The sequence below is a fragment of the Sphingobium phenoxybenzoativorans genome (assembly GCF_018286635.1).
GTDB lineage: Bacteria > Pseudomonadota > Alphaproteobacteria > Sphingomonadales > Sphingomonadaceae > Sphingobium > Sphingobium phenoxybenzoativorans.
The window spans coordinates 4,609,979-4,724,187 of sequence record NZ_CP073910.1 but is presented as its reverse complement, the minus strand read 5'-3'; the positions used below and the strand labels follow the sequence as shown (position 1 = coordinate 4,724,187).

Annotated in this window: 108 protein-coding genes (1 of these 108 cut by a window edge); 79 read left to right on the top strand and 29 right to left on the bottom strand. The window is 63.8% G+C overall.

Annotated elements, in window-relative coordinates:
• Positions 1–110: 110 nt before the first annotated feature.
• From KFK14_RS23375 to KFK14_RS23340, 8 genes are all read left to right on the top strand, one after another.
• Positions 111–779: a motility protein A gene (locus tag KFK14_RS23375; RefSeq protein ID WP_070156374.1), complete on the top strand. Its 669-nt coding sequence runs from the start codon at positions 111–113 to the stop codon at positions 777–779.
• Positions 779–1,279: a flagellar motor protein gene (locus tag KFK14_RS23370; protein WP_212609338.1), complete on the top strand. Its 501-nt coding sequence runs from the start codon at positions 779–781 to the stop codon at positions 1,277–1,279. The genes KFK14_RS23375 and KFK14_RS23370 overlap by 1 nt, the downstream gene beginning before the upstream one ends.
• 110 nt (positions 1,280–1,389) lie before the next feature.
• Positions 1,390–1,902 (top strand): flagella basal body P-ring formation protein FlgA, encoded by a 513-nt coding sequence (locus tag KFK14_RS23365; RefSeq protein WP_246525084.1) that lies wholly within the window; start codon positions 1,390–1,392, stop codon positions 1,900–1,902.
• Positions 1,903–1,947: 45 nt separating this feature from the next.
• Positions 1,948–2,229, top strand: coding sequence for a flagellar biosynthesis anti-sigma factor FlgM (gene flgM, locus KFK14_RS23360; protein WP_212609336.1), 282 nt, complete (start codon positions 1,948–1,950; stop codon positions 2,227–2,229).
• Between the two features lie 5 nt (positions 2,230–2,234).
• A complete protein-coding gene (locus KFK14_RS23355; RefSeq protein ID WP_212609335.1) occupies positions 2,235–2,537 on the top strand; it encodes a hypothetical protein in 303 nt (100 codons plus the stop codon).
• 238 nt (positions 2,538–2,775) lie between these two features.
• Complete coding sequence (locus KFK14_RS23350) at positions 2,776–3,603, top strand: lysozyme family protein (protein WP_212609334.1); 828 nt, start codon at positions 2,776–2,778, stop codon at positions 3,601–3,603.
• Positions 3,604–3,611: 8 nt separating this feature from the next.
• On the top strand, positions 3,612–5,738 hold the full coding sequence (gene flhA, locus KFK14_RS23345; RefSeq protein WP_212609333.1) for a flagellar biosynthesis protein FlhA: 2,127 nt from the start codon (positions 3,612–3,614) through the stop codon (positions 5,736–5,738).
• Between the two features lie 19 nt (positions 5,739–5,757).
• Entirely contained in the window at positions 5,758–6,483 is a 726-nt protein-coding gene (locus KFK14_RS23340) for a sigma-70 family RNA polymerase sigma factor (RefSeq protein ID WP_425516642.1), read from the top strand.
• Between the two features lie 4 nt (positions 6,484–6,487).
• Here the strand turns inward: KFK14_RS23340 and KFK14_RS23335 are convergent, their stop codons facing one another.
• The 4 genes from KFK14_RS23335 to KFK14_RS23320 all read right to left on the bottom strand — a co-directional run bounded on the left by KFK14_RS23335 (position 6,488) and on the right by KFK14_RS23320 (position 11,622).
• Positions 6,488–6,712, bottom strand: coding sequence for a hypothetical protein (locus tag KFK14_RS23335; protein WP_212609332.1), 225 nt, complete (start codon positions 6,710–6,712; stop codon positions 6,488–6,490).
• Positions 6,713–6,935: 223 nt separating this feature from the next.
• Positions 6,936–8,855 (bottom strand): glucans biosynthesis glucosyltransferase MdoH, encoded by a 1,920-nt coding sequence (gene mdoH, locus KFK14_RS23330; protein WP_212609331.1) that lies wholly within the window; start codon positions 8,853–8,855, stop codon positions 6,936–6,938.
• A 93-nt stretch (positions 8,856–8,948) separates the two neighbouring features.
• A complete protein-coding gene (locus tag KFK14_RS23325) occupies positions 8,949–10,457 on the bottom strand; it encodes an OpgD/OpgG family glucan biosynthesis protein (RefSeq protein WP_212611278.1) in 1,509 nt (502 codons plus the stop codon).
• Positions 10,458–10,782: 325 nt separating this feature from the next.
• Entirely contained in the window at positions 10,783–11,622 is an 840-nt protein-coding gene (locus KFK14_RS23320) for a flagellin N-terminal helical domain-containing protein (protein WP_212609330.1), read from the bottom strand.
• A gap of 364 nt (positions 11,623–11,986) precedes the next feature.
• Here KFK14_RS23320 and KFK14_RS23315 point away from each other — a divergent pair, with 364 nt between their 5' ends.
• The 23 genes from KFK14_RS23315 (at position 11,987) to KFK14_RS23205 (ending at position 33,755) form a co-directional block, all read left to right on the top strand.
• Positions 11,987–13,246, top strand: coding sequence for a sigma-54 interaction domain-containing protein (locus KFK14_RS23315; RefSeq protein ID WP_212609329.1), 1,260 nt, complete (start codon positions 11,987–11,989; stop codon positions 13,244–13,246).
• Between the two features lie 13 nt (positions 13,247–13,259).
• Positions 13,260–13,619: a flagellar hook-basal body complex protein FliE gene (gene fliE, locus KFK14_RS23310; RefSeq protein WP_070156386.1), complete on the top strand. Its 360-nt coding sequence runs from the start codon at positions 13,260–13,262 to the stop codon at positions 13,617–13,619.
• Between the two features lie 3 nt (positions 13,620–13,622).
• Positions 13,623–15,359, top strand: coding sequence for a flagellar basal-body MS-ring/collar protein FliF (gene fliF / locus KFK14_RS23305; RefSeq protein WP_212609328.1), 1,737 nt, complete (start codon positions 13,623–13,625; stop codon positions 15,357–15,359).
• A complete protein-coding gene (gene fliG / locus KFK14_RS23300) occupies positions 15,352–16,371 on the top strand; it encodes a flagellar motor switch protein FliG (RefSeq protein WP_070156388.1) in 1,020 nt (339 codons plus the stop codon). Before fliF ends, fliG begins: the two co-directional genes overlap by 8 nt.
• Positions 16,364–17,005, top strand: coding sequence for a FliH/SctL family protein (locus KFK14_RS23295; protein WP_070156389.1), 642 nt, complete (start codon positions 16,364–16,366; stop codon positions 17,003–17,005). Before fliG ends, KFK14_RS23295 begins: the two co-directional genes overlap by 8 nt.
• Positions 17,002–18,333 (top strand): FliI/YscN family ATPase, encoded by a 1,332-nt coding sequence (locus KFK14_RS23290; RefSeq protein WP_070156390.1) that lies wholly within the window; start codon positions 17,002–17,004, stop codon positions 18,331–18,333. Before KFK14_RS23295 ends, KFK14_RS23290 begins: the two co-directional genes overlap by 4 nt.
• The gene (locus tag KFK14_RS23285; protein ID WP_070156391.1) at positions 18,330–18,755 is read left to right on the top strand and encodes a flagellar FliJ family protein; all 426 of its coding nucleotides are present in this window, start codon (positions 18,330–18,332) and stop codon (positions 18,753–18,755) included. Before KFK14_RS23290 ends, KFK14_RS23285 begins: the two co-directional genes overlap by 4 nt.
• Complete coding sequence (locus tag KFK14_RS23280; RefSeq protein ID WP_212609327.1) at positions 18,752–20,794, top strand: flagellar hook-length control protein FliK; 2,043 nt, start codon at positions 18,752–18,754, stop codon at positions 20,792–20,794. Before KFK14_RS23285 ends, KFK14_RS23280 begins: the two co-directional genes overlap by 4 nt.
• Before the next feature lie 18 nt (positions 20,795–20,812).
• A complete protein-coding gene (locus KFK14_RS23275) occupies positions 20,813–21,451 on the top strand; it encodes a flagellar basal body-associated FliL family protein (protein ID WP_212609326.1) in 639 nt (212 codons plus the stop codon).
• A gap of 51 nt (positions 21,452–21,502) precedes the next feature.
• A complete protein-coding gene (locus tag KFK14_RS23270) occupies positions 21,503–22,375 on the top strand; it encodes a flagellar motor switch protein FliM (protein WP_212609325.1) in 873 nt (290 codons plus the stop codon).
• Between the two features lie 24 nt (positions 22,376–22,399).
• Positions 22,400–22,738, top strand: coding sequence for a flagellar motor switch protein FliN (fliN, locus tag KFK14_RS23265; RefSeq protein WP_070157850.1), 339 nt, complete (start codon positions 22,400–22,402; stop codon positions 22,736–22,738).
• A gap of 44 nt (positions 22,739–22,782) precedes the next feature.
• The gene (locus tag KFK14_RS23260) at positions 22,783–23,070 is read left to right on the top strand and encodes a FliO/MopB family protein (protein WP_070157849.1); all 288 of its coding nucleotides are present in this window, start codon (positions 22,783–22,785) and stop codon (positions 23,068–23,070) included.
• Positions 23,071–23,119: 49 nt separating this feature from the next.
• A complete protein-coding gene (fliP, locus tag KFK14_RS23255) occupies positions 23,120–24,013 on the top strand; it encodes a flagellar type III secretion system pore protein FliP (RefSeq protein WP_425516641.1) in 894 nt (297 codons plus the stop codon).
• A 104-nt stretch (positions 24,014–24,117) separates the two neighbouring features.
• Positions 24,118–24,390 (top strand): flagellar biosynthesis protein FliQ, encoded by a 273-nt coding sequence (fliQ, locus tag KFK14_RS23250; protein ID WP_212609323.1) that lies wholly within the window; start codon positions 24,118–24,120, stop codon positions 24,388–24,390.
• 13 nt (positions 24,391–24,403) lie between these two features.
• A complete protein-coding gene (gene fliR / locus KFK14_RS23245; RefSeq protein ID WP_212609322.1) occupies positions 24,404–25,186 on the top strand; it encodes a flagellar biosynthetic protein FliR in 783 nt (260 codons plus the stop codon).
• A gap of 3 nt (positions 25,187–25,189) precedes the next feature.
• Positions 25,190–26,332: an EscU/YscU/HrcU family type III secretion system export apparatus switch protein gene (locus KFK14_RS23240; protein ID WP_212609321.1), complete on the top strand. Its 1,143-nt coding sequence runs from the start codon at positions 25,190–25,192 to the stop codon at positions 26,330–26,332.
• Between the two features lie 163 nt (positions 26,333–26,495).
• The gene (locus tag KFK14_RS23235) at positions 26,496–26,978 is read left to right on the top strand and encodes a hypothetical protein (RefSeq protein WP_212609320.1); all 483 of its coding nucleotides are present in this window, start codon (positions 26,496–26,498) and stop codon (positions 26,976–26,978) included.
• 160 nt (positions 26,979–27,138) lie between these two features.
• Positions 27,139–28,542: a flagellar filament capping protein FliD gene (gene fliD / locus KFK14_RS23230; RefSeq protein ID WP_212609319.1), complete on the top strand. Its 1,404-nt coding sequence runs from the start codon at positions 27,139–27,141 to the stop codon at positions 28,540–28,542.
• Between the two features lie 25 nt (positions 28,543–28,567).
• Complete coding sequence (locus tag KFK14_RS23225) at positions 28,568–28,948, top strand: flagellar export chaperone FliS (RefSeq protein WP_212611277.1); 381 nt, start codon at positions 28,568–28,570, stop codon at positions 28,946–28,948.
• A 313-nt stretch (positions 28,949–29,261) separates the two neighbouring features.
• Positions 29,262–31,466 carry a TonB-dependent receptor gene (locus KFK14_RS23220; protein ID WP_212609318.1) on the top strand — a complete coding sequence of 735 codons (2,205 nt, stop codon included), beginning with the start codon at positions 29,262–29,264 and terminating at the stop codon, positions 31,464–31,466.
• 109 nt (positions 31,467–31,575) lie between these two features.
• Positions 31,576–31,776, top strand: a complete 201-nt coding sequence (locus tag KFK14_RS23215) for a hypothetical protein (RefSeq protein ID WP_139139406.1) — start codon at positions 31,576–31,578, stop codon at positions 31,774–31,776.
• Positions 31,777–31,866: 90 nt separating this feature from the next.
• On the top strand, positions 31,867–32,628 hold the full coding sequence (locus KFK14_RS23210) for an NRDE family protein (RefSeq protein ID WP_212609317.1): 762 nt from the start codon (positions 31,867–31,869) through the stop codon (positions 32,626–32,628).
• Positions 32,629–32,651: 23 nt separating this feature from the next.
• On the top strand, positions 32,652–33,755 hold the full coding sequence (locus KFK14_RS23205) for a DNA alkylation repair protein (RefSeq protein WP_212609316.1): 1,104 nt from the start codon (positions 32,652–32,654) through the stop codon (positions 33,753–33,755).
• A 96-nt stretch (positions 33,756–33,851) separates the two neighbouring features.
• Here KFK14_RS23205 and KFK14_RS23200 read toward each other — a convergent pair whose 3' ends face one another.
• Together KFK14_RS23200 and KFK14_RS23195 are read right to left on the bottom strand one after the other, a co-directional pair.
• Entirely contained in the window at positions 33,852–34,721 is an 870-nt protein-coding gene (locus tag KFK14_RS23200; RefSeq protein ID WP_212609315.1) for an outer membrane protein, read from the bottom strand.
• Positions 34,722–35,209: 488 nt separating this feature from the next.
• The gene (locus KFK14_RS23195; RefSeq protein ID WP_212609314.1) at positions 35,210–35,359 is read right to left on the bottom strand and encodes a hypothetical protein; all 150 of its coding nucleotides are present in this window, start codon (positions 35,357–35,359) and stop codon (positions 35,210–35,212) included.
• Positions 35,360–35,574: 215 nt separating this feature from the next.
• Between KFK14_RS23195 and KFK14_RS23190 the strand changes: the two genes are divergently transcribed.
• Entirely contained in the window at positions 35,575–35,916 is a 342-nt protein-coding gene (locus KFK14_RS23190; protein ID WP_246524760.1) for an SDR family NAD(P)-dependent oxidoreductase, read from the top strand.
• Positions 35,917–35,947: 31 nt separating this feature from the next.
• Here KFK14_RS23190 and KFK14_RS23185 read toward each other — a convergent pair whose 3' ends face one another.
• Positions 35,948–37,027 (bottom strand): transposase, encoded by a 1,080-nt coding sequence (locus KFK14_RS23185; protein ID WP_099186151.1) that lies wholly within the window; start codon positions 37,025–37,027, stop codon positions 35,948–35,950.
• A 31-nt stretch (positions 37,028–37,058) separates the two neighbouring features.
• Between KFK14_RS23185 and KFK14_RS23180 the strand changes: the two genes are divergently transcribed.
• The 6 genes from KFK14_RS23180 (at position 37,059) to KFK14_RS23155 (ending at position 44,515) form a co-directional block, all read left to right on the top strand.
• Positions 37,059–37,622: an SDR family NAD(P)-dependent oxidoreductase gene (locus KFK14_RS23180; protein ID WP_212611276.1), complete on the top strand. Its 564-nt coding sequence runs from the start codon at positions 37,059–37,061 to the stop codon at positions 37,620–37,622.
• 116 nt (positions 37,623–37,738) lie between these two features.
• Positions 37,739–39,259: an aldehyde dehydrogenase gene (adh, locus tag KFK14_RS23175; RefSeq protein ID WP_070157770.1), complete on the top strand. Its 1,521-nt coding sequence runs from the start codon at positions 37,739–37,741 to the stop codon at positions 39,257–39,259.
• Between the two features lie 113 nt (positions 39,260–39,372).
• Complete coding sequence (locus KFK14_RS23170; RefSeq protein ID WP_212609312.1) at positions 39,373–39,765, top strand: DUF779 domain-containing protein; 393 nt, start codon at positions 39,373–39,375, stop codon at positions 39,763–39,765.
• On the top strand, positions 39,716–41,068 hold the full coding sequence (locus tag KFK14_RS23165; protein WP_246524758.1) for a DUF3422 domain-containing protein: 1,353 nt from the start codon (positions 39,716–39,718) through the stop codon (positions 41,066–41,068). The genes KFK14_RS23170 and KFK14_RS23165 overlap by 50 nt, the downstream gene beginning before the upstream one ends.
• 37 nt (positions 41,069–41,105) lie before the next feature.
• Positions 41,106–42,260 (top strand): FIST N-terminal domain-containing protein, encoded by a 1,155-nt coding sequence (locus KFK14_RS23160; RefSeq protein ID WP_343227778.1) that lies wholly within the window; start codon positions 41,106–41,108, stop codon positions 42,258–42,260.
• The gene (locus KFK14_RS23155) at positions 42,257–44,515 is read left to right on the top strand and encodes a hybrid sensor histidine kinase/response regulator (protein ID WP_212609311.1); all 2,259 of its coding nucleotides are present in this window, start codon (positions 42,257–42,259) and stop codon (positions 44,513–44,515) included. Before KFK14_RS23160 ends, KFK14_RS23155 begins: the two co-directional genes overlap by 4 nt.
• Before the next feature lie 85 nt (positions 44,516–44,600).
• Here the strand turns inward: KFK14_RS23155 and KFK14_RS23150 are convergent, their stop codons facing one another.
• The 5 genes from KFK14_RS23150 to KFK14_RS23130 form a co-directional block, all read right to left on the bottom strand.
• Positions 44,601–45,869, bottom strand: a complete 1,269-nt coding sequence (locus KFK14_RS23150; RefSeq protein WP_070157766.1) for an aromatic ring-hydroxylating oxygenase subunit alpha — start codon at positions 45,867–45,869, stop codon at positions 44,601–44,603.
• A gap of 19 nt (positions 45,870–45,888) precedes the next feature.
• Positions 45,889–46,221 (bottom strand): hypothetical protein, encoded by a 333-nt coding sequence (locus tag KFK14_RS23145; protein ID WP_212609310.1) that lies wholly within the window; start codon positions 46,219–46,221, stop codon positions 45,889–45,891.
• Between the two features lie 114 nt (positions 46,222–46,335).
• Positions 46,336–47,103, bottom strand: a complete 768-nt coding sequence (locus tag KFK14_RS23140) for an SDR family NAD(P)-dependent oxidoreductase (protein WP_212609309.1) — start codon at positions 47,101–47,103, stop codon at positions 46,336–46,338.
• Between the two features lie 103 nt (positions 47,104–47,206).
• A complete protein-coding gene (locus KFK14_RS23135; protein WP_212609308.1) occupies positions 47,207–47,974 on the bottom strand; it encodes an SDR family NAD(P)-dependent oxidoreductase in 768 nt (255 codons plus the stop codon).
• 120 nt (positions 47,975–48,094) lie between these two features.
• Complete coding sequence (locus KFK14_RS23130; protein WP_246524757.1) at positions 48,095–48,943, bottom strand: fumarylacetoacetate hydrolase family protein; 849 nt, start codon at positions 48,941–48,943, stop codon at positions 48,095–48,097.
• Between the two features lie 183 nt (positions 48,944–49,126).
• Between KFK14_RS23130 and KFK14_RS23125 the strand changes: the two genes are divergently transcribed.
• From KFK14_RS23125 to KFK14_RS23100, 6 genes are all read left to right on the top strand, one after another.
• On the top strand, positions 49,127–50,767 hold the full coding sequence (locus tag KFK14_RS23125; RefSeq protein WP_212609307.1) for an AMP-binding protein: 1,641 nt from the start codon (positions 49,127–49,129) through the stop codon (positions 50,765–50,767).
• A gap of 12 nt (positions 50,768–50,779) precedes the next feature.
• The gene (locus KFK14_RS23120) at positions 50,780–51,934 is read left to right on the top strand and encodes a thiolase domain-containing protein (protein ID WP_212609306.1); all 1,155 of its coding nucleotides are present in this window, start codon (positions 50,780–50,782) and stop codon (positions 51,932–51,934) included.
• Positions 51,931–52,317, top strand: a complete 387-nt coding sequence (locus KFK14_RS23115; RefSeq protein ID WP_212609305.1) for a Zn-ribbon domain-containing OB-fold protein — start codon at positions 51,931–51,933, stop codon at positions 52,315–52,317. The genes KFK14_RS23120 and KFK14_RS23115 overlap by 4 nt, the downstream gene beginning before the upstream one ends.
• Positions 52,318–52,385: 68 nt before the next feature.
• The gene (locus tag KFK14_RS23110; RefSeq protein ID WP_212609304.1) at positions 52,386–53,468 is read left to right on the top strand and encodes a thiolase C-terminal domain-containing protein; all 1,083 of its coding nucleotides are present in this window, start codon (positions 52,386–52,388) and stop codon (positions 53,466–53,468) included.
• Complete coding sequence (locus KFK14_RS23105) at positions 53,468–54,631, top strand: thiolase family protein (protein WP_212609303.1); 1,164 nt, start codon at positions 53,468–53,470, stop codon at positions 54,629–54,631. The genes KFK14_RS23110 and KFK14_RS23105 overlap by 1 nt, the downstream gene beginning before the upstream one ends.
• 54 nt (positions 54,632–54,685) lie before the next feature.
• Entirely contained in the window at positions 54,686–55,507 is an 822-nt protein-coding gene (locus KFK14_RS23100; protein WP_212609302.1) for an SDR family NAD(P)-dependent oxidoreductase, read from the top strand.
• Positions 55,508–55,522: 15 nt separating this feature from the next.
• Here KFK14_RS23100 and KFK14_RS23095 read toward each other — a convergent pair whose 3' ends face one another.
• Entirely contained in the window at positions 55,523–55,939 is a 417-nt protein-coding gene (locus KFK14_RS23095; protein WP_212609301.1) for a nuclear transport factor 2 family protein, read from the bottom strand.
• Between the two features lie 14 nt (positions 55,940–55,953).
• Positions 55,954–57,765, bottom strand: coding sequence for an FAD-dependent monooxygenase (locus KFK14_RS23090; protein ID WP_212609300.1), 1,812 nt, complete (start codon positions 57,763–57,765; stop codon positions 55,954–55,956).
• A gap of 239 nt (positions 57,766–58,004) precedes the next feature.
• Between KFK14_RS23090 and KFK14_RS23085 the strand changes: the two genes are divergently transcribed.
• The 9 genes from KFK14_RS23085 (at position 58,005) to KFK14_RS23045 (ending at position 66,828) form a co-directional block, all read left to right on the top strand.
• Complete coding sequence (locus KFK14_RS23085; protein ID WP_212609299.1) at positions 58,005–58,610, top strand: VOC family protein; 606 nt, start codon at positions 58,005–58,007, stop codon at positions 58,608–58,610.
• Between the two features lie 54 nt (positions 58,611–58,664).
• Positions 58,665–59,060, top strand: coding sequence for a nuclear transport factor 2 family protein (locus KFK14_RS23080; RefSeq protein WP_070157738.1), 396 nt, complete (start codon positions 58,665–58,667; stop codon positions 59,058–59,060).
• A 26-nt stretch (positions 59,061–59,086) separates the two neighbouring features.
• Positions 59,087–59,866, top strand: a complete 780-nt coding sequence (gene budC, locus KFK14_RS23075; RefSeq protein WP_212609298.1) for a meso-2,3-butanediol dehydrogenase — start codon at positions 59,087–59,089, stop codon at positions 59,864–59,866.
• A gap of 72 nt (positions 59,867–59,938) precedes the next feature.
• On the top strand, positions 59,939–61,471 hold the full coding sequence (locus tag KFK14_RS23070) for a class I adenylate-forming enzyme family protein (protein WP_246525081.1): 1,533 nt from the start codon (positions 59,939–59,941) through the stop codon (positions 61,469–61,471).
• Between the two features lie 12 nt (positions 61,472–61,483).
• Positions 61,484–62,242: an SDR family NAD(P)-dependent oxidoreductase gene (locus KFK14_RS23065; protein WP_212609296.1), complete on the top strand. Its 759-nt coding sequence runs from the start codon at positions 61,484–61,486 to the stop codon at positions 62,240–62,242.
• Positions 62,243–62,342: 100 nt separating this feature from the next.
• Positions 62,343–63,578, top strand: coding sequence for a cytochrome P450 (locus KFK14_RS23060; protein WP_212609295.1), 1,236 nt, complete (start codon positions 62,343–62,345; stop codon positions 63,576–63,578).
• A gap of 1 nt (position 63,579) precedes the next feature.
• Positions 63,580–63,798 (top strand): ferredoxin, encoded by a 219-nt coding sequence (locus KFK14_RS23055; RefSeq protein ID WP_070157734.1) that lies wholly within the window; start codon positions 63,580–63,582, stop codon positions 63,796–63,798.
• Between the two features lie 174 nt (positions 63,799–63,972).
• Entirely contained in the window at positions 63,973–66,297 is a 2,325-nt protein-coding gene (locus KFK14_RS23050) for a TonB-dependent receptor (protein WP_212609294.1), read from the top strand.
• A 135-nt stretch (positions 66,298–66,432) separates the two neighbouring features.
• A complete protein-coding gene (locus tag KFK14_RS23045) occupies positions 66,433–66,828 on the top strand; it encodes an EthD domain-containing protein (protein ID WP_212609293.1) in 396 nt (131 codons plus the stop codon).
• 59 nt (positions 66,829–66,887) lie between these two features.
• On the opposite strand, the gene KFK14_RS23040 is transcribed toward KFK14_RS23045, so the two are convergent.
• Both KFK14_RS23040 and KFK14_RS23035 read right to left on the bottom strand, forming a co-directional pair.
• Positions 66,888–67,277 (bottom strand): EthD domain-containing protein, encoded by a 390-nt coding sequence (locus tag KFK14_RS23040; RefSeq protein WP_212609292.1) that lies wholly within the window; start codon positions 67,275–67,277, stop codon positions 66,888–66,890.
• Between the two features lie 28 nt (positions 67,278–67,305).
• Positions 67,306–67,806 carry a nuclear transport factor 2 family protein gene (locus KFK14_RS23035; RefSeq protein ID WP_212609291.1) on the bottom strand — a complete coding sequence of 167 codons (501 nt, stop codon included), beginning with the start codon at positions 67,804–67,806 and terminating at the stop codon, positions 67,306–67,308.
• Positions 67,807–67,972: 166 nt separating this feature from the next.
• On the opposite strand from KFK14_RS23035, the gene KFK14_RS23030 reads away from it, so the two are divergent.
• From KFK14_RS23030 to KFK14_RS23005, 6 genes are all read left to right on the top strand, one after another.
• The gene (locus KFK14_RS23030; protein ID WP_212609290.1) at positions 67,973–68,863 is read left to right on the top strand and encodes a sugar phosphate isomerase/epimerase family protein; all 891 of its coding nucleotides are present in this window, start codon (positions 67,973–67,975) and stop codon (positions 68,861–68,863) included.
• 192 nt (positions 68,864–69,055) lie between these two features.
• Positions 69,056–69,544 carry a Zn-ribbon domain-containing OB-fold protein gene (locus KFK14_RS23025; protein ID WP_212609289.1) on the top strand — a complete coding sequence of 163 codons (489 nt, stop codon included), beginning with the start codon at positions 69,056–69,058 and terminating at the stop codon, positions 69,542–69,544.
• A 39-nt stretch (positions 69,545–69,583) separates the two neighbouring features.
• Positions 69,584–70,618, top strand: a complete 1,035-nt coding sequence (locus KFK14_RS23020) for an acyl-CoA dehydrogenase family protein (RefSeq protein WP_212609288.1) — start codon at positions 69,584–69,586, stop codon at positions 70,616–70,618.
• Positions 70,615–71,757 carry an acyl-CoA dehydrogenase family protein gene (locus tag KFK14_RS23015; protein ID WP_212609287.1) on the top strand — a complete coding sequence of 381 codons (1,143 nt, stop codon included), beginning with the start codon at positions 70,615–70,617 and terminating at the stop codon, positions 71,755–71,757. Before KFK14_RS23020 ends, KFK14_RS23015 begins: the two co-directional genes overlap by 4 nt.
• A gap of 27 nt (positions 71,758–71,784) precedes the next feature.
• Positions 71,785–72,585 carry a crotonase/enoyl-CoA hydratase family protein gene (locus KFK14_RS23010; RefSeq protein WP_212609286.1) on the top strand — a complete coding sequence of 267 codons (801 nt, stop codon included), beginning with the start codon at positions 71,785–71,787 and terminating at the stop codon, positions 72,583–72,585.
• A 14-nt stretch (positions 72,586–72,599) separates the two neighbouring features.
• A complete protein-coding gene (locus tag KFK14_RS23005) occupies positions 72,600–73,847 on the top strand; it encodes an acetyl-CoA hydrolase/transferase family protein (protein ID WP_212609285.1) in 1,248 nt (415 codons plus the stop codon).
• 141 nt (positions 73,848–73,988) lie between these two features.
• Here the strand turns inward: KFK14_RS23005 and KFK14_RS23000 are convergent, their stop codons facing one another.
• The 3 genes from KFK14_RS23000 to KFK14_RS22990 all read right to left on the bottom strand — a co-directional run bounded on the left by KFK14_RS23000 (position 73,989) and on the right by KFK14_RS22990 (position 77,414).
• Positions 73,989–74,642, bottom strand: coding sequence for a TetR/AcrR family transcriptional regulator (locus KFK14_RS23000; protein ID WP_212609284.1), 654 nt, complete (start codon positions 74,640–74,642; stop codon positions 73,989–73,991).
• A gap of 93 nt (positions 74,643–74,735) precedes the next feature.
• The gene (locus KFK14_RS22995) at positions 74,736–76,598 is read right to left on the bottom strand and encodes an NAD(P)-binding domain-containing protein (RefSeq protein WP_212609283.1); all 1,863 of its coding nucleotides are present in this window, start codon (positions 76,596–76,598) and stop codon (positions 74,736–74,738) included.
• A 126-nt stretch (positions 76,599–76,724) separates the two neighbouring features.
• Positions 76,725–77,414, bottom strand: coding sequence for a DUF2889 domain-containing protein (locus tag KFK14_RS22990; RefSeq protein WP_212609282.1), 690 nt, complete (start codon positions 77,412–77,414; stop codon positions 76,725–76,727).
• Positions 77,415–77,670: 256 nt separating this feature from the next.
• Here KFK14_RS22990 and KFK14_RS22985 point away from each other — a divergent pair, with 256 nt between their 5' ends.
• From KFK14_RS22985 to KFK14_RS22975, 3 genes are read left to right on the top strand one after another with little or no spacing between them, the layout of a single operon-like run.
• Complete coding sequence (locus tag KFK14_RS22985) at positions 77,671–78,630, top strand: alpha/beta fold hydrolase (protein WP_212609281.1); 960 nt, start codon at positions 77,671–77,673, stop codon at positions 78,628–78,630.
• On the top strand, positions 78,627–79,733 hold the full coding sequence (locus tag KFK14_RS22980; RefSeq protein ID WP_212609280.1) for an aldo/keto reductase: 1,107 nt from the start codon (positions 78,627–78,629) through the stop codon (positions 79,731–79,733). The genes KFK14_RS22985 and KFK14_RS22980 overlap by 4 nt, the downstream gene beginning before the upstream one ends.
• Positions 79,734–79,787: 54 nt before the next feature.
• Positions 79,788–80,249: a VOC family protein gene (locus tag KFK14_RS22975; protein ID WP_212609279.1), complete on the top strand. Its 462-nt coding sequence runs from the start codon at positions 79,788–79,790 to the stop codon at positions 80,247–80,249.
• A 44-nt stretch (positions 80,250–80,293) separates the two neighbouring features.
• On the opposite strand, the gene KFK14_RS22970 is transcribed toward KFK14_RS22975, so the two are convergent.
• Positions 80,294–81,451, bottom strand: coding sequence for an acyl-CoA dehydrogenase family protein (locus KFK14_RS22970; RefSeq protein WP_070154825.1), 1,158 nt, complete (start codon positions 81,449–81,451; stop codon positions 80,294–80,296).
• A gap of 89 nt (positions 81,452–81,540) precedes the next feature.
• Here KFK14_RS22970 and KFK14_RS22965 point away from each other — a divergent pair, with 89 nt between their 5' ends.
• Positions 81,541–82,218, top strand: a complete 678-nt coding sequence (locus tag KFK14_RS22965) for a TetR/AcrR family transcriptional regulator (protein WP_212609278.1) — start codon at positions 81,541–81,543, stop codon at positions 82,216–82,218.
• A gap of 12 nt (positions 82,219–82,230) precedes the next feature.
• Here the strand turns inward: KFK14_RS22965 and KFK14_RS22960 are convergent, their stop codons facing one another.
• Complete coding sequence (locus tag KFK14_RS22960) at positions 82,231–82,953, bottom strand: DUF2889 domain-containing protein (protein ID WP_212609277.1); 723 nt, start codon at positions 82,951–82,953, stop codon at positions 82,231–82,233.
• Between the two features lie 189 nt (positions 82,954–83,142).
• Here KFK14_RS22960 and KFK14_RS22955 point away from each other — a divergent pair, with 189 nt between their 5' ends.
• From KFK14_RS22955 to KFK14_RS22915, 9 genes are all read left to right on the top strand, one after another.
• Positions 83,143–83,913: an IclR family transcriptional regulator gene (locus tag KFK14_RS22955; protein WP_212609276.1), complete on the top strand. Its 771-nt coding sequence runs from the start codon at positions 83,143–83,145 to the stop codon at positions 83,911–83,913.
• 187 nt (positions 83,914–84,100) lie between these two features.
• On the top strand, positions 84,101–85,243 hold the full coding sequence (locus KFK14_RS22950) for a CoA transferase (protein ID WP_212609275.1): 1,143 nt from the start codon (positions 84,101–84,103) through the stop codon (positions 85,241–85,243).
• On the top strand, positions 85,240–86,211 hold the full coding sequence (locus KFK14_RS22945; RefSeq protein ID WP_212609274.1) for a CoA transferase: 972 nt from the start codon (positions 85,240–85,242) through the stop codon (positions 86,209–86,211). The genes KFK14_RS22950 and KFK14_RS22945 overlap by 4 nt, the downstream gene beginning before the upstream one ends.
• The gene (locus KFK14_RS22940; RefSeq protein ID WP_070154815.1) at positions 86,208–87,365 is read left to right on the top strand and encodes an FAS1-like dehydratase domain-containing protein; all 1,158 of its coding nucleotides are present in this window, start codon (positions 86,208–86,210) and stop codon (positions 87,363–87,365) included. The genes KFK14_RS22945 and KFK14_RS22940 overlap by 4 nt, the downstream gene beginning before the upstream one ends.
• Positions 87,366–87,378: 13 nt before the next feature.
• Positions 87,379–88,272 carry an SMP-30/gluconolactonase/LRE family protein gene (locus KFK14_RS22935; protein WP_212609273.1) on the top strand — a complete coding sequence of 298 codons (894 nt, stop codon included), beginning with the start codon at positions 87,379–87,381 and terminating at the stop codon, positions 88,270–88,272.
• Between the two features lie 4 nt (positions 88,273–88,276).
• A complete protein-coding gene (locus tag KFK14_RS22930) occupies positions 88,277–89,923 on the top strand; it encodes a flavin-containing monooxygenase (protein ID WP_212609272.1) in 1,647 nt (548 codons plus the stop codon).
• Positions 89,924–89,934: 11 nt separating this feature from the next.
• A complete protein-coding gene (locus KFK14_RS22925) occupies positions 89,935–91,623 on the top strand; it encodes an AMP-binding protein (RefSeq protein WP_212609271.1) in 1,689 nt (562 codons plus the stop codon).
• A complete protein-coding gene (locus KFK14_RS22920; protein WP_212609270.1) occupies positions 91,620–92,378 on the top strand; it encodes an enoyl-CoA hydratase/isomerase family protein in 759 nt (252 codons plus the stop codon). The genes KFK14_RS22925 and KFK14_RS22920 overlap by 4 nt, the downstream gene beginning before the upstream one ends.
• A 121-nt stretch (positions 92,379–92,499) precedes the next feature.
• Positions 92,500–94,794, top strand: coding sequence for a TonB-dependent receptor (locus KFK14_RS22915; protein ID WP_212609269.1), 2,295 nt, complete (start codon positions 92,500–92,502; stop codon positions 94,792–94,794).
• Between the two features lie 59 nt (positions 94,795–94,853).
• Here KFK14_RS22915 and KFK14_RS22910 read toward each other — a convergent pair whose 3' ends face one another.
• Positions 94,854–95,519: a TetR/AcrR family transcriptional regulator gene (locus tag KFK14_RS22910; RefSeq protein WP_212611272.1), complete on the bottom strand. Its 666-nt coding sequence runs from the start codon at positions 95,517–95,519 to the stop codon at positions 94,854–94,856.
• Between the two features lie 87 nt (positions 95,520–95,606).
• On the opposite strand from KFK14_RS22910, the gene KFK14_RS22905 reads away from it, so the two are divergent.
• Genes KFK14_RS22905 through KFK14_RS22895 form a run of 3 tightly spaced genes read left to right on the top strand, consistent with a single transcriptional unit; the run spans position 95,607 to position 99,746 of the window.
• Entirely contained in the window at positions 95,607–97,064 is a 1,458-nt protein-coding gene (locus KFK14_RS22905; protein WP_246524754.1) for an efflux transporter outer membrane subunit, read from the top strand.
• On the top strand, positions 97,057–98,211 hold the full coding sequence (locus tag KFK14_RS22900; RefSeq protein ID WP_212609267.1) for an EmrA/EmrK family multidrug efflux transporter periplasmic adaptor subunit: 1,155 nt from the start codon (positions 97,057–97,059) through the stop codon (positions 98,209–98,211). Before KFK14_RS22905 ends, KFK14_RS22900 begins: the two co-directional genes overlap by 8 nt.
• A gap of 2 nt (positions 98,212–98,213) precedes the next feature.
• Complete coding sequence (locus KFK14_RS22895; protein WP_212609266.1) at positions 98,214–99,746, top strand: DHA2 family efflux MFS transporter permease subunit; 1,533 nt, start codon at positions 98,214–98,216, stop codon at positions 99,744–99,746.
• Between the two features lie 9 nt (positions 99,747–99,755).
• Here the strand turns inward: KFK14_RS22895 and KFK14_RS22890 are convergent, their stop codons facing one another.
• The 4 genes from KFK14_RS22890 to pedF form a co-directional block, all read right to left on the bottom strand.
• The gene (locus KFK14_RS22890; protein ID WP_425516696.1) at positions 99,756–100,460 is read right to left on the bottom strand and encodes a response regulator; all 705 of its coding nucleotides are present in this window, start codon (positions 100,458–100,460) and stop codon (positions 99,756–99,758) included.
• Between the two features lie 170 nt (positions 100,461–100,630).
• Positions 100,631–102,382 carry a methanol/ethanol family PQQ-dependent dehydrogenase gene (locus KFK14_RS22885; RefSeq protein ID WP_212609265.1) on the bottom strand — a complete coding sequence of 584 codons (1,752 nt, stop codon included), beginning with the start codon at positions 102,380–102,382 and terminating at the stop codon, positions 100,631–100,633.
• Positions 102,383–102,480: 98 nt separating this feature from the next.
• Positions 102,481–103,350, bottom strand: coding sequence for a substrate-binding periplasmic protein (locus KFK14_RS22880; protein ID WP_212609264.1), 870 nt, complete (start codon positions 103,348–103,350; stop codon positions 102,481–102,483).
• A 5-nt stretch (positions 103,351–103,355) separates the two neighbouring features.
• Positions 103,356–103,784 (bottom strand): cytochrome c-550 PedF, encoded by a 429-nt coding sequence (pedF, locus tag KFK14_RS22875; protein ID WP_212609263.1) that lies wholly within the window; start codon positions 103,782–103,784, stop codon positions 103,356–103,358.
• A 120-nt stretch (positions 103,785–103,904) separates the two neighbouring features.
• Between pedF and KFK14_RS22870 the strand changes: the two genes are divergently transcribed.
• From KFK14_RS22870 to KFK14_RS22860, 3 genes are all read left to right on the top strand, one after another.
• A complete protein-coding gene (locus KFK14_RS22870; RefSeq protein ID WP_212609262.1) occupies positions 103,905–104,873 on the top strand; it encodes a PQQ-dependent catabolism-associated beta-propeller protein in 969 nt (322 codons plus the stop codon).
• Between the two features lie 131 nt (positions 104,874–105,004).
• Complete coding sequence (locus KFK14_RS22865) at positions 105,005–106,405, top strand: porin (protein WP_212609261.1); 1,401 nt, start codon at positions 105,005–105,007, stop codon at positions 106,403–106,405.
• Positions 106,406–106,588: 183 nt separating this feature from the next.
• Positions 106,589–108,886, top strand: a complete 2,298-nt coding sequence (locus KFK14_RS22860) for a TonB-dependent receptor (RefSeq protein ID WP_212611271.1) — start codon at positions 106,589–106,591, stop codon at positions 108,884–108,886.
• Between the two features lie 18 nt (positions 108,887–108,904).
• Here KFK14_RS22860 and KFK14_RS22855 read toward each other — a convergent pair whose 3' ends face one another.
• The 3 genes from KFK14_RS22855 to KFK14_RS22845 form a co-directional block, all read right to left on the bottom strand.
• Positions 108,905–110,269 (bottom strand): sensor histidine kinase, encoded by a 1,365-nt coding sequence (locus tag KFK14_RS22855; protein WP_246524752.1) that lies wholly within the window; start codon positions 110,267–110,269, stop codon positions 108,905–108,907.
• A complete protein-coding gene (locus tag KFK14_RS22850; RefSeq protein WP_212609260.1) occupies positions 110,266–111,027 on the bottom strand; it encodes a response regulator in 762 nt (253 codons plus the stop codon). The genes KFK14_RS22855 and KFK14_RS22850 overlap by 4 nt, the downstream gene beginning before the upstream one ends.
• 71 nt (positions 111,028–111,098) lie before the next feature.
• The gene (locus KFK14_RS22845) at positions 111,099–111,998 is read right to left on the bottom strand and encodes a dioxygenase family protein (protein ID WP_246524750.1); all 900 of its coding nucleotides are present in this window, start codon (positions 111,996–111,998) and stop codon (positions 111,099–111,101) included.
• A gap of 332 nt (positions 111,999–112,330) precedes the next feature.
• Between KFK14_RS22845 and KFK14_RS22840 the strand changes: the two genes are divergently transcribed.
• Positions 112,331–114,209, top strand: the 5' portion of a protein-coding gene (locus KFK14_RS22840; RefSeq protein ID WP_212609259.1) for a TonB-dependent receptor domain-containing protein. It continues 1,016 nt past the right edge of the window; 1,879 of the gene's 2,895 nt are visible here — the first part of the coding sequence; it begins with the start codon at positions 112,331–112,333; its stop codon lies off the right edge, out of view.

Below are 114,209 nucleotides of genomic sequence, written 5' to 3'. Positions count from 1 at the left end.
GCAAGGGTTTCCGCGGGTTTGGGACTGCAGGGCGGCAGGAGCGGCAATTTTTTGCCGGTCTGCGGCAATTCCCTGCCGTTTTGCCGGTTGCCGGTGCGAAAGGGGCGTCAATGCTGGGAATTCTGGGCCATTTGATCGATCCGGCGACGCTTTCGCTGATCGTCGGCGCTGCCTTGGGCCTGGCTTTCCTGCAAAATGGCGCGCGCTCCTTCGGCAGCGCGATGGCGGCGCTCGGCCCGCTGTTCACCGCCAAGCCGGAACGGGATCGCGATGCGTCCCGCGCGGCCATGCTGCAGGTCGATCATCTCGCCAATCTGCGCGGTCTGGCCTGCACGGACCGGGTAAAGACCGCCGATCCCTTCCTGGCGACGGCCGTGCGCAAGCTTGCCAATTGCGAACGCGTCGAGCAGTTCGAAAGCTGGGCGGACCAGGAAATTTCCGATCGCGAACAACGGCATAGCGCAGCGCGCGCCGTGTGGGTGTCCGTCGCCGACGCCGCCCCCGCGCTGGGCATGGCGGGCACGATCATCGGCCTGATCGGCATGTTCACGGCGATGAACGACCCGGCGGCCATCGGCCCGCATATGGCGGTCGCGCTGCTGACGACGCTGTATGGCGTCATCCTCGCCAATCTGGTCGCCGCGCCCATCGCCGCGCGCCTCGCGGACATTTCTGCGCGGGAAATCGCCTGGCAGCGTGAGCTTGCCCACGGCATGATGGTCATCGCCCGCCGCGAAAATGCGCCGGTGCGCCGCGCCGCCATCCGGGAAGTCGCATAATGGGCGACCGCCGCGCGCGGTTGGCCGTCAGCTTCGCCGACCTCTGCCTCCTCCTCCTCGGCTTTTTCGTGCTGCTGCAGGCCAGCGGCGACCGTAGCAAGGCGGTGCTGCAGGGCGTTGGCGAGCAGTTCGGCGCAACCTATGCCGCCCCCAAGACCGACCTTGCGCAATGGCGCGCCGCCGACCTGTTCGAGCCGGGCGAGGCCGTGCTGACGGCGGCCGGAAACGCGCGGATTTTCAAGGCTGGCCAACATTTTGCGAAGGGCGAGGGCAAGGTCGAGCTGACATCCGTCGGGCAGGACAGAAACGGGCAGAACGGGGCGATCCGCCGCTTCGACGCCTGGGATCTCGCCGCGGCGCGGCTGGGCGCGGTGGCGCGGACGCTGAAATCGGCGGGGGTGCCCGACCGGAAACTTATCATCCGCGGCCTCGATCAGGCGGCGGGCGAAGGCAAGGGACAAATTATTCGCCTGGGGTTCAGCCCGGCTGCGAGCCAGTGATTGGAGGATATGGCACGGGATTTGCTTAATTGTTCGTGATGAACCGTTTCGCAGACCACCGGAGACCAACCGTGCGCAAAATTTTCTCGTGCCTCCTGCTCATTGCCGCCATGTCGGCCGCGCATGCCGCCCCGGCGCAGGCGCAGCAGAAATTCGAGAATCTCGACCGGGTAGACAGCATCGTCGCCATGACGGTCGGGGCGAATATCGGCGAACCCGGCGGCCCTGTCGCCCCTGTCGATCGCCGGTTGCGGCTGGCCGCCTGCCCCCAGACGCCCAGCGTCGAGGGGCCGGTTTTCGGCGCGGCCGTGGTGAAGTGCGATGCCATTGGATGGCGGATTCGCGTGCCTTTGGCCCCTGGCGGCGCCAATGCGGTGGCCCCCCGGATGGCGGCGCGCGCGGTTGCCGCGCCCGTATCGCGGGAGGTTGTGGTGAAGCGCGGAGACCCTGTGCAACTGGTCGCCGGCGGATCGGCCTTCAGCATTTCGCGGGCGATGATCGCGGACGAGGATGGCGCTCCGGGACAGATGATCCGGGTGCGGGAAGACAAGAAAGCGGCCCCGGTTATTGCGCAGGTCGTAGAAATGGGGATTGTCCGCGCACCGGGATTTAAGGAATATTGAACGAAGCCGTTATAAGGTACGCGGGACGAAAGAAGGAATGCCAAGATGATCAACTCCGTCGGTCAGACGATCAGCTCCGCCCTTGAGGCGTCGAAGCTGCGCGAGAGCGGCAAGGCCCGCCCGGCCGCGACCGTTTCCAACGCCACCATCAGCGAGACCGCAAGCGCTTCGGCCAGCCCGGTTGCGCGCATGGCGGCGGAAGGCGCGCCGGTCGATATGGACCGCGTTGCCGCGATCAAGGCGGCGATTGCTTCGGGCAATTACCCGGTCGATGCCCAGCGCATCGCCGAGCGCATGATTGCCCTCGACCTGCCTTCGTCGAACTGAGACCGATGAGCGCCCCGACTCTCGACCTGCTGCACGACGCTTTCGTCGCCCTGCGCGAAGCGCTTGACGGCGACGATATCGCCAAGGTCGATCGCGCGACGGCGCGCGTCCAGGACGCCGTGACGAAGGTCCGGGCGGTGGGCGCATGGCATGACGAGCCGGGTGTTCGCACCCGTCTGGCGTCGATCGCCCCCCTGATGGAAGCGGCCCGCATCCGCACCAGCGTATTGGCCGACCAGACCCGCCAGCAGATCGCCATGCTGGCCGAACGCGGCGCGACCGCAGCGCCGCTGACGTACAAGCGGTAAACCGGAAAGCCTTTCGCAAGAGATGCGTTTGAAAAGGGGCCGCGAAAGCGGCCTTTTTTGTTGGAATTTCTGATTGCCGTTCGTGCTGAGCCTGTCGAAGCACTGCCTTTTCTTCAAAGACGTGCAGCCCTTCGACAAGCTCAGGGCGAACGGTTTTCTTTTTGCTCGACACTTTAGGTGCTTCGAAAACTGGCACGGCTCTTGCTTAATTATCCCTGGTACCATTTGGGGATAATCGATGACCGCCTTTGCAGGCACGTCAGTTTCTAGCGTTTCGCGGCAGGACCGTGTGACCAACGCCATTGCGATGGCCAGCCGTCGCACGGGCGTCGACTTCGGCTATCTGCTGGGTCAGGCCAAGATCGAGAGCAGCCTGAACCCGACCGCGAAAGCGGCGACATCTTCGGCCACCGGCCTTTACCAGTTTATCGACCAGAGCTGGCTGGCGGTCGTCAACGATCATGGCAGCGAATATGGGCTGGGCTGGGCCGCCGATGCTATCCAGCGCGGTCAGAACGGGCGCTATTATGTGTCCGACCCGGATTTGCGGCAGCAGATCATGGACCTGCGCAAGCATCCCGAGACCGCATCGGTGATGGCGGCCGAGCATGCCGCCGACAATAAAAATTATCTGGAGCAGAAGCTGGGCCGCGAGGCGGAGCCGGCTGACCTCTATCTGGCGCATTTCCTGGGCGTGGGCGGCGCATCGAAATTCCTGGCGGCGAACGACCGCGCGCCGAACGCCACCGCCGCGTCGCTGTTCCCGGCCGCCGCGCGCGCCAACCGGTCGATCTTCTACGACCGGCAGGGCAATCCGCGCAGCTTTGCCGACATTCGCGAGAATTTCGCCAACAAGCTGGAGCGCGGCGCCGCATCCGTGACCGGTAAGGCCGTGCCCATGCAGGCCGACTGGTCGCTGCCCGCGGGCAGCAAGACCGTGCAGCCTTCGGACTATGTCCGGATCGAGACCGAGCGCCTCGCCCAGTCCACCGGCATCGACACCATGAAGCCGCAGCCTGACACGGCCCGGCTCGCCTATCTCATGCTCGCCACCTTCGGAAGGTAATGCCACAAATGACTCGTACCCAGGTCAATGCGAAAGTGTGGATGGGCGCCGCCAAGGGCGCAATCCTGCCGCTGGCTACCCTTCTGGTCGTGATGTTCATGATGGTCCCGGTCCCGGCGATCATGCTGGACATCGGCTTCATCACCAACATCATGATTTCGCTGGCGGTGCTGATGGTCGCGCTGAACGCCGCCAAGCCGCTCGACTTCTCCAGCTTTCCCACGGTGCTGCTGTTCGCGACGCTGCTGCGTCTGGCGCTGAACGTCGCGTCGACCCGCGTGGTGCTGGTCAGCGGCCATACCGGCCATGACGCGGCCGGCCATGTGATCGAGGCGTTCGGCAACTTCCTGATCGGCGGCGACTATGTCGTCGGCATTTTCGTGTTCGCGATCCTGATGATCATCAACCTGGTGGTCATCACCAAGGGTGCGGGCCGCGTGTCGGAAGTGTCCGCCCGCTTCACCCTGGATGCGATGCCCGGCAAGCAGATGGCGATCGACGCCGACCTGAACGCCGGCCTGCTGACCCCGGAAGAAGCCAAGCTGCGCCGTCAGGAAGTGGCGACGGAAGCGGACTTCTACGGTTCGATGGACGGTGCGTCCAAATTCGTGAAGGGCGACGCGGTTGCGGGCATCCTGGTCCTGGTGATCAACATTGTCGGCGGCATCGTGCTGGGCGTGGTCAGCCACGGCCTGAGCATGAGCCAGGCGGCGCAGACCTATATATTGCTGGCCATCGGCGACGCGCTGGTGGCGCAGGTCCCCGCGCTGCTGCTGTCGATCGCCGCTGCGTCGATCGTGACCCGCGTCAATTCCGAGCATGACCTGTCGGGCCAGATTGCCACGCAGTTCGGTTCGGGCAAGGCATGGATTCCGGTTGCCGCGATCCTGGGTTTCCTGGGTATCCTGCCGGGCATGCCGCACATGATCATCCTGCCCGCCGCCGCGCTGGCCGGATATATCGCATGGCGCCTGCGCAAGTCGGCCGCCGCCAAGGCCGCCGCGCCGGTCGTGGAGGAAGCGCCCCCGGCGAACCCCGCGCATATCGAATGGTCCGACGTATCGGATGGCGCGGTGCTTGGCCTGGAGATCGGTTACGGCCTGATCGGCATGGTCGACGAGCGCAAGGGCGCGCCGCTGATGGCGCGGATCACCGGCATTCGCCGCCAGCTTTCGAAGGAACTGGGCTTCGTCGTGCCAATGGTGCGGGTGAAGGACAATCTGGCGCTGGAACCGAACTGCTATCGCATTACCATTGCCGGCGTCATCGTTGGCGAGGACGAAATCTGGCCGGAGGACCTGCTGGCGCTGGACAGTGGCGCGTTGGAGGGCGTGGTCGACGGCCGTCCGTGCAAGGATCCGACATTCGGCCTCGACGCCGTATGGATCACGCCGGACAAGCGCAGCGAGGCTGTGGTCGCGGGCTATACCGTGGTCGATCCGGCCACCGTGGTCGCCACGCACCTCAACCAGTTGATCGCCATGAACGCCAGCGAGATGTTCGGACTGGACGAGGCGCGCAAGCTGCTCGACGCATTGAAGGACGCTTCGCCGCAACTGGTCGACGGCCTGACGCCGGGCTTGCTGAGCCTTGCCCAGATTTCGGCGCTGTGCCGTTCGCTGCTGGCCGAGGGCATTGCGCTGAAGGACTTCCGCCGCATTTGCGAGGCGATGATCGACGGCGCGCGGCCGGACCAGAGCCACGAACAATTTGTCGAGGCGGTGCGCCAGCGCATCGGGTCGCTGATCATCCAGGGGCTGGTGCCCGTGAAGATGCCGTTGCCGGTCATCACGCTGGACGGCGACCTGGAAGGGTTGCTGGCGCAGGCGATGCGCGTCGCAGGAGACGCCAAGCATCCGATCGAACCGGCGCTCGCGAATCGCATCCTGGAGGCCGTCACCCAGGCCGCCCGGCCGATCATGGGCGAGGCCCGCGCCTTCGCCATCGTCACCTCGCCGCTGGCGCGCCGCGCCTTGATGCGGCTGTTCAAGCCCCATCTGCCGGAAACGCCCGTACTTTCTTTCCTGGAGATACCAGATGGTAAGCCTGTCGAGGTAGTAGCGGTTGTCGGAGGCGAGCAGAAGGCGATGCCCCGTCACGATCCGACGCCCGGCGTACGCGAGCGGGTAAGCTGAGAAGGTCTGAACGATGCATATGAGCAAGATCAGCGCCGAAGGCAGCCTTACCTATGGCAAGGGCGGGGTGCACACGCCGGAACAATTGGCGCGCAAATATATGCCGCTGGTGCGCAAGATCGCCTGGCACGTCCATGGCCGGGTATCGAGCGCCATCGAGATTGAGGACCTGCTGCAGATCGGCATGGTCGCACTGGTCGAGGCCGCGAACGGTTTCGAGGATCGCGGCTTCGGCTTTGCGACCTATGCCCAGATGCGGATTCGCGGCGCGATGATCGATCATCTGCGCCGCCATGCGACGATCTGCCGCTCCGCCATGTCGAAGCGCAAACAGCTCGCCGCCGCGCGCGACCAACTGGAACAGAGACTTGGCCGTGCGCCGCTGGAGGCCGAGCTTTCCCGGCATATGGGCATGGAACCGGCCGACTTTCGCGAGTTCGCCGACAGCGTGGAGATTGTCCAGACCACCAGCATGGATGAGGTCTATTCCGACCAGTCCATGTGGTTCGCCGATGTCGAGGACCGCGCCGACGAGGTGATGGAGCGCGAGTCGCTGAAAGCCATGCTGGCCAAATGCATCGGCGACCTTCCGCAGCGCGAGGCGATGGTGCTGCAACTCTATTTCGTCGAGGAAATGAACCTGGAGGAAATCGGCCAGACGCTGGACATAGGCGCGGCGCGGGTCTGCCAGATCAAGAAGGCTGCGCTGGACAAGCTGCGGGAATTGCTGCGCGAGTGGGCGTGAAAGTTCAGGCGCGCGAGATTTGGGTGCCCAGCCTGGCGAATTGCGGCGGTATCGCCGACCGGTTGACATGGCGTCCGAAACGATAGGTGCGGCGTGGCGCCGCGTTGGCCGTGAGTGTTTCCAGCAGCGCCTTCCATTCGGACGGAATGCGCTCCACCGGGCCGATCGCCGATAAAAGTTGCTGGCGCAGTTTGATCCACCGGTCCTGCTCGTCGATATTTTTAAACATGTGCCTGCCTTCCGAACGGTTAGACGAGCCGGACGAAGGTCGGTTCCCATGTGGGGTATAAAAGATGGGCTGGTCCCGATTTGGGACGAAAGGCGCGCTGGCCTCGCGGCGCTTGATCCGGGATCCATTGGATCAACGGCCACGAGACGGTGGCGAATAGAATTGGGAACCACTCGCGTCAGCCATCAGAATTCCCCTCACTCAAAAACAGAGGAAAGGGTTTTCAGCAGTCGTTAGCCGCCAGCGCGATCTTCGGCTCCGGCTGGACGCTCTTGCCCGCCGGGCCGTATTTCTCCTGCAGCTTCGGCTTGGCGGTTTTCCACCAGGGTTCGGGCACGATGAACAGGCCGCGCGAGGCGGCGTAGCGGCCGAGATCCTTGCGCGCGGTGATCGCGGCGAAGGCGGGGGCGAACAGCAGGCCGGCGATCACCGGCATCAGCCAGAACATCGACACGCCGCCCTGCAGCGCCAGCACCGTCAGGCCGACGCCGAGCGCGATATGATATTTGAACACCCACAGCGCCTGGATCATCGACATGCCGTCGCGGTCGCGGGTCTGGCCGTTCCATGCGGCCTTCTGGCCGAACATGATGCTGATGAGGTTGATGGTCTGCGTCAGCATGGCGACCGGGGCCATCATGATCGACAGGATGCTTTCCACCAGCACGCCCTTGATCAGCGCGCCTGCGCCGCCGAAGGATGCGCGGCGCGTGCGGTTGGCGAGCGCCCAGCCAAGCGCCAGGAATTTGGGGCCGAACAGCAGCGCGGCGGTGAGGCCGAGCAGCGCGCCGGACGGCAGCACCGTGCCCGCCTGCCACGTCCCCTGCCATTCGCCGACCAGCACGACCAGGATCAGCGCCAGCCACATGGGCGAGGTGAGATAGGCGGATGCGCCGACCAGAAGCTGGAAGCGGTTGACCGGGTGGAGACCCGCGACGCGCATCAGCAACGGCACATGCTGAATATTGCCCTGGCACCAGCGGCGGTCGCGGGTGGCGAGGTCCGGCAGGGAGGGCGGAAATTCCTCAAAGCTGTCGTCGGCCATGACCATATGCACGGCCCAGCCGCGGCGGCGGAGCAGCGCGGCCTCGACCATGTCGTGGCTCATGATGTGGCCGCCGAACGGCGCGGGTCCACGCAGCGTGGGCAGGCCGCAGCTATCGGCGAACGCCTTCACGCGGATGATGGCGTTATGGCCCCAGAAAGTGCCTTCCGACCGCGCCCACCAGATCATGCCGGCGGCGCCCATCGGGCCGTAAAGGCGGTTGGCGAACTGCTGCCAGCGCGAAAACAGCGTGGACGCGCCGACGACCGAGGGGACGGTCTGGATCAGGCCGAGGCGCGGGTGGCATTCCATATCGACGGCAAGGCGCACCATCGTCTGGCCGCCCATGACGCTGTCGGCGTCCAGCACCAGCATATAGTCGTAGCCGCCGCCGAAACGCTGGACCCACTCGGCGATATTGCCGGGCTTGCGGCCGGTGTTCACGGCGCGGCGGCGATAATAGACGTTGCGCGCGAAGGAAGGCTGCATCTGGCGATAGGCCTGTTCTTCGATCAGGCCGTTTTCCGCGTTGGAATCGCTGAGCACGAAGAAGTCGAAGCGGTCGCCGCCCATTACCTTGCCCAACGAACGCTCCATGATGGAGAGGCGGCCGAGAACGGCGAGGAAATCCTCATTACAGACCGGCAGCAGGACGGCGGTGCGGCCCTCCAGCGTGCGCGGGCGGGCGGGGCGATAGGGCTGAACCCGCTTGCCGCCGTCAAACGCCATCAGGAAGAAGCCGATCACGCTGGTCGCGCAGCCGAAGGCGATCCAGGCGAACAGGGGCACGAACAGAGCGAGATAGACGATTTCCAGAACGGAAAAGCCATCGAGGCCGATCGTGCGCTTCATCTCATGCGCGGCGAGCAGGGCCGGAAGCAGGGCGAGCGCCATGACCAGCACGCGCTTGGCGGCGGCATCGACATCGCCCCCGCGCACCGGGCGCGGCGGGACGGTCATGTCCGGCGCTTCGCGGAAATTCTGCTCCGGCATTGCGATGGTCTGTTCGGGGGGCAGGCTCTCAAACGCCTGGGGAAGATCGCTGGGCCGCCGTGGGCCGATAAACGGTCGCGCGGTGCTCGATTCGCCTTGCCACATGCCAGTGAATGCCTTTCCCTTGCAGTAACCCCGCCCGACAAGGGCGGAATCAAAACCGCTACCGCTTTTTCAGGTTCCCTGGCGCAAAAGCCATCAGGGAAGAAGCGGATAGTGGAATAATTCAGTAACCATTGCCCCGCCCTGCATGAGCGAAAGCTGAACGTCCACCGGATCGGCCCCCGCGGGATTGACGTCGAGCACCGCCCGCCACGATCCGGGGCGGCCCAATATGGGGTAGGCGGCCTTATTCAACAGGGTGCCGCCTTTCAGCTCCGCCGTTACGGAAAGGCCGGTTTTTGCGGAAAGTCCGCCGAAATCAACGACCAGGCGCATGGCGTTGGGCTGCGCGCCCTCAACATCGCTAAAGCCGCGCAGGACATTCTCCACCTTTCCGGCAGACTGTGCGGCAGGTTCGACGGACTGCCAGTCGAGACGGTAGGCCAGGTCGATCCGTTGGCCGCCGCCGACAGCTTTTGCGGGCGTCCAATAGGCGGCGACATTGTCGGTATATTCGCTGTCGGTGGGAAATTCGTACAGCCGCACCTTGCCCGCGCCCAGCGCCTTGGTCGGCGTCGCCCAGAGCGACGGGCGGCGGTGATAGAAAACGCCATCATCCTGATAATGGTCGAAATTGCGGTCGCGCTGGAGCAGGCCGAAGCCCCTGGGGCTTTTCTCCGGGAAATCGCTGGTGTGCGGCCCCTTCGGATTGGCGAGGGCGCGGAAATGCGACGTTCCCGTTGCAGACCGGACGAGCAGGCCGTCGGAATCGTGGATTTCCGGCCGCCAGTCGGTCGCCAGTTTCCGGTGCGCCTGATCGTACCAGAACATGCTGGTCATCGGCATCAGGCCAAGTTCGGCGATGGGGCGGCGGGTGAACAGCGCCGCCTCTATATTCTGGTGCACCCCCTCCTCGTCGATGCCATTGCCGAAGCGATAGGCCCCGGTAACGCTCGCGCCGTCGAGCAGGGCGTAGACAGTGACCGCATCCGCGCCGGTGCGCTCGAGCCAGAAGGTGGTGAAGCGCGGAAACTCCTCCTTGCTGCTGGTGTCGATGGCGATGGCGCGGGCGGAGAGGCCATATTGCTTCTCCGCGCCCGCCGCCCGGAAATAGCTGGCCCCCATGAACACCAGCCAGTCCGCATCGCGCGCCGCGTTCATGAAGCGGAAGCCGGCAAACCCGGCGTCGGGGCCAAGCTGCGCGACCGGGTTGTCCGGCGTCATGTCGAACATGGTGGGGTCGTAGCGCAGCGGTGTCGACCGCCCATTCTCAACGATATTGATCGCGACCGGCTGGCCCGCCGTATTGCTCAAGGGAAAGAAACGGACGCCGGTGGCGTCGGCCTGATCGTTCCAGAGCGTCCGTTCGGGCCGGAACTGCGCCTTGTGCAGGGCGTCATAGCCGATCTTCGCGGCGGCGGCGTTATGCGGGGTTTCGGCATAGGGCGTTCGCGACAATGCCTGCGCCTGCGCGACCAGGGCTTTCCATGAGAAAGGCGTGGAAGCTGTGCCGGAACTCGCGCTGTCCTGGGCATGGAGCTGGCCAGGCATAAGCATCGCGGCGCTAGAAAGCGCGATCATGTCGCGCCGGGTGAGGTCGGTCATCATTCCATGATGGACCGCCCCGCGCCATTTTCAAGTCCTGTGGGGGACTGGTGCGGCAGTCGTACAGCTATTCCGTTCGGGCTGAGCTTGTCCTGCTGGGTTGAAAGGCTGCGTGCTCCTGCTTCCGCAGGAGCACGCCTGTTGCGGGGCGAGAGCACATCTTTGCCCAAAAACAGTTGAAGCCCCCGTCCGGGGGGACGGGGGCTTCTGTCTGGCCCGTTAATCGAAAGGAGGACCCCCGGCACGGTGGGGACTGTTAATGCGCCGGGGGTCTCATGGGCGGCTGATGGTGGACCAATACCTCAGCCGCTCATGTTCTTATGCCTTAGCGGATCAGGCTGAGGACGTTCTGCTGAGACTGGTTGGCCTGCGCCAGCATCGCGGTCGAGGCCTGGGCCAGGATTTGCTGCTTGGCGAGGGCGGTCGTCTCGGCCGAGAAGTCGGCGTCTTCGATCCGCGAGCGGGCTTCCGTCAGGTTGGTCATCGTGGTCGTCAGCGTGCTGACGGTCGTCTCCAGGCGGCTCTGGATACCGCCAAGGGTCGCTCGACCCTGGGAAACCGTATCAAGCGCCGTGCTGAGGGCGGCCAGCGAGCTGGAAGCGCCCGTCTGGGTGGAGAGGTCGATCGAGTCGAGGCCCAGCGAGGTCAGGCTGACCGCGTTGATTTCGACCGCAACCGTCTCAGAAGCCTTCGTGCCGGTCTGGATGTTCAGCGAAAGGCCGGTGGCGCCGCTGGTCAGAGTGGCCGAACCGCTCATCAGCGAGATGCCGTTGAAGGTCGTGCGGCCAGCGATATCGCTGATCTGACCCAGGAGCTGCGAAACTTCCGCCTGGATGCCGTCACGGTCGCTGTCGCTGACGGTGCCGTTCGAAGCCTGGACGGCCAGTTCGCGGACACGCTGCACAATGTTGGTGACTTCGCCCAGAGCGCCTTCAGCAACCTGCGCCAGCGAGATGCCGTCGTTGGCGTTGCGGGTCGCAGCGGCCATGCCACGGATTTCGGCGGTCATCTTGGTGGAGATGGCGAGGCCGGCGGCGTCGTCCTTGGCGCTGTTGATGCGCTTGCCGGTCGACAGGCGTTCGATCGAGGTAGAAAGGCTGCGATTTGCGGACTGCGATGCGTTTGCAGAGCGAAGGGCAGCGACGTTGGTTCCGATAACAGTCATGGGGTGTTCCTTTCCCGCTTAAAACTTCAGGTCGCCCGCTTTAAGTCAGCGTCACTGCGGCCTCGAATGGAGATAACGGCGGGGCGAAACGATCTTTAAATCGGCCGCGAATTTTTTTGTCTCTCACGTGCGCGTACGCGCGCGGGATTCTTTCGTTAACTGCGTTGTGAGGGAAAAAGCCCGATTTTCCTGAACAGCGGATCGGGGCAGCGCTTTGCCGCATGCGGAAATTAATTGCCGGTCCGGCGGCAATCCTTTCCGCGCGTTAACCACATGATAATCGTTTCCGGGCAGATTAACCCCATCGAAAGGCGCGAAGGAAAGTACGGGGGTACCGGACTTCGCAACATAGCGGGGACCGTTCATGTCAATGCTGGACATGAGCCTGAGCGTCTGCAGGCTCGTTCCGAGCCTGAAGCTCTGGCTCGAAAACGCTCTGATCGAGGTTGGAACGGTCGACGCCGCTTCGCCGCGCGAAAAGGGCGACATCCGCATCCTGCTGATGACCGAGATCGCGCACGCCACGCATCGCGACATATTGATCGACTATCGCGACGGCGCGCCGAGCTATCATGCGGCGGCCAACGGCTTTCCCGCGCGGATCGCCTTCGGCATCGACGATGCGGGCCTGGGCATGGCGCTGGTCACGGAACTGGTGCGCCCGGCCGGCATGCCCGCCGTTGGCGACGAAGCCAGCGCGAAGCTGATGCGCCTGGCCACCCGGATCGCCAAGAGCGACGCGACCGCTCTGATTCAGGGCGACACCGGCACCGGCAAGGAGGGCATGGCCCGCTTCCTGCACGCGCAGAGCAACCGCGCCGAGAAGGATTTCATCGCCGTCAACTGCGCCGCGCTGCCCGAAACCATGATGGAAGCGATGCTGTTCGGCCACCGCAAGGGCAGCTTCACCGGCGCGGCCGCGGCGTCGGACGGCCTGTTCCTGGCCGCCGATGGCGGCACGCTGTTCCTGGACGAGATCGCCGAGCTGCCGCTGGCCCTGCAGGCCAAGCTGCTCCGCGCGCTGCAGGAAGGCGAAATCCTTCCCGTCGGCGCGACCCATCCGGTGCCCGTCAATGTCCGCGTCATCGCCGCCTGCAACCGCGACCTGGCCGCCGAGTGCGAAATGGGCCGGTTCCGCAGCGACCTTTACTGGCGTCTCAATGTGATGCCGCTGGAACTGCGTCCGCTGGCCGAGCGCCGCCGCGACATTTCCGCCATTTCCGCCAATCTGCTGCTGCGCCATTTCGCGCAGATGGGTACGCAGGACGCCTTCCCCTGGCCGACGGCCGAGGCGATGGACCGGCTGACCGCGCATAGCTGGCCGGGCAACGCCCGCGAGCTGGGCAATGTGCTGCAGCGCGCGATGGTGCTGCGCGAGGGCGCCCGCATCGACACCGGCGACCTGAACATTGCTGGTCCCGTCACCACCACAATGGCCCCGGCAAGCAATGACAGCGCGCCGGTCCGCCTGGCGGACGTCGCCCGCATGTCGAAGATCGACGCCATCCGCCACGCCCTGCGCGAAACCGACGGGCACAAGGCGATGGCCGCGCGGAAACTGGGAATTTCGGAACGCACCCTGCGCTATCGGCTCGCCGAAATGCGCGAACTTGCCGCCGCCTGAGGGGGTCTAGGTCATGACGAGCATATCCAGCACTGACAGCGTGATGGCGATCCGCAACGCCATCCTGCAGAAGAATGCGGCCCTGCGCGACGTCGCCTCGACCGGCGCGCCCGGCGCAGCCGATGTCGGCGGCGCGGCGGGCGGCACGAAGGCGGGCGACTTCACCTCCGCGCTCAAATCCGCGCTGACGCAGGTCAACGGTCTTCAGGCGAACGCCAATGAAGCCGCCACCGCCTTTGAGCGTGGCGAAACCACAGACATCGCCTCGGTGATGCTGGCCAAGCAGCAGGCCTCGATCGGGTTCGAAGCGACCCTTCAGGTCAGAAACAAACTCCTGTCCGCCTACAAGGACATCATGAGCATGCCGGTATAATCGATGAGCGACAATAACCTCACCCTCGACAATAGCGGCGGCGCTGCCGTCTCCGGCGGTCTCCCCGCGCTCGGCTCCGGCCGGGGCGGGATTGATGGCGTAAAGGACCGCATCAGCGGCTTCTTCCGCCAGCCCGCGATCACCCGCAGCCTGCCGATGCTCGGCCTGCTCGGGGTTGTCGCCGCGGCCGGCCTCGCCTGGATGGCCCTGCGCGAACCGCCGCAGCGCGACCTGTTCCGCGGTCTGCCCGATGGCGATCAGGCGGCCGTGGCCGAGGTGCTCGACAAGAACGCCATCGCCTATAATTTCGGCAACTCCGGCGCGATCACCGTGTCGGAGGACGATTATTTCAAGGCGAAGATGATGCTCGCCAGCCAGGGCCTGCCCAAGAGCGCGCCGGACGGCAACAGCATGATCGACAGCCTGCCGATGGGCGCAAGCCGCGCCGTCGAAGGCGAAAAGCTGCGTTCGGCCCGCGAAATGGACCTGGCCCGCACGATCGAGGCGATTGACTCGGTCGAGAGCGCCCGCGTCCATCTGGCCGTCGAAGCGCCCAGCATCTTCCTGCGCGACCGCACCAAGCCCTCCGCCTCCGTCATGCTGCGTCTGGCCAACGGCCGCAGCCTGTCCGATGCGCAGGTGCAGGCCATCGTGCATCTGGTCGCCTCATCCGTGCCGGAACTGTCGCCCGACCAGATTTCGGTCGTCGACCAGAATGGCAATCTGCTGTCGAACAACAACAGCGACGCCGCCTCCGACCGCCAGATCGCGGTGCAGGCGCAGGTCGAGGATCGCTATCGCCGCGCCGTCGTCGCGCTGCTGACGCCGATCCTGGGCGCTGACAAATTTTCGACCGAAGTGCATGCGGACATGAACTTCGCCGAGCGTCAGGCGACCCGCGAAACCTATCCGCAGGACGAATCCCGTCTGCGCAGCGAACAGGGAAGCTGGTCCGCCGATCCCAAGGCGGCGGGCGGCGAAGCCGGAGGCATTCCGGGCGCGCTGTCCAATCAGGCCCCGCCGCCGCCGATCGCGCAGGCCAACAACCCCAATCCGGCCGCCGCGCCCGGCGCGACGCCTGCCGCCACGGCAGCCGCCGGAACGGAGGCCACGGGTCCGGCGAACAAGACCGAGGAAAGCTATAGCCGCAATTATGATCTGGGCCGCGAGGTTTCCGTCACCAAGGATGCGGTCGGCACCGTCAAGCGCCTGTCGGTCGCCGTGGCGCTGGACACCGATGCCGCCGGCAAACCGCGCTCGGCGCAGGAAATCGCCGCTCTCGAAGCGCTGGTGAAGGGCGCGGTCGGCTTCGACCAGAGCCGTGGCGACACGGTGGCCCTGTCCTCACGCGGCTTTGCCAAGGTCGCCGACGTAACGACGCCCTGGTATGAGGCGAGCTGGGTATCCATGCTGGTCCGCAACCTGTCCGCGCTGGCCGTGGTGCTGGTCCTGCTGCTCGGCATCGGCCGCCCGCTGCTGAAGCGCCGCGCCGCCGCCAAGGAAGCATCGGCGGCCGATACCGCCGTGCAGGGGCAGAAGATCGGCCGCGAAATCGCCACTGAACTGACCCGCGCGGCACAGGCCGATCCGGCCCGCCCGGTGACGCTCGACATGATCTCGGCGACGCCGGACTATGCCTCGCGCGCCAGCCTGATCAAGAATTTCGTCAAGCAGGACCCCGACCGGGCTGCCCTGGTCGTCCGTGACCTCCTGAAAGAAGGGAAGAAGCAGGATGCTTGAGGGTCCGGTCCAGGACGGCAATCCGCTGCAAGGTAGCGCTGCGGCCGCCGTCCTCCTGATGCTGTTCGACGAGGATGAGGCCGCGCAGATACTCGCGCGGCTGGAACCGGAAGAAGTGCGCCAGCTCGGCTACGCCATGTATGATGTCGCCGATGTCGAGGTGGAGGAGGTCAACCAGGCCCTCGACCGCTTCGTGACCAAGGCGAAGCGCCGCACCACCATCGGCTATGGCGCGACCCAGCATATCCGGGGCGCGATGCACAAGGCGCTTGGTCCTGAACGGGCCGACAATATGCTGGCGCGGATCACCCCGCCGACCCAGTCCACCAAGCTGGAAATGCTGAAGTGGATGGAGGCGAAGGAGATCGCGGCGCTGATCGATTGCGAGCATCCGCAGGTGATGGCGCTGGTCCTGGCCCATCTGGAGGCGCCGGTCGCCGCCGATGTGCTGCAGCTTCTGCCCGCGGAGCATCAGGAAGAAGTGGTGTATCGCATCGCGACGCTCGGCCCGGTGGGCAGCGAGGCGCTGGACGAGCTGGAGGTCCTCCTCTCGCGCGGCGGCGCGGTCAAGTCGCAGGGCACGCAGTCGCAGCGCGGCGGCACGACCGAAGCGGCGGCGATCATGAACAATGTCCGCAAGGAGAATGAGCAGCGCATTATCAAGGCGCTGGCCAAGCGGGACAAGAATATCGCGCAGTCGATCGAGGAGGAGATGTTCGTCTTCGACAACCTGATCGACATGGACGACAAGAATATGGGCGCGCTGATGCGCGGCGTGGACAACGAAGTGCTGGTCGTCGCGCTGAAGGGCGCGAACGAACTGCTCAAGGGCAAGATCTTCAACGCCATGTCCAGCCGTGCGGCGCAGTCCATCGCCGACGAGATGGAGGAGCGCGGGCCGATCCGCCTGGCCGAGGTCATCGAGGCGCAGAAGGCGATCGTCGCCACCGCGCGCCGCATGGCCGACGCCGGTACGCTGATGCTGGGCGGCAAGGGGAACGATTTTGTCTAACCTCTGGGCCGCCAACAGCGCGGGACAGGATATCCAGCAGGTCGGGATCAGCGGCTATGCCGCCGCGGGCAACCGGGGCAGCTTCCGCGCGCTGTTCGCCGATGGACAGGCCATGTCCGTCCGCCAGCCCGCCAATCAGGATGCGGCCAATGCCGTCGATCCGGTCGATCAGGCGCATGCCGACGGCTTCGCCATGGGTTTCGAGGAAGGCAGCCGGATAGCGGCGGAGGCCGCGGCCGACGACCGCGAGGCGCAGATGCGCCTGGCCGACGCGCTGGAGCAGCTTGCCCCGGCGCAGAGCGGCACGCTGGCGACGATGCTGTCCGCCACGGTCGTCCGGCTGGTCGAACAGATTGTCGGGCAGGTGGCGATAGACGAGGATCTGCTGCGCCAGCGCTGCGAGGCGGTTGCCGCCTTCATCGACGAGAATGACGCGAAAAATGCGCTGCATGTGAACCCGGTCGACGTGCCCTTCCTGCAGAATGCCGACATCGCCGTGCCGGTGGTGCCCGATCCGCAGATGCGGCGGGGCTGCGTGCGGCTGGATACGGTCGACGGCTGGATCGAGGACGGCCCGGACGTGCGCCTGTCCCGCCTGAAAGCCATGCTGGACGATATGGAGGGCAAGCTGTGATCCGCGCCGCCCTGACCCAGGCCGAAAATCTGTTCGATCATATCGGCATCCAGAACAACACGCCGCGCCATGTCGGGCGTCTGGTCAGCCATGATGCGGGCATGATGGAAGTCACCGGCTTCACCCGGCCGATCGGCGCGGGGGCGAAGGTGATCGCGGCCGACGGCACGCTGGCGCGGGCCGAGGTGGTGGGCTTTCGCGGCAACCGCACGCTGCTGGTGCCGCTCGACACCGATGCGCCGCTGGAAAAGGGCGCGCGCGTCGAGCCGGACAGCGCCGCCAATATGGTGCAGGTCGGCGAAGGGCTGATCGGCCGGGTCATCGATGCGATGGGCCAGCCGCTGGACCGCAAGGGGCCGGTGATCGCCGGCGGCATCTGGCCGCTCAATGGCGTGCGCGGCAATGTGCTGGACCGGGGCCGGGTGACCGAGCCGTTCGATCTGGGCGTGCGCGCGGTCAATGCGCTGCTGACCGCCGGATGCGGCCAGCGCATCGCCATCATCGCGGGGTCGGGCGTCGGCAAGTCGGTGCTGATGGGCCAGATGATCGCGGGCGCGGAGGCGGATATCGTGGTCGCGGGCCTGATCGGCGAGCGCGGGCGCGAAGTCAGCGACTTCCTTGAGACAAAGCTTTCGGGCGGGATGATGGCCAAGAGCGTCGTCGTCGCCGTCCCCGCCGATCACCCCCCGGTGCTGCGCCTGCGCGCCGCCGCGCGGGCGACGGCCATCGCCGAATATTTCCGGGCGCAGGGCAAGAAGGTCCTGCTGCTGATCGACAGCCTGACCCGTTGCGCCCATGCGCAGCGCGAGATCGGCCTGGCGCTGGGCGAGCCGCCGGCGATGAAGGGCTATCCCCCTTCCGCCCTGGCGCTGATCCCCAAGCTGGTCGAGCGCGCGGGCGTGGACAGCCGCTCAGGCGGGTCGATCACGGCGCTTTATACCGTGCTGGCCGATGGCGACGATACGGACGATCCCATCGTCGATGCCGCGCGCGCGATCGTCGACGGGCATTTCGTGCTGTCTCGGCACCTGTCCGAACAGGCGATCTTCCCCGCCATCGATATCGGCAAGTCGCTCTCGCGCGTGATGGCCGATGTGGTGGATGACGAGCATCTGGCGACGGCCGCAGCCTATCGCCGCCTCTGGGCCGCCTATGAGGAGAATAAGGACCTGATCCTGATGGGCGCATACCGTCCCGGCAACGATCCGGTCATCGACGAGGCCGTCAGCCGCAGGCAGGACCTGCTGGAATTTCTGCGGCAGGACCAGCGCGGGCGGGTTGACCTCAACACGTCCATCGCCGCCCTTGTTTCCGAGTTCGGCGCATGAAGGGCCTGCTCGACCGCCGCCACCGCGTCGTGCGCGTCCGCCATGTGCAGCACGCCATGGCCGTTGCCGAGACCGTGCGCGCGCAGGACGAGGCGAACGCCATCGCCAACAATGCCGCGCGCCTCAGCCGGGTGCGCGCCGACCTGTTCCAGAGCGAGAATCTGGCGACCGGCGCGTCCTTCGCCGCCTATCGCGAGCTGGCCGGACGGCTGGAGCAGGCGGGCAGGCAGCTCGACGGCGCGCTCTATGATGCGAACCGCAAGGTCGAGGACCGGCAGGGCAAGCGCATCGAGGCGAACCGCGAGCGCGAGATCGCCCAGAAATTGAAGGACCGCGCCCGTGCGGCCCTGGACGAACAGTTCGAGATGCGCCTGCAGGCGCTGCCTCGCTACCGCCGCACACAGATGAGAGAAGAAGGATGAGCATGAACGTCCTGACGAACCTGATGGCATTGCTGACGCCGAAAACGGCGAAGGATGCAGCGCAGACCCAAGCCGCCAGTCAGGCCGCGGGGGCCGCAGACTTCGCCGCGCTGATGGAGACGCCAGCCCCCGGAGCCGCCGGTGCGGCCATGCCGGGCGCGCCCGTTGCTTTGCCGGTCGTCGGCGATGGCGCGGCCGATCCAGCGCAGGACGCCGCTGCTGCCGGGGCGCTGCCCCTGCCGCATCAGACCGCAGCGGCGCTGGCGCAGCAGATCGCCCTGCCGGTTGCGGGCGCAAAGGCGATACGGAATGCGACGGTATCGGCGGGCGCCGAACCGGCCGGCGGCAAGGCGCTGCCGGTGGTCGATCATGACCCGGCCGAGGGCGGTGAAAGCCAGTCCGAAAGCATGGGTGAAAGCGATGCTGAACGCGACGGTGTATCCGCGATTGCGTTGGCCATCCCGGCGGCCGATGGGCAGGCCGCGGTTGCGATGAGCGGGGCGGCCGCGCCGGTGGCCTCTCCAACGCCTGCGCCGCTTCCCAAGCAGGGGCAGGGCGGCGCATCGGTTGACGGCGTCGCAACGGTCGGCGGGGGCCGCAACGGCGCGAAAAATGGTTCGGTAAATATAGCAGATATCAAATCGGATAGCGGAACCACTGCGGATAATCGCGCGGCAGCGGGCGTTTCCGGGGCATTCGACCAATTTGGCGCCCAATCGGGCGTTCAGCCGGGCGCGCCCCTGTCCGGCGCTCTGTCCGGCGTTCCCTCTGGCGCGGCCGCGCTTGCTGCAGCCGGTGCGGGCGCGGCTGGGCAGTCCGCCGGTCCGAAGGGCGCGCCTTCTGGACGCGACAGGGTGGCGACGGATGCATCCGGGGCCGCCGCAACGGCCAGCCCCTTGCCTAGCCCGGCCGCGCAAAGCGCCGCCGCCCAGATGTCCACCGTTGCCGGGACAACCCCGCCCGCCGCGATGCCTTTGCGCCTTGCGGGCAGGGCGTCGGTTACGGCGGCGCGCGCGGAGGCTCCCGACATGCCGGTGGCGACGCCCGCCGCCTCAGCGCAGCCCGGCGACGCCGCCGCGGCGATACCCCAGGCCATAGTGCAGGCGGCTGGCGGACACCCCGCCACCGTCGTCGCGCAGGCCGCCGCCAAGGATGCTCCGGCAGCGGCGCTGCCCGCCATGGAGACGGACGCGCCGGCGATTGGCGAGGCGACGGCGCTGCTGCGCATGGCCGCCGCCGCTCCGGCGGAAAAGCGCGGCGCGACGCCGGGCGTTCCGGCCTATGACGCGCCCAAGGGGTCGGCGAAGGCGGAAGCCGCGCCGCACGCCGCAGAGGTCCGCCCGGCCGAACAGGCCGCCAGCGCCGACCGGCCGGTTCCTACGGTCCATGCGATGCAAGCCTCTCTGGCGAGCGCCTTTCCAACCGTGACTGCCGGGACGCAGCCAGTGACGGACCTGTCCGCCACGCTGGGCCAGCAGGTGATCGACATGAGTTCCGGCGGTCAGTGGATCGACGGGCTGGCGAAGGAGATTGCGACGTTGGCGTCGGGCACGGGCCAGGGCAGTTTCCGCCTGTCGCCCGAACATCTGGGACCGATGCGGGTCGACATCCGCCATGGCGATCTGGGCGCTGAAATCAGCCTGACCGTGCAGACGGCGGCCGCCGAGAGCGCGTTGCGGCAGGACAGCGACAGGCTGAAGGCCGATGCGCAACTGTCCGCCGTGCGCGTGCATGAGGTGCGGGTGGAGCGCGTGCATAATGTCGCCGAAACCGCGCGCAGCGACGGGGCCGGTAACCAGAATGGCGGCAATAATAATGGCGGCGCATCCTCCTGGAATCAGGGCGGGACGCAGGCCGCATTTTCCCAGTCGCAGGGCCAGTCGAACGGTTCTTCCCAGGCCAATGCGCAGGGGCAGGGCAATGGACAGCAGGGGGGGCGTAAAGTTTCGGGCGGCGATGCCGTTCTTAACCATGCCGGACCGTCGGACCAGCGCGGAGATGACGCGCAGGACGGAGTACGGCGCGCGCGTTACGCCTGATCCAAGAGGGACTAGACGATGAGTGAAGAAGCCGCACCGGCGCCCGCAAAGAAGGGCAAAGGCAAGAAGATCATCATGCTTGCGGCCCTGGTGGTCGTGATCGGCGGCGCAGGCGCTGCCGGTGGCCTGTATGCGGCGGGCGCGTTCAGCGCGCACGAAACCGGTCCCAAAGAAGATTTCAACAAGCCGCAACTGGTGCTGGCGGGCGAAAATCCCGAAGAAATCGGCAACAGCTTTGCCGCCAAGGCGAAGGCCGCGCATGAGGAAGGCGCGCCCGAAGGTCCCGGCCACAAGCCCGGCAAGGGCATCGACCTGCCCGCCCCCAGAGACCCGTCAAAATATCAGGCGACCTATTTCCAGGTGCAGGCCCCCTTCACGTCGAACATGGTCGACACGGACAGTTTCGCGCAGATCTCCATCGCGGTCGCGACCTATTATGACAACCGCGTGATCCAGGCGATGACCACCCATGAGATGGCGATTCGGTCGGCGATTCTGATGATGCTGGCGCAGCAGGGCGCGACGCAGCTCAGCACGCCGGAGGGCAAACAGGCGCTGCAGGCCAGACTTAAGTCGACAATTAACGGCGTTTTGAAGCAAAAGACCGGCTACGGCGGCATTGATAACGTTTATTTTACCAATTTCGTTATTCAATAGGGGGTCCGCCGCCGGGTCAGTCCCTTGGTATCGGACAGGGGACTGACTGTAATGGACGACGTTCAACCATTTGCTTTTGGCCGCGGCGAGGCGCAGCCTCCCGTGATGCTGTCGGGTCTGGACCGGCTGGGCGACAAGCTCGGCCGGGGTCTGCGCGACATCATAGAGCCGATGGCGGCGTGCAAGCCGGCCGTCACGTCCGCTCCCGTCGAACTGGTGAACTATGGCGACTGGGCCGTGAAGGTGCAGCCGCTGGCCAGCATCGGCGTCTATCGCCTGCTGCCGCTGAAGGGGAACACGCTGCTCCATATGGATGCGCGGCTGATCTCCACGCTGGTCGACCGCTTTTATGGCGGGGCCGGCAATCGCCCGGCGCCCTCCCGCCCCGAATTCACGCCCACCGAAGAACGGCTGATCATGCGCCTGTCCGAAGGGTTCATGACGGCGCTGGTGGCCTGCTGGTCCGACACGCTGACGCTGGAGGCCGTGCAGATCGCGCGGGAATCCGGTCTGGGCTTCGCGTCGGGCATCCAGCCGGGCGACCAGATGGTGCTGCAGCGTTTCACCATTGACCTGACCGCCAATGAGAAATTCCCGGTGGAACTGCTGTTCCCGCTGGCCGCGCTGCGCGCGATCGAGCCGCTGATGGGCGCGCCGAAGGTCCATGACGAAAGCAGCGAGATCGACCCGGTGTGGCAGGCGCGGATCGAGCGCCAGATGGCGAACATCCGCCTGCCCGCCCGTACGGTGCTGGCGCGGCCGGACCTGTCGCTGTCCGAACTGATGGGATTGCAGCCGGGCGACATCATCCCCGTGCATATCAACCGCAGCCTGCCGCTGATCGTGGGCGACCGCATCGTCGCCCATGGCAGCATCGGCGAGCAGGACGGGCGGGCCGCCTTCATGATCGAAAAACTGAATTAACGCGAAAGACCGGGACCAGAAGCAATGAGTGATATGAGCGAAGCGCCGAAGATTGAGGGCCGGGTGGGCGAAGGGATCGGCCGCATGGCCGCCAACCGCCATTTCCGCACCCTGTCCGACATACCGGTGCGCCTGACCGTAGAGGTCGGTTCGACCAGCCTGAAACTGGCCGAGGTGATGGACCTGGCCGAAGGCAGCGTGGTGGAACTGGACCGTCAGGCGGACGAACTGCTTGACATCATGGTTAACGGAGCCTTGATCGCCAAGGGCGAGGTGGTGACCGTCAACGGGCGCTACGGCATCCGCGTGGTCGAGGTGGCGAACACCGAAGCCCGCATGGCCGGAGTGGAACGGCGCGGCTGACACCCTCTTGATCACGGCTTCGGCCGGTTGAAAGGCACGGGTAGATGTTCTGGTATTTCGTGAAGCTGATTATCCTGCTGCCGCTGGTCGGCGGCATGGCCTTCGCCGCGCTGTGGCTGTGGCGCAAATATCAGCCCGGCATGATCGGCGGACAGGGCGACCGCATCCTGAAAATCGTGGAAGCGTTGCCGCTGGGCACGTTCGGCAAGCTCGCCGTCGTGGAATTTGAGGGCAAGCGCCTGCTGATCTCCGTTACGCGCGGCAAGATCGAGAAAATCGCCGAGAGCGACGCGAAGGAAAGCTTCGCCAGGAGCATCGAGCGTGTTCGGTGACGTCCCGGCCTCATTTTTACCGTCACCCATGCGCGGGCTGTGCTTAGGCATGACACCGTCCGTTCGCCCTGAGCCTGTCGAAGGGCTGCACTTCACTTCAAGAACAGGGCAGGGCTTCGACAAGCTCAGCCCGAACGGGTGTAGGTCGGCCCTAGCAGGGGTGACGAGGTTTGTGTGCGTCGCGCTGGCGGTCCTTATCGCCTTCGCCTTCGCCCATCCCGCTTTTGCGCAGGCCGCGCCTGCCGCGCCGGGGGCGGGCAATACGTCCGGCGCGCTGACCCGCGCGCTGGGTCAGGTTTCCGGCGACGGCCGTTCGCTCTCGCTCTCGCTGCAAATCCTCATCCTGATGAGCCTGCTGACGGTGCTGCCGTCGCTCGTTCTGATGATGACCAGCTTCACCCGCATCATCATCGTCCTGTCGCTGCTGCGCCAGGCGCTGGGCCTGCAACAGACGCCGCCGAACCAGGTGCTTGTGGGCCTCGCGCTGTTCCTGTCGCTGTTCGTGATGCGGCCGGCGATCGACCAGATCAACGCGCAGGCGTTCGACCCCTATGGCAATGGCCAGATCTCCATCGAGGAGGCGGTGGGCCGCGCGGGCAAGGTGCTGCACGGCTTCATGAGCAAGCAGACGCGCCAGAATGACCTGAAGATGTTCGCGGGGCTGGCCGAGGCGCCAGCCTTCCGCAGCCCGGCCGATGTGCCCTTCACCATCCTGCTGCCCGCCTTCGTCACCAGCGAACTCAAGACCGCGTTCCAGATCGGCTTCATGATATTCCTGCCGTTCCTGATCATCGACCTTGTGGTTGCATCGACATTGATGGCGCTGGGCATGATGATGCTGTCGCCGACGATCATATCCATGCCGTTCAAGCTATTGCTGTTCGTGCTGGTCGACGGATGGGCGCTGACGATGGGGTCCCTCGCCAGTTCGTTCGCGACATGACGGACCATTTTTGCCCCCTTCCGTTCGTGTCGAGCGTAGTCGAGACACGTTGCGCGCGGTGTCTCGACTACGCTCGACACGAACGGGTGCGAGAGTTCTAGGCGATGGAGAATAGCGATTTCTTCATGGGGCTGGCGCAGCAGGCGCTGTGGGTGACGGCGCTGGCGACGGCGCCGGTCCTGCTTCCGGCGCTGGTCGCGGGCCTGTTGCTGGGCATGATCCAGGCGGCGACGTCGATCAACGAGGCGACGCTGAGCTTCGTGCCGAAGCTGATCATCGTCGGCGGCATGCTGGCGCTGTTCGGCGGATCGATCATGATCCTGATCGCCGACTTCACCCGCGAGATATTCGCCCGCATCCCCGATCTGCTCAGATGATCGCGCGCCTTTCATGATCGCTCCGGGTTTCGTCGGCGTCGAAGCGCAACTGTGGGTCCTGCTGATCGCGATGATCCGGCCGGGCGCGGCGTTTCTGGCCGCGCCGATCTTCGGCGCGCCGACGGTGCCGGTGCAGTTAAGGCTGATCCTGGCGCTGGCGCTGGGCGTCGCCGCGCTCAACAGCGTGAAGATCGTCCTGCCGCCCGATGGCATCGCCAGCTTTCAGGGCATCATGCTGGTCATGGGCGAGGTGCTGTGCGGCCTCGCCATGGGGTTCGCACTGCAGATCGGCTATGCCGCCGCCTTTGTTGCGGGCGAGACGGTGGGCAACACCATGGGCCTGGGCTTCGCCGCGATGGTCGATCCGCAGTCGGGCCAGTCGACGCAGGCGGTGGGGCAGTTCCTGTCGATCCTCGCCACCTTCCTACTGCTCGGTATGGACGGGCATCTGCTGCTCGTCGGGTTCGTCGTCAAAAGCTATCAGGCGCTGCCGCCCGGCGCGGCGATGCTGTCCAATGACGCGGTGTGGAACCTCGTTCAGTTCGGCGGCACGCTGCTGGGCGCGGGGCTGACAATTGCGCTGCCGGTGGGGTTCGCGCTGGTGCTGGTGCAACTTGTCATGGGCATGCTGGCGCGGTCCGCGCCGTCGCTCAACCTGTTCGCGGTCGGCATGCCGGTCGCGTTGCTCGCCGGGATCATCCTGCTCGCCATCGCCGCGCCGGTGATGGGCGAGGGCATCGCCAATTCGCTGAGGGCCGGCCTTGAGGCCGCCGAAGCCATAGCGTCGGGGAACTGACCGATGGCGGGCAATCAGAGCGGTGGCGAAAAGACCGAGAAACCGACAGCCAAGCGGCTTTCCGAAGCCGCGAAGAATGGCGATCTCCTCCAGTCCCGCGATCTGGCCACCGCACTGGTGGTGATGGCGGGCGCGGCGTGGCTGGCGATTGCCGGGCCGTCGCTGTTCGACGCCATCGCTCATATGCTGACGCAGGGGCTGCGGTTCGACCATCGCGACGTTGTGGATTTCTCGCCCTCGGCCCGCTTCTACACCTTGCTTGGCGTCGTGGCGCTGCCAGTGGGCGGCATATTGCTGGCGACGGTTGCCGCGGCGATTGCGGGGCCTGCGCTGCTGGGGTCGCTGGGATTCCGGCCCAATGCTTTTTCGGTGAAGCCGTCCAAGCTCAACCCCCTGACCGGCGTGAAGCGCATCTTCGGCCTCCAGGGGCTGATCGAGCTGGCCAAGTCGATCGCCAAGGTGACTCTGCTGGGCGCGGTCGGCTTCTGGCTGGTGTGGGACCGGCTGACGGCGATTATCGGCATGGGTCGCAACGGGCTGGAGCCGGCCATCGCGGAAGTCGGCAGCCTGTTCATCCTGGCCTGCGTCGCAATGGCGGGCGCGCTGTTTGTGATCGCGGGCATCGACGTGCCCTCGCAGATCATGCAGCGGAACAAGCGCCTCTATATGACCAAGCAGGAAGTGCGCGACGAGCATAAGGAGCAGGAAGGATCGCCGGAGGTCAAAGGACAGATTCGCCGCCGCCAGTTGGAGGTGATGAACAATTCGACCCGCAAGGCCGTGGCCGACGCGAGCGTCATCATCACCAACCCGACCCATTTCGCTGTCGCCCTGCGCTATCATCCCGGCAAGGACGCAGCGCCGGTCGTCGTCGCGCGCGGCCGCGACCTGATCGCCGCCGCCATCCGCGACGTCGCCAACGAGAAATCGGTGCCGGTGCTGCAATATCCCGAACTGGCCCGCGCCATCTACTTCACGTCGCGCGCCGGGCAGATCGTCGACGAGGCGCTTTATATGGCCGTCGCCACCGTGCTGGCCTTCGTTTTCCGCGTCGAGAACAAGATGGCGACCGAAATGGATCGCCCCTTCATTACCGTGCCGGACGCGATGCGGTTCGACGCGGACGGAAAGAAAATGGCGGAATAATTTTGTCCGTTCAGACAAGTCCGTCTGGTTGCAGAAAATTAATCCTTGTCTGTCAGATACTTCGCAGGCAGACGTGGACCAGAAAAAAATTGCGTTGGTGAATTAAAGATTAGGCGCATTCGTCCGTAATATATTCATGGGGACGCATTTAGGTTTGTGCGTCATGAACGAGTATCAGTCACGCAGCGAGATAGCGCCCGTCGACCGCGTTACGCGGAAGGTGGCGGCTGTTCCCAGCGTGCCCGCCGCGACTCCGGTCAATGCGGACACTCAGGCGGCGGTATCCCAGGCTCCGGCAGCGCCAACGCCGGCCGACAATGCGGTCAACCTGGCCGCGGGCAGCGAGGAGCAGCTTGCCAGCGCAGCGGAATATGCGCGCGTTCACGCCAGCATCGCAGATATCCTCGCTGGGCTTCGCGCCGGGCAGTCCAGCAACACCCAGACCAATGACGAAGCGGAATCGGCGATCACCGCGCTGTTGCCGCAGCCCGTGATCATCGTGCCCCTTCCGCCCGCCAGCAAGGAAATGGTGGAGCGCGCCGTGATGCTCGCCAAGGCGATGGCCGATCAGGCGCAGGTGACGCGCAGCGCGCAGGCGCATCTGAAGCCCGGCACGGTAGACCAGATCCTCGCCACCGCAGCCTGATTGCCGGCCGGTATTCGCCGCCATCCAGAGAGGATGGGCGCGCCCGTTTCCGTGAAGCGTTTCGTTAAGCATAATCGGCTATCCGCGTAGCAGATTATTATCGGCTGGCGCTAAATCCACCCGCGCGCCTGCCGTTCTATCCCCTTGAAAGGGAACGCACATGACGTCCATTGGCAGCAGCATTTCGGCATCGCTTGGTATCGGCTCCGGCATCGACACCTCCGCGCTCGTCAAAAATCTGGTTGCAGCGGTGCGCGAACCCAAGGAAACGGTGATCACCGGCCGCCAGACGACCAATAATGCGCGCGTTTCCGCACTGGCCTCGGCCTCCAGTTCGCTCGACACCTTTTCCAACGCGCTGACCAGCCTGCTGTCCGGCACCGGCTTTTCCGGCACGCCGACATCCAACGACCCGACAATCGTGAACGTCGCGGCCCTGCCCGGCGGGACGCCCAAGGGCCTGCCCGCGCAGATCGAGGTCAAGCAGCTCGCCTTTGCGCAGACGCTGGAATCGACGGCGCTGGCCAGCAAGACCACGGCGGTTGGCCTTGGCACGCTGACGCTGACCACGGCGTCGGGCAGCTCGACGATCACCATCGACAGCACCAACAACACGCTGGAGGGCCTTGCCGCCGCGATCAACGGCAAGAATGCGGGCGTCACCGCAACCGTCGTGACAGACAATCAGGGCGCGCGCCTGGTCATGAAGGGCGAGACGGGCGAGGCGAACGCCTTCACCCTGACCGCCGGAACGGCCGACGCCGACCTGCAGCGCTTCACCTTCACCGGCACCAACACGCCCGGCAGCCTGCAGAAGAAGCAGAGCGCGCAGGACAGCATCATCGCGATCGACAATGTGGAGATGCACAACAGCACCAACACCATCGACACCGCGCTTCCCTATGTCCGCATCGACCTGAATAAAGCGGCGCCGGGCACGGTGGTCACGCTGGCCAGCAATGAGCCGACATCGACGATGCGGGATCTGGTGGTCGAATTTGTCGATGCCTATAACACGCTGCGCAAGGCGCTGAACTCCGTATCGGCCACCGGCACGGACGCCTCCACCGCAGGCGCACTGGCGGGCGACGCGGGCATTCGCGACATGAAAACGCAGCTTGCCCGGCTGTCCTCCACCAACCTGATCGATTCTGGCCCGGTGCGCACCCTCGCGGACTTGGGCATAAGCACCAATCGCGACGGCACGCTGGCGCTCGACACAACCAAGCTGGACGCGGCGATCGCCGCCAATCCGGCCGCGGTGACGCAGATGCTCAATCCGTCGGTCGCATCCGACACCAATCCCGGCCTGGCAGGCGCGATGAAGAAGGTGCGGGATTCGATCCAGGGCGAAGGCGGCGCGCTTGCCGCATCCCAGCGCAAATACAAGGCGCTGCAGACGGAACTGACCGACCAGCTTGAGAAGCTGGACAAGGATATGACTGACTATCAGGAGCGCATGACCACCATCTACGCAAAGATGGAAGCGCAACTGACCGCGATGAAGGCCACGCAATCCTATCTGGAGCAGCAGGTCGCGGTCTGGACCAACAGCAACTCATAACGACGCATAAGGGACGATGACGACGATGTTCTATGGACAGGGCTATGCAGGATCGGCAACGCGGCGCTATGCGGCTGTGCATGCCGGCAGCCGCATCGAGGGCGCATCGCCCCATGCGCTGGTCAAGATCCTGTTCGACGAGCTGATGTTCGCCATGGACGCCGCCGTCGTCGCCGACCGGCAGGGCGACAGCGCGAAATCCGCCGAGAAAAGCGCGCGTGCGCTCACCATCCTGCACGCGCTGGAGTCCAGCCTGGATTTCGACCAGGGCGGCGAGATCGCCGTTGGGCTGGCGCACATCTATCGCGAGGCGCGCCGCCTGCTCATCGCCGGTTCGCAGGAGGAAGTGACCCGCGCCCGCGGCATGATCGCGGAGATCGCCGAAGCCTGGGCGCAGATCGCCTGACGCTGGCCTGCAAATATACCCGGCCAACTGCGTTCAATATGGATGCACATTGATGGGCTTTGCATAGCTTCCGTTACGTTTCGCGCGCCGCGAGCTTATTTGGACCGCGGCGTAAATGTCCAAAATCCCTTCTCTTTATCGCCGGAATAACTGGCATGTTAGTATCTTTCTGTTGGCCCGCGGCCATGTGGCGGCTGTTACAAAAAAGACGTATACACCCTGAAACTTTTCCGATATGTGGATACACATCTGCAGGAAATGTGGAATCACAGGGGAGAGTTGCATGCTACGGACGGGCGTTTTTGCAACATGTTTGATCTGGGCCTCGGCAGCGGCCGCGCAGGACAGCGGCGCGGCGGCGCAGGATGCCGCCCAGGAGAGCGCCGCGGACAGCGCGCAGAGCGGCGGCATTACCGATATTGTGGTCACTGCCCAGCGCAGGTCCGAGCGGCTGCAGGAAGTGCCGATCGCCATCAATGTGTTCAATGCCGACGCGCTGCAGGCGGGCGGCACATCGGGCGTGGAACAGATTTCGCGGCTCACCCCCGGCCTTTATGTCGGCAAGTTCGACTCCCTCCGCCCGCAAGTCTATCTGCGCGGCATCGGTAGCCGCGTGTTCGACCCCGGTTCGGAAGGATCGGTCGGCATTTTCGTCAATGACAGCTATATGGGCCGCTTCTCCGGCTCGCTCACCGACCTGCTCGACGTGGAGCGGATCGAAGTGCTGAAGGGACCGCAGGGCACGCTTTACGGCCGCAACACCATTGGCGGCGCAATCAACATCATCACCCGCGCGCCGACCCGCGATCTGGAAGGCTTTGCCGAGGCGTCGATCGGCAATTTCGGTTTCTACGATGTCCGGGGCGCGGTCTCCGGGCCGCTAACCGACGGCATTCAGGTGCGCCTGGCGGGCAATATTCTGCACCGGCGCGGCTATTCCGAAAATATCCTGACCGGCAAGCATGGCAATGGCGACGACAGCAAGACCATCCGCGCCCATATCGCCGCGCAACCGGGCGAGGACACGCGCCTGAACCTGATCGTCGAATATCAGAATGCGGACCTGCCGGGCTTCCTGCAGGAAACGACGGGCAGCCGCCAGTTCCTGCAATCTCCTTCCTCCCCATCCTACACGCCGACGCCCGACCGCTATTCCGACGCCTATAATATCGACGGGTCCAGCCACCGGAAGCTGCTGAGCATTGTCGGCAAGATCGAGCATTCGACCGACGCGCTGGAGATCACGTCGATCACCTCCTATCGCCGCAGCCGGATCGACCAGACCTATGATCTGGACGCCACGCCGCGCGACATCTGGACGTTCAGCTATGACGAGCTGTCCCGTCAGTTCAGCCAGGAATTGCGGCTGTCCTCCGTGCCGGACGGGTTCCTGACCTTTGGCGATACGGCCGAATGGGTATTGGGCGGATATTATTATCAGGAGCAAACCAAGCGCACCGACCATTTCGACCAGGGCGCGGACTCGCTGTTCCATTTCGGCCTGCCGGGCCGCGAGCAGAATATCTATGCGACCGACATCGATACGGACAGCTATGCCGTGTTCGGCCAATATACGGTCAAGCCGACCGACAAGCTGCGCGTGACGATCGGCGGGCGCTACACCCATGACAAGAAGGATGCGCTGATCCAGGCGAGCACCGATTCCGCCGTGCCGCCCAGCTATTATCCCAACTTCACGGTCAATCCGGGCAAGAGCTGGTCATCCTTCGACCCGAAATTCACCATCGATTACCGCTTCACCCGCGACCTGATGCTGTTCGGCACGGTGAGCCGCGGGTTCAAGAGCGGCGGTTTCCAGTATAATTCCACCAATGCGGCGCTGGCGTCGGTCGTGTTCAACCCGGAGCGGGCCTGGACCTATGAAGTCGGCCTGAAGTCGGAGCTGTTCGACCGGCGGGTGCAGTTCAATGCGTCGGCCTTCTATTATGACTACAAGAATCTGCAGCTTCCCCGCTTCACCCTGCTGCCGCCGCCGGCGCCCGCAGGATCGGGCAGCAACATCATTTCGAACTCAGCGAAATCGACGATCAAGGGCATCGACACATCGCTGGTGGTCGCGGTGTCCGACGAACTGACGCTGACGGGCGGCGCGTCCTATCTGGACGGCAAATATGACGATTATATCGCGGGCGCGGCGAACTATTCCGGCAACCGCATGATCCGATCGCCCAAATGGCAGGGCAATGTCGAGCTGATCTATGAAAAGCCCATCACGGCGAACCTGAAGCTGCGCGCGCGGGGCGACTGGTCCTATACCAGCAAGATATTCTTCGAGGCGGATGAAGGCGCGCGGCCCTTCACCAGCCAGGACGGATATAGCCTGTTCAACGCGCGGCTGGGCATTGGCAGCGTCGACAAGGGCTGGTCGGTCGATGGATGGGTGCGCAACATCACCAACAAACATTATGTCACGACGATCTTCGCGGTGCCCGTTTCGGTGCTGCAGATCTGGTCCATCCCGCGCACCTACGGCCTGACCGGGCGGGTGGATTTCTGACCCCGGCGCGGCATGCCATCATGCCGGACCTATACTTTAGTTGAGTTGCCTTCCGGCCCGATTGCCATTTGAATCCCCTGTCGTGGTCTCAACCACCGCGACAGGAGGCATGGCTATGACCTATGTCCATGACGGCAAGGGCGAAATGGATCGCGCCGGCGCCATCGAGTATTTCGCCCGCGCGCTGATCGCCGGATTTAACGGCGACGCCATCCCGCTGGCGCAGCGCCAGTCGGCCGGGGCGCGGGGCACCGCCAGGACGGCGTGGCGCGACATCATCGCCGCGATGAAAAGACTGGGCGGCTGCTGATCCGCCAACGGCCGGATTCCCGCCGCCCGAGCATCATTATTTCCGGCATTATGTTTTGGTTTCCAGTCCGCCGCGCCATATGCTGGGGCGATGTGCATCATGGCAATGGCTTGGCGGGTCCATCCGCGCTGGCGGCTCATTCTGGCCGGGAATCGTGACGAAACGCATGCGCGGCCGGCTGCGCCGCTGGGCCGGTGGGACTCGCATCCCTCGATCATCGCGGGGCGCGACCTGCAATCGGGCGGGACGTGGCTGGGCGTTTCGGACGAAGGACGCTGCGCGATCGTCACCAACAGGCGGGGCTTTGGCGTGGCGGAGCCGGACCGCCCCTCCCGCGGGCAACTGGTAGCGGAGCTGCTGGCGGGCGAGGGCGATTTTTCCGATCCGGCGACAGCGGCGATCGATGAACTCAATCCGTTCAACCTGGTGTTCATCGCGCAGGGCGAAGCGCATTTCCTGACCAACCGTCCGCGCGCGACGCGGTCGGTCCTGACGCCCGGCCTCTATGGCCTGTCCAACGGCGCGCTGGATGAGCCATGGCCCAAAACCCTGCAGCTCAAGGCCGCATTGCTCGATTTCCTGACCCATGGCGGCGATACGCCCGATGCGTTGTTCGAGGCATTGGGCAGCGAGACCTTCCCCAATGCGGGCATCCCGCCGGAATATCCGTCCGACATTGCCGATGAAGCCGCCGTCTCTCCGGTGTTCATCAGGAATCCGGTCTATGGGACGCGATGCAGCACTGTGATCGCGGTGGATATGGACGGGCGCGGCACCATCACCGAGCGGCGCTTCGACGCCGATGGCAATGCGACGGGCGCGAGCGGCGTCTCTTTCCGCTGGAACGGTTGAGGCAGAAGGGAACGGCACCGGACATGGCGGAGGAAAAGGAAGCAGCGCCGCTGCTGAAGGACATATTGGGTCCGCAGGCGCTGACCGTGATCGCCGGGGCAGGCGCGGCGTCATCGCCGGATTTCGACGGCGAGGCGTTCCTGAAGGCGGCGTCGGCCGGGCTGGACGGCCTGTCGATCATGGAGCGGGTGCGCCATATCGCCGATGCGCTGGCGGCGGCGCTGCCCGGCGACTATCCGGCCGCGCTGGCGATCATCCTGCAGATGGTCCCGCGCCTGACCCACGGGTTTCAGGCGGTCGCGGTGACGGAATATGTGGCGCGATATGGGCTGGATGATGTCGACAGGTCGCTGGAGGCGCTGGCCGCGCTGACCGGGTCCGGCACCGCGGAGTTCGCGATCCGGCCTTTCCTGGCGCGGGATGCGGCGGGGACGCTGGCCCGGATGCTGCAATGGAGCGGCAGCGGCGACCCGCATGTCCGCCGCCTCGCCAGCGAGGGCAGCCGCCCGCGATTGCCCTGGGCGGCGCGCATCCCGGCGCTCAGGACCGATCCGACGCTGGCCGCCCCGATCCTGGAGGCGCTGAAGGCCGATCCCAGCGCCTACGTCCGCAAATCGGTGGCCAACCATCTGAACGATATCGCCAAGGAGCGGCCGGACTGGGTGCTCGCGCGGCTGGAGGCATGGCCGCAGGATGATCCGGCGACCAAATGGGTCGTGCGGCATGCGCTTCGCACGCTGATCAAGCAGGGCGATCCGCGCGCGCTGGCGCTGATCGGGGCGGGACATGGGGCGGAGGTGGACCTGCTGAACTTTTCGGTTGCGCCAGAAACGCTGCGCCTGGGCGAGACGATCGCCATCGCCGCGCAATTGCGGTCAACCGCCGCGACGGCGCAGCGGCTGGTGGTGGATTATCGCATCCATTATGCGCGGGCGGAGGGCCGGACGGCCGCCAAGGTGTTCAAGCTCAAGACCTTCGAACTGGAGGCGGGCGCGACCGCCGACCTCAGCATCCGGCAGACGATCCGGGATTTCAGCACGCGGCGGCATCATCCGGGCGACCATGCGGTTGAGCTGATCGTAAACGGGCAGACCATCGCCCGCGCCGGGTTCGCTTTGCTGGAATAGAGGGGGTTGGAATAGAGGGGGCTGGAATAGAGGGGAAAGTTGCGGGGAGGGCGGCAGCCGGACGGGCATAAGCCCGGCCGACGCCCTCCCGGCGCATCAGAAGCGGAAGCTTGCCGTTGCGCGCACGCTTTGATTGTCAAACCGCTGGTTGGTGCGCGTGATGTCGGTGCTGCCCGACGTCGTCAGCGGATTGACGAACGGGTTGGTCGTCGAGGGCGGCGTGCCCTGACCGGCGTTCACCACATAGGCCCCGTCATTGAAGCGGGTGTAGCGGTACAGCACGCCGATCGAGAAATTATTGGCGACCTTCTGCTCGATGCCGCCGCCAGCGGTCCAGCCCCAATCCTTGTCCGACCGGTTGCTTTCGGTGAAGGTGTTGAACGTGTTGGTGGTGGCGAAGCGGTGATTGATCTTGCCATAGGCGACGCCGCCCGTGCCGTAGATCAGCGTTCCGGTGGGCAGCGCGAAACCGGCGCGCAGACGGGCTGCGCCGTCCCATTCCAGCTTGCGGGTCATGGTATAGCCCGCAGGCGTGGTGCTGAAACCGCTGACGCTGTTGCTGAGATTGCTCTGTCCGCCTTCGACGACGCCGCCGACGACGAAGCTGCCCATCTGTACGTCGTAACCGGCGTGGACGGACCAGCCGACCTTGCCGTCATTGTCGCCGCCGCAGCTCGACGGAGCCGATCCGCGCGAGTTGCCGCGGCAGAAACCGGGGGCGAAGGCGTTGCCGCCAGCCGCGGTCGTCACCTGATTGTCGAAAACGCCGTCGCCGTTCGTATCAAAGACCATCGTCTCGTTCCTGTCCCGGCCGCTATTGGGTTGCCAGCCATAGCCGAGCGACCCGCCGATATAGGGACCGGTCCAGTTGCGATCCGCGCCTGACGTGTCGGACTGAGCCAAGGCGGGCGTCGACAGGACGAGCGCGACCGTGGCGCCCAATGACGCTTTTATAATGGATTTCATGAAATTAGTTCCTCTGCATTGCCTCAGTGAGCCGGGCAGATACGGTTTAGTCCGAGCGGGGGTTTCATGAACGGGGGATAAACAGGATAATCTGTTGTAATTATGCCACGGTCCAAAGGATACGGGAAACGGTCCCGGCCGCAGAAAAACACCCGGCTCGCTGGCATTTTACGCTTTGGCGGCGATGATCAGGCGGGAAGCGCAAATTTGACCTGCGCGATAAAATCGATCCGTTTGCAGGGAACATTTTCGCGGCGCTTTGGAAAGGTGAGGCGCGGCGGGGCTAGCGATGGCGGGCGTCGTCGGCTGGGCCAACGGCCAAGCGGCGGTAACGGGTGGAGGGTCGGGCAATGAACTCCCAAGATGACGATATGCTGGCGCTGCCGCTTCGGTCTACCGTCGACGCGCCGGTTTCAGATTCATTCCTCTTTTAGCGCAGCGCGCGAAAGCTTTCTCACAATTCGAAGAAGATGAACCGCAATGGCGTGTCAGCGGCCTCCTGCGGCATCCCGCGCGGCATCGCCCTGCGCGCCCGGCGCACGCTCAAATAGCAAAACCGTGGGATCGCGCAGAAATTCACGTTTTGCTGCATCCCTCAGCGCGGCCAGCCTATGCCCGAAACGCTTTATCCAGGACATCCGTCTTCCCCAAAGAATCATTTACTGTTTTATCTATCATGACAGTAGAGATAAATCAGCCAAACTATTTTTATGGGATCGATTAAAAATGTTTGGTCGGCTCTGAGAACGGCGATCGTCGACGCATGGGCTGGGCCAATATTGACGGAAAATTGTCAAAACAGACTTTTGTTGTCATACTCCGCATTGGAGAGGCGTGGAGTGGGAGAGCCAGCGTGAAGGCAAATGAGGATCTGTTCGACCTGAGCGGGCAGATCGCCCTGATCACGGGCGGCAGCCGGGGGCTTGGCCGGCAGATGGCCTTAGCGTTCGCAAAGGCTGGGGCGGACATCGCCATCACCAGCCGCAAAAGGGAAGCATGCGAGGCCGTGGCGCGGGAAGTGGAAGCGCTGGGCCGCCGGGCGTTCGTATGGCCATGCCACATTGGGGACTGGGACGGGATCGGGGAGCTGGAGACCCGCAAAAACCGGGTAATTTCGGGCTGGCGTGATGACGTCGAGGCTGCGCGGCGCACCAAGGGCATCGTTCGGACCGATTTCCAAGATACCTGGCGTTGATTTCGCCGTTTTTGCCGGCTTGCAGACAGAGTCAGCCTGCGGTTTCTCGGCGCTCGTGGAAGATCAGGCGATTGAAGTTGTAGGCCAGGTTGCAAAGGGTCAGTTTCGCCTCAGCGCGGGCCAGGCCGATGGTGCGGATAAACAGGTTGAACCGGTTCTTCTGATGCGCAAAGACATGCTCAACATGCGCACGGATGGAGGATTTGACGGCATTGGCCCGTGCGGTTGCCTTCGACATCGGCTTGCCCATGGGTTTGCGCCGATGAATTCGGGACGTGAGCATCTGATCCGACAACCACTTCTCGTTGCGCTTGGATCGATAGGCACTGTCAGCCCAGACCTCGGAACTGGTATTGTCCGTGCTGACGACCTGCCGGAGAAGACGCCCGTCCGCTGCTGACGCCGAAGTCACCGCCATGCCTCGGATGAAGCCGAAGCGTCGGTCGATGCTGATGTGGGATTTGTAGCCGAAGACCGGCAGGGCGATCATGGGGAGCGGCGTCCCATCCGCCCGATACCGGACCTTCCCGCCGACTTTGAGAGTCCAGCGGGCGTCGGTATCTTTCTGCGCTGCCTTGTTCGGTTCGTCCGGCCAGATATCCCTGGCGCTCTTGCCCGACTTGATCGCTTCGCGTTCGCCCTCGGTGTTCCGCTGTCTTGGCGCAGGCACCAGCGAGGCATCCACGATCTGCCCGGACATCGGGATGTAGCCCTTCTTCTGGAGTTGCCAGTCAAAGGCCTTCATCACACGCTTGAGCGTTCCCGTCTCGGTCAGGCGATTGCGAAAATGCCGGATCGTGTTCTCGTCCGGCGTTCGATCCCCGAGCGACAGCCCCAGAAACCGCAGCCAACTAAGCCGATCCCGGATCATGAATTCCATCCGAGCGTCTGACAGATTATGCTGCGCCTGCAGGATCAGCGCCTTGAACATCATCACCGGATCGAATGGTGGGCGGCCGCCTTTGCTACCATCGCCATAGCCAAGCCCTTCAACCAGCCACGCCCGGAAATACTCGAAATCCACTGTCTCCTGCAAAACCTCGAGCGGATCGCCTTCCTTGCTCAATGCATCAAGGTGTTCGCTCAAACTGAACAGAGACTTGGGATCCATAGCTCACTCCGTGATCGCGCGCCTTCAATGAATCACCATAGCCGTCCAAACGCTACCGGTTTTTGCGGGTCTCCAGCTGGTCGAGGCGGTCTATGGGCATTTCGGCCGCATCGACATTCTGGTCAACAATGCGGGCATGTCCCCCCTGTCGCCATCGTCGCATGAAACCAGCGAGGCATTGTTCGACAAGATCGTCGCGGTGAATTTCAAGGGGCCTTTCCGTCTCGCTTCGCTGGTGGGCGCGCGCATGGCCGCTGCACGATCGGGGACGATCATCAATATCAGCAGCACCGGCGCGATTCGCCCGCAGCCGCGCTTTGCTGTCTACGCTGGCGCGAAGGCAGCAGTAAACGCGCTGACCACCGCCTTTTCCTTCGAATATGGGCCGCATGTTCGTGTGAACACGATTTCACCCGGCCAGTTTCTGACGGATATTTCCAAAAGCTGGCCGGAGGAAATGCGCGACACGACGCCGGGCGCCATTCCCCGGTCCGGCCGCCCGGAGGAAATCGTGACGACCGCGCTGTACCTTGCCAGCCGGGCGTCAAGCTATACGACCGGCGCGCTGATCCGCGTGGACGGCGGCCTTCCGTAGAGCACGGACCTGGCCTGACGCTGCCCTTCCGACCCAAGGTGCAATTGTGCCGCCCTGCCGCCGCCAGCATGATCCCATCCTGATTTCAGATGCAATATCGACCCAGGAGAAAGATGATGCTGCAGCAGGCGCTGGAGAAATTTGCCGGCAAGACCCTGATCCGCGACCGCTACGAAAACTATATCGGCGGCGCATGGGTGGCGCCCGCGAAGGGCGAATATTTCGACAATATCTCCCCTGTGACCGGGCAGAAAGTATGCCAGGTGGCGCGGGGCACCGCGGAGGATATTGAGGCCGCGCTCGACGCCGCCCATGCCGCGAAGGATGCATGGGGCAAGATGTCGTCGACCGAACGGTCCAACATCCTGCTGAAGATGGCCGACCGCATGGAGGCCAATCTGGACCTGATCGCGATGGCCGAGACCATCGACAACGGCAAGCCGATCCGCGAGACGACTCATGCGGACATTCCGCTCGCCATCGACCATTTCCGCTATTTTGCGGGCTGCGCCCGTGCGCAGGAAGGATCGATCAGCGAGATCGATCATGACACCATCGCCTATCATTTCCACGAACCGCTGGGCGTTGTCGGCCAGATCATCCCGTGGAACTTCCCGATCCTGATGGCGGTGTGGAAGCTCGCGCCCGCCCTTGCCGCCGGAAACTGCATCGTGCTGAAGCCGGCCGAGCAGACGCCGATGTCGATCCTAGTTCTGGCCGAACTGATCGGCGACCTGCTGCCGGCGGGCGTGCTCAACATCGTCAACGGCTTCGGCGTGGAGGCGGGCAAGCCGCTGGCGTCGAACAAGCGGATCAGCAAGATCGCCTTCACCGGCGAGACGACCACCGGCCGCCTGATCATGCAATATGCGTCGGAGAACCTGATCCCCGTCACGCTGGAGCTGGGCGGCAAGTCGCCCAACATCTTCTTCGAGGATGTCATGGACGCGGACGACGATTATTTCGACAAATGCCTGGAAGGCTTCGCGATGTTCGCGCTGAATCAGGGCGAGGTCTGCACTTGCCCCAGCCGCGCGCTGATCCAGGAAAGCATCTATGAGAAGTTCATCGAACGGGCGATCGCACGGGTGAAGGCGATCAAGCAGGGCAGCCCGCTTGATCCCGCGACGATGATCGGCGCGCAGGCGTCGAACGATCAGCTTGAAAAGATCCTCTCCTACATCAGCATTGGCCGGGACGAGGGCGCGGAAGTGCTGACCGGCGGCGAGCGCGCCGCGCATGAGGGCGAGCTGAGCGAGGGCTATTATGTCACGCCGACGGTGCTGAAGGGCCACAACAAGATGCGGATTTTCCAGGAGGAAATCTTCGGTCCCGTCCTTGCCGTCACCACGTTCAAGGATGAGGCGGAGGCGCTCGCCATCGCCAATGACACGCTTTACGGTCTGGGCGCTGGCGTCTGGACGCGCGACGGAACACGCGCCTATCGCATGGGCCGCGGCATCCAGGCCGGGCGCGTGTGGACCAACTGCTACCACGCCTATCCCGCCCATGCGGCGTTCGGCGGGTATAAGCAGTCGGGCATCGGCCGCGAAAACCACAAGATGATGCTCGACCATTATCAGCAGACCAAGAATCTGCTGGTGAGCTACAGCCCGAAGGCGCTCGGCTTCTTCTGACGCAGGATCGGCGGCGGCGCGATTCCCCTTTTCTCTCTCAGGCGCCGTAGCTGGGGGCGGACATCGTTGAACCGGTGTCCGCCCTGTCTTGTGACCTCCAAGGGAGGCTAGTGATGGACATTGTTCCGCCGCGCATTTTGGCGACGCCCGCCGCCGACGATCTGATCGCCGCACTGACGGACAAGCATGGCCCGTTGATGTTTCACCAGTCGGGCGGCTGTTGCGACGGTTCCGCGCCGATGTGCTTCCCCAAGGGCGAGTTCAAGGTCGGGCCGCAGGATGTGCTGCTCGGCGCGATCGCCGATGGCGTGCAGGTGTGGATCGGCGCCGCGCAGTTCGAATATTGGCGGCATACCCAGGTCACGATCGACGTGGTGCCGGGGCGCGGCGCGGGCATGTCGCTGGAAAGCCCCGAAGGCGTGCGCTTCATCGTGCGCTCCCGGATTTTCACGGACGATGAAGCCGCAGCGCTCGAAGCGGCGGGAGAGCCGGAACGCGGCGGCTGATATGGGCTTGGTCGATCATCCGCTGCGCCGGCAGGTGGTCGGCGAGATGCAGTTGCGCCGCTTCCCCGCATTCTCCCCGCCCGCGCGCATCGTCCAGATCGTCCGGCTGGTGGAGGACCGGGTTGCCGAGGCAGAGGCGCTGACGCAGCTTCTGCCGGATTTCGACCCCGCCGCGCGCCATGCGGAGCGGCTGTGCGGCGCGGACATGCGGCTGGGGTGGGAACGGCACAGCGAGGCCAGCACCATGACGATGGTGATTACGGGGGATGCCGGGACCGGCGCTGGTACTGGGACGGGGGCCGGAGCGGGCGTCTGGAACTGGACATTGCCGCCGGACACGGCGCTGATCGACACTTTGCCCGGAACCGTGGTCCGCGCCAGCCACTTGATCGTGATCGACGGGGAGGATGAAGCGGCGGCCGCCGCCGATGCCGCCGGTTTCGCGGGGCATCAACTCGTCACCTGCCATGTGCGCAGCCCATCGGGCGGACGCGCCCGGCTGTGGACCGATTTCCGCATCCATGACGATGGATATGGCCGGATGGTCGTCGCGTCGCTCGACATGCCTTCGGCCGACCTCGCGCGGTGCGTGCAGCAGCTTCAGGAATTGGGCAATTATCGCAATCTAGCGCTGATCGGTCTGTCCGAAGCGCGCAAGGCGTGGACGGCGCTCGATGCATTGGAAGGGGCGCTGGAGGGGGTCGGCCAATCGCTGGCGAAGGGCGACCGGCGCGATGACGAATTGCTGGAATCGCTCACCAGCCTGTCGGCTCAATTGCTGTCGATCGACAGCCGGTGCGGGTATCGCATGAGCGCGACCGCCGCCTATGCGCGGATCGTCGCCAGCCGTCTCGACCAGTTGCGGGTGGAGCCGATCGCCGGATATCAGTCTCTCGCCGATTTCACGGAGCGCCGTTTCCATCCGGCGATCCAGACCTGCGCCGCGCTGACCGACCGGCTGGCGCTTCTGAATGCGCGGGCGGCCCAGTTCACCGCCTTGCTGCGCACGCGGATCGAAACCCATATCGAAAACCAGAATGCCCGGCTGCTGGCGTCGATGGACGAGAGCGCGCGCATGCAACTGCGGCTGCAGCATCTGGTTGAAGGGCTGTCGGCGGTGGCGATAAGCTATTATCTGATTGGCCTGATCGCCTATCCGCTCAAGGCCGCGGAAAAGCATTGGCCGGCATTTTCGGCGACGCTGTGGCTCGGCATGCTTGTCCCGCCTGTGATCCTTGTCCTGATTCTGTCCATGCGGCGCGTGCGGCACCGGCTGGTTTCGAGTGACAAAGGCACCCATTAGCGTCCATGATTTGCCCGGAAGAATGATGGAGAGGGCGATGAGCATCGCACATATGGAGGTGAAGCAATCGATCGGCTTCGCTTCCTCGCACGCCGACGATCCCTTCGCCGCCATGGACGATATCATGGCGCAACTGGGCGATGCGCCGCTGGCCGGGGCGATCGTATTCTGCTCCCACCATCTGGACCGCGATATGCTGGCGCGGGCGATCAATCGCCGCAGCGAGGGCGTGCGCGTGATCGGCTGCACAAGCTCCGGCGAACTGACGGCGCAGGGCTATGACCATGGCAGCCTGAGCGTGATCGGCTTCCCCGCCGCCGCATTCCACATGGCCTCGCACTGTTTTCTGGATATCGACAATTTCGATCCCGGCGCGGCGCGGGCGGCCGTGCGCGCGCTTGCGGCGGAGGCGGAGAGGGACAGCCGCCATCTGGGGGATGCGGTCAATCATGTCGCTCTGTTCCTGGTCGACGGCCTGTCGCATTCCGAAGAATTGCTGACGATGACGATCCAGGACGCGCTGGGCGACATTCCGCTGATCGGCGGATCGTCGGGCGACGATCTCGCTTTCCGGCAGACTGCGATCCTGGAGGGCGGCGCTTTCCACGGCCGCGCGGCGGTGGTCGCGATATTGTCGACGCCCCGGCCGATGCATGTGTTCAAGGCGCAGCATTATCGCCCCGGCGAACACAAGATGGTGATCACGGGCGCATTGCCGCATGAGCGGATCGTCACGGAAATCAACGCCGAACCCGCCGCCGCCGAATATCTGCGGCTGGCCGGGCATGCGGGGGAAGCGCTGGGCACGGAATTTTTCGCCGCGCATCCGCCAATGGTGCGGGCGGGCGGCGAATATTATGTCCGGTCGATCCAGAGCGCGAATGACGATGGCAGCCTGACCTTCTACTGCGCCATTGATGAGGGGATCGTGCTGACCGTGGGCGAACCGGTCGACCGCATCGCCGGCATGGAGGCGCTGTTCAGCGATATTCGCGGCACCATCGGCGAAGTCGACCGGATCATCGCCTTCGACTGCGTGCTGAACCGCATTGACGCCGAGCAGCGGCAGATCGCGCATGAAGTGTCGCAACTCTATCGCCGCAACGGGGTGATCGGGTTCAATACCTATGGCGAGCAATATCACGCATTGCACGTCAACCAGACGTTCAGCGGCCTTGCGATAGGGACATGAGCGACACGGCGCGCCTTCCTCTGTCTAGCGATCAGGCGGATGATATCGACGCGCTGCGGGAAGAAGTGCGCAAGCTGCGCAAGATCAACATAGCGCTGATGGACCGGGTTGAGCGGTCGAGCGACATGTCGGTCAACGCCTTCTCCATGTTCGAAACGGCGATTTCGCTTGAGGCGATGGTGCGCGACCGGACCAGCCAGCTTGAGGATGCCCTCGCCAAGCTGGCCACCGCCAACGCCGATCTGGCCGAAGCGCATGGCCATGCCGACGCGGCCCGGATGCGCCTGCGCGACGCCATCGATTCCATCAACGAAGGTTTCGTGCTGTTCGATGCGGACGACCGGCTGGTGCTGTTCAACGAAGCCTATCTGGGCTTCTGGCCGGAACTGGCGCCGCATGTGCGCGAAGGCATCGGCTTTGCCGACATAGCGAAACTGGCGGCAGAGCATTTGCAGCCGCTGGGCGCGGCGGTCGCGCCGGATCGCTGGGTATCCGACCGGCTGGCGCAGCATGGCGTCGCCGATGGCGGCCATGTGCAGGCGTTGGCCGACGGGCGCTGGGTGCAGATCAACGAACTGCGCACCAGCGAAGGCGGCATCGTCGGCATCTATACCGACATTACCGAGGTGAAGGCGGAGGACGCCCGCGCGCGCGCGTTGGAACTGGCGGAACGCAATCTGATATTGCAGTCGACGCTTGACACGCTGTCCGAAGGCGTGTGCATGTTCGACAGCAGCAGGCGATTGTCGGCCTGGAACGGCGCGCTGGGCCGGTTGCTGGGCGTGTCGGGCGATCCCGAACGGGCGTTTTCCACCCATGACGGCTTCCTGAAATGGTGCCGGGGGATCAGGGGCATGGATGACCGGGGCTGCCTGGAATGGCGGCCGGACGACAGCCATGCCGCGCCGGTCAGTCAGCTTTGTCCCGCAGGCGACCGCAGTTTCGAGATACGGTCGACCCGCACAGTGCAGGGCGGGCAGGTGTTCAGCTTCACCGACGTCACCGACATGCTGCGCGCGCAGGCGGCGTTGCAGGAAACCGCCGAGACGCTGGAGCGGCGCGTGTCCGAACGCACCGCCGAATTGCTGGAGGTGAATGAGCGGCTGGGTCATGAAGTCGCCGAACGGCGCGCGATGGAAGTGGCGCTGACCGAGGCAAAGACCTCTGCCGAAAAGGCCAATCTGTCCAAGACGAGCTTTCTGGCCGCCGCCAGCCATGACCTGCTGCAGCCGTTGAATGCGGCGCGGCTGTTCGTTGCGGCGCTGGGCGACAAGCGGCTGGCGCTACCCACCCGCGCGCTGGTGTCGCAGACATCGACGGCGCTGGATTCTGTCGAGGATCTGCTGGAGGCGTTGCTGGAGATTTCGCGGCTCGACGCCGGGGCGATCCAGCCGGAGGTCAGCCATTTCCGCATCGACCAGTTGCTGCAGACGTTGAATGTCGAGTTCACGCCGATGGCGCGCGCCGCCGGTCTGGCTTTCCGCATCGAGACCGAGCAGCTATGGGTCGAGACCGACGTGCGGTTGTTGCGCCGCATCCTCCAGAATTTCATCTCCAACGCGATCCGCTACACGCACGCGGGCAGCGTCAGCGTTTGCTGCGCGGTAGAGGAGGGGCGCGTCGCGGTGCATGTCGCCGACACTGGACGGGGCATCGCGAAGGAGCAGCAGGCGCTGATATTCGAGGAGTTCCGCAGGCTCGACACGCGCAGTCAGGGCAAGGGGCTGGGGTTGGCGATCGTGCGCCGCGCAGCCGACATGCTGGGGCACGACATCAGGTTGCGGTCAGCGCCCGGACAAGGATCGACCTTCTCCATCACGCTGCCGCTTGGCCGTCCAATCGATGACGCCGCCACGGATGGCGGTGGGGCGACGCGCGACCGGTCCATGCGCGGACTGCGCGTGCTGGTGGTGGACAATGAGCGGCAGATCCAGTCGGGCATGCGCACATTGCTCAATGGCTGGGGATGCGAGGTGGTGACCGCAGGCGATTATGCCGAGGCGGTGAAATTGTTCCCCGACGGCGTGCGCCCCGACATCATCCTGGCCGACTATCATCTGAATGACGGTGAGACGGGGGACCGGGTGGTTGCGCAGTTGCATGCGCATTTCGGCGCGGCCGTGCCTGCGGTGATGATTTCGGCGGACCGTGGGGAGGCGCTGAAAACGCAACTGGCCGCGACGGGAATAGCGCTACTCAACAAGCCGGTGAAACCGGCGCAATTGCGGTCCTTGTTGCGGACGATGCTGCCCTGATATTTCGGGCCTGATATTTCCAGCTCGATATGGTGGGAGACGGCGACGGCTTGTCCGGTCCGGCCGGACAAGCCAGTCTTTCCCGTCAGAGGTCGAGCGCTTCCCGCGCGCTGTCCGCCTTGATCCAGCGATCGATATGATGAAGTAGATTGCGGATGATCACTTCGCCGTCCTGAAGATAGATGTTGCGCTTGGCGCGGGTTTCCATCCCCTTTTGCACGCGCTCCGTATTTCCGATGTCCTCCAGGAGAACCTCTATATTGCGGATGGCGTAATATTCCTGCTGCAGACGGGTTTGGAAATCCGCCGCCGGCTCCATGAAATATTCGGCGACCCAGCGGGTCGACCGGTGCGACGTCGGCCAGAAATGATGGATGAAGAAGCCGCCGAACGATACGTCCAGATGGAAGTTCGGAAAGATCACATTGGCGTCCGAACACCATTCCGCGCTGTTGTTGGGATTGATCGACGGATGCCCCAGCAATTTGTCGATCTCATTGGCGCCGGAAGGCGAGATGATGTTGTTCGCGCCCATATTGCGATAGGCGAGGCGTTCGCCCAGCGCATTTTCCGGCGGCGCATATTCCAGATTGGCGAACGCCGAATAGGCGCTGTGCGGTCCCCAGGCGGAGGCCCGGATCGGCCGGGCGAAGGGATTGGACGCATTGCTGAACGCCGGGCGCAGCGTCTTGTTGTGGATGGACGGCACATGGTAGGATTCGGCGAACGCATCGCTGATCACTTTCCAGTTCGCATCGAGGTTCGCCTCGAATTTCAGGCTGTGGCCCGATCCCGGAAATGGTACGCCGGTGTAGAATTTGCCGAAATCGCCCAGAAACTCAGCCAGGCTGACCTCCGGTTCGCTCTGCATGTTGATGAATATCCAGCCTTGCCAGACTTCGGTCGCGATCGGGGTGAGGCCGCATTTCTTCTTGTCGAAATCGAAGAAACGGCGTTCGTCCGGTACGGACAGAAGCGCGCCGTCGGTGCCGAAGGTCCAGCTATGATAGCGGCAGGTGAAGCGCGGCGCGCGCCCCTCGCTGCTGTTCATGATCAGGTTCTGGCGATGCGAGCAGACATTGTGGAAAGCCTGGATGCCGCCGCTTTTCTGACGCACGATCAGGACGGATGCGTTGCACACCTCCAGTTCCCGAACGATGTAGGAGCCGGATTCGGGGACCTGTTCCTCGCGGCCCATCGCCAGCCATGCGCGGCCGAAAACGCGCTCACGCTCAAGTTCATAATGGGCCGGAGAGATATAGGGATCGGTCGACAGCGGTCCCGTGTCGAGACCGAGAGCAAGGGTATAGCTATCGTCAAATCCGGGGACTGGACTTTTCGTCTCAATATTCATGCCGTCTCCTTTGGTGGGATCAGCCCCAGGGACTTGGCCCGCGCAGAACGCGGACGCTGTGTGGGTAGGGAGAATAGGGGTCGCGCGGCGCGCCGACGACCTCGATGGCGACCGCAGCGCTCATCAATGCCAGCATCAGTCTGGCCAGGGTCGCCACATCGTCGGGCATGGCGTTGATGTCGTGGAGCGCGATGACATCGAGCGCCTGATCGGCATGGGCGAGCATATCGTCGTAAAATGCGCGAACCTCATCCATGGAAGCTGCGGCGCGGCGCTCCCACCGCTCGGACGTTGTGGGCACGTCCCAATAGCCGACATATTTTTCTATCGTTTCAAAACCAGGGGGCAGCATATGTCCTCCCATCCTCTCTGCGGTCAAACCGGCGTGCGATTATGCTTTTGTTCCGCCCATAATAGGGGAAGGCATGGATGTGGTCAACGTATGTGTTGATAGATTGCGGCTTTCTCAAGCCATATAGCCGCCATCCACAGGCAGGGTGGCGCCAGTGATGAAGGATGCGGCGTCGGACAGCAGCCAGACCGCCGCCTCCCCCAGCTCGTCCGGCTCGCCGATCCGGCCAATGGGGAGATTGCCGATCATATAGTCTTCAAGGCCATCGATCGAATCGAGCGCCCATTGCAGCATGGGCGTGCGCACCCCGCCGGGCGCTATGGCGTTGATGCGGATGCCCATCCCCGAATATTCCAGCGCCGCCGTGCGCGTCAGCCCGACCACGCCATGCTTTGCCGCCGAATATTCCGACCCCATTTTAAAGCCGCGCAAGCCCGCGCCGGAGGAGGTGTTGACGATTGCGCCCCTGCCGTTGGCCATCATGGCGCGCAGTTCATGCTTCATGCACAGGAAGGTGCCGGTCAGCGTGACGTCCATATTCACCCGCCATTGCTCCGGCGTCAGTTCGTGGATCATCGCAGACTTCTGCGCCACCGCGGCATTGTTGAACGCGCCATCCAGCTCGCCGAAATGGGATAGGGCCTGGGCGACCATGCGCTCCACCTCATCCTCCTTTGAAATATCGGCGCGCTGAAATTCCGCCCGGCCGCCCTCACGCCGGATCATCTCGACCGTTTCGCGGCCGCCATCCTCATTGATGTCGGCGACCAGGATAGCCGCGCCACGGCGGGAAGCGATCACTGCGGCGCTGCGCCCGATACCGCTGCCCGCGCCCGTGCAGATGATGGAGCGGCCTTCCAGATCCTTTGCCGATGTCGTCATTCCGATGCTTCCTTGTGGATTGGCTCGCGGCCGTGCGCGCAAGACGCGCAGAGGGGTGCGGCCGACGCGCCGTCACCGCTCTGCAAAGATGATGGAGGGTGGATCAGGCCATATGGCCGCCATCCACCGGCAGGATCGCGCCCGTCACGAAAGAGGCGGCGTCGGACAGCAGCCAGACGGCGGCTTCGCCCAGTTCGTCCGGGTGCGCCATGCGGCCGATGGGGTGGGTGGAGACGATATAGGGTTCAAGATCGGGGTTTGTTTTCATCGCGCCTTCCAGCATCGGCGTACGCACGCCGCCCGGCGAGATCGAATTGATGCGGATGCCAAGGCCCGAATATTCCAGCGCGGCGGTGCGCGTCAGGCCCACGACGCCATGCTTGGCCGCGGTATATTCCGACCCCAGCTTGAAGCCCTTCAGGCCCGCGCCCGACGAGGTGTTGACGATGGCGCCCTTGCCATTGGCCAGCATCGCTTCCAGCTCATATTTCATGCACAGGAATGTGCCGGTCAGCGTCACGTCGATGTTGCGCCGCCATTGATCAAGCGTCAGTTCGTGGACCATCGCGGTCTTTTGCGGCACGGCCGCATTGTTGAACGCGCCATCCAGCTTACCGAAAAGGGCGATTGCGCGTTCGACCATGCGCTTTGCGTCTTCCTCCCTGGAGATGTCGATGCGCTCAAACTCCGCGACGCCGCCTTCGGCTCGGATCAGGTCGACGGTTTCGCGCCCGCCTTCCTCGCTTATGTCGGTGACCAGGATGTGGGCGCCGTGCCGCGCAGCGATGACTGCTCCGCTGCGGCCGATGCCGCTGCCCGCGCCGGTGCAGATGATCGACCGGCCTTCCAAATCTCTCGCAACATTTGCCATGATATATTCCTCTCCGTGGGGCTTGGAGCGGGCTTCACCCGGATCGAAGTAAAGCCGCCCTGACATTTCTTTTCCGCGATTTCCGGGCAGCCGGACGAGGGCGTCCGGCATGAAATCGTCCTAGCCGGCCTCGTTCACGACCCGGTTCTCGATTGCGCCGATGCCGTCTATTTCGACGCGCACAATGTCGCCCGCCTTCAGGAAGGATGGCGGCTTCATCGCCGCGCCGACGCCGCCCGGCGTGCCCGTGAAAATCACGTCGCCCGGCTCCAGCGTCATCGCCTGCGACAGATGCGCGATCTGTGCGGCGGGATCGAAGATGAAATGCCGGGTGTTGGAGGATTGCCGCACCTCGCCATTGACCGTTGAGCGGATCGGGAGCGCGGCGGGATCGATTTCGTCCGGCGTCACGATCCACGGGCCGAAGGGGGCGTGCGTGTCGAAGGATTTGCCAAGCACATATTGCGACGTCTTGAGCTGCCAGTCGCGCACGCTGAAATCGTTGCCCGCGCAATAGCCGAAGATGACGCCAGCCGCCTGGTCGGCGGAGACATGGCGGCAGCGCTTGCCAATGATGAACACCAGTTCCGCCTCATAATCGAGCAGGGCCGACGCCTTGGGCAATTCCACCGGAGCATGGGGGCCGTTGACCGACGTCACCGCCTTGGTGAACCAGATTTGATCCTCCGGCATCGGCATGGCGGCTTCCGCCACATGGTCGGCATAGTTCATGCCCAGGCCGAATATCTTGCCGGGGCGCTGCACCGGTGCCAGCAACTCTACATCGCCCACAGCATGGTCGTTGCCGGTCGCGGCGCGCGCTTCCTCTGCAAGACTGTCCCAGTTGGCGATCAGCGCGATCATGTCCGGCACCGGCATGCTGAGGCGCGAACCCAGGGCGGTGATCATTTCTCCGTCGGTCTTGCCGACTCCGACTCGACCTTCATACCGATAGCTTACCAGCTTCACAGTCACTCTCCCGGTTGATTGGCCGTTCTTTGCCTTACTGATGGGAAGCTATCTCTTTATTGTCAACATTTGTGTTGAAGAAAGCTTTGGCCGCGTATAGGCTTGGTTCCGACCCGCCTTGGGAGAGGTTCCATATCGGCCATATGCGCGCAGCGGGTCCGCGCCTGCGCCCTTGTGAATGAGATGATGGCAGAGTCAGTTTACGATCTTTTCGCGCAGACGGCGGCGCGCGCGCCCGGCCGGTCCGTGCTTTGCTACCCGGCCACCGAAGGGCGCGGCTATTGCGAGGATGGCTTCGAAATCAGCTATGCCGAAGCGAAAGGCGTCATCGACGCGCTCGCCAAACGCTATGTCGATGCGGGCTATGGTCCGGGGCATCGCGTCGCCCTGGCGGCGGGCAACATGCCGGAGCATTTCTGGCACTATCTCGCGCTCAACAGCATCGGCGCGACCGCCGTCACGCTGAACCCGGACTATCTGCCCGACGAGATGGCCTATGGCATCGGTTTCCCCGAATGCGCGCTGGTCGTGGCGTCGCCGCAATGCATCGCCAATATCCGCAAGGCTGTGGAGACGCTCGATCCGGCGGTGCCGGTATTCGACCTGTCGGAACCCGGCGCGCCTTTGCCCGCGCCCGGCATCGGTCCCCATGAAGTCCCGGCCGACAAGGGCAAGCGCATCGCGCTGATCATCTACACGTCCGGCACCACCAGCAAGCCCAAAGGGTGCCTGATTTCCAATGCGTCCTGCCTGGCCGCCGCCGACTCCTATACGGGCGCGACCGGGCCTGTCGCGTTCCGGGATGGCGGCGACCGCCTCTACATCCCGCTGCCCGCCTTTCATATGAATGTGACGGTCTTCACCTTTACCAGCGTGCTCAAGCGCGGGAATTGCCTGGTGATGCAGGACCGCTTCCGCGCATCGCGCTGGTGGAGGGATCTGGTCGAGACGAAGGCGACCTGTTTCCATTATCTGGGGATCATTCCGCCGCTGCTGGTCAACACGCCGGAGACCCCGGAAGAAAAGCGGCATGTCGTCCGTTACGGCTATGGCGCGGGGATAGAGCCGGCCATCCGCGATCTTTTCGAGGAGCGGTTCAACATCCCGCTGGTCGAAGCATGGGGGATGACCGAGACGTCGCGCGCCATCATGAACAGCGAGGAGCCGCGCAGCCGCGAGGCGCGGGCCTTCGGCCGTCCGCATTTCCCTTGGGAAGTGCGGATCGTCGATGAGAATGATCAGGACTTGCCCCATGGCGCGCCGGGGGAGTTGATCGTGCGCGCGTCCGGGCCTGATCCGCGCGCCGGGTTCTTCTCCGGCTATCTCAAGCAGGAGAAGGAAACCGAAGAAGCATGGCGCGGCGGCTGGTTCCACACCGGCGACATCTGCCGTCAGGACGCCGACGGCATGCTGTATTTCGTCGACCGGCGTAAGAATATCATCCGCCGGAGCGGCGAGAATATCGCCGCCGCCGAAGTCGAGAATGCGCTGGTCGGCCTGCCGGAAGTCAAGGCGGTGGCGGTATTGGCCGTGGCGGATGAATTGCATGACGAGGAAATCATGGCCTGCGTGGTGCCGATGGAAGGGATTGCCGCCAGCCGGGAGATCGCCGAGGCCATTCAGCGCGGCGCGCTGGGCAAGGTCAGCGCGGCGAAGCTGCCGGCATGGATTGCCTTTTGCGATAAGTTGCCCGTGACCGGCACGCAGAAGATTCAGAAGGGCGCCCTGTTCCCCGATGGCGGCGACCCGCGCACCGACTCCCGCAGCATCGACCTGCGCGAGGAGAAACGCTCATTGCGCGTGACGGAACGCACCGCGGCCTGAGAGGATCAAAATATGGCTGGCTTCTTTGTGGGCGCCTATGAGCACCCGACGCGCCTGGCGACCGAGAAATCCGCGCCCATGCTGCATGCCGAAGTCGCGGCCGGCGCGCTTGCCGACGCCGGGCTGACCCTGGCGGATGTCGATGGATATTTCTGCGCCGGGGATTCGCCGGGCGTGGGGCCGCTGTCGATGGTGGAATATCTCGGCATCAATCCCCGCTACGTCGATTCCACCGATATTGGCGGCTCCTCTCCCGTGTTGCATGTCGCCAAGGCGGCGCAGGCGATCGAGATGGGCCTGTGCGATGTGGCGCTGGTGACGCTGGCGGGCCGTCCGCGCGCAGAGGGCGACCGGCCGGGCGGACAGGTGCAATTGACAACCTTTCCGGAAAATGAGTTTGAGCTTCCCTATGGTCCCTATCTCGCCGCCAGCTATGCGCTCGCGGCGCGGCGGCACATGCATGAATATGGCACCACGTCCGAACAGCTTGCCTGGATCAAGGTCGCGATATCGCAGCATGCGCAGCATAATCCCCATGCGCGGTTGCCCAAGCCGGTGACGGTAGAGGAAGTCCTGGCGTCGCCCATGGTGGCCGATCCGCTGCATCGGCTCGATTGCTGCGTCATCAGCGACGGCGGCGGCGCGGTCGTTCTGGCGCGAGAGGAGATCGCCCGCAGCCTGAAGCGTCCGCTCATCAAGCTGCGCGGCGCGGGCCATGCAATCGGCTATCAGCGCGGGTTTGAGATGGACATCACCCGCACGGCGGGCATCGCATCGGGGCAGGCGGCCTATGCGCAGGCGGGCCTGACCCCGGCGGATATTCAATATCTGTCGACCTATGACAGCTTCACCGTGACGGTTCTGTTCGCGATCGAGGATCTGGGTTTCTGCGCCAAGGGAGAGGGCGGGCGGTTCGTCGCCGACAACGGCCTGCTCTCTGGCGTCGGGCGCTTGCCGGTCAATACCGACGGCGGCGGACTGTGCAGCAATCACCCGGCCCATCGCGGCGGCATGACCAAGGTGATCGAAACGGTCCGCCAGTTGCGCGGTGAAGCGCATCCGGCGGTTCAGGTGCCGAATTGCGCGCTTGCGATGTCGCACGGCACCGGCGGAGTCCTTGGCCAGCGGCACGGCTGCGCGACGGCTATTTTGGAGCGAGTGGCATGACGGAATTTGCCGGCGATCCGAATTTCCCGGAAAATCGCGAATATTGGGAAGCGGTCGCGCAGGAGCGCCTGCTGATCAAGCGCTGCGTTTCGTGCGAGAAGCCCCATTATTATCCCCGCGCCTACTGCCCCTTCTGCGGCGGCGAAACCCAATGGGAGGAGTCGAAGGGGAAGGGCGAAATCTATTCCTACACGGTCGTCCGTGTCGGGGCCGAACCCTACTGCCCCGCCTATGTGACGCTGGATGAAGGACCCACCATGATCGCGGTCATGGTGGAATGCGATTTCGACCGGCTTGCAGTTGGCGACCGCGTGCGCGTCGTTTTCCGCCGGTCGGCGCGGGACGGCCGCATGCTGCCGATGTTCACGCCCAGCGCGGATTGATGCGCCGGCGGATGATCGCGCGGGAATGATCCTGCACGATCCCGACAAGGTAATGAAAAGGACCGGATGTGAAGACTGATAGTGAGCCGGTATATATATTGGGCGTGGGCATGGTCAGAGGATGGGCGGACGCTTCATCCAGCCTGACCGACCTGATCTTCGCCTCCGTATCCGCCGCGCTGGATGACAGCGGCGTGGACATCCAGGCGATAGACTCCGTGGTCCTTGCCGCGCACGATCTGGTGGACGGGCGCTCGCTTTCCAGCATGGTTACGGCGCCCGCCGCGGGCGCCTATCTGCGCGACGAAATACGCCTCGCGTCGGATGGGCTTTCGGCGCTCTCGCTCGCCAGCGCGCGGGTGGAGGCGGGCGAAACCGAATATTCGATCGTCGCCGCCTGGGGCCGCGAGAGCGAAGGCAATTATGCGCGGACGTCGCGCGCGGGTTTCGACCCTATTTTCGAGCAGGCGTTTGGCGCGGACGAGTTCACGCTTTCGGCGCTGCGCCTGTCCGCCTGGTCCGCGCGGCATGGCTGCCCGGACGATGCGCGAGAGGCGGCGGCTGCCGCGCGGCGGGACAGGGCGCGGAACAACCCCCGCGCTTCGGCGGAGGGCCGCCGTCCAATGCTTGCGACGCCGCTTGTCGCGGATGACGCGCCGCTGATGGCGGACATAGCCGTCGCGGCGATTATCGGCCGCAAGGCTGGACCCGTGCGGATCGCTGGCTTTGGCCATGGCACGGCGTCGCCGCTGATCGGCGCGCGCGATCTGGTGGGTGCGGATGCTCTGGCCGACGCGATCAGGCTGGCGACCGATCAGGCGGGATTTGGCGCGCGCGACGCGCAGGCGCTTTTTATCGACGGCGCGACGCTCAGCGATGAAGCGCTGGCGCTGGAGGTTCTGGGGCTGGCAGAGGCGGGGCAGGGCTATGCCGCCTATGCCGCGAACGCCGCGATCAATCCCGGCGGCGGCGGGGAAAGCGGCTGGTGCTATCCCACCTGCGGTCTCGTCAATGCGGTGGAGGCCTATCTGCAGCTCACTGGCCGGGCGGGGGCGTGCCAGCTTCCGGGCAAACCGTCCCGCGCGCTGGCGACGGGCCTTTCCGCAATGGGCGGCCAGGCGGCCTATGCAGCATTTCTGGAGGCGGCGTGATGAGCGGACGGGTTGCAATCGCTGGCGTGGGCCAGACCGTCTACAAGCGGCGTCATGAGGATGTGAACAGCGGGGAACTGGTCCGCCGCGCCGCCATGCAGGCGCTGGATGATGCAGGGCTTGGCATGGACGCGATCGGCCTTGTCATCGGTGGCGTCGCGCCTGACGCGCTGGCGGGTCTCAACCATATGGACCTTGGCGCGATCGCGCGGCCCGGCATTCCCTATTTCCGCGTCAACACCGGCGGGGCTACCGGATCGTCAGCGGTGCTGGCCGCCATATCCTGGATCGCGTCCGGCCGTTGCGACGCCGTGCTGGTGGTCGCGCTGGAAAGGATGGGCCATGCGTCCACATCGCAGAAGGTGTTCAACTCGATCTTCGATCCGATCTACGAGAAGGACATATCGGTGACGACGATCAGCATGGTCGCGATGCGCGCAACCATGCTGATGCAGGATCAGGGATATAATCAGCGCCACTGGGCCGAACTGACCGCGAAGAACGCCCGTGCTGCGCAGCATAATGACACCATAGACCGCAAGCGCGTGTTCACGGCGGACGAAGTGCTTGCTTCGCCCATCCTGGCATGGCCCATCCGTCAGTTGGAGGCGTGCCCGATGAGCGAGGGGGCGTGCGCGGTGGTGTTGACCGCGGAGCATCTGGCGCGGGACCGCAATGTCGCCTGGATTCACGGCGCGGCGGGATTGAGCGACACCTATGCGATGGGGGACCGCATTCACCGCGCGGAAGGGTCGCTGGTGGAATTGCATACGCTCGTCGAGTCGGCGCGCAAAGCCTATGCGCAGGCCGGCGTTACCCGCCCGTCCGAGCAGGTCGATTGCGTGGAGATCCATGCGCCTTTTTCCAGCGCGGAGGCTATGGCCTACACGGCGCTGGGGCTGGTCGGCGACGATAGCGGCCCGCAATTCGCCGACAGGCTGATCGATGGCAGCGAGCGTATCGTGGTCAACCCGTCGGGCGGGCCGCAGATGGTCAATCCCGTCAGTGCGGCCGCGCTGGTGCGGATCGTGGAATGCGCGCTGCAGGTGCGCGGCACCGCGGGAGCGCGCCAGCATGACGCCATCCGCCGCGCCGTGGCCACCGGACAGGGCGGCGCAACGCAATTCTCCACCTGTGTCGTGCTGGGCGCAGATCGCCCGTAAGCGGCGGCGCGGCATGACCGGACGGAAGGATCAATAGCGGAGAGGAGAAGGACTGTGGCCGGACGGCTTGAGGGCAAGGTGGCGATCCTGACGGGATCGGCCGGGACACTGGGCGCGGGAACAGCCAAGCTGCTGGCCGGCGAAGGCGCAAGGCTGGTCCTGAACGACATTGCGCCGCGCGTCTATGAACTGGCCGACGAAATCATGGCGGCCGGCGGCGAGGCGGTCGCGCATGTCGGCGACGTAGGCAAGGAAGATGACGTCGGCGCGATGGTGGCGCTCGCCATGGACCGTTACGGCCGTCTCGATGGCTTGTGGAACAATGCCGGACCGGTCAGCAATGATTTCGTATTCAAGGATTCGCACATCCTCGACATGTCGCTCGACTATTTTGTCGAGACGTTCAGGGGGCATGTGGGTGCAGCATTTCTCTGCAGCAAAACCGCCATTCCGGCCATGATCCGCTCCGGCAGCGGATCGATCGTCAACACCTCGTCCAGCGCGGCCTTTGCGGGCGATATTGTCCTGCATGCCTACAGCGTGGCGAAGATGGGCATGATCACCCTCGCGCAGAGCATCGCGACCGCTTACGGGCCAGACAATATCCGGTGCAACGCCGTGGCGCCGGGGCTGGTGCCGGGCCGGTCCAGCGGCGTCATGGCCGAGGCCGCGATCAAGGTGGTGCAGGATTCGCAGATGCTGGCGCGTGCGGGCGAGCCGATCGACATCGGCAATGCCGTGCTGTTCATGCTATCGGATGAATCCCGCTGGTTCACGGGGCAGGTGATGGCGGTCGATGGCGGCCTGACCGGCCATCAACCGACATTGGCCACCCGGCGCGGCATGTCCGGGGGCGGGATGCAGGAGGGCGGCTGAAGCCCTCCCGCGCGGTCAGCCCGCCATCATCATCGGCACCACGCGCCGTTCCGCGATGCGCCAGCCCTCCGGCGTCTTGCGGAACAGGTCGTGATATTCGGCCATGGCGGTGACGCCGGTCAGCTTGCCGACGCCGCCCTCCTGCGCTTCCCCCTGCAGGAAAGCGAGATAGGTGATGCCCGTTGCCTCATCGGGGCCGGTCTCGACGATGAGGGGCGGCTGGCAGAGATGGCGCGTCAATTGCGCGCGGTCGCGCTGGCTCATGAACGCCACCAGTTCCGCGCGGCTCGACAGGGTGGCGCCGGGGCGTTCGAACCGGCAATCCTCAGTGAAAAGTTCGCCGAGTTCCTCATAGCGATGATGGTCCACCAGAACGGCAAAGGCCGCCGTCAGCCGCGCGCAGGCGGCAAAGGTTTCGTCGGAGTTGGACATGACAATCCTCTCTGTCAGGCGAGCGCGGGTTGCCGTTTGGCCGCCGCTGGAGCCGCTTTCTTGTCGGCATTGCGGCTAAGCACCGTGCGCAGCGCGCCTTCGATTGCGGACGCCGGGTCCTTGACCATATTCAGCGACCGGTAGGCGACGAAATTGTCGGGACGGACCAGCACTGCGCCGTCCTCGCCAATCTCCTTCGATTCGTCCCAAAGGCCCGAAGCGTCGGCATAGTCGCATCCGACGCCGACCTGGATGGCCTTGATCTCTATGCCCAGGGTTGCTGACGCCTTTTCGGCGGCCTCCACCCATGCGCCGCCGCGCGCGCCGGTGATCAGGGAGAAGCGTTCTGTCGCCCCGGTCAGGTCGTGGCTGGAAATGCGCAGCGATCCCTTTTCGAACCATGCATGCGGCAGGCGATGGCCCGGACGCGTCGTGGGCGTGTAGGTATCGCCCATGGGGTCGATCGCCGGGGCCGGGGAGCCGTCCGGAACAATGGCGTTGCCCTCATACTGGCTGCCCAGTTCGACGCCCAGCGCGCCATATTCCGTGCGCTGCGTGCCCGCCACTTCCGCTGCGCGCGCGCGCAACATTTCGCCATAGGTGGTGTCGGACAGATAGTCCCGGATGGCCTGAACATTCGCTTCCTCCGGCGCGCCCGGCATCAGGCCCAGTCCCATTTCGACCATCAGGTGATTCTGGAAGGTGAACCATGACCATTCGGCATTGCGGGCGCAGGCGGGCAGGCGCTCAGCCTCATAGCTGTCCAGCAGTTCCTCGCCCGCTTCTCCCTTCAGGGTCGCGGCCAGCTTCCACCCCAGATTGTGCGCATCATGAATTGCGGTATTGAGGCCAAGACCGGAGGTCGGGATCACGCGGTGCGCGGCATCGCCCGCCAGAAATATGCGGCCTTCGCGGAACTTGGGCGTGACGGTCGCCTCCGCCCACCATTCATTGACCTTGTGCAGCGTGACGTCGAGGTCGGGCAGCCGCATGCTTTCGCGAATGGCCGGCACAATGTCTTTCGCCGTCAGGCGCTCGGTCTCATTGGGATGATAGGCGAAGCTGAATTGCCATTGGGGGCAATGCTTGCTCCACTGCGGACCTACGGGCACGAACACGCCCCAGCGGAAGCGGCTTTCGGGATGGATGATATGCGTGATCATCGCATCGCCCGGAATATAGTCGGAGATATCGGCGGTGATATGCGCCGACACCAGAACCGCCAGCTTTTCGCGTCCTTCGCGATGGATGTTGAGGGCGGGGCCAACGGCGCGGCCGCCGTCCGAGCCGATCATATATTTCGCCCGCACCTGATATGCCTTGCCGGCGGCATGGTCCTGGATCGTCGCGGTGACGCCTTCGGCATCCTGTTCGAACGCGACCATCTCATGCTGGAAGCGGACCGTGCGCGCGCCGCGTTCGTCGGCGATACGGCGCAATATCGGTTCGAGTCCGAGCTGCGGCAAATGCGTCGCCGGAACGGCCGCCGCGCGTTCGGAGGCGCGTCTACGCGGGCCGCCGCCAAAGGCGTCGAAACATAGCAGTTCGCGCTTGTCCAGTTCGCCATCGCCGCCAAGGCTGGTCACATAGCGGACGGTGCAGTTCGCCATCGGCATGCCCTTGTCGAACACTTCCGCGGCGATGCCGTGCTGACGGAATATCTCCATCGTGCGCTGGTTGTAATAATGCGCCTTCGGCAGGTCGGACGTTCCCTTGCGCATCTCAACCACGAGATTGTCGATGCCCAGACCAGACAGGACGATCGAGGAGGTCAAGCCACATGCCCCGCCACCCACCACGAGCACATCCACTTCCAGCAGTTCCATTCCAAATCTCTCCTAACCTCAGCATGCAAGACTCTCGTGCGGGGGTCAAAACCCGCCGATCCTCTAGGGTCTTATTGCCACGTTATGAGCAATTGATCAACACATGTGTTGACTGATATTATTTGCGTGCGCTATGAATCTGCATCGGCGGCTCTGGCGGTTGATTGCGCCGGATGCGCTGCGCTGATGGCGGGAAGCCCGCAAGAAGACGCCAAAGTCTATGCGAGAGAGGAAATATTATGAGCAATTTGGTTGCCGAGCGGAACGGCATATCCGGTCAGGGCCAGGAGCGGCGAATCGCGCCCACCCAGATCGCTCATTTCGTCGTCTACACCAGCCGCTTTCCGGAAATGGTCGCATTCTACAGAACGCTTTTCGACCTGCGCTCCTCGCATGAGGACGACAATGTCGCCTTCATGACCTATGACGAGGAGCATCACCGGATCGCGGTAGTCAACGTCCCCGACCTGGCCGATCGGCCGGAAGGGACGGTCGGTTTCCATCACGTCGCCTTCACCTATGCGACGCTGAAGGATTTGCTGGAAACCCATGCCCGTTTGGATGCGCTGGGCGTCAAGCCCTATTGGACCGTCAATCACGGGCCGACGACATCCATGTATTTCCGGGATCCGGATGGCAACCGGGTCGAAATGCAGGTCGATAATTTCGACACCGCCGAAGAAGGCATCGCCTATTGCCGCCTGCCGGAGTTTGCGGAAAATCCTATCGGCGTCGATATCGATCCCGCCGATATGCTGCAGCGTCTGCGCAATGGAGAAACCGAACAGGCGTTGAAGCGTCGTCCCAACATCGGCCCGCGCGGCATGGACGATTTCCCGCGCTGACGCGCGAACGACGACGGGAGAACAGCAGGCTTCGTTGCAGAGGAGAGGATATCTATGTCTATCGAGGCAATTGCCGAGGCATTTTTCAAGGCGATCGAACAGGGCGACGTCGATACGCTCAATCGCCTCTATGCCGATGATGCGGGCGTCTGGCACAATTTCGACGGCATAACCCAGACGAAGGCGGAAGGCGTTCAGACATTGGCGCAGTTCGCCGCTGTTGCCGACAGCCGCTATGAGCTTCAGCAACGCTATGTGGTTGGCGACACAGTGATCCAGCGCCACAATATTCACATCCGCATGAAAGCCACCGGCGCCAGCAAGGTCATTCCCGTGGCGGTCTTTCTGAAGTTCCGGGACGGCAAGGTCGCCCATATCTACGAATATCTCGATAGCGCGCATGTGGTCGCCGAAGCGTTTGAAGGCGTTGCGGACATGTCTGCTGCCTGAGTCCCCGATCAAGAGAGGAACCAAAGGTGCGGTTTAAGGACAAGGTTGCGCTGGTTACCGGCGCAGGCTCCGGGATTGGCGCGGCAACGGCGCGCCGTCTTGCGTCGGAGGGCGCGCATGTCGTGCTGCTCGATTTCAACGGCGATGGAGCTGCAGCCACGGCTGCGGCGATAGCGGCGGATGAAGGCATTGGCCGGACATCTATAGAGACTGCCGACGTGTCGGACTGGGATTCGGTATCCGGGGCATTCTCCCGCATTGCCGAAAAGCACCCCAAGCTCGATATTCTCGTCAATAATGCGGGCATGGGGCTGCTGGGCAAGGCGCCGGATGTGCCGATTGCGGATTGGGACCGCGTTCTGGGCGTCGTGCTCAATGGCGTATTCTATTGCACCAAGCTGGGCATACCCTTGCTGCGCGCGGCGGGTGGCGGCGCAATCGTCAATGTCGCATCGATTGCGGGCATGGCCGGGGAGTTTCACCTGCCGGCCTATTCGGCGGCGAAGGGCGGGGTGCTGAATTTCACACGGGCGGTCGCCATCGACCATATCAAAGAGGGCATTCGCGTGAACGCGGTGTGTCCGGGCATGGTCGATACGCCTGCGGCAAAGATGCTGAAGGACAATGCGCCATTATGGGGACGCATACAGGATTCCATCCCCTCCGGGCGACCGGCGCAGCCATCCGAAATCGCCGCCGTGATCGCCTTCCTCGCCAGTGACGACGCCAGCGCGATGGTCGGTTCGGCGGTGGTCGTGGACAATGGCATTACCGCCTGGACGGGCAGCCCGAACATTTTGGGCTAAACCTCTGTTGGCGGGAAAACTGATCAACGAAGTCGGCCGGCAAAGCAAAGAGAGGAACAAGATTTGATCAATGTGCGCGATGCAATGCGATCGGCCGCCCGTGCCAACCGGAATCGCCTTGCCGTTGTAAGTGGCGGGCGTAGCCTGACGTTCGGCGAGGCCTGGGATCGCGGCTGCCGTTTTGCGAATGCGATGATCGCGCTTGGCCTGAAACCGGGCGACCGGATCGCCGTGCTTGAGGATAATTGCATCGAATCCTCCGATTTCTTCCTGGGTACGGCCGCCGCCAATTTCGTGCGCGTGCCGCTCTACATGCGCAATTCAAGCGAATCTCACGCCAAGATGATCGCGCAGACGGGGTGCCGCGCCGTCGTCGTCGATGAGCAGCACAAGCATCAGGTGCAGGACCTTGTGTCGGTGGTGCCCAGCCTGGAGCATATTGTCGTGCGCGGGGCCGACTATGAGGACTGGCTGGCGTCGCATGATGCAACGGACCCGGACCCCGCTGTGGATTTGGACGATTATTATATCATCCGCCATTCGGCCGGGACGACCGGTTCGCCCAAGGGCATGGCGTTCACCCATCGCGCCTGGATGTTCACCGAGCGCGATTGGACATATCGCCTGCCGCCGATCGAACTGGGCGATGCGTGCACCCATGTTGCGCCGATTTCCCACGGATCAGGCTATCTGTTCGTGCCGATATGGCTGTCGGGCGGCTATAACATCCTGGAGCCGCGATTTGATGTTGAGCGTTTCGTCGGCCTGCTGTCCGAACATGGCGGCTATACATTCGCGGTGCCCACGATCGTCAGCGACATCGTGGCCCATGCAAAATCGCATGCCTTGCCGGATATGGCGAAGCTGAAAGCGATGGCGATCGCCGGTGCGCCCATGCGGGAACAGACCGCCCGGAATGCTTACGCATTGTTCGGCAATGCGCTGCACCAGTTTTTCGGCCAGACGGAGGCCGTGCCTGCGACCTGGATGACGGCGCGCGAATGGTTTGGCGAAGTGCCCGGCTCCGACCCGATGCGCTCTGTCGGGCGGATTATGCCGTTCGCCCGCGTGGAAATCCGCGATGATGACAATCGTCCGCTGCCGCTTGGAGAGACCGGAGAGATTGCGCTGCAGGTCGATGGGCAGATGGAGGGCATCTGGGGCGAACCGGAAATGACGGCCCAGCGGCTTGTCGACGGTTGGGTGCTCAGCGGCGACGTGGGGTATATTGACGAGAATAATTTTCTCTATCTGGTCGACCGCAAGGACGACATGATCATTTCCGGCGGCTTCAATATCTGGCCCGCCGAGCTGGAAATCGTCATCTCCGCGCATCCGGCGGTGCGCGAAGTGGCTGTTGTTGCCGCGCCGCATGAACGCTGGGGCGAAACGCCGGCCGCCATCGTCGTCCTGCACGAAGGGCAATCGCTGTCGGAGCAGGAAGTGATCGCTCTTTGCGCGGAAAAGCTTGGTGGATATAAAAAGCCGAGCGTCGTCCTGATCAAGCATGAGCTTCTCCCGCGCACGCCCGCAGGCAAGATTCCGCGCAAGCAATTGCGCGAAGGTTTCTGGGAAAAGGCGGCCGAACGCATCGGCGGCGCATAGGCGATAGCGGTCATGCAGATTGAAGGAATGGCTGCGGTCGTCACCGGCGCGGCCTCCGGTCTGGGCGCGGCGGTGGCCGAGATGCTTCTGGCTGGCGGCGCGCGCGTTGCGATGCTGGACATTAACGGGGATCAGGGAGACGCGCTTTCATCGCGGATGGGCGGCCTGTTCCTTCCCACCGATGTCACAGAAGAAAAGCAGATAATCGCCGCGCTGGACGCTGCGGAAGCCGCACACGGCCCGGCGCGGATACTCGTCAATTGTGCGGGCGTCGCCCCTGCGCTGAAAGCCGTGTCGCGTGACGGCGATCCCCTCTCTCTAGAGTCCTATCGCCGGGTCATCGACATTAATCTGATCGGCACTTTTTCCATGCTGTCGCACTTTGCCGCGCGGGCCATGGCTATAAGTGACGAGGATGCGGAACGTGCGGTGATCATCAATACCGCATCGATCGCCGCTTTCGACGGCCAGATCGGTCATGCGGCCTACTCCGCCTCCAAGGCAGGGATTGTCGGAATGACGCTTCCCCTGGCGCGCGAATTTGCGCGCGCGCGCATCAGGGTGATGACGGTCGCGCCCGGCCTGTTCGAAACGCCGATTCTGGCGGGCATCGCTGAGGCGGCTTCGGCCGCCGCGCGGCATGTCCAGCATCCGGCCCGGATGGGCGCGCCGGCGGAATTTGCCGCTCTGGTGCGGGAGATTATCGCCAATCCGATGTTGAACGGCGATTGCATCAGGATCGACGGCGCAGTCCGGCTGCCGCCGCGCTGACAGACGTTGTTTTGCCATGCGCTTGACTCTGCCGGAACATCATCATAGTCAATCAACACATGTGTTGATAATAGATATCGCCTGATATGAGAGGAGTTCCATGGTCGACGATATTCTTGATACGGGCGATCTCGACGATCTTCTGAGTGAGGAGGCGATCAACAGTCCCTTCACTTTTTACCGCCGTCTTCGCGAACGCAATCCCGTCTATTGGAACAAGCGTTGGAACGGCTGGATTGTCACCGGCTATGATGAAGTCACTGCTGGTTATCGCGATGCGCAGCGATTGTCGTCTGATCGTTTCTCCGGGCCTTTTGGCGCGGAGGTGCGGGAAGCGGGGGAAAATACGCGGTTGCTGGACTTCCTGTCGAAACTCTTTGTCTGGAAGGACCCGCCCTATCACACGCGCATGCGCAGCCTGGTGTTCAAGGCCTTCACGCCGCGCAGCGTCGAAATCCTGCGGGAGCGCGCGCGCGAACTTGTCCGTGATCTAGCGGAGCCGCTGCGTGGCAAGGAGCGGGTGAATTTCCTCACCGATTTTGCGTTCCACCTGCCCGTCATCGTCATCGCCGAATATCTCGGCGTGCCCAGCGATCAGCGCTATGAAGTGCGGGATTGGTCGGACGATCTGGCCGCCGTGATCTTCGTGCGCGGCGATGACAAGCAGCGGATGCAGCGCGCGGAAGCCTCGCTCGCCCGCGCGCGGGAATTCCTGACGCCCGTTCTGGCCGACCGCCGTCAAAATCCGCGGCAGGACCTGATCAGCGCGCTATTGTTCGCGGAGGAGGATGGCCGCCGCCTGACGGAGGAGGAGGTGATCGCCAACGTCATCCTGATGGTGTTCGCCGGACATGAAACGACGATGAACCTGATGTCGAACGGCATTGCGGCGTTCGACAAATTCCCGGACCAGTGGCAATTGCTGCGCCAGGACCATAGCCTTCTGCGGTCGGCGACGGAGGAATGCCTGCGCTTTGACGGTCCCATTCGTGGCCTTGGCCGTTGGGCGAAAGAGGATTTCGAGCTCGGCGGACAACAGATCAAGCGCATGGACCGGGTGTTCCTGATCCAGCATGCCGCCAATCGCGATCCGGCCGCGTTCGAGAATCCGGATGCGCTGGACATCACGCGCTGGCCCAACAAGCATGCCGCATTCGGGCAGGGTATCCATACCTGCCTCGGCGCGCCGCTCGCGCGGCTGGAGATGCAGGAGGCGCTGGCCTACCTCACCACCCAGTTCGAACGGATCGAGGTTGTTCAGGACAAACTGGAATATGGTCCGACGATGGTTTCGCGCAGCCTGAAGGGGCTGGACGTGAAATTCCACGAAGCCTGACATGGCCGACGATCCCTTACCCCGTGCGGAGATCGATCATGCGCTGTGCGTTGGCGTGGGCGAATGCATCCGGCTCGCGCCTCACGCCTTTCGCTATGACAAGCAGAGGCTGGGCATATTCAAGGGTAAGGGCAGCGGGTACAGCCTGCAGCAATTGGAGGATGCAGAGGCGTCCTGCCCCATGCAGGCCATAAAGCTGGTGCCTCCCGCCGCCGAATAGAATGGGTAGCCTGCACTGCTGAGAGTGATGGCCTTTATTTTGCGCCTTCTATGCAAATGCAATCAACGCAAATGTTGACGATGGCGGGCGCGAGAGGTATTAACAGAGATGTTGATAATAGTGACACAACCTGCTGACGCAGACGCTGCGCGGCAAATAGTTGGGGAGGATCATATGAGCAATTTGAAGCTATGCTTGCGCGCGGGTATTGGTGCGACGGCCTTTGCCATGGGCCTATGGGCTTCTGTCGCGGGCGCGCAGGTCGCCGGTTCGGCGCAGGACGCCTCCGGGCAGATTCCCGCTGCGGAAGGCGATCAGGGATCTGGCGCCATCGCCGACATCATCGTGACGGCGGAGCGGCGTGAAGCGAGCGTGCAAAAGACGCCGATCGCGATGACCGCGCTGGGCGGCGACATGCTGCAGAAAAACCAGACCGTGGATATTGAGGGCTTTGCCGACAGCATCCCCAATGTGACCTTCGGCAAGAATACCGGCAGCGCCAAGATTTTCATCCGCGGCGTCGGGCTTGACGCCATCACGCCTGGATCGGATCCGCGCGTGGCGATCTACACCGATGGCATTTATCAGCCGCGTTCGCAGGCGGCGTTCGTCGGCCTGTTTGACCTGGAGCGCGTCGAGGTTCTGGCCGGTCCGCAGGGCACGCTTTACGGCCGTAACGCGACCGCCGGCGCCATCAATCTCATCTCGCGCAACCCTGGTGACGAGTTCAACGCCTACGCCACGCTGTCGGCGAGCAATTATGGTCTGATGCGCGCGGAAGGCGCTGTCGGCGGCCCGATCACGGACACTGTTGGCGCGCGCATCGCTGTCCAGAAATCCGTCCGGCAGGGCTATGGCGAAATGATCGACACGGGGCTGGATGTCGATGATGAAAATTCGTTCGGCGTGCGCGGTAAGCTGACGTTCAAACCGTCCGAAACTTTCGACGCCACGATTGTCGCCGACTATTACAAGGCGGACGATCACACCAACGGCCTGCACGTGCTGGCCCTGACGCCCGGCCATGTGCCGACGCCCACATTGTTCGGTTATGAAAATGCCTCCAATCCGCGCGACCTGGCGGGTACGCGGCCTGAATCGCATATTCGGGCCTATGGCGTATCGCTGACAGCGAATCTGGAGCTTGGCAGCCTTGGCAAGCTGACCTCCGTTTCGGGCTGGCGCCGTTTCAAGCAGGACGGCGTATATGACGCGGACCAGACGACCTTTGCGGGCACTCCGGCGCCGATCCGGGAAAATTCGGAGAGCTGGAGCCAGGAGCTGCGGATTACGGGCAGCGTAGGCATCGTCGACTATCTGGTCGGCGCCTATTATTTCAAGGAGGACGCCTTCGCAGGTATCGACCCGACGATCCGCCTCGGCATGTTTGGCGTACCGCTCGACGCGGGCGGCCTGTTCTATATTCGCGGCCCCCTTTATGGCGGTGATCAGACCACCAAGGCATGGGCGGTTTTCACACAGGAAACGATCAACCTCACCGACAAGCTGGGCATCGACCTTGGTCTGCGTTTCAGTCATGAGCGCCGGAAGATTTCCGAGTTTACGGAATTCGACGGAGACAATTTCACAACGCCGATCGAAAATCCGCTCTACACGCCCAATCCGCTCTACACCTCATTCCTGGATCAGTCGGCTTCCTACAAATCGACCGATCCGAAAGTGACGGTGCATTACCAGTTCACGCCGCAGACCATGGCCTATGTGACCTTTTCCAAGGGCTTCAAGAGCGGCGGCTTCAATGCGGGCTTCCTGCAGGCGCCTTTCTCGCCGGAAAAGCTGACCATGTATGAAGGCGGCATCAAGGCTGATCTGTTCGACCGCCGCCTGCGCGCGAACGTCGCCGCCTTCTATTATGACTATAGCAACCTGCAGGTGAACATCACCGAAGGCATCCGCCTGATCACGCGCAATGCGGCCAAGGCGAAGCTATATGGTTTTGAGGGGCAGTTCACGGCGGTCCCGGTCGATGACCTGCGGCTCAACCTGAACCTGTCCTATCTGCATTCTGAATATACCAATTATCTGACGCCCAATCCGCTGTTCCCCGGCCAGAGCGATCCCGGCGTGACCATCCCCGATTCCGCCAATCCCGGCGGGCCTGGCCTGCCTGCGTTCGATCTTTCGGGCAATCAGCTCGCCTATGCGCCGAAATATAAGATAGACGGTGAAATCGCCTACACCATTCATGCGGGCTTCGCCGACATCACGCCGCGGGCGAACGTCACCTGGACCTCGCGGACCTATTTCAGCCAGTTCAACGAACCCTGGGCGGAGCAGCCTTCCTACACGAAGGTCGATGCGTTCCTGGACATCGAGAACAAGGATCTGGGTTTGTCGGGAACCATCTTTGTACGGAACCTGACCAACAAATATTATGAGACGTCCGGCACGGTCTCGTCCGACTTCCTGGGGTATCAGGTGGTTGGCGCGCTGGGCGCTCCGCGCACCTATGGCGTGACGCTGACGAAGCGCTTCTGACGCGCCGTAGGTATAATGACAGGGGGCATGGGGTTTATCGGGACCCCGTGCCCCTCTTTTTTCCCGGCGGTTCCGGCAGGCAGCCGGATCGCGGCGGCTCGCAAGACACGACGCTAGCAAAGAAGGAGGGTGAGAATGATCAAGGTGATGGTCGCCGGCAAACGCAAGGCTGGGATGACGCGGCATGAAATGCATCTGCACGCATTGACGGTTCACGCCAAGCTCGTCGAAACCTGCCCCGGTTTCTGGCAGCATTGCCATCGCTATGTGCAGAATCACATTATCGGCCAGGTCGATTTCAACACCGGACAGATGATGCCGGACGGCGAGTCCCATTATGACGTGCTGTCGGAATTCTGGTTCGATTCCATCGATGTGGCCATGAAGGCGTGGGGAAGCGACGATTATTTCCGCATCCTGCGGCCGGACGAGGAAAAGATATCGAACCCGGATGCGCCCTATCTGATGATCTTCATGACCGAGCATGTCATTGGCGGTTCGAACCCGCGGATGAGCGGCAATTTCTTTTAAGAAATGCGACGGGGAAAGCGACGGTGTCTGTGCCGCCGCTTTCCCTCACGATCGATGCGTCAAGCGCCCCAGGGTATGGCGGTCTGGTGCACTTCAACGACGTAGAAATTGACGCCGCCGGGCTCGCAGAAATTCTTCTCATCTTCCATGACCTGCGGGCCGATGACCTGATCGAACAGGGCGTCCATGGAAGCGCGGGCGGCCGCCTCATCCTCATAAAAGGCTTCGGTAATGACGTCGAAGGCCGGCTCATGCGACGCCTCGGCGCGATTGTCGCCGACATAGCCATAAAAGGGATGATCGGTCAGGATATAGTTGCGCCGGTGCAGGTGCAGCGGCACCGGCATGATCTTCTGACAAAGGGGAATATGCACCTTGTCATAATGATGCATGAATTGCTCCAGCGTCATGCCCTTCTTCTTCTTGATGGTGATGATCAGTTTGAACATGCTGTGCTCCTGCGGCGATGGTTGGTGTTCAATCGATGATGGAAACGCCCGGCAGGCTGACGAAATCCTCGCCCAGAGACTCGCGGATATAGTCAGCCGCGCCCTGCGACATGTAGATGCGCTCGCCCTCCAGCTTCATGCCCTTCAGGGTGAAGATGGACAGATAGCGAAGCGACCGTTCCCGGCCGTCGGCGTCCGTCATCAGCAAGTCGTCGCGCGTCACCATGCTGTCATTGCCGATCCAGATGACGTCGCAGGGGCTGTTGAGATCGCCCAGATTGCCTGACGTGTCGGTGATGCGGAATGTCTGCGAACCCGGCGCATTGGCCCCCAGCATGCGTGCGTAAAACTCCCGTACGGCCGCCGTGCCTTCCACCCGGTAGTTGAGCGGGAAGAATTCATAATAGGGATCGTCGCACAGGGTCGCCATCACGGCATCGACATCGCCGGCCCGCTCGGCCGCGCCATGTTCGAAGAACAGGCGCAGCAGGATTTGCTCGCGGTGGCGGATTGGCCCTTGGTCGGACATGCCTCTCTCCTCAACCGTCTGGGGCGGTTGTTGACGCGCCCTTTATTGATTGTGATCGCATCATAGGAGACTCGGCTTGTCTGTCAACGCATGTGTTGATAATCTCCCCGCGATAATGACGCCGGGCGGCCGCGTGCCGTTCCCGGCACTGTGTTGGAGAGGGAAATTGGCAAAAGCGCATATGGCGGTGCAAACCGTGTTCTGGCCATCCTGCATCATGGATCGACCGGTGTTCGATCAACTGGCGGTCGCGGCGGCGGGCGGCTTCGACGCCCTTGCGATAGCGCCCATGGCGATCAAGAATGCGCTGGCAAGCGGCCTTTCCCTTCGCGATCTGCGCGAACGGGCGCAGGAACTGGGCGTCATATTCAGCCATCTTGACGGCATTTCCGGCTGGCTGCCCGCATGGCATCCCATAGAGGGCGATCCGGCATTCAACGACTATATCCGCCAGCGCTTCAACATCGACACGCAAGAGGCGCTGGATCTGGGCGCGGAACTGGACATCGCGGCGATTGTGGCGGTTGGAGCCTTTGACCGGGGCATGCTCGACCGGGAAACCGTGCTGCGCGGATTTGCCGACATATGCGCGGCCGCGCAGACGCGCGGCATGCGGACGGCGCTGGAGTTCATTCCCTTCTGGGGCATCCCGGAATTTGTGGATGCGTGGGACATCGTGTCCACCGTCGGGCATGTGGGATCGGGGCTGGTGCTCGATACCTGGCACATGCAGCGCGGCTCGACCGATTTCGCGCGCGACCTGGCCTGCCTGGACGCCATGCCGGATGATTGCCCGTTCGACATACAGTTGGCGGACGCGCTGCCTGGCACGGCATGGAAGGAGCTTTTGCCCGACACCAATTATCGCGGTTTCCCCGGCGACGGATCGCTCGATATCGCCCGCATGGTTTCGCCTGTCGTGGGCCGTGGCGCGTTGCTGAGCATTGGCCCGGAGGTCTTTGGCGAGGCCGTTTCCGCCCTGCCCCTGGAGGCGCTTGGGCGGCGTTCGGGGGAGACCACTCAGCGGGCGCTTGCGGACGCAGGCGCGAACGCCTGACAGGTGAAAAAGGCAATGCTGGTGCGATGCGCGCGCCCAAAGAGGTCATGCGCTTTATTATCAACACATGTGTTGACAAAGCCATTGGGAGCGCGCACAGCTTGCGGCGAACTCTGTGTCAGCCGCCTCGTAAGGGGGCGGGGCGGTTGGCAACGGGGACGGAGAGGCGACCGGTGCGGCAAGGAGTGGATTTTGGAAAGCAAGACTTTGGCGCCTGAGGACAGGATCAGAATCCCCGGCCTCTGGGATTTCGAATATAGTTATTTCGCGGGCGACACGGCCAGCCGCTTCTTCAGCATATTGCGGGAGGAAGGGCGGATTTGCGGCACGCGCTGTCCCAAATGCGCGCGCGTCCTGGTGCCTGCGCGCTCCTATTGCGACGCCTGTTTCGTTGCGACCACGGACTGGCAGGAGGTTGGGCCGGAAGGCGTGCTGGATATTTTCAGCATCGTCGGCGCGCAGTTTCCGGGGCTTCCTCCACCCCCCTTTGTGATGGGATATATCACCTTGGACGGAGCCGATACGGCATTGCTCAATCATGTGGTGGGCGTCGACCTGTCCGATATTGATGAGGCCGCGAAAAGCCTGATGAAGCGACCGCGCGTCCGCGCGCATTTCAAGGAGAAGCGGGAGGGGCGGATCACCGACTTCCACTTCCAGCTCATCGACGATCTGGCCTGAGGCGCCGGGTTGGAACAGGATTTCCAGGATATAGAGCTGTTGATCAGCGACGCCGCGAGCGGTCTGCTCGCGGACGCCGCGCCGATCGGCAGTGACGCCGCCCGCGCATGCGCGGAGGAAGGGCGGTGGTTCGCGCCCGGCTGGACGATGCTGGCCGAGGCGGGCTTTCCGCAGGCCATGCGTCCGGAGGAGGAAGGCGGCGTCGGCTGCATCGGCGCAATGCTGATCGCGCGGATGAGCGGCGCTGCGGCGCTCGCATTGCCGCTTGTGGATGCGATGGCGGCCGACTGGCTGCTCGCCCGCGCCGGTGCGCCGCCCGTCGAGGGGCCTGTTGTTCTCGCCGCGCAGCCGCTGGATTTCAATGCAACGCCTGCGGGCGTGCGCATCGCCGGGTCGCTGGATGCGGTGCCGTGGGCGCGCGACTGCAAGCTGGTTTGCATGGGCATGCTGGATGGCGCGCTGGTCGCTGTCATTCTGGATCGTGCGGAATTTGCCGTGACGCAGGGGGCCAATCTCGCCGACGAACCGCGCGACATGGTGCAGGCCGACATCACCGTCGCGCCGGAACGCATGATCGCGCTTCCGGCCGGTCTGGACCTCGACACGCCCCGGCAATTGGGGGCTGTGCTGCGGACGGCGCAGATGGCGGGCGCGGCAGAGGCGGCGGTGGACATGACAGTCGCCTATGCGCGCGACCGCAAGCAATTCGGCCGGTCGCTGGCTGGCTTTCAGGCGGTGCAGCAATTGCTGGCCATCATCGCCACCGAAGCCGCCGCGGCGCGCATGGCGAGCGATATGGCTGCGGCGTCGCTGGCGCGGGGCATGGACGCCCGCACGGTCGCGGTCGCCAAGATCCGCGCGGGAGAAGCCGCGGGCAAGATCGCGCGGACCGTGCATCAGATACATGGGGCCATCGGCTATACCCGCGAACTGCCCCTGCAACTGCTGACGCGGCGGCTGTGGAGCTGGCGCGACGAATATGGCGGCGAGGCGGAATGGTCGATCGCGCTCGGCCGGTCGCTGGCGGCGGATGGCCGCGCATTATGGGCCTCTATCACGGATATCGGAGCATGACGGCGCGCCGTTTTCCCCTTGTCGCGGAATCCGCGGAGGCTGCGGCTCTGCGAAAGGATGTTCGCGAATTTCTCGCGGTCGAGATTGCGGACCGTCCGCCCGTCAAGCGGGCCGAAACCTGGACCGGCGCGGACCCTTCCTTCAGCGCCAAGCTGGGCGCGCGCGGCTGGCTTGGCATGACCTGGCCCAAGCGATATGGCGGGCATGAGCGCAGCGCGCTTGAGCGCTATGTGGTGATCGAGGAGTTGCTGGCCGCCGGCGCGCCGGTCGCGGCGCACTGGATCGCTGACCGTCAGAGCGGGCCGACTTTGCTGCGCTTCGGCACGGAGGCGCAGCGCAGCAAAATCCTTCCCGCCATCGCGCGCGGCGAATGTTTCTTCTGCATCGGGATGAGCGAACCCGACGCCGGTTCGGATCTGGCGGCGGTGCGGACACGGGCAGTGCGGGAAAGCGGCGGCTGGCGGATCAACGGCACCAAGCTGTGGACCACCAACGGCCATCTTGCCCATTATATGATCCTGCTGGCCCGGACGGACAGCAATGCGGAAGGGCGGCATGACGGGCTGAGCCAGTTCCTGGTCGATATGAAGGCGCCCGGCGTCACCGTCAGGCCGATCTACGCCTTGTCGGGCGAGCATGAATTTAACGAGGTGCATTTCGAGGATGCGCTTCTGCCTGAGGACGCGCTGCTGGGAAGCGAGGACGAGGGCTGGAAGCAGGTGATGAGCGAACTTGCGCATGAGCGCAGCGGGCCGGAGCGTTTCCTGTCCTCGTTCATCCTGATGGCGGAAATGGCGCGGGCGGCGGGACCAGGGCTGTCCGATCGCGCGGCCGAGGCGCTTGGCCGGCTTTCCGCGCATGTGGCCGTGCTGCGCGTCATGTCCCGCTCCGTCGCCGGTCAGTTGGAGCAGGGCGGCGATCCCTCGCTTCAGGCGGTGATCGTCAAGGATCTGGGCGCCGTGCTGGAACAGGAGATACCGGAGGTGGCGCGGAGCCTCACCGATCCGGCGCTGTGGGCCGATCCCGATTTCCGCGCCGTGCTCTCCTACCTCACGCTGAACAGCGTCGCCTTCTCCTTGCGCGGCGGCGCTCGTGAAATCCTGCGCGGCATTATCGCGCGCGGGCTTGGCCTGCGCTGAGCCTCAAACGCATTGGGTGAAAGACATATGGAACAGCTTGTCCTGATCGAAATCGACGGGCCGGTGGCGACGCTGACCCTGAACAATCCCAAATTCTACAATCCGATTTCCGATCAGGAGATGGTGGATGCGCTGATCGCCGCGCTGGCGCAGATTGAAAGCGATCGCGACATCCGGTGCGCCATACTGATGGGCGCGGGCAGGGGGTTCAGCGCTGGCGGCAATCTTTCGAAGATCGGCAATCCGGGCGAATTGGGTGGCGGTGCGCCGGTGGAAACGCCCTCCGGCTATAAGGCGGGCATCCAGCGCATCCCGCTGGCGTTCGACGCCATGGAAATCCCGATCATCGCCACCGTCCATGGCGCGGCCATCGGCGCGGGCTGCGATCTCGCCTGCATGTGCGACATCCGCATAGCGGGGGAGAGCGCCTCCTTCGCGGAAAGTTTCGTCAAGCTCGGCCTCATTCCGGGCGACGGCGGGGCGTGGCTGCTGCCGCGCGCCGTGGGATTTTCGAAAGCGTGCGAGATGGCCTTCACCGGTGAGTCGATCAACGCGCAGGAGGCGCTGGCCTGTGGCCTGGTCTCGCGCGTCGTGCCGGATGATCAACTGAAGGACGCCGCGAGGGACCTGGCCAGCCGCATCGCGGCCAACCCGCCGCACGCGCTCCGCATGGCGAAACGCCTGCTGCGGCAGGCGCGCAACCAGCGGCTGGATGAGCATCTTGAGGCGGCCTCCGCCTATCAGGCGCTCGCGCATACCACCGCGGATCATCGCGAAGCGATCAGCGCCTTCCGGGAAAAGCGGAAACCCGTGTTTACCGGGCAATGAGCGCTGCCTCATCGATGGTCGACCTTTCGCCCTTCATCCGTCCCGGCGACACGGTTTTTCTGGGCCAGGGGACAGGCGAACCGCAGACCTTGTTCGAAGCGCTGGTCGCGCAGCGCCAGACTCTGGGTCCGCTTTCGATTTTTATGGGCGCATGTTTCACGGACATCTTGCGTCCAGAGCATAGGGACCTGCTGCGGGCCGGGAGCTATGGAACGCTGGGCACCACGCGGGCGCTCGCCGCCGCCGGCGCGCTCGACATTTACCCGATCCACATCGCGCGCATCGCGCAATCCATTATGTCGGGCGCCATCGCCTGTGACGTCGCGCTCGTGCAGCTCAGTCCCAAGGGACCGAACGGGAAGCACAGCCTTGGCCCGATCAACGATTATATGCGGGCGGCCATCGCCAAGGCGCGGGTGGTTATTGCGGAGGTCAATGCGGCGATCCCGTGGACCTACGGGGCCGAACTGCCCGCGCTCGACACGCTTGCGCTGACCATTGAAATGGATCGTGCGCCAGCGGAACTGGCATCGCGGCCCGCAACGCCGCTGGAGACCGCCATTGCGGCGAACATAGCGTCGATCGTGCCTGATGGCGCCACCCTGCAGGTTGGCATTGGCGGTACGATCGATGCGCTGCTCGGCTGCCTGAAGGATCGCCGCGACCTTGGCATCCATTCTGGCACCATTGGCGATTCAGTGCTCGACCTGATCGAGGCCGGGGTCATCACCAATGCGCAAAAGCCGATAGATGCGGGCGTTACCGTGACAGGCTCCCTGTTCGGCACATCAAGGCTGATGGACGCGGCGCGCGAGAATCCCGCATTCCGGGTGGAGCCGTTCGAATATACGCACGCCGCCGGGATTCTGGCGCAGATCCCCAACCTGTTTGCGATCAATTCGGCGGTGGAGGTCGATATCACCGGCCAGGTCAATGCCGAGGCGGCCAATGGCCGCTATATCGGCGCGGTCGGCGGTCAGATCGATTTCATGCATGCGGCGAATGCCGCGGAGCGCGGATGCTCCATCATCGCCCTGCCCTCGACCGCTGCGGGCGGCGCGGCCAGCAGAATCCGCGGCGGCGTCGACATGGTGACATGCGCGCGCGCCGATGTTGACTTTGTGGTCACGGAATATGGCGTCGCGGATCTGCGCGGCCGGTGCCTGCGCGACCGGATACGCGATATGATCGGCATCAGCGCGCCTGCGTTTCGCGAGGCGCTTGAGCGCGAAAGCCATGCCCGGATAGGCCGGGGATTCTGACGGGACTGGCAAAAGACCGGCGCGGCGGGATTGCGGGACCCTAGACCTTGTTCGATTTTGATTGAATCAAAATCTTGGTCTAGTCCTTTGTTATGTCGTGATTTCCGAGCCGCGAAATGTTCCATTTCACTCGAAATCACTCTAGTCCGCCTTCTTGGCGAGACCGTTCAATATGGCGTCGGCGAAAACGGTGCCGATCTGCTTGCCCGATGATGTGTCGGTGGGATGATACCAGCGGTGGCTCCAGGAACACATGCCGATGATCGCATTGGCGATGAGGCGGACATTTTCCTGGGGCACGTTGAGCGAGCCATCCTCCAGACCCTGCCGGATGATCCCCCTGATGCCTTCGTCGAAGCGGCGCTGCAGAGCGATCATCATGCGATTCCACTCCGTGCTGTCGTCCAGATGCGCCATCGGCTCCTGCACATAGACGAACAGATAGGGATAATGCGCCTCATAGGATTCCATCAATTGCACGACGAGGGCGCGCAGCTTCTCAATCGACGAAATCTTTTCCTTGTAGAGCCGTTCCACCATTTCGACATTCTTGCGGACAGCCTCCGCAACCACGTCCTGGAACAGTTCGTCCTTGCCCGATGTGTAATAATAAAGTGAAGCGCGGTCCTTGCCGATCTCCTTGGCAATATCCTGCAGCTTCGCGGCGCGGAATCCTTTACGCCGGAACACGCGTGCAGCGGCGCTGATTATTTCTTCCCGCCGCAACCGGTATTCTGGATCACCGATTGAACGCGCCAGGGCGCGCCTTTGCGCGATATCGCTTTCTTCCGCCATCTACACTCTGCCTGAACAAGAAATAGTCCTATGCGAGGGCGGATGTATTTGCGCAAGTGCCAGCTTCTTCCATCGGCGCAGGGCCGATGGCGCTCACGCGGTGATCTTCTCCTGGCTGCGGGCAGTTGCCAGTTTTCTCAATGGCATGGCGTTGCGATCCGGCATCAGCCCTTCCAGTGACGCCTTGATCTCCAGCGCGAGAAAACGCGAGTTGAGCCGCGCTTCCAATATTGCGCCGCCCATCAGCCATAGACCTTGCTGCGGCGTCCGCGTCCACATGTTGCGGATATTGTCATCCTCATCAAAGCCCCAGACGGGGCCGAGCCTGTCAGCCACTTCGTCGCCGAGCAAACGCCGGACCATTTCCGCCATGCTTTCGAACCCCGTCGCCTGGACGAGCAGGTCGAGCGGAATTTTCCTGCCGTCCTTGAGCAGCAGGCCGTCAGCGACGAAATGGGCGATATCCTCATATTGCACGAGGCCGACCTGCCCATCGATCAGCAGTTCGCTGCACCCGACATCAATATAATAACCGCCTGCGCCGCGCAGGTAGAGCAACTGAAACCCCGTCTTGTCGTCGCCATTATGGGTCTTGAATCCGACCTTGTTGAGCTTCTGGATCAACTCGGCGTCATATTGTTCGGTTTTCTTGGTGATCCATTTGTAGGAATCGAGCAGCATCGCATTCGGCAGGGCCGCGACCATCAGGTCGGTGTCCTCCACCGGCGTATCTTCCGAATAGATGGAGTAGCTGATGATCGCGCTCGGTTCGAGGCTGAGGACGCAGGTCGCCCCGCGCTGCATGATCGATACCGTCTTGGCGCCGCTGACATACAGGTCCTGCGCAATGTCATGACCCGAATTTCCAGTGCCGACGACCATGGCGTTGCGGCCGACATAATCCATGCCGGTCCGAAATTCGCCCGAATGCACGACATCGCCCTTGAAGTCGGAAAGGCCGGGCATGTCCGGCTTTTTGGGAAGTCCGCCCGAAACGCCCGTGGCGATGACCAGGTGGGGAACCCGCATCGTCCTTATGCTCATATCGGCGCAGCGGAGCGTGACCGTCCAGATGCCGGCCGCCTCGTCAAAATGCGCCTCGACCAGTTCAGTGGAGTTCCAGACGTTCAGCTCCATGAACCGGGCGTAGGATTCCAGCCAGTCGCCGAGCATATCCTTGGGCAGCCAGACCGGCCAGGTTTCCGGGAAGGGCAGATAGGGGAAATGGTTGGCGTTCAGCTTATTGTGCAGCGTCAGATTATTATAGCGTCCGCGCCAGACGTCCCCCACGCGCTCCGATTTGTCGATGATCAGCGCGTCGATGCCCATTTGGCGCAACCGGGCGCCCAGGATCAGGCCGCCCTGGCCAGCGCCGACGACAAGCACCTGGGGGTCGCGGTCTTCGAACGCGATTTCATGGTCGCGCAATTGCCGCCAACTGAGCGGACTTTCGATTTTTGAAAAATGCGATCCGGAGGGACGGTTGAGGCCCGCTTTCTCTTTAAATCCATGCAGCTCGTGCAAAGCCGTCAACAGCAGCCATGTGCGAGGATTGGGCGCAGCGTCCGCGCCAGTGGCGCATGGCTCCAGCACGAGCCGGGCGAAACCCGTGCCGGTGCCGACATTCAGGTCGAAATCGAACCATGCCTCCACCATATCGCGTCCCGAACGGCGGGAGAGGCGGGGCGCCGTGCGGTTCGCGGCCAGGCGGATATTGGAAAAACCGGCGGCGGCCGCCGTGGTATCAAAGGCCTCCGCGATCGCCGCCCTGCCTGCAAAAGTCGGCCGCGCCCAAGTAAGGGACAGAATATCGCGCCAATAGCCGTCGGCGATAAACATATCGGCAAAAGCCTGGCCGTCCCTGGCGGCGATCGCCGCCGATATCCGCTCAATCCAGAGTTCGGCCACGTCCTGCGCCGACACGCCATCCAGACCGTTGGACTTATTCTGAGCCACTTCAATTCCTCTACATGGCGCTGAGCAATTGGTGTCTTGCCATGCGCTGGTTCGTTCTTTCCACGCATATGTTGACAGTCTGATTTAGTCAACACATTTGTTGATAGAAATTGAGGGCAGTTGGATTTACGGCAGTTCGTGGAATCCCGGCGGCCGGAAGGCGAGCGATGCTCTTTCGGGTTGGAAAGAGTAGCACACGCCTTCCATGTTCGCCGTGTCGGATGCGCGGCGGCGCGTGACCGAATAGTCGCGGCTGCGATAAACGAATATGCATCGCCGCAGCACAAGGCCCGCTTCGCGAAGATCGGGATCGGCCATGACCGCATCGGACCAGACCGACCGCCCATGGGTGTCGTGGCCATGGAATGGGCCATCGGAAACAACCACGCCGTCCCTGACCAGCCAGTCCAGAAAGGGCGCGCCATCCCGTTCCAGCCGGGCGGCGGCGCCCTTGCGCACGGGGTCATATTGGACCCGCACCCTGTAGTCGCGCTGGCCGCCGCGCGCGGCCTGAGCAATGGCGAGGCGCGCCAGATCAAGCATGTGCGTGCATTGCCGGGTCTGATCTATGGACGCTTTCGCGCTGATCGAAATGGGCGTGGCGACGAGCGCCGTCAGTTGTCCCGCGGCGCTGGGGCAGGTGACCCAGGGTACGCGAACGGAATCGCCAGTAACTGCCGTAACGGCCCGGCCATCATGGTCCACGGTGACGAGGAAGTGATGGACGTTATCGACCAGCTCCCCTTCGACCCGGTGCGCCGTCGCGCGCAGCGAGATATTTCGCCAGAAGGGCATGGAGTCGTCACTTAATATCATGATCATTCTCTTTTGGAGGGGAAGTCTAAGCCCCGGCGGAAAGGAGAGTCAACACATACGTTGACTGACGGCCTGTCGCCGTTTAGTCCTCTTTTCAAAATTACAGGCTGGTGCGTCGCCCGGCGGGCGGGGCGATCGGCGAGAGGAACCCGCATGCCCCATCCGATTGGCGACATCCTGAAAGCCTTTGCCCGCATCACTGGCCATTGGCCGGCGCGCGCCATGGAGGCGGCGCAGCGAATGGTGCGTAGCCGCTATGCATGACATCCCCGATTTTGCGATAAACCGGCGCACATTGCCGGACGGGACCGAACTGGCGTTCGTGCGGGAAGGGGCGGGCGGCGTTCCGCTGCTGATGCTGCACGGCTGGCCAAGCACGAAGCGGATATTCTACCGCAATATCGGGCCGCTGGCGCAAGCCGGTTTCGATGTCATCGCGCCGGACGCCAGCGGCTGGGGGGATTCCCCGCTATCCCCGCACGGCTATCCCGACCCGGTGCGTTCGGTGCATCAGTTCATCGACCTGATGACCTTGCTTGGACATGAGCGCTGGGTGCTGGCGGCTTATGATTTCGGATCTTTTTCCGCGCTCGACATGGTCAACCGGTTCCCGGAGCGCGTGATCCGCCAACTGATCTGGAATCCGATGGTCCCTTTTCTTCCGGACATCTATGAGCAGGCCGGATGCGGCGGCGATCTGATGAAGGAGAATCTGTCGCTCTCCAGCCATATTACCGACCATGGCGCCGATCCCGACGGTTTTGCGGGGCGCCTTGCGGACGATGAAGCGCGAAGGGCCTATGTGCGCGGTTTCTACCAGGGCCGCGTCTGGCGCGATGGCGGCCCTGTGCTGCGGCTGGCGGCCGAAGGATCGTTTGACGACGAGGCCGCCGATTTTCACGCCGAACCCTTCGGCGATGCGGAGTCCTTCCGCGCATCGATCAACTATTATGCCGCGCTGCTCCAGCCAGAGCTTCTGTACGCGCCGCCCTTGATTGCGCAGCGGGTCGGCACGGAAACGATGTTCCTTTATGGCGAGGCGGACCAGATTATCGGCCGCATCGTCACGCGCCGGGCGGAGGTCGCGTACGACCGGATCGTCGGCCCGTTCATTGTCGAGGGCGGCGGACATTTTCTGAGTTGGGAGCGGCCGGGCATTGTGAACGGCGCGCTGATCAGCCTCTGCCGCGACCTTCTGAAAGGCGGGCGGCCGTGAAATATAACCGCCTGGGGCAATCCGGCCTGTTCGTATCGGAATATTGCCTTGGCACGCCGGGGTTCGTGTCTGGCGGACCCGATGGAGTCAGTCTGGAGACTGTCGGATCGGAGGAGCGGTCGCGCGCGATCCTGGACGCGGCGCTGGATCGCGGCGTCAATTTTATCGACACCGCCGACTATTACGGCATGGGCCAGTCCGAAGACATGATCGGACGGATATTGGGCGCGCGCCGCCGGGATGTGGTGATCGCCACGAAAGCCGGGCTGCGGGTGGGACGCGGGCTTAACGATGCCGGATTGTCCCGCCGCCATCTGATCGCGAGTGTCGAGGGCAGTCTGAAAAGGCTTGGCACTGACTGGATCGACCTGTTCATCGTGCATCGCGTGGACCCGTACACGCCGCTCGAAGAAACGCTTCAGGCGCTCGACGATGTCGTCCGCCAGGGGAAGGTGCGCTATATAGGCTATTCCAATTGGCCCGCCTGGCTCGCATCGAAGGCCATCATGCTGCAGCGGCACCATGGATGGGCGCGCTTTATCGCCGCGCAAATGTATTATTCGCTGCTGGGCCGCGAGATCGAGCATGACAGCATAGCGCTGGCCGAGGACGCGGGCATCGGCATCATGGCGTGGAGTCCGCTCGCCAATGGGTTCCTGACGGGAAAATATACGGGCGGCGATCCGACCGGCGGCAATGGCCGACTGGCGCATTTCACGCTTGGCCCGCTGGATCGCGTCAAGGGCGACCGGGTCGTCGGCGTATTGCGGGAGATTGCGAAACGGCGTGGCGCGACGCCCGCCCAGATCGCGCTTGCCTGGGTCGCGCGGCAACGCGCGGTCGCGTCCGTGTTGATCGGCGTGAGCGATCTGGCGCAGCTACAATCCAACCTTCCCGAACCTGCGCCCGTCCTGGACGACCGGGATATGGGTGCGCTGGAGCAGGCATCCGCGATCCCCGCCGCCTATCCGGGATGGTATAATGCGATGATGGCCGATGACGCCGCCGCGCATGCCCTGGAAGGCCGGTACGATCCGGCTACGACACCCGTCGGCATGGACGCCTATCCCCGTTTCTATCTGGGCCGGGAGCCAGCGCGCTGAACATGCGAGGCACAAGAAAAAACCGCAAATCTATTCTAGCGAGGAGGACGTGGCATGGCGAAGCCGGTAATTGACGAAACCGCCGTATCGTCGGTCGAAACAGGCATTATTGTGCGCAACATAGAGGCGATGGTGCGCTTCTATATCGATATGCTCGGCTTTGAACCCTATGGCGAGACGAAGCTGGATTTCGTCCATGTCCGGGGTTTCCGGCTGGGCAATACGATCCTGAAACTCACCTATTTCTATGAGCCGGTCGATGCGCCGCTGGTGGAGGGGTTTGCGCCCGGCATGCGCTACCTGACATTGCGGGTATCCAATATCGGCGAAGCCTATGCCTCACTGATCGCGGCGGGGTTTGAGCCGTGGCTGGAACTGGAAACCGCGACTACGACCCGCGGCGTCGTCTACCAACATTGCGGCGTTTTCGATCCCGACCGGAATTTCGTGGAACTGGTGCAGGGCGAATCCTATTCCCCGCCAAGCCCGGCCTTCGCGCGTGGAGAGGTCGAGTAATTACGAAGGGCGGCGGACCGGCCGGTCCGCCGCCCCCATGTCGATCACAGCATGATCTGGCCGATGTCCACGCCCATCTTCACCTTGCCGTAAAGCTCTGACGTCGGCTCGATATCCAGGCCGCCATGGGTCCGCAGCACGTTCAGATCGCGGAAATAGCGTTGCAGCGAACATCCGTTGCGGAAGGAATCGCCCCCTGCGCCGTGCATGATGTCGTTTACCCCGTCACAGGCCAGCTTCGTCATATAGGATGACAGCATGCGTAACTGGGCGCGCTCGATCGGCTCCAGATGACGGTCGATCGACACCACGTTGCGCGCTGCGTCGCGCGCCAGCGAATCCAGTGCGTCGGCCAGCGCATAGGCGCGGCCAGCCCGCATCTGCGCTGCCGGCTTCTCGGCATAGGATTGGCCGGTATAGCTTTGCACCCGGCTGCTGATGATTGTGGAGAAGGTATCGGCTGCGCCCCGCAGCGCGCCCGCGATGACCGGCATGACTTCAAAGCTTAGCGCGGTCGTCACGGGCAGCTTGTAGAGGGGGTTGGCGTGGATTTGCGCCCCGGGGTGGGAGCCGTCCATGAGCTGGATGAACGACACCGCCTGATGATCGGGCACGAACAGCCCGTCCACGGCCACGTCGCGGCTGCCCGTACCCTGCATGCCCGCGATATGCCAGGTGTCGATTACCTCCACCTGCGCGCGCGGAACGCAGAACATATAGGGGTGCGGCGCCTCGCCCTCCGCCGTCACAATGCCGGTGAAGAACACCCAGTCGGCATGCGCCACGCCGGAACTCCACCCCTGCCGCCCGCTGATCTCAAACCCTCCCGCGACGCGCTTGCCCTTGGCGGTGGGCGCGACCTGCCCGGAACTGAGCACGAAGGGACCGGCGGCGAACGCCTCCTCCTGCGACTTTTCCGGGAAAACGGCATGCAGCCAATTATGCCCGATATAAAAGGACGTAACCCAGCCGGTGGACGGGCATGCCGCGGCGATCAGGCGGCAAACCTCGGTCATTGTGTCGACGTGCAATTCATATCCGCCGAAACGCTTGGGCGAGAGCATCTTGAACAGGCCCGCGTCGGAAAGGTCGCGAATGGTTTCGTCCAGAGGCGCGCGATTCTGTTCCGTGGCGGCGGCGCGGGCGGCGATGACGGGCTGCAATTCCCGCGCGCGGCCGATCAGTTCTTCTGCGATGTCCATTGCTATCCTCTCCGTCGCTTGCGAATGATCGATCATCCGGTTCGGACACAATCTGATCCCCTGGAGTATAAATAGTCAAGTGCCTATTTATGTCTGATGAGAAAAGCGCGCCCAAAAACCGCAGGCGGGGACGGCCGCCGGTGGGTGGCGCGGCGGAGATTCCCCGCGACCATTTGCTGCAGGCCGCACTGCGCGCCTTCGCGGAATCGGGCTATGAGGGCATGTCGATGCGGAGCCTGGCGGAGCAGCTCGGCATCAGCCACGGATTGCTCAATCTGCGTTTCGGCACGAAGCAGCAGCTTTGGGAGGCCAGTATCGAATATGGCCTGGAGAAATTCCGCAAGCGCATGATCGACCTGCCCAGGGAGGGTACGCTCGAAGGGCGTTTCAAGGCGGCGGTCGTTCAGGTTCTGGAGGCGATCCGCGCCGTGCCGGAGATGTTGCGGATTCTCAATCAGGAAGGAACAGTGCAGAGTGCGCGGCTGGACCATATCGCGGAAACGATTCTGGCGGACCGCTATTCCCGGCTGGAGGAAGTGATCGCCGAGGGCGCGCGGGCGGGCACGCTTCAAGAGACCCCGGCGCAGCTCATTACCGTGATGGTCGCACATGGCGGTGGCGTGCTGTTCGGCCTGAAGCCGCTGGCGCTCAAGCTGGGGCTGCTTGAGACCGGCGATGATCGGGAGCTGGATTCCCGTGCGCTGCAGATTGCGGATATCGTCTGGCGCGCCGTGCAACGTCCATCGACGGATCCGGCGGGTTCATGAAGCCGCGTCCCGTCAGGCGTTGGGGCCGAAATCTCCTGGCTCCAGAATCCTGAAATTGGCGGGCCGCTCCGACTCCGCCATATTCGCGGGCTGAAAGGTGAAGCAGGCGCCCGCCATGAATGGCAGGTCAGCGGCGAACCGGGCGTCGCGCGAACTGTTGGTTCCCAGGAACACCAAAAGCGCGCGGCGGATCAGCAGCGCTGCGGTCCGGATTTCGGGGTCGTTGACCTCCGGCGGCCAGATGGCGGCGCCCTGCAGGACATGCCCTTCGAAGGGGCCGGGCGAGATCACCTTCTGGTTGGCAATGGTCCACCGCAGGATTTCCACGCCATTGCGCAGCACATAGGCCTCAATCTCCCCGCTTTTGGTCCCTTGGCCGACATGGACGTCAAATATCAACGTGCCGATGGCCTTGGCGTTGGCCATGGCCAAGCGCGCAAGATCGAACAAATGGGTGCATTGCATGCCCTTGTCGATGGACTTGCCGGACTCGCCTTCCAACGGAGCGCCCAGAAGCGCCTGAAACTGTTCAAGCGCGCCGCCGCATGTGGACCAGGGCGTGCGGTTCGCGCTTGGCTCCAGCGCCGTGATGACGTTGCCGTCATGGGCCATGACGATCGAAAAATCATGAACGCAGTCCATGATGCGCGCGGTCACAAGATTAGGCCGGGACTCGATATGAATCTTGCGGTGAAGCGGCTTATATGCGCTGATATCGCCAGCATTCTTATGCATTGCAGGCCTCAAAAATTTTCTGGACGAAAATTATTTTTACATAAACAAAATAATTGTGCATTGTCGCCATTGCAAACATAGCAGAATTGTCAAGTCGGGAGCGGCGGCATGCCAGCAATATATGCGGATGAATTGTCGGCTGCTGTGATTGACCTGCGCCATATCGCCCTTGAGCGATAAGCGCGCCGGATGACTGAATCCTCTGACGCTTCCGGGAAAACCGTACCCGCGGTGCGCCGCGCGATCGCGATCCTGCGGCTGCTGGCGGATGCGGGCGGGCCGCTGAATCTATCCCAGATCGCGCGCGGCGCCGATATCGTGCCCAGCACGGCGCTTCACATATTGCGCGAACTTGCAGCGGCGCGGCTCATCATGATCGAGAGCAACCAGAAAACCTATCGACTGGGAACCGGCCTGCTGGAACTGGCGCAGGCCGTTGTCCGGCGGACCGAGTTTGCCGATATCGCCCGCCCCCTGCTTCAGGACATAGCCCGGCGCTTTGACGTGACGGCGATGGCGACGGCGGCGCTGGACCCGGATCACAGCGCCTGCGTCGCTTCGGTCAGCCCGTCCCATTCCATGTCGTTGAACGTCACCGTCGGCGGCCGGGTGCCGACATTGTCGGGGGCGGCCGGCCGCTGCGTCGCGGCGTTCAGCCCCACGCCCTTGCCGGAGTTGCGGAAGCGATTCTCCCGGATCCGGTGGCAGACGCCCTTCGATTTCGAAACCTGGCTCGGCCAGGTCGAACAGGTCAGGCAATTTGGCTATGCCGAGGATGACGGCCTGTTCGCCCGCGGCGTCACCACTCTCGCCGCTCCGGTATTCAATCCCGATGGAACCGTGACCAAGGCGGTGGGAATCGCCTCCATTTCCGCCGCTCCCGAAATGGATCGGCGCGAGGCCATAGCGGACGCCCTGAAAACTTCCGCGGATATTATATCGCGTCAGATGGCGGATTAGCCGCGCGCGCCAGTATTTTGCGCCAAGACAATATTTTTTTCTGTTGACAATTATCCTCCAGGCATGACAACGCTCCTCTTGTAAACACTGACGTTGACAGGCTATTCTGCAGCGCCGTTGGAGAGGCTTTCATGGCAAACATATTGTCGATGGGCGGAATGCCCATGATCGCGCAGGCGCGAAATTCATGACGGCCGCACTTCCCCTGCGCGGCGTCCGCGTCCTTGAATTATGCTGGGTGTGGTCCGGCCCCCTGCTGGGCCAGCTTCTCGCCGACCTTGGCGCGGAGGTGATCAAGGTCGAATGGTATAAGCGGTTCGACGTGTACCGGACGCGCGGCGTCGAGCGCCTTGCGGGCAAGATGCCGGAAGAAGTGCGGCGCGAAATGTCGCAGTCTTTCCACGGCCTCAACCGCAACAAGATCGGCGTCACGCTGGACCTCAAGGATGCGGACCATCGCGAGGCGTTTCTGGAACTGGTCGCGCAGTCCGATCTCGTCCTGGAAAACTTCACCTCCGGCACCATGGATCGCCTGAAGGTCGGATATGATGTGCTGGCGGCGGCGAATCCGGCGATCGTGCTGCTCTCGCTCGCGGGTTTCGGTTCGGCCTCCCGGCTTGCCGACATGCGCGCTTACGGCCTTGCGCTCAGCTCGCTGTCCGGTCTGGAAACCGGTGTGGTGGACCCGCGCGACGGCAGCTTTCTCGGCTCCCCCACCTTTGTCTCTTCCGATCCCAATGCCGCGAGCTACGGGTTGATTACCGCCATTGCCGCAGTCCTCGACGCGCGCCGCACGGGTCGCGGCGGACATGTGGAGATGTCGCAGCTTGAGGCGGCCGGCCATGTCGGCGCGGATGACGATGCGGAACTGGTGAAGGTCGCGCAGGAGCTGGGGCTGGACCCGGCTCTGCCCGGCGCGTCTACGGCCATCGTGCAGACGAGCGACGGCCAGCATCTCTGCGTCAACTGGGAGGGCCGCATCAACGTCGCCGATCTGGAGGAGCTGACCGAGGCGGCATCGATCCTGCCGATCGCCCAGGCGCTGCATATCATCGAGGCGGCAGGCGCCAGGGCGGTGAAGATCATCGAGGAAGCTGCGGCGTTCGGCGCTGGGGCGGCCAATGAGGGGACGCTGCTTTCGACGATCCATCCAGTGAGCGGCGTGGAGAATATCGTCGCCGCGCCCTGGTGGATCGACGGCAATCGCGCGCCGCTTCGCAAGACGGCGCCGACCCTGGGCGAAGGCAATGCCTATGTGCTCGGCCGCCTGCTGGGCTGGTCCCATGATCGCTACGCCTCGCTGTCCAACCCGCGGAGTGACGCTGCATGACTATGATCGGGACGGATAGGGACGAGGTTGGGTCCGGCATGGCCGAGCGCGCGCTGTGCGTAGGCGACAGCCATTTCGTCATCGTCGGCACCAATCGCGCGGTTCTGCACGCCGCGCGGTGGCTGCAGCAATTTGGTTGCCGCGTGACGGGCGCGCGTTCGCTTAAGGAGGCGCGCGCCATCAGCCCTGCGCCTCTCGCCCTGCTCATCGCCGGGGACGCGATTCCGGCGGACGCGGCGACGGCCGAGGGCGCGGTCGAAATCTATCTGTGGGACTATGAGGTGGATCGTCCCGGCCTTGGCGATTTCGCATCGGCCGTCTCCGGCGTCTCCACCGTGATCGGCGCGCCCGACGGCGCGCCGGGCGTGATGCCCGCGAAAATCCCGGAAAAATGGGCAGGCCTGTTCGGTGCGAGCCTGGCGCTCAGCCTGAAGGTCGCGCGCGACACCGACGCGAAAACCAGCCCGCGCAGGATAGACGTGTCCGCGGCCGACCTGCTGCGCGCCTTTGCCGAGCAAAATTCGGGCAACCATGCCGGCGTGCCCTATGGCTGGCGTCGCAACGGGCGCACCGCGATTGAGCATGGCGGGGTCTTTCCGCAGGGCTTTTTCCGCTGCCGCGACGGCTTCATGGCGGTGCAGGCGCGGTCGCGGCCAGACTGGCACGCCGTTCTCGCCGCGCTGGATGACCCGGAATGGGGGAAGGACCCGGCTTTCCAGAATCCCTTCCGCCTGTCGGAGGATGACTCCAAGGTTCTGCCGCTGCTCGATGCCGAGCTGATGAAGCGGGATCGCCGTCATCTTCTGGAACGCGCGATGGTCACGGGCGCGCCGATCGCGCCGGTGCTGTCGCTGGACGAAGCGAAGGCGTGGGACGTGTTCCGTCCCGCCTTCTTCGCGCCCGATGGTCAGCCGCGCCCGCCCTTCACGGTGCGGCGCGCCAAGATATTGGAGACACAGACGTCATGAGCTGGGGCACGATAACGCCTGAGAAGATCGCGGAGGCGGCGACCCTGATCGACGTGCCGCTGCGGCGCGACCGGATGCAGTGGATAGAGGCGGCGACGCGCGACGCCATCCGTCATTTCGCCTGGGGCATCGGGGACAATAATCCGCTGTGGCAGGATCGCGACTATGCGGCGCAATCGCCCTGGGGGAAGATTATCGCGCCGCCGTGCCTGCTCTATGCGGTCGACAATACCGTCGTCGCGCCCAAGCTGCCCGGCGTGCAGTGGATTTACGCCGGCACCGCCTGGACCTGGCACGAGCCGATCTTCATCGACGACAGCTTCCGGGTGGAGGCCCGCCTGGTGAAGCAGGAGGAAAAGAGCGGCCGCCGTTTCCCGACATGGGTGCTGCAGACCGGCGAGGTGCGCTTCTTCAACCAGCATGACCGTCTTGTCGCGACCGCGCTCGGCCGCTGCGCGCGCACGCCGCGCGGGGACAAGCTGGTGGAGGCGAAGGGCAAGGAGCATGTCGCCGCCAAGGAGCCGCACAGCTACACTGCCGAGGAAATAGAAAGAATAGAGAGCGAGGTGCTGGCGGAGCCGCGCACCGGCGACCGGCCGCTCTACTGGGAGGATGTCGAGGTCGGCATCGCGATTCCGCAGGTGGTGCGCGGGCCGCTCAGCATCGTGGACATTATGGCATGGTATTCCGCGCAGCAGGGCGCGCAGCCCTATGGCGGCGTGCATGGCGACGCGCTGCGCTATCGCCAGCGCCACGCGGACTATCATGTAAACAAGACGACAGGCGCGCGCGAGTCCGCCGGACGCGGCCATCTGGAGGCGAAAACCGGAGGCGATGTCGGCATGGGCGGGGCCTATGACATCGGGCCTCAGCGCATTTCCTGGGCGCAGCATATGCTGAGCAACTGGATGGGCGATCACGGCTTCCTGCACAAGCTGGACATCGCGGTCCGCCGGCCCAATCTGGTTGGCGACACCATCTGGTGGCGCGGCTGCGTGACGGGCAAGACGGTCAATGGCGACCATGCTGTTGTCGAGCTTTCCCTGATCGCCACCAATCAGGAGGGCGCGGAGTCGGCCAACGGCACGGCGACCGTCATCCTTCCCTCGCGCGACAAAGGGCCGGTGCGCTGGCCGGTTCACCTGACGGCTTGAGGGGGAGGACGGCATGCTCCTCCAAACCGTCGAACTGAACGCCTCGCTGGAGGTGGTCGCGGATATCGGCAATGATCTGGGCGAGGGACCGATCTGGGACGATGTGACCGGCACGCTGGTCTTTGTCGATTCCAATGTCGGCCGGGTCCATCGTTTCGATCCGGCGACGGGTGGTGTGTCGCATGTCGATGTCGGCCCGGTGATCGGCGCGGCGATCCCGCGGCGCAGCGGCGGCATGGTTGCGTCCTCGATCGACGGTTTGCTGGCGGTGGCGTCCACTGGCGATACGCGCCTGCTGGTGCCGATCGAGCAGGACAAGCCCAATCATCGTATGAACGACGCCAAGTGCGATTCCCGTGGCCGGTTGCTGTCTGGCACCTTGTCCATGCCTTTCGAACGCGGCGCTTCCGCCCTGTATCGCGTCGATCCCGATCTGTCTCTGCACCATGTGCTGCCCGGCGTGACCGTGTCCAACGGCATCGCCTGGAGCCCGGACGAGACCCGGCTCTATTATGTCGACACGTCGACACGCGGGATCGACTGTTTCGACTATGACATCGAAACGGGCGAGATTTCCGGGCGGCGGCGGTTTGTCGACGTCGACCGGGCGGACGGTTTCCCCGACGGCATCACCGTGGATGCGGAAGGCCATGTCTGGCTCGCCTTATACAAGGGCGGGAAGGTGAACCGCTACGACCCCGCCGGAAGGCTGGTTGGCCAGGTGACGTTGCCAGTGACCTGCGTCACGAGCTGCAACTTCGGCGGCGAAGGTCTGAAGGACCTTTACATCACCACGGCGCGCCATGGCCTGAGCGAGGAGGAACTCGCGGGCCAGCCGCATGCAGGCGCACTTTTCCGTTGCCGTCCCGGCGTGTCGGGATTGCCGAGCTATTTCTTTGCGGGATAAAAATATGACAGACCAAGGCAATCTTCCAGCGGCCCCGCACGGCGACCCCGATTATGAGGTCATCGTGATCGGCGCGGGCGTTTGCGGCATCTATCTGGCCTACAGGCTGAAGCAGATGGGCGCGCGCTTCACTGTCCTGGAGCGGGCCGGTGACGTCGGCGGCACCTGGCACTGGAACCGCTATCCCGGTTGCCGGTTCGATTCGGAAAGCGAGACCTACGGCTATTCCTTCTCCAAGGAATTGCTCAGCGAATGGAGCTGGACCGAGAAATTCGCGCCGCGCCACGAAACCGAACGCTATCTGCATCATGTGGTCGACAAGTTCGACCTTCGCGAGAACATGCAGTTCAATGCCTCGGTCGTCTCCACGCGCTGGGATGAGGGCGCTTTGTGCTGGCATGTCGGACTGGCGGATGGCCGCCAGATTACGACCCGCTTCCTGCTGACCGCGATCGGGCTGTTGTCCGCGCCGACGCCGCCGCGCTATGCGGGTGTCGACAGCTTCAAGGGACAGTCGTTCCACACCTATAATTATCCGGCCGAAGGGGTCGACTATACGGGCAAGCGGGTCGCCGTGATCGGCACTGGCGCGACCGGCGTTCAGCTCATCTCCGCAATCGCCGATCAGGTGGGCACTCTGACCGTGTTCCAGCGGCGGCCCAACTGGTGCGCGCCGCTCAACAACGGGCCGATTTCATCCGAGGATATGGCGGACATCAAGACCCGCTATGACGAGATTTTCGCGCGGTGCCATGCGACGCCCAGCGGCTTCCTGCACGATGCCGATCCGCGCAAGATGTTCGAAGTGCCGGCGGAGGAGCGGGAGGCGTTCTGGGAGGATCTCTACGCCGGATCGGGCTTCGGCATCTGGCTCGGCAATTTCAAGGACGTCCTTGTCGACAATGAAGCCAATGTCGAATTTTCGAAGTTCGTAGAGCGCAAGATCCGCGAAAGGGTGAAGGACCCGGCCGTTGCTGACAAGCTCGTCCCGCGCGACCATGGTTTCGGCACCCGCCGCGTGCCGATGGAGACCCGCTATTATGAGGTCTACAATCGCGACAATGTCCGCCTCGTCGACCTGAGCGAAACGCCGATCGAAAGCATCACGCCAACGGGTATCCGCACCAGCGCCGAGGAAATTCCGTTCGACATCATCATCTACGCCACCGGCTTCGATGCGGTGACGGGCGCGTTTGAGCGGATCGACTTCGCCGGCGTCGGCGGTGTCACGCTGAAGGAAAAATGGCGGGAGGGGCCAGTGGCCGCTTTCGGTCTCGCCGTCGCGGACTTCCCCAATCTCCTGACGGTGGCGGGCCCCTTGAGCGGATCGGTCGCGACAAACTTTCCGCGCGGTATCGAGGAAGCGGTCGACTGGTGCGCCGACTTTATCGCATTCCTGCGCGAGCGCGGCATTGACCGGTTTGAGCCGCATCACCAGGTCGAGGCGGACTGGGGCGAGCATGTCCAGCAGATGGCGAAGAAAATCCTGTTCGCGCAGCAGCAGTCATGGTTCACCGGCTATAATTCCAACATCGACCGGGACTATGAACCAAAGGCGATCGTCTATGCAGGCGGCGCGCAGCGATATCGCCGGGCGATCGGCGAACAGACGGAACAGGGGTATCCCGGTTTCAAGCTGAAGCAAGCGTAAGGAGAGGATATATGTTCGCGAGGACCCTGCGGGAGGCAGACCTTAGTGCACGGCCGGATTCCATTTGCGCGATCCTGCATGCGCGTGCGGAGGAATATGGGGACAAGCCATATTTGAAGTTCATCACGGATGGCGAGCTTCTCACCTATCGGATGGCGGCGGACCGCTCCGTCAATATTGCGCGCGGCTTTATCGCGATGGGCATTCCCACCGGCGCCCGGCTTGGCTTTGTTCTCGCCGGGTCCGTGATGCATGTTCTCGGCTGGTTTGCGTCTCTCCAGGCGGGCATGGTCGATGTGCCCATCAACCCCGATTTTCAGGGTGAAGTGCTCAATCACGCCATTCAGAAAATTGAGGTCAGCGCGATCCTGGCCGACGCGGTGGGCCTGGAAGCGCTCAGCACCGCAAGCCCCGAAGCGCGGGCGCAGATCCAACTGATGGTGCTTCCCGACGCGCTTTTCGACAGCCTGTCTGCGGCGGGGGATTTGCCGCAGGGTATTGGACGCGTCGTTCCCTTGCGCGAGGTTGAAGCCGTCGGAAGCGCAAGCAGCGTTGCGCTGCCTGACATCGATCCGCGCGTGCTTGCGTCCATCCGGTTCAGTTCCGGCACCACGGGGCTGCCCAAGGGCGTGATGATGGACCATGGCCATATGCTGTCCAATGCGCGCAAGGTGGGGGAATTGCTGGACGTCGGGGAAGGGGAGACGATGTATACCTGTTTCCCTTTCCATCATGTGTTTTCCACCGTGATGGGCGTGCTGATGACGCTGTGCGGCGGCGCGACGATGATCGTCGCCCGCAAGTTCAGCGCGAGCGGATATTGGAACGACCTGCGCCAGCACGGCGTCACGCGCGCCCATATTCTCGATCCGCTGATCCCGCTGCTCATGAAGCAGCCGGAATCGCCGCTGGACCGCCAGCACAATGTCGTGCGCATGTATACGGCGGCTGGATATTATCCGGAGTTTGAGCAGCGGTTCGGCGTCGGGATCGTCGCGATTTACGATATGAGCGAACTGACGGTCGTCATGCATTTCCCCGATGGCGAAGAACGGCGTCCGGGCAGTTGCGGCAAGGAGTCTGGCCTGTTCGAAATCAAGATCGCCGACGAAGATGGCTTCGCCTTGCCCGATGGCGCGGAAGGCGAAATCTATGTGCGCCCCCGTTATCCCAATGTGATGTTCCTGGGCTATTATAATGATGCCGAGCAGACCGTCGCCGCGTGGCGCGACCTCTGGTTCAAGACCGGCGACCGCGCCCGGCGGGACGAGGAAGGCTATTTCTATTTCCTGGGCCGTGCCGGGGACCGCATTCGCCGCCGCGGCGTCAACATCTCCTGCGAGCAGATCGAGAAGATTGCGTCTTCGCATCCTGCGGTGCTGGAATGCGCGGCGATCGCGGTGCCATCCGCATTGGGCGAGGACGACATCAAGCTCTGCATCAAGCTGATGCCCTCCGTAGAAGTCGTCCATGCGACGCTGGCCGAGGAATTGCTTGAGACGCTGCCCCGCTCGCTGACCGTGCGTTATTATGAGATGCTGGACGAGCTGCCCAAGACGCACACCGAGAAGGTGAAGCGCGTCGCGCTGCGCCAGATGGGCGAGCGCGGTCTGACGCCGGAGACCTGGGATCATGAGGCGGGCGATTATTGGCGGTCCGCAGAAGCTGCATTGGAGCTTGCCGGGCGGGCATCGCGGTGAGCGTGGAATATGACATCCGGCCATTGGAAGATGGCGCGGTATTCACGATAGACCGCCCGGCCAAACTGAATGCGCTTACCAAGCCCGTATTGATGGGGCTGGCGGAATGCCTTGACCGGCTTGAACGCGAGGGCGCCCGTCTGCTCGTCATTGCCGGCCGGGGGGAGAAGGCGTTCTGCGCCGGAACAGACCTTACCGAAATGCAGGATATGGCGATGGAAGATCGCCTGTCGAAAAGCGCGATGGCGCGGTCGCTGTTCGTGCGGCTGTCGCGTTCTCCGGTGCTGTCGGTGGCGGCGGTCAATGGCCTCGCTCTTGGCGGCGGGCTGGAACTGGCGATGGCTTGCACCTTCCGCATTGCTGCGCAGCATGCGAGCTTCGGCCTGCCCGAAGTGAAGCTTGGCCTTCTGCCCGCCTATGCGGGGACGCAGTTCCTGCCCGCGCTGATCGGCCGCGCGAGGGCGGAGGAGTTGATGCTGACCGGCCGCACATTCTCGTTGGAGGAAGCGCTTGCCATCGGCCTGGTGCATCGGGCCTGTCCGCCATCGGCGAGAGTCGAGGAAGCGGCCATCGCGTTCGGCCGCGAGGCGACCTGTTACAGCGCCCCGGCCGTGGACGCGATCCGCCAATGCATCGCCGCTGCCGGTTCCGCCGTCAGCGATTCGGGCCTGGATGTCGAGGATCGCTATGTCCGCACAGTTTTTTCCGGGCCGGAGGCAGAAGCCGGCGTAAACGCATTCCTTAACCGACATTAAGTGATCAGTAATTCGAAATTTTGGGTTGCCATATCAATTTATCTCGTTATCAACATTAATGTTGAAAATAAAAAATAACACAAAATGATAATATACTCTGGCATTTAGAGGAGAGATGCTTGTGTCTATTTTCAATCGACGCCTGAAATGGGTGATTTTGCTTCCGTCCGCCAGTATTATAGCCACGGGCAGGGCCGAGGCGCAGTCATCAGACCAGTCTGCGGAAACCGGAAGCGAGACCCACGGGCTTACCGATATTGTCGTCACCGCACGCAAGCAGGGTGCGGAGTCCCTTCAACGTGTGCCCGCAGCGATCACCGCGATCTCCACCGATACGCTGGACAAGGCGCAGATCACCAGCATCGTCGATGTGGGCCGGCTCGCGCCCAATGTGCAGCTTCAGACGGCGGCGTCCTTCCCCGGCTTCGCGAACTTCACCATTCGCGGGCTGAGCGTGAACAACAGCCTGCGCACGCTTGATCCCACGGTCGTCGTGGTGGCCGACGGCATTGCCTTTGGCGATCCCTATGGCACGCTTGTCGACACGTTCGATCTGGGTTCTGTCGAAATTTTGCGCGGTCCGCAGGGCGTCCTTCTGGGTCGCAACGCCACCGGCGGCGCTGTGGTGCTCAAGAGCCGCCTGCCCGCTGACAGCTTCGGGGTCGAAGCTTCCGTGCGCGTCGGCAATGGCGGCCGCTTCGACCAGTCGCTGATCGTCGAAGGGCCGTTGAACGACCGTCTGCGCGCGAAGATCGCGGTTCTGCATCGCAAGTCCCGCGGCCTTTCGGAAGACCGGAACGGCGGGACCATCGTCCCGACGCCCACGGGCACGGCGGCGCAGCTTTATGGCAATGCGACGGGGCATGAGGTGCGCGACGATGTGCTGCTCATACGGCCCACTATCGTCTGGGAGCCGACCGATCAGGTCGACATCTCCCTGATCGCCGAACATGTGGACGCCACCTATGGCGGCAATGATGCGCGCATCATCGTGCCAAGGGGACCCTTGTTGTCAGTGCTGGGCTATACGCCGCCGCCTTTCAGCTATGAGATTGATCACGACATTATCGGCCGCACGAAGATCGTCACGGATCGCGCGACGCTGGAGGCGAACTGGAATGTCGGCGTCGGCACGATCACGTCCAGCACCGGCTGGCGGAAAGTGAATCATGATGCGACGATCGACATCGACGCAACGCCCTTCACGCTCCTGCACTTCCCCGACAACAAGAATGATTCGGACCAGTTCAGCAGCGAGCTACGCTTTGCTTCCTCTTTCTCCGACCGCATCAAGATTCTCGCCGGCGCTTATTATCAGCATCTCACCATGACCGCCGTCGAGCGGCGTATTCGCAACACGCTGATCGTCAGCGCCGCCGGGCCGTTCACCACCCAATATCAGGAGGGGACCTATCGGCAGACGTCCAGCAACAAATCGGTATTCGCGAATGTCGACTGGACCGTGCTGGATGGCCTCACCCTGTCGGGCGGCGCGCGCTACACGTCGGAACGCAAGGCGATCGCCATCGCTTTGCTGCGGACCTGTCCGGGCGTTGGCTTTGACGCCTGCCTGACCGACCGTCAGCGGCGGAAGGGATCATGGAACGACGTGTCGCCGCGCGCAGCGATCAGTTGGCAGGCCAATCGCGACCTGCTGCTCTACGGCTCCTGGACGCGCGGTTTTCGCAGCGGCAATTTCAACGGCCGCGCCACGCCCGCGCCTGCTCCGGCGGACCCCGGCGCGGGCATCGGTCCTTCCGATCCGGAGAAGGCGACATCGTTCGAGGCTGGCTTCAAGGCCACCTTCCTCGACCGCCGGGCGCGCCTGAATGTCGCGGTCTTTGTCACCAAATATGATGACATTCAAAAGGTGCTGACATCGACCCAATCGACCCAGACGATCCTCAACGCCGCTAGCGCGACCATCAAGGGCATAGAAGTTGAGGCGAGCCTGCAGCCGATCGACGGGCTGACGTTCGACGGCGCCTTCGGCCTTACCGATGCATCCTATGACCGGTTCGACGGCCTTGACCTTACCGGCGACCGCATCCCCGACCCGGCGCTGGCCAAGCAGCTCAGTTTCGAGCGCGTGCCGAAATATACGGCGACCGCGGCCGCGACATATGATTTCAGCATTCCGGTCGTTCCGGGCGACTGGTCGGCGCGCGTGTCCTATTCCTACTTCAGCAAGATCTACACTGACCTGATCAATACGCCGCAGGCGGTGCAGCCGGGCTATGATCTGGTGGACGCCAGCCTGTCCTATATGCCGACGGAACAGCTCACCATCCGCGCCTATGGCCGCAACCTGTCCAACACCAATTATTTCGACGCGACGCAGACGCCGACATGGGGCATTTTCGGCTTCGGCGGTTCGCCGCGCACTTATGGCGTGGAGGCGACGATCCGCTTTTGATTGCGGGGGAAGGGGATCGAAAGCGGGCCAGGGTGACGAAAAGCGGTGCGGACGAATCCCTATTGCCGCGGATGATCCTCTGCGGGGACCATATAGGCGCGCAGGAATAGGCTGACCGCAAAGTCCGCATCCGCCTCGATAAGTTCCGGCGCAGGCAAGTCCATCAGGCCCACCAGCCGTTTCTGTTGCGACTTGCCGATGCCCAGCGACAATAATGCTCCGGCGGCGGCCTCCGGGTCGTCGCGCAGCAACTGGCCGCTCGCCATCGCCTCCTCAATGAAGCGGGCCAGGATCAAGCGTGTCTGTTTCGGCGCCCGTTCGTAGAAGATGCGGCCAATTTCCGGGAAGCGTTCCGCTTCGGCCGCGATCAGCCGGTGCAGGGCAATTGCGCCCGGTGAGAGGACCTTGTTCAAAATGCTCTGCATCGCGCGGATGAGGGTGGTGCGGAGATCGTCGCCGGGACTGGCCAGAATCTCCGCAAGCTGCGCGCGATACGCCCTAGTCGCGCGATCAACCACGGCCTCGAACAATTCCTCCTTGGAGGAGAAGTGATTCCAGAGCGTGCCCTTCGATCCGCCGAGCGCCGCAGCAATGCCGGACATGGTCGTGCCGGCATAGCCATGGTTTAGAAAGGACGTCTGCGCCACGTCCATGATGATGTCGCGCCGGTCCTGGCGGCGCGCCTCACGACGGCTGAGAGAGGAAATTTCCGGTTGCGGACCCATAACCGTACCATAAAGTACGATATTCTGGTTGACAAGCCGCTGACCCAGGCTCAAAGGCGGAATCCATACTAGATGGTACGGTTATCTATGCGGCAAAGGCTCTTACATTCCGCTGTCATCCTTCCATTGATCGTGCTGGGCGGATGCGCGGCGACACCCGATCTGGGGCCGCTTCCCACCTTGCGGACGGCGGAAAGCGTCGCCGCTGCGCGCAGTCTGCAAGCGAGCGACGCCTCCTGGCCAGGTGACGGCTGGTGGCGGGCTTATGGCGATTCTCAGCTCGACAGGCTGATCGAGGAAGGGCTGAATGGCGCTCCCGACGTTGCGGCTGCCGTCGCCAGACTGCGCCGGGCGGAAGGGTTGGCGCAGCAGGCTGGTGCGGCGCTGTTGCCGAGCCTGGACGCCAGGGGCAGCATCACTGCCGACCGCCAAAGCCTCAACATGGGCTATCCCGATGAGTTCAAGGCGTTCCTGCCCAGAGGGTGGAACGATCATGGGATGGCCAATCTTTCCCTGGGTCTGGATGTCGATCTGTGGGGCCGTAACCGCGCGGCGCTGGCGGCTGCGACATCCGAGGCGAATGCGGCGCGGATCGATGTTGCGCAGGCGCGGCTGATGCTGGCGACGGCGATCGCAGACGCTTATGCCGACCTTTCCCGCCTGCATGCGGAACGCGATATCGCGCAGGGCGCGCTCGACATCCGCGTCGCGACCCGCAAGCTGGTGAGCGACCGGCTGGACAGCGGGCTGGATACGCGCGGCGACTTGCGTCAGGCGGAATCCGGTCTTTCGCTGGCGCGCGCCGATCTTGCGGCGGCCGATGAGTCGATCGCCCTGCGGCGGAACCAGATCGCCGCGCTGCTTGGCGCCGGGCCGGACCGGGGGCTGGATATCCAGCGGCCGTCCGCCGTAACCGTGGGTGCGCGGGGCCTGCCCGCGGGCATCACGACAAATCTCGTCGCCCGCCGGCCGGACGTTGCCGCCGCTCTCGCACGCGCCGAGGCGGCCGCGAAGCGGATCAAGGTGGCGAAAGCCGATTTCTTTCCGGCGATCAACCTGTCGGCGCTTGTGGGCGTGCAGTCGCTGGGCCTGGACCTGCTGGCCAAGAAGGATTCGATCTACGGCAGCGCTGGTCCGGCGATCAGCCTGCCGCTTTTCCATGGCGGTGCGCTTGCCGGACAATATCGCGGCGCGCGCGGGACCTATGACGAGGCGGTGGCCAATTATGACCGCACGGTCGTCGACGCCTATCGCGAGGTCGCCGATGTCGTGACCAGCCAGCGCGCGCTCGGCAGCCGCCTGACAGACGCGCGCGCGGCGCTGGCGGCCTCCGAGGATAGCTACAAGGTTGCGAGATTGCGTTACGAGGGCGGACTGTCCACCTATCTCGACGTGCTGACCGTCGAGGAACGGCTGCTCAGCACGCGGCAAGCCGTCGCGCAACTCGATTCACGGGCCTTCGCGCTCGATATCGCCCTGATCCGCGCGCTGGGCGGCGGCTTTGCCGCTGGCGACGCTCTTGCCAAGGATGTGCCCAATGGCTGATGCCCCCTCCGAAGCCTTCCCCGAAACGTCCCAGGAGGAAACGGCGAAAACCGAGCGCCAGGAAGCCCGCAGGAAATGGCTGGTCCGGCTGGCTCTCGCCGTGCTTATCATCGGCATCATTGTCGCGCTGTGGTATCTGTTGATCGGCCGGAACCATGTGTCGACCGACAATGCCTATGTGAATGCGGAGATGGCGCAGGTGACGCCGCTCATTTCCGCCCAGGTGACTGAAGTCGCGGTCAGCGATACGCAGGCGGTCAAGCGCGGCGACATATTGGTCAAGCTGGACCCCACCAATCCCCGTATCGCGATTGCGCAGGCGGAGGCCGATCTGGCCGAGGCCCGGCGCAAGTTCCGCCAGACGGCGGCGACCAGCGGCGCGCTCTCGTCGCAGGTGGATGCGCGCGGCGCGGATATCGTGCAGGCCCGTGCGAGCCTGGCCAGCGCACAGGCCGATTTCGACAAGGCGAAGATCGATTTCGAACGGCGCAAGGCGCTGGCTCCGGCGGGCGCTGTGTCTGGCGACGAACTGACCAGCGCGAGCAAGGCTTATGCCGCGGCGAAGGCAGCGCTCGACCTCGCGCGGGCTGGCGTGGCGCAGGCGCAGGCCAACCTGCAGGCCGCCAATGGCGAATTGGAGGCCAATGACGCCCTGGTGCGCGGGTCGACCGTGGACACCGACCCCGGCGTGCTGGCCGCGAAGGCGCGGCTGGACAATGCCCGCCTCGATCTTGACCGCACCGTCATCCGGGCGCCGATCGACGGCGTGGTGACGCGGCGGCAGGTGCAGGTCGGCCAGCGCGTGGCGCAGGGCAGTCCGATCATGACGATCATTCCGCTGTCGCAGGTCTATATCGACGCCAATTTCAAGGAACGTCAGCTCCGCCGGGTGAAGGTGGGCATGCCTGCGACCGTCACGGCGGACATCTATGGCGGCGATGTCGTCTATCATGGAAAAGTCGCAGGCTTTTCGGGCGGGACCGGATCGTCGTTGGCGCTGATCCCGGCGCAGAACGCGACCGGCAACTGGATCAAGGTGGTGCAGCGCCTGCCGGTACGCATCGCGCTCGACCCGAAGGAGCTTGCCGAACATCCCCTGCGCGTCGGTCTTTCCACCGAAGTCGAAATCGACCTGTCGGGCGATTGACGGTGAATGACAGCGCCACGCCCTGGGACCGGTTGACGCCAAGACAGCGGCTGCTTGGCGGCCTTGTCCTGGCGCTCACCAATTTCATGGTCGTGCTCGACCTGACGGTCGCCAACGTGTCAGTGCCGCACATTGCCGGCAATCTGGGCATTTCGGCGGATCAGGGTACATGGGTGATCACCTCATATGCCGTGGCGGAGGCGATCTCGGTGCCCCTGACCGGATGGCTGGCGCAGCGTTTCGGCGCGGTGCGGCTTTACATTGGCGGCATGGTCGGCTTCGGCCTGTTTTCGGTGCTGTGCGGCCTGTCGATGACGCTGGGCATGATCGTCTTTTCCCGGATCGGGCAGGGCCTGTGCGGCGGGCCGCTGATGCCGATGTCGCAGATGCTGCTCACCCGCGTCTACCCGCCCGAACAGCGGGGCAGGGCAATGGGTCTGTGGACGATGACGATATTGCTTGGCCCGGCGCTAGGACCGATCCTGGGCGGATATATCAGCGATAACTGGAGCTGGCACTGGATCTTCTTCATCAATGCTCCGGTGGCGGTGGTCTGCCTGATCGGCGCTTACGCATTGCTCCGGCCCGTGGACACGCCGACGAAGAAGAACCCCATCGATCTTGTGGGTCTTGCGCTGCTGGTTTTCTGGATCGGCTGCCTGCAGATCATGCTCGACATCGGCCGCGACCATGACTGGTTCGGCGATCCGATGATCGTGATGCTTGCGGTATTTGCGGCGATCGGTTTCTGCGCCTTCCTGATATGGGAGCTGACCGAGGAACATCCGATCGTCAATTTGCGGGTGTTCCGCCATCGCGGGTTTTCCTTGGGCCTGATCGCATTCTGTCTATGCTTCGGGGCCTATTTCGCGAGCATTGTTGCGATACCGCAATGGCTGCAGCTCTCAATGGGCTATACCGCAAGCTCGGCGGGTCTGATCACGGCCTTTACCGCCATGTCCGCAATCCTCGTCGCGCCGTTTGCCGCCCGGCTGATGGGCAAGGTGGACATGCGCCTGATGGTGTCGGTCGGCATCGCGCTGGTCGGCGTCATGTCGGTTGCGCGGGCGGGCTGGACCAGTTCGGCGGATTTCTGGTCGCTGGCCCTGCCGCAATTCATCCAGGGCTTCGGCATGCCGTTCTTCATGATCCCCATGACGACGCTGATGCTGAGCGCGGTCGATCCGGATGAAATAGCGTCGGCGGCGGGCCTTCAGAATTTCGTGCGCACATTGGCCGTGGCCGTATCGACTTCGCTGGTGCTTACCGCATGGGGCGACGCGCAGCGCGTGTCGCGCAACGAAATTTCCGGTGCGCTGCATCCGGACGATGCTTTGTCGCAACTCTCGCAGATTGGCATGACGGCCGACCAGAGCCGGGCCTTCATCGCCAATCTGGTGGATCAACAGACGATGGTGGTGGCGCTCAACTACACCTTCCTGATCGCAGCCGCCGCTCTGGTGGTCAGCTTCGCGACCGTCTGGCTGCTGCCCAAGCCCAGCCATATCGTCGGACCGGGCGCAGGCGGGCACTGAGCTCCTTTTTCAGTCCTCGCCGTCGAACTGTACCCGGTTCGCGAGGATTACCGCCTGGGTCCGGCTGAACACATTGAGTTTCAGCAGGATCGCCGAGACATGCGCCTTCACGGTGGTCATTGATACCGACAGGTCGTGCGCGATCTGCTTGTTGAGGCGGCCGTGGACGAGATGGGTCAGCACGATGCGCTGTTGCGGCGTCAGGCTGTCGATCCGGGCGCGGATGCTTTCATTCTCCTCGCTCTCCGGGTCGGTCTCTCCGATCGCGTCGGGCATGTAGATTTCGCCGGAAACGACGCGATGCAATGCGTCCACGATCGCGCTGCGCTTCATCGATTTGGGGATGAAGCCAGCGGCGCCCGCGGCGAGCGCTTCCCGCACGACCGTCCGGTCGAACGCGCCGGAGACCATCACCACCGGCAGGATCGGATAGCGCTCCCGCAGCAGTTTCAGGCCATCGAGCCGCTTCACGTCGGGAATGTTGAGATCCAGCAGGATCAGGTCGAAATTGCTCTGGTCGGCCAACGTCGCCAGCGCCTCGTCCAGCCCGGCCGCTTCGAAAATGTCGCACCCGTCGAAGGTCACGGCGATCACGCTGCGCAGGCCGTCGCGCACAAGCGGGTGATCGTCGATGATCAGCACCCGTTCCATCACCGGTTCGTCGCTGATGCCGTCCGCCTTCATGCCTTTTCCCCCGGCGCGATGATCGGACATATTGCGAGGCATGGCAACCATTGCCGCGGGAATGCCTGGCGGCGTCATTCCGTTTCGCCCGGCCCCATACCCATAGCTGCCACGCCCCATGACAATCATCTCCGATTGCTCCCAATCACTTTTGCCGTTGGGTCAAGGGCGCCGGATGTCTCCATCCAGCGCCCAATCATTCAGCCCTTCGGCAGTTTGAACACCCAGAGCGATCCGCCCTGGTTGATATCCTTGAACGACTTGGCGACCTCGCCGCCCCACAGCGGCACCGCGCCGCCCCAGCCGGACATGACAGCGACATATTGCTCGCCATCCTGTTCCCATGTGACGGGCGATCCGACCACGCCGGAGCCGGTCTGGAACTTCCACAGCTCCTTGCCGGTCTTGGCGTCGAACGCCTTCAGATAACCCTCCGGCGTGCCGGTGAAGACCAGATTGCCCGCGGTGGTGAGGACGCCGCCCCAAAGCGGCGCCTTGTTCTTATACTCCCACACGATCTTGCCGGTCTTGGGGTCCATCGCGCGCAGGGCGCCGATATGGTCCTCCGCGATCGGCTTGATGGTGAAGCCCGCGCCCAGATAGGCCGCGCCCTTCTTGTAGGCGATGGGTTCGTTCCAGATGTCCATGCCCCAGTCGTTCGACGGGATGTAGAACAGGCCGGTATCCTTGCTGTAGGCCATCGGCATCCAGTTCTTGCCGCCCAGGAAGCTGGGCGACGAGAATACGCTGGTGCCCTTCGCCGCGCCTTCCGGCGCGCCGGGGCGGCCGGCCGGGATCACGATGGGCTTGCCGTTCTTGTCATAACCCTTCGCCCAGGTCGTCTGCATGACGAACTTGTTGGCGCTTATGAACTTGCCGTTGGTGCGGTCGAGCACGAAGAAATAGCCGTTGCGGTCGGCCTTCGCGCCCAGCTTCATCGGCTTGCCGTTGATTGTCGCGTCGAACGGAATGAATTCGTTCACGCCGTCAAAGTCCCAGCCGTCATGCGGCGTCGTCTGATAATGCCACTTGATCGTGCCGGTGTCGGGATCGATCGCCAGCGTCGAAGCGGTGTAGAGATTGTCGCCCTTGCGCAGATGGCTGTTCCACGGCGCGGGGTTGCCGGTGCCGAAATAGAGCAGGTTGGTCTCCGGATCATAGGTGCCGCCGAGCCAGGTCGCGCCGCCGCCGGTTTTCCACAGGTCGCCTTCCCAGCTTGCGTTCAGCTTGCCGGTGATGCCGTTATCCTTGCCGCGCAGCGTGCCCATATTGCCTTCGACAACGGGGCGGTGCCAGATCAACTCGCCGGTGTTGACGTCGCGCGCCTCGACAGCGCCGACAATACCGAACTCGCCGCCGGAATTGCCGGTGATGACCATGCCCTTGACGATCAGCGGGGCTGCGGTGGCGCTGTAGCCCGCCTGATAGTCGGCGATCTGCTTGTTCCAGACCACCTTGCCGGTGTTGCGGTTGAGGGCGACCAGACGCGCGTCGAGCGTCGCGAAGATGATCTTGTCGCCATAGATGGCCGCGCCGCGATTGACGACGTCGCAGCAGGGCATGATGCCGTCGGGCAGGCGTGCCTCATATTTCCACTTCTGCTCGCCGGTGCGCGCGTCGAAGGCGAACAGGCGGGAATAGGAGCCGGTGACGTAGATGGTGCCGTCATAGACGAGCGGCTGCGATTCCTGGCCGCGCTGCTTCTCACCACCGAGCGAGGCGGCGAAGGCGGGCACCAGTTTCGACACGGTTTCGGTGTTGATCGCGCTGAGCGTGCTGAAGCGCTGCGCCTGCGGACCCATGCCATAGGTCAGCACGTCCCCGGTCGAGCTGGCATCCGCCATGAGATCAGCGTCGGTCGGCCCGGCGCCGGCGGCAAGCAGCGGCGCTCCAGCAGCCAAAAGAGCGCATAAAGCAGCGCCAGCCATCGAACGCATAAAACGTCCTGTCATCATCATCCTCCCTGGTTACGGGCGCAGCGAACGCCTCGATGAACAGCCTATTCCGCGCGACGAAGCGAACAATTGGACCTTTGGTCGGTCCGCCCGGTTCAGGCGGCGAGGGCGGGGGCGTATGTCACGCCATAGCGGTCGAATATCGCCTTCAATTCGCCCGACGCGGCCATATCCGTGAGGACGCCTTCAACCGCATCGCCCAGATTGCGGCTGTTTTCCTTCACGGCCATGCCGATATCCCAGCCGGGAGAGGGAAAGGCGGGCAGCGGCGTCGTGCGCTTGGCGATATTGGCGGGCTTGCGGTCGGCCAGCACCGCCTCGATCTGCGCGCGGCTGGCCAGAACGCCGTCCGCATGGCCGTCGATAATGGCGTTCACCGCGTCCGCGCCGCTGGGGAAATGAGCGACGTCCTTCGCCAATATGCCGCCGAACGTGCCCATCAGATAGAAGTCGGGGATGGAGTCGATCTCCGCCGCGAGCCTGTGCCCCTTGAACTGGCTGGGGATCGCGTTGCAGTCGATCTCGCCCTTCACGCAGGCGAATTGGAATGTCTCGCGATAATAGGGCGCGACAATCGCGACCTGATCGTTCCGGGCGGCGAAGCCCCGGTCGAAGGGGATGTGGAGCATGATGTCGGCGGGCTGGAAACCCAGAAGACCACCCTTCCACACGCCATTGCGCAGATCGTCGTCCACGCTTTCGTCGGCGATCAGCTCCGCCAGATCGACGCGCACGCCCAACGCCTTCGCCAGCGCCGCGCCCAGATCGGCGTCTATGCCGATCAGCTTCCCGTCCTGACGCCAGGACCAGGGGCGGTTGTCCTTGTAGACGGCGACCCGAAGGACCCCCAGCGCCTTTACCTTGGCGATCGGCGCGGCAAAGGCGTTGCCGGGCATCAGCCCCAGCGCCGACATGGCAAGCGCGTTCATGAGGAAGCGGCGCCTGCCAAGATCGGTTGTCTGCATCGCCTTTATTCCTGATGCTTGGTTTCCAGCCAGGCGCGGATCGCCCAGCCGGTCTTTTGCCCCAATATATCGCCGAAGGGCGGCATATACACTTTCCCGTCATGCGACGAGCCATGCTGATACCGCTGAACGAACCATTCGTCGCCGCTGTCGCCCACTTCCAGATAGCGCAGGTCAGGCGCTATGCCGCCCGATTCCGCATCCAGTCCGTGGCAGCGCGCGCAATTCTGGCCATAGGCGGATTCGCCGATCTTCACGGCCTCCGCATTGCCGCGATAGGGATTATGCTGCAGCCATTCCTCGCCAATGTCCGGCAGGGCCGATGTGTCGACCGCCTGCGGGGTGACATTGCCATGCGCCATCAGGGAAGATGCAACCGACAATCCGGCGACGCCGGTGGCGGCCAGCAACAGCATTCTACCAATATTCCTCATCCCAGAAACCCTCGTCTATCGCATTCCCTGTTGCCTGTGTTGTAGGGATGCCGGGAGGCCCGCCCCATTGACCATTGGTACAATGCCGTGCGGCCCGGCGGAGGCATAAGGTCCGGTGCAATGAGAAAGAGGATGATCGCCCTGATGGCCGCCGTTTCCGCCTTCGCGTCCAGCGAAGCCGGGGCGGAAACCCTGTATGTGTCGAACGAGCGCGGCAACAGCGTCAGCGTGATCGACGCCGCCAGCATGAAGCCGGTGGCGACCTGGCCCGTGGGCGGACGCCCGCGCGGCATAGCCATATCGCGGGACGGCAAATATATCTTCGTGTGCGCCAGCAACGATCATGCCGTGCAGATGATCGACCGGGCGACCGGCAAGGTGATCGCGAACCTGCCTTCGGGCGAGGACCCGGAACAATTCTTCCCATCCCGCGACGGCAAGCTGCTGTTCGTGGCCAATGAGGACAATGCCGCGCTGACCGCCATCGACATCGCCAGCCGCACCGTCGCCTTCCAGGTGGATGTCGGCAAGGAGCCGGAGGGCGTTGCCGAAAGTCCCGACGGCAAATGGCTGGTCGTCACCTCCGAGGATGAGAATGAGGTCAACTGGATCGACCTTTCGACCAAGGCGATGGTTGAGGGCATGCCGACCGACCAGCGCCCCCGGCATGTGGAGTTCACGCAGGATGGCGGGCAGCTCTGGATCGCGGCGGAGATCGGCGGCACCGTACAGATCGCGGATGTCGTGACGCGCAAGATCGTCGAGACGATCCGTTTCGCGCCGCCGGGCGTGAAGGATTATCTGGTGCTGCCCTGCGGCATCCGTTTCACGCCGGACGGCAAGACGGCGGTCGTTGCGCTGGGCCGCGCCAATGTGATCGCGCTGGTTGACGTCGCGACGCGCAAGGTCACCGCCTATGTGCCGGTCGGCAAGCGGGTGTGGCATTTGTCGATCAGCGGCGACGGGACGCGGGCCTATACCGCCAACGGCCTGTCCGACGACGTGTCGGTGGTCGACCTGGCGGCGGCGAAGGTCATCGCCACCGTTCCGGCCGGGCAGGGGCCATGGGGCACCGCCGTCGCGCCCTGATGCACGGCCCGGCCAGAAGGCCGGTCCGGCGCCTGACCCAAAGGATGAGAACCTAAGTCCAATTTCGGTCACCGCCCTCGCAAAGCACTCTCCCGACGCCGGTCGACCGGCGATAAAAACGGGAGGATGTTATGAAGAAGCGGGTGCTCCTTGCGAGCGCGGCGATGGCGCTGACTTTCGCACTCAGCGCGACGCCGGCGATGGCCGGGTCCAATGCCGAGTTGCTGAAGCGGCTTCACGAAAAGGGCATTCTTACCGACGAGGAATATCAGTCGCTGCTGGCCGATGACAGCGCGCAGGTCGCGACCGCGCCCGCCGCTCCACCGGCGCAGGCGGCCGCCGCCAGCCTGGACGACAAGCGTCTGGTGCGGATGAGCGACAGCGGCATCGGCATGGAAGTGGGCGGCGTCACCGTGAAGCTTTCCGGTTCCGTCAATGGCTTCTACACGCATGACAATGGTCAGGCGCCGGGGCCGAACACGGCCGTTGTCGGCGGCGTGGTGCCCGCAGGGGGGAGCAGCAGCGCGATCCGCAACGGCCTGTTGCCGGGGTATCTGAAGTTCGATGTCACCACCAATCAGGGCGGCTGGGATGTGGGGGCGCATTTCGGCATGTATCCGGGTATCAACAGTGCGGATTATTCCTCCGGCGGCGGCGCGAATGCCGGCGGCCGGCCCGTCGCGTTGCAGACGGCAGGCATCGATTTCCGTCAGACCTATATGACCATCGGCCGCGCGGGCCTGGGCGAGTTCAAGCTGGGCCGCGACATCGGCCTGTTCGGGTCGGAAGGCATTTTGAACGACATCACCCTGCTTTCGGTCGGATCGACCGGCGGCAATGTCGCGCCGTCGAACACGTCGCTCGGCCGCATCGGCATCGGCTATATCTACACCGACTTCCAGCCGCAGATCACCTACACCTCACCCAGCATGGCCGGGTTCCAGGTGTCGGCGGGCATCTTCGAACCGCTGCAGTCGCTGACCGGTCCCGGCGAGACCAGCAAGTCGCCCGGCTTCCAGGGCAAGATCGTCTATGACGGCAAGTTCGGCGATTTCAGCGCCCGCGCATGGCTGTCCGGCATCACCCAGAAGCATAACCGGGTCGATGGCGTCAGCTATACCGGCAGCGGTTTCGATACGGGCGCCAAGATCGGCTACGGCCCGATCGTCCTGACCGGCTATTATTATAACGGCTCCGGCCTTGGCACCACGGCGCTCAACCTGTTCGACACGGACGATCTGGGCAACAAGCGCGACAGCGACGGCTTCTATCTGCAGGGCCTCGCCACCTTCGGCAAATTCTCGGTCGGCGGCAGCTATGGCGAAAGCCATCTCCATTATGCCAACCTCGCGGACGCGCTCGCCAATCCGACTTTGATCGACACCAACAGCTCCTGGGTCGGCCAGGCGCGCTATGGCCTGACGAGCTGGGTCACGCTGATCGGCGAATATATCCGCACCAAGTCCGAAGCGCATAACGGCAATGAGGCGAAAGCGGATACGGTCGCGCTGGGCGCGATCCTGTTCTTCTGATCGCTACAGCATCGACGATCCGAAGGAGGGCGCGTCCTGCCGGGCGCGCCCTCTCCTTTTTTGTCCATCATGCGCCGACCGAAGGTATAATAGAGGGGCGCAGGCCGCCGACCTAGCAGGATGCCATAAGAGACTGGGAGAGCGCAGGTGCGGGCAGAACTCTATAGCGGACTGGCGCTGGTCATGGCCGCCGCTGGCTCGGCCCATGCGCAGACCGATCCGGCGGACGACGACCGCACCGCCATCATCGTCACAGCGCCCGGCGGGGCGATTGACAGCGACGATGCGCTGACGCTTTCCGCCGCCGACATCAGCCGTGCGGGGATGCCGGATCTGCTCTCCGCCCTCACCCGCAACATCGCCGGCGTGACGTTGCAGGATGCGCAGAATAATCCCTGGCAACCCAACCTCGTCTATCGCGGCTTCATCGCGTCGCCCTTGCAGGGACAGGCACAGGGGCTGGCCATCTATATGGACGGCGCGCGGTTCAACCAGCCGTTCGGCGACACGGTGCAGTTCGACCTGATCCCGGAAGCGGCGATCCGCAAGCTCAGCATATTGGACGCAAGCCCGATCTACGGCCTCAACGCGCTGGGCGGCGCGATCCTGCTGGAGACCCAGACAGGCGTCAGCGATCCGGGGCTGGAGGCCAGCGCGACCGGCGGGCGGTTCGGCTATGCCGAGGGGAGCATTGCGGGTGGACTTTCCAGCGGTGCGTTCAGCGCGTTCGGCGCGTTTCAATATAGCCATGACGACGGCTGGCGCGCGTTCAGCCCGTCCAGCCTCTACAACGGCTATGCCGATCTGGGCTTCGATACCGAAGGCGGCGGCATCCACATGAAGCTGGTCGGCGCGAAAACGAACCTGACCGGCAACGGCGTATCGCCGGTGGAGCTGCTGGCGGCGGACCGGCGCGCCGTGTTCACCCACCCCGACAACAGCCGCAGCCGTTATGGCCGGGTCAGCCTGCACCCCTGGGTCGCGCTGTCCGGCACAACGCGCATCGAGGGTAGCCTCTATGCGCAGAAGCTGACGCTGCGCACCGTCAATGGCGACGCCGCCGATATCGAGGCGTGCGAGGATGACGATGAGGCGGGCCTGCTGTGCCTGGAAACGGTCGGAGGCGACGACGAAGGCGAAGGGGAAAGCGAGGGTGTCCTGACCGATGCGAACGGCGACGCCATCGCCGATACGCTGGGCGGGGAAGGCTATGGCGTGCTCAATCGCGGGCGTACGCGGACCAAGGCGATGGGCGCGCTGGTGCAGCTTGTCGACGACCGGCCGTTGTTCGCGGGCGACAATCATTTCGCCATCGGCGTGAGCTATGACACCAGCCGCACCCGTTTCGACACATCGACCGAGCTTGGCGCGCTGACCGAGGATCGCAGCGTCGATGGGCTGGGCAGCATCATCGTGCAGGAGGATGGCGCGATCGCGCCGGTGGGCCTTCTCGCCCACACCTATTATTGGGGGGCGTTCGTGCAGGACCGGTTGCCGATCCTCCCCGGCCTCTCGGCGGAGATCGGCCTGCGCTACAATCATGCGCGGATCGTGCTGCAGGATCAGATCGGCACGGCGCTGAACGGGCGGCACAGTTTCGACCGGGTGAATCCCGGCGTCGAGCTGGACTATGAAGTGACCGGCGGCCTGTCCCTGCGCGCCGGCTATGCGGAGAGCAACCGCGCGCCGACGCCCGCCGAACTGTCCTGCGCTGACGAAAATGCGCCGTGCAGCCTGACCAACTTCTTCGTCGCCGATCCGCCGCTGAAGCAGGTGGTCGCCAAGAGCTGGGAACTGGGCGCGTCGGGCCATGGACAGATGGGCGGCTGGACGCTGAACTGGCTGCTTTCGGCCTATCGCACTGTCAATCATGACGACATCCAGTATATCGCGTCGCAGATACGCGGCCGCGCCTGGTTCCAGAATATCGGCAAGACCCGGCGGCAAGGCGTCGAGGCGTCGGTGAAGGCGCAGCGTGGCGGCCTGACCGCCGGTCTCAGCTATGCTTATACCGACGCGACCTACCGCACGCCGCTGATCCTCTCCAGCCCCGCCAACCCGGAAGCGGATGATGACGGCACGATCGAAGTCGAGCCAGGCAACCGCCTGTCCGGCATTCCCCGGCACAGCGCCACGCTGACGCTGGATTATTCCGGCCGGTTTGCCGGAAACAGGGGCTGGTCGGTCGGCGGCGACCTGATCGCGCGGTCGGGCCAGTATCTGATCGGCGACGAGGCGAACCTGAACGCGAAGGCCCCCGGATATCTGGTCGCCAATTTCCGCGCGGGTATCGACATCGTGCCGGGCGTCACCCTGTTCGGGGAGCTGCGCAACGCCTTCAATCGCAAATATGCGACCTTCGGCACCTTCTCCGAAGTCGATGAGATCGAGCTGGAGGAAGTCCCCGGCGCAAGCGACCCGCGCGCCTATGGCCCCGGCGCGCCGCGGCGCTGGTATGCGGGGGTGAAGGCGCGGTTCTGACCTGCCTTTCCCCTCGCGCTATTGTGCTAGGGGAAATTGCATCGTGACGCGCAGCCCGCCGCCATCGCGGTTTTCGAACAGCATGGCTCCCCCATGTTTTTCCATGATGGACCGGGCGATCGACAGCCCCAGGCCAACGCCGCCCGTCGCGCGATTGCGCGATGCCTCGCCCCGGTAGAAGGGTTCGGAGAGGCGCGCGAGATGATCGGGCGACACGCCCGGACCATCATCCTCCACCCGCAGCAAAGCGTGCCCGTCCGCCTGGCCAAGCGATAGATGCGCGTTGCCGGCATAGCGGACGGCATTGTCGACGACATTCGCGATGCAGCGGCGTAGCGCGGCGGCGTCGCCAAGGATGATTGTCCTGGTGGGATCGGCCATCGTGACGCTGGACTGCATGGCGGTCATGTCGTCCGCCAGCGCCTCCACAAGCGCTGCAAGATCGATGCGGAGCATGACCAGGGACTCATCGCCGCTGCGGACGAAATCCAGCAATGTCGTCACCATCGCGCGCATTTCCTCCAGGTCGGCATGGGCCTTCGCCCGGTCCTTCTCCGGTAGGCCCTCCAGACGGAAGGAGAGGCGCATCATTGGCGTGCGCAGATCATGGGCGATGGCGATCAGCATGGCGGTGCGTTCCGCGACATGGCCCACCAACTGGGCCTGCATGCGGTTGAACGCCTGCCCCAGCTTGCGCACTTCAGGGGGGCCTTCGACCGGCAAAGGCTCCCTCCGCTCCATGCTGACAGCCGTCACCCGCCCGGCGAGCCGGTGTATCGGATTGGTGATCCTGCGCGCGACGAGATAGGCAGGCCCAAGCAGCAGCGCGAAGATCAGGATCATCAGGGAGATGGTGATGGCGTACCAGCGCAAGGATCCGTGCCGTTCGCCAGTCATCCACGACCAGTGATCGCCATTGCGCCATGACACCGTAAAGCTGTCATGCAGCATCGGGCCGCGCCCCCCCATGCCCGCCATCGGGAAAGCGGGCCGGCTGCCGTTTTTCGGCGATCCGGGGAAAGGGAATGCGGCCATGCCTTCGCCGGGCCGCGGTCCCATTGCGGGCATGGCCGGACCCGCGACATAGAGCCGCACATTCTGTTCCGGCACGCCCAGCCGCAGGGCGAGGGCCTTTGCCAAAAGAGGTGCGGGCCGCATGCCGGACGGTTGCTTGACGCCCTGGCCCCGGTCCAGGCTCCAATCGCTATTCTCGCTCTGTCCTGTGCGGATGGCGGCAGCGACCTCATCCATGGTCAGGGGCCGCGCATGGGGCGGCGGACCCCGGAAGGTGACCGCGAGCATCGCGCACAGCGCGGCGATGAGCGCGATCGCTATAAGGCCGACAATGCCCGCCAGAATAGGCGGATTGAACCCGCGCCTCACCCGCGCAGCGCCTCGACGGACGGCGTGAACATATAGCCCTCATGTCGGACGGTGCGGATAAGATCGACGCCCTTGCCCCGTTCGAGCTTGCGCCGCAGGCGGCTGACCTGAACATCGATGGCCCGGTCATAGCTTTCCGTGTCCCGGCCCGCCGACCAGTCGAGCAACTGGTCGCGGTTCAGCACGCGCCGGGGATGTTCGATAAAGGCGCGCAGCAGCCGGAACTCGCCGTCCGTCAGGCTGACCACGGCATTGTCCGGGTCGAGCAACAGGCGGCTGTCCATGTCCACAGACCAGCCCGCAAAGCCGAGCCGTTGCCCGCCCTGCTGCGCCGGACCGGCGGAGGGCGCGGCCTGCCTTACCCGCCGCAGCACCGTGCGGATGCGCGCCAGCAATTCGCGCGGATTGCAGGGTTTGGACAGATAGTCCTCCGCCCCCATCTCCAGCCCGATGATCCGGTCGATATCGCTGCCCACGGCGGACAGCATGATGATGGGCATGGTGCGGTTCCCCTGCAGCCGGCGCAGGATGGACAGGCCGTCCTCCCCCGGCATCATCACGTCCAGCACGGCAATGTCGAAGCTTTTCGACGCCAGCAACCGGTCCATGGCCGCGCCGTCGCTGGCGGTGTCCACGGCAAAGCCGTGCCGCTCCAGAAATTCGGAGATCAGTTCCCGAATGGCCTGATCGTCATCGACGACCAGGATGCGGGTTCCTATCTCCACTGGCGCATCCTCCGCATTTGCGACCCCGGGCATGGGCGTCTGCGCAGATATACCCCCGGTGGCATTGTCCGGCAAAGTCCGATCCCCCTTTGCGCGAAAAGGCGTCAGACCGCCAGGCCAACCGTCACGGAACCGGTATAGCCGTTCGTGATGTCGCCCGTCATCACCGGCGTCATCGCCGTGATCTGCGCCGTGCTGTTGTCGCCGAACACATTGTCGTTCGCCGTGGTTATGCTTGCGAAATTCGTCTTGCTGGTGGCGTAGGCGGACGTCGCATAGACGGTGTTGCACGCATCGGCGGGCATGGCGAATTGCGAGACCAGCACGCGATTGGCGTAAGTCGTCGCCTTGTCGAGACTGGGATAGACCTCAAAATGGATATGCGGATAGCGCCCGGAATAGCAGCCGGGGAATATGGTGGTGAATGTCACCTGGCCATTGGAGTCAGTCACCCCGACGCCGCGCAGATAATTTTGCTGCGGCAGGTCATAGAGCGAATATTGGCCCGACCGCGTGCAGTGCCAGATATAGACCGCATAGCCCGCGAGCGGCGCGCAACTGCCATTGGTGTTGACGAGGGTGATGGTCAGCAGGGTGGTTATGCCGTCGGCGGTGCCGCTGTAGGAGCCGAAGCTGGGGCGGATGTCGGCCCGCACAATGCCGCTCTGGATGAGGGCGTTGACCACGGAGCCATTGGCGCTGTTGGAGCCGTCCGCCGGATAGGGACCGTTGGTTTCCGCCGGGGTTACGGCGCAGCTTCCCGATGTGGATGCGGGAGTGGGCGTCGGCGTCGGAGAGGGCGTAGGCGTCGCCGTGGTGGTTCCTGCGCCGCTGTCGCTGCTGCTGCCCGTGCTGTCATCGCCGCCGCATGCCGCGACCAGCGCGACCGACGCGCCGGACAAGAGCAGCCATAATGTCTGCCTGCGCCCCACTTCCTTGCGCCCCATGACGTCCAGGTCGTGCGGCAGGCCCAGGTCATGCGCATCGTGATTTTCCATGGCCATGAATCGGCTCTCCCATAAGGTCAGGCCGGACAATTAGGATGGCTCTGTATCCCCGGAATTTCCGCAAGATGCGGGCATGTGGCGCTTATATGTCAGGGTGTCACAAAAGCGGGGGTCGTGTCGATCCAACCTATGCCGCAAGAAAATTATTATATTTCATGATGTTAAAATATGGATGGCCGTGGCGCGCCTGTAATTTGGGCGGCGCATAATCTGTTGCGCATATAAAAGAACGGTTGACCGTTTTTAAAAGCGCGGCTAGCAATCCGTTCGACGGCCAAAGCCGCAAAAAATGCAAAACGACCAATGAGTCGAACTAGGGGAGAGATGCGATGCTATTGAAGCAACGGCTATTGACGACCACGGCTGGCGCCCTGATGGTCATGGGTTTTCATGGAGCCGTTCACGCCCAGACGTCGGTCCCGGCAGGAGAAGCCGCAGCCACCACCGACGAGGCGGACATCGCCGATATCGTGGTAACAGGGTCCAGGGTCGCAACCAATGGCAACGCCTCCCCCACGCCGCTGACGGTGGTGACCACCCAGGCGCTTCTGGCGCAAACGCCGTCGAATATTCCCGACGCGCTCAACAAGCTGCCGCAGTTCCAGCCCGGCCGTTCGGGGCAGGCGGGTCCCGGCTCCGCAGGCGGCAATAGCGGCGCCAATACGCTGAACCTGCGCAACTTCGGCGCGCAGCGGAACCTGATCCTGTTCAACGGCCTGCGCGTTCCGGCGACGACGGCGGCGGGCGAGGTGGACATCAACGTGCTGCCGCAGATGCTGATCCAGCGGGTCGATGTCGTGACGGGCGGCACATCGGCGGTCTATGGCTCCGACGCAGTGACCGGCGTGGTGAACTTCGTCGTCGACAAGACATTCACCGGCATCAAGTTCAATGCCCAGGCGGGCATCTCCTCGCGCAACGACAATGAGCAATGGAAGTTCGGCGTCGCCGCGGGCACCTATCTGTTCGGTGACGACCGCGCGCATATCGAATTTTCCTACGAGCATTTCGATTCAAAGGGCATCGGGTCGCTGCTCGATCGCAAGGCCGGCAAGGATGTGTGGACGGCGACCGGTTCGGGCACGCCCGCCAATCCCTTCATGCTGACCCGCAATGGCCGGGCGTCGATCTACACCAATGGCGGCCTGATCACCGTCGGCCCGCCGTCGCTGGTTGGCCGCACCTTCTCCAGCAATGGCGTGCTCACCCCCTTCGCCAGCGGACTGCCGACCGGCAGCAACGGATTGCAGAGCGGCGGCGATGGCCTGTTCTTCAACGAGATCCAGCTCTACGCGCCGCTGGTGACGGACCAGGCCTATGGCCGGTTCGACTATGAATTCAGCGACGCGCTTACCGCCTATGCCGATGTCAGTTTCAGCCAGTCGAAAAGCCATAACGGCTTCTTGCCGTTCGGCACCAACGGACTGCCCGGCGCCAATGGGCTGAGCGGCGCGGTGATCCTGAGCGGCAACGCCTTCCTGCCGGAATCGGTGCAGACGGCGCTGACCGCATCCGGCGCGCCGTCCTTTGTCCTTTCGAAATATGAGAGCGGCGATTCCGCAGTGCCGGGCGCTGGCAACCGCAACCGGACGCGCAACTGGCTGGCGACAGCGGGACTGGAAGGAAAGATTTTCGAGCGGTTCAACTGGAACGCCTCCGTCCGGTACGGACGGACCAGCCAGCATGTCATCAACACGAACAATATCAACGCATCGAAATTCGCCGCCGCGCTGGACGCCGTGGTCAATCCCGCAACCGGGCGCGTGGTCTGCCAGGTATCGCTGACGCCGTTCGCCTCGCTCTATCCCGGCTGCGTACCGGTCAATCTGTTCGGTCCGTCAGCGGTGACGCCAACGGTCGCCGACTATATCACCGACGACACCAGCCAGACGCTGATCAACGAACAGACCATATTCAATGCGGGGATTTCCGGTGAGGTCTTTTCGACCTGGGCCGGGCCTGTGCGCATGTCTGTGAGCGGAGAATATCGCGACATCAACACCAAGCAGATCAGCACGACCAACCCCTTGAACCGCGCCAGTTGCACGGGCCTGAGAGTCAATTGCCTGCCAACGACCCCAGCCTATTTCGGCTATACCAACGGACCGTTCAGCGCCCAGCAGACGGTGAAGGAAGCAGCGGTCGAGGTGCTGGTGCCGCTGCTCGCGGACGTGCCCTTCATCCGCAAACTGGAGTTTAACGGGGCCG

Excerpts from the sequence above, each read along its gene's own strand:
- KFK14_RS23375 (WP_070156374.1), top strand. The coding sequence starts at position 111 with ATGCTGGGAATTCTGGGCCATTTGATCGATCCGGCGACGCTTTCGCTG.
- KFK14_RS23370 (WP_212609338.1), top strand. The coding sequence starts at position 779 with ATGGGCGACCGCCGCGCGCGGTTGGCCGTCAGCTTCGCCGACCTCTGC.
- KFK14_RS23365 (WP_246525084.1), top strand. The coding sequence starts at position 1,390 with ATGTCGGCCGCGCATGCCGCCCCGGCGCAGGCGCAGCAGAAATTCGAG.
- flgM (WP_212609336.1), top strand. The coding sequence starts at position 1,948 with ATGATCAACTCCGTCGGTCAGACGATCAGCTCCGCCCTTGAGGCGTCG.
- KFK14_RS23355 (WP_212609335.1), top strand. The coding sequence starts at position 2,235 with ATGAGCGCCCCGACTCTCGACCTGCTGCACGACGCTTTCGTCGCCCTG.
- KFK14_RS23350 (WP_212609334.1), top strand. The coding sequence starts at position 2,776 with ATGACCGCCTTTGCAGGCACGTCAGTTTCTAGCGTTTCGCGGCAGGAC.
- flhA (WP_212609333.1), top strand. The coding sequence starts at position 3,612 with ATGACTCGTACCCAGGTCAATGCGAAAGTGTGGATGGGCGCCGCCAAG.
- KFK14_RS23340 (WP_425516642.1), top strand. The coding sequence starts at position 5,758 with ATGAGCAAGATCAGCGCCGAAGGCAGCCTTACCTATGGCAAGGGCGGG.
- KFK14_RS23335 (WP_212609332.1), bottom strand. The coding sequence starts at position 6,712 with ATGTTTAAAAATATCGACGAGCAGGACCGGTGGATCAAACTGCGCCAG.
- mdoH (WP_212609331.1), bottom strand. The coding sequence starts at position 8,855 with ATGTGGCAAGGCGAATCGAGCACCGCGCGACCGTTTATCGGCCCACGG.
- KFK14_RS23325 (WP_212611278.1), bottom strand. The coding sequence starts at position 10,457 with ATGACCGACCTCACCCGGCGCGACATGATCGCGCTTTCTAGCGCCGCG.
- KFK14_RS23320 (WP_212609330.1), bottom strand. The coding sequence starts at position 11,622 with ATGACTGTTATCGGAACCAACGTCGCTGCCCTTCGCTCTGCAAACGCA.
- KFK14_RS23315 (WP_212609329.1), top strand. The coding sequence starts at position 11,987 with ATGTCAATGCTGGACATGAGCCTGAGCGTCTGCAGGCTCGTTCCGAGC.
- fliE (WP_070156386.1), top strand. The coding sequence starts at position 13,260 with ATGACGAGCATATCCAGCACTGACAGCGTGATGGCGATCCGCAACGCC.
- fliF (WP_212609328.1), top strand. The coding sequence starts at position 13,623 with ATGAGCGACAATAACCTCACCCTCGACAATAGCGGCGGCGCTGCCGTC.
- fliG (WP_070156388.1), top strand. The coding sequence starts at position 15,352 with ATGCTTGAGGGTCCGGTCCAGGACGGCAATCCGCTGCAAGGTAGCGCT.
- KFK14_RS23285 (WP_070156391.1), top strand. The coding sequence starts at position 18,330 with ATGAAGGGCCTGCTCGACCGCCGCCACCGCGTCGTGCGCGTCCGCCAT.
- KFK14_RS23280 (WP_212609327.1), top strand. The coding sequence starts at position 18,752 with ATGAGCATGAACGTCCTGACGAACCTGATGGCATTGCTGACGCCGAAA.
- KFK14_RS23275 (WP_212609326.1), top strand. The coding sequence starts at position 20,813 with ATGAGTGAAGAAGCCGCACCGGCGCCCGCAAAGAAGGGCAAAGGCAAG.
- KFK14_RS23270 (WP_212609325.1), top strand. The coding sequence starts at position 21,503 with ATGGACGACGTTCAACCATTTGCTTTTGGCCGCGGCGAGGCGCAGCCT.
- fliN (WP_070157850.1), top strand. The coding sequence starts at position 22,400 with ATGAGTGATATGAGCGAAGCGCCGAAGATTGAGGGCCGGGTGGGCGAA.
- KFK14_RS23260 (WP_070157849.1), top strand. The coding sequence starts at position 22,783 with ATGTTCTGGTATTTCGTGAAGCTGATTATCCTGCTGCCGCTGGTCGGC.
- fliP (WP_425516641.1), top strand. The coding sequence starts at position 23,120 with ATGACACCGTCCGTTCGCCCTGAGCCTGTCGAAGGGCTGCACTTCACT.
- fliQ (WP_212609323.1), top strand. The coding sequence starts at position 24,118 with ATGGAGAATAGCGATTTCTTCATGGGGCTGGCGCAGCAGGCGCTGTGG.
- fliR (WP_212609322.1), top strand. The coding sequence starts at position 24,404 with ATGATCGCTCCGGGTTTCGTCGGCGTCGAAGCGCAACTGTGGGTCCTG.
- KFK14_RS23240 (WP_212609321.1), top strand. The coding sequence starts at position 25,190 with ATGGCGGGCAATCAGAGCGGTGGCGAAAAGACCGAGAAACCGACAGCC.
- KFK14_RS23235 (WP_212609320.1), top strand. The coding sequence starts at position 26,496 with ATGAACGAGTATCAGTCACGCAGCGAGATAGCGCCCGTCGACCGCGTT.
- fliD (WP_212609319.1), top strand. The coding sequence starts at position 27,139 with ATGACGTCCATTGGCAGCAGCATTTCGGCATCGCTTGGTATCGGCTCC.
- KFK14_RS23225 (WP_212611277.1), top strand. The coding sequence starts at position 28,568 with ATGTTCTATGGACAGGGCTATGCAGGATCGGCAACGCGGCGCTATGCG.
- KFK14_RS23215 (WP_139139406.1), top strand. The coding sequence starts at position 31,576 with ATGGCTATGACCTATGTCCATGACGGCAAGGGCGAAATGGATCGCGCC.
- KFK14_RS23210 (WP_212609317.1), top strand. The coding sequence starts at position 31,867 with ATGTGCATCATGGCAATGGCTTGGCGGGTCCATCCGCGCTGGCGGCTC.
- KFK14_RS23205 (WP_212609316.1), top strand. The coding sequence starts at position 32,652 with ATGGCGGAGGAAAAGGAAGCAGCGCCGCTGCTGAAGGACATATTGGGT.
- KFK14_RS23200 (WP_212609315.1), bottom strand. The coding sequence starts at position 34,721 with ATGAAATCCATTATAAAAGCGTCATTGGGCGCCACGGTCGCGCTCGTC.
- KFK14_RS23195 (WP_212609314.1), bottom strand. The coding sequence starts at position 35,359 with ATGTCCTGGATAAAGCGTTTCGGGCATAGGCTGGCCGCGCTGAGGGAT.
- KFK14_RS23185 (WP_099186151.1), bottom strand. The coding sequence starts at position 37,027 with ATGGATCCCAAGTCTCTGTTCAGTTTGAGCGAACACCTTGATGCATTG.
- adh (WP_070157770.1), top strand. The coding sequence starts at position 37,739 with ATGCTGCAGCAGGCGCTGGAGAAATTTGCCGGCAAGACCCTGATCCGC.
- KFK14_RS23170 (WP_212609312.1), top strand. The coding sequence starts at position 39,373 with ATGGACATTGTTCCGCCGCGCATTTTGGCGACGCCCGCCGCCGACGAT.
- KFK14_RS23165 (WP_246524758.1), top strand. The coding sequence starts at position 39,716 with ATGAAGCCGCAGCGCTCGAAGCGGCGGGAGAGCCGGAACGCGGCGGCT.
- KFK14_RS23160 (WP_343227778.1), top strand. The coding sequence starts at position 41,106 with ATGAGCATCGCACATATGGAGGTGAAGCAATCGATCGGCTTCGCTTCC.
- KFK14_RS23155 (WP_212609311.1), top strand. The coding sequence starts at position 42,257 with ATGAGCGACACGGCGCGCCTTCCTCTGTCTAGCGATCAGGCGGATGAT.
- KFK14_RS23150 (WP_070157766.1), bottom strand. The coding sequence starts at position 45,869 with ATGAATATTGAGACGAAAAGTCCAGTCCCCGGATTTGACGATAGCTAT.
- KFK14_RS23145 (WP_212609310.1), bottom strand. The coding sequence starts at position 46,221 with ATGCTGCCCCCTGGTTTTGAAACGATAGAAAAATATGTCGGCTATTGG.
- KFK14_RS23140 (WP_212609309.1), bottom strand. The coding sequence starts at position 47,103 with ATGACGACATCGGCAAAGGATCTGGAAGGCCGCTCCATCATCTGCACG.
- KFK14_RS23135 (WP_212609308.1), bottom strand. The coding sequence starts at position 47,974 with ATGGCAAATGTTGCGAGAGATTTGGAAGGCCGGTCGATCATCTGCACC.
- KFK14_RS23125 (WP_212609307.1), top strand. The coding sequence starts at position 49,127 with ATGATGGCAGAGTCAGTTTACGATCTTTTCGCGCAGACGGCGGCGCGC.
- KFK14_RS23120 (WP_212609306.1), top strand. The coding sequence starts at position 50,780 with ATGGCTGGCTTCTTTGTGGGCGCCTATGAGCACCCGACGCGCCTGGCG.
- KFK14_RS23115 (WP_212609305.1), top strand. The coding sequence starts at position 51,931 with ATGACGGAATTTGCCGGCGATCCGAATTTCCCGGAAAATCGCGAATAT.
- KFK14_RS23105 (WP_212609303.1), top strand. The coding sequence starts at position 53,468 with ATGAGCGGACGGGTTGCAATCGCTGGCGTGGGCCAGACCGTCTACAAG.
- KFK14_RS23095 (WP_212609301.1), bottom strand. The coding sequence starts at position 55,939 with ATGTCCAACTCCGACGAAACCTTTGCCGCCTGCGCGCGGCTGACGGCG.
- KFK14_RS23090 (WP_212609300.1), bottom strand. The coding sequence starts at position 57,765 with ATGGAACTGCTGGAAGTGGATGTGCTCGTGGTGGGTGGCGGGGCATGT.
- KFK14_RS23085 (WP_212609299.1), top strand. The coding sequence starts at position 58,005 with ATGAGCAATTTGGTTGCCGAGCGGAACGGCATATCCGGTCAGGGCCAG.
- KFK14_RS23080 (WP_070157738.1), top strand. The coding sequence starts at position 58,665 with ATGTCTATCGAGGCAATTGCCGAGGCATTTTTCAAGGCGATCGAACAG.
- KFK14_RS23065 (WP_212609296.1), top strand. The coding sequence starts at position 61,484 with ATGCAGATTGAAGGAATGGCTGCGGTCGTCACCGGCGCGGCCTCCGGT.
- KFK14_RS23060 (WP_212609295.1), top strand. The coding sequence starts at position 62,343 with ATGGTCGACGATATTCTTGATACGGGCGATCTCGACGATCTTCTGAGT.
- KFK14_RS23055 (WP_070157734.1), top strand. The coding sequence starts at position 63,580 with ATGGCCGACGATCCCTTACCCCGTGCGGAGATCGATCATGCGCTGTGC.
- KFK14_RS23050 (WP_212609294.1), top strand. The coding sequence starts at position 63,973 with ATGAGCAATTTGAAGCTATGCTTGCGCGCGGGTATTGGTGCGACGGCC.
- KFK14_RS23045 (WP_212609293.1), top strand. The coding sequence starts at position 66,433 with ATGATCAAGGTGATGGTCGCCGGCAAACGCAAGGCTGGGATGACGCGG.
- KFK14_RS23040 (WP_212609292.1), bottom strand. The coding sequence starts at position 67,277 with ATGTTCAAACTGATCATCACCATCAAGAAGAAGAAGGGCATGACGCTG.
- KFK14_RS23035 (WP_212609291.1), bottom strand. The coding sequence starts at position 67,806 with ATGTCCGACCAAGGGCCAATCCGCCACCGCGAGCAAATCCTGCTGCGC.
- KFK14_RS23015 (WP_212609287.1), top strand. The coding sequence starts at position 70,615 with ATGACGGCGCGCCGTTTTCCCCTTGTCGCGGAATCCGCGGAGGCTGCG.
- KFK14_RS23010 (WP_212609286.1), top strand. The coding sequence starts at position 71,785 with ATGGAACAGCTTGTCCTGATCGAAATCGACGGGCCGGTGGCGACGCTG.
- KFK14_RS23005 (WP_212609285.1), top strand. The coding sequence starts at position 72,600 with ATGGTCGACCTTTCGCCCTTCATCCGTCCCGGCGACACGGTTTTTCTG.
- KFK14_RS23000 (WP_212609284.1), bottom strand. The coding sequence starts at position 74,642 with ATGGCGGAAGAAAGCGATATCGCGCAAAGGCGCGCCCTGGCGCGTTCA.
- KFK14_RS22990 (WP_212609282.1), bottom strand. The coding sequence starts at position 77,414 with ATGATATTAAGTGACGACTCCATGCCCTTCTGGCGAAATATCTCGCTG.
- KFK14_RS22985 (WP_212609281.1), top strand. The coding sequence starts at position 77,671 with ATGCATGACATCCCCGATTTTGCGATAAACCGGCGCACATTGCCGGAC.
- KFK14_RS22975 (WP_212609279.1), top strand. The coding sequence starts at position 79,788 with ATGGCGAAGCCGGTAATTGACGAAACCGCCGTATCGTCGGTCGAAACA.
- KFK14_RS22970 (WP_070154825.1), bottom strand. The coding sequence starts at position 81,451 with ATGGACATCGCAGAAGAACTGATCGGCCGCGCGCGGGAATTGCAGCCC.
- KFK14_RS22965 (WP_212609278.1), top strand. The coding sequence starts at position 81,541 with ATGTCTGATGAGAAAAGCGCGCCCAAAAACCGCAGGCGGGGACGGCCG.
- KFK14_RS22960 (WP_212609277.1), bottom strand. The coding sequence starts at position 82,953 with ATGCATAAGAATGCTGGCGATATCAGCGCATATAAGCCGCTTCACCGC.
- KFK14_RS22955 (WP_212609276.1), top strand. The coding sequence starts at position 83,143 with ATGACTGAATCCTCTGACGCTTCCGGGAAAACCGTACCCGCGGTGCGC.
- KFK14_RS22950 (WP_212609275.1), top strand. The coding sequence starts at position 84,101 with ATGACGGCCGCACTTCCCCTGCGCGGCGTCCGCGTCCTTGAATTATGC.
- KFK14_RS22945 (WP_212609274.1), top strand. The coding sequence starts at position 85,240 with ATGACTATGATCGGGACGGATAGGGACGAGGTTGGGTCCGGCATGGCC.
- KFK14_RS22940 (WP_070154815.1), top strand. The coding sequence starts at position 86,208 with ATGAGCTGGGGCACGATAACGCCTGAGAAGATCGCGGAGGCGGCGACC.
- KFK14_RS22935 (WP_212609273.1), top strand. The coding sequence starts at position 87,379 with ATGCTCCTCCAAACCGTCGAACTGAACGCCTCGCTGGAGGTGGTCGCG.
- KFK14_RS22930 (WP_212609272.1), top strand. The coding sequence starts at position 88,277 with ATGACAGACCAAGGCAATCTTCCAGCGGCCCCGCACGGCGACCCCGAT.
- KFK14_RS22925 (WP_212609271.1), top strand. The coding sequence starts at position 89,935 with ATGTTCGCGAGGACCCTGCGGGAGGCAGACCTTAGTGCACGGCCGGAT.
- KFK14_RS22910 (WP_212611272.1), bottom strand. The coding sequence starts at position 95,519 with ATGGGTCCGCAACCGGAAATTTCCTCTCTCAGCCGTCGTGAGGCGCGC.
- KFK14_RS22905 (WP_246524754.1), top strand. The coding sequence starts at position 95,607 with ATGCGGCAAAGGCTCTTACATTCCGCTGTCATCCTTCCATTGATCGTG.
- KFK14_RS22900 (WP_212609267.1), top strand. The coding sequence starts at position 97,057 with ATGGCTGATGCCCCCTCCGAAGCCTTCCCCGAAACGTCCCAGGAGGAA.
- KFK14_RS22890 (WP_425516696.1), bottom strand. The coding sequence starts at position 100,460 with ATGTCCGATCATCGCGCCGGGGGAAAAGGCATGAAGGCGGACGGCATC.
- KFK14_RS22885 (WP_212609265.1), bottom strand. The coding sequence starts at position 102,382 with ATGACAGGACGTTTTATGCGTTCGATGGCTGGCGCTGCTTTATGCGCT.
- KFK14_RS22880 (WP_212609264.1), bottom strand. The coding sequence starts at position 103,350 with ATGCAGACAACCGATCTTGGCAGGCGCCGCTTCCTCATGAACGCGCTT.
- pedF (WP_212609263.1), bottom strand. The coding sequence starts at position 103,784 with ATGAGGAATATTGGTAGAATGCTGTTGCTGGCCGCCACCGGCGTCGCC.
- KFK14_RS22870 (WP_212609262.1), top strand. The coding sequence starts at position 103,905 with ATGAGAAAGAGGATGATCGCCCTGATGGCCGCCGTTTCCGCCTTCGCG.
- KFK14_RS22865 (WP_212609261.1), top strand. The coding sequence starts at position 105,005 with ATGAAGAAGCGGGTGCTCCTTGCGAGCGCGGCGATGGCGCTGACTTTC.
- KFK14_RS22860 (WP_212611271.1), top strand. The coding sequence starts at position 106,589 with ATGGCCGCCGCTGGCTCGGCCCATGCGCAGACCGATCCGGCGGACGAC.
- KFK14_RS22850 (WP_212609260.1), bottom strand. The coding sequence starts at position 111,027 with ATGCCCGGGGTCGCAAATGCGGAGGATGCGCCAGTGGAGATAGGAACC.
- KFK14_RS22845 (WP_246524750.1), bottom strand. The coding sequence starts at position 111,998 with ATGGCCATGGAAAATCACGATGCGCATGACCTGGGCCTGCCGCACGAC.